This is a genomic window from Paenibacillus soyae, from assembly GCF_024623455.1.
Classification (GTDB): Bacteria; Bacillota; Bacilli; order Paenibacillales; family Paenibacillaceae; genus Pristimantibacillus; species Pristimantibacillus soyae.
Map to the genome: position 1 here is coordinate 57,672 of NZ_JANIPJ010000008.1, position 115,343 is coordinate 173,014.

Genomic DNA, 115,343 nt, shown 5'->3' on the forward strand with positions numbered 1-115,343 from the left:
GTAGAAGAGCGGATGAAGCTAGGAAGTGAGGAGCGGTACACGTTTTCGGAGAAAACGACATCGTAAGCATCCTCTTAGTGGAGCTACGTGAGCACCTCCAGTGTTTCCGGAGGAAACACACTTCGTAAGGATACGCTTGTTCCGGCTGAATTCGATATTCGACGTCGAGATGGCTTCCTGTTTAGCTTCGTGATCAAAAGCAGGCTTTTTGAACAACTACTATTATGAGGTGATTATGGTGAGATTGGAAACAGTGAAAACAGATATTACGGTCATCGGCGGCGGCTTGGCTGGTGTATGTGCCGCGGTTGCGGCAGCAAGACTTGGCCATACGGTTGCTCTGGTCAATAATCGCCCGGTCCTGGGCGGTAACTCCAGCAGTGAGGTCAGAGTATGGGTGTGCGGTGCAACCGGCCATGGGACCCATCGCTTTGCGAGAGAGACCGGCATTATGGGAGAGATGTTTGTTGAGAATCAATATATGAATCCGGAGGGCAATCCCTATTATTGGGACATGGTTGTGCATGAGACGGTGAAGAGGGAAGCCAATATTGGGCTGTATCTGAATACGGATGTCCATGAGGTGGAGGCTGACGGAGATGCCGATGACCGTGTTATCCGCTCCGTTACGGGCTGGATGATGGGCTCGGAGAGGCGAATCCGCTTCGAAAGCAAGACGTATGTGGATTGTACGGGAGACGGTCTGGTCGGTTTTCTGGCTGGGGCCAAGTATAGGCTGGGCCGTGAAGCGCGAGCTGAATTTAATGAAGACTGGGCACCGGAGACTCCGGATGATATTACACTGGGCAGCACGCTTCTATTCTACACAAAGGATGTCGGCAAGCCTGTCAAATACGTGAAGCCCAGCTTTGCGATCGATATCACTGAGACCTCTATTCCCATCCGCCGTGTCATCCGCAGCGGCGATAATGGATGCGCTTACTGGTGGATTGAATGGGGCGGCGAATTGGATACGGTTCATGACAATGAACGTATTCGCGATGAGCTGTGGGCTGTTATTTATGGTATCTGGGATTATATCAAAAACTCAGGAAGCTTCGACGCCGAAAGCATGACGCTGGAGTGGGTCGGCGCAGTTCCTGGCAAACGGGAATATCGGCGGTTTGTTGGTGATTATATATTGAATCAAAACGATATTTTGGCGCAGGAGCCGTTCGAGGATCGGGTGGCCTATGGAGGCTGGTCGATTGATCTGCATCCGCCGCAAGGCGTGTATTCGCAAGAGAGCGGCTCCAAGCATCTGCATGCAGACGGCAACTATCACATTCCGTTCCGCTCTCTCTATTCCATCAATGTAAGCAACATGCTGATGGCGGGACGGGACATTAGCGCCACGCATGTTGCGTTCGGAACAACTAGAGTGATGGCCACCTGTGCGGTTATTGGTGAAGCTGCCGGCACCGGCGCCGCGCTTTCTGTTCAATATGGCATCTCACCAAGAGAAGTGCATCAGCACCATCTGGAGGAGCTGCAGCAAACCCTGCTTCGTCAAGACGCCTCTGTGCTTGGCATTCGCAATGCCGACAGCCGCGATCTGGCGAGAGTGGCTCGTGTATCGGCATCCAGCTCGACAGCACGCCTTGCAGTTGAACACGCTTACAGGACGGAAGCGGCCGATACTGATTTGGGTATCTTGTTTCCTGTCGAGCCTTCCCTGAACGGACTGGAGCTGCTGCTTGATATCGAGAGCCCTGCGTCGGTTACGGTAGAGCTGTATGCAACCGGCAAACCGCAAAATTATGTGCCTCAAGAGCTTATGGATTCCTGTACCGTTGAGACAGCTCCAGGAAAAAATCAATGGGTTCGGTTCCATCTGGAGTGGCAGCCTGATTCGGCTCAAAATGCGTTTGTTATTATCAAGGCAGCTAAGGGCGTGCTCCTGCATCGGTCCAGTCTGCCTCACACCGGTGTGCTTGGGTTCCGCAAGGGCAATCAGCCCATTGTTGATCCTAGGCTTGAGGATCAGCCGGATCAGCCCGTGCTGCAATGGAGAACGGAGAAGCTGGATCGCCATCCATTCTGCTTCCGTATGCACACGGCAACCGATGCGTACTCAGCTTCGAAGGTGCTGAATGGGCTGGTAAGGCCTTATGGCGGTCCTAATCTATGGCGTTCAGAGCCGCTGGAGGGACGGGAGGCTTGGGTGGAGCTTAGCTGGGAGAGCGCCGTAGAAGTGGGAGAAGTGCACCTGACCTGGAATGATGATGTCAATGAGGATTTAATCAATCTGCATCATCATCGAACTCCGTTCGATGTGATTCCGGAGCTCGTGAAGGACTATCGTATTGAACTGCTGGGGGCTGACGGAGCTTGGAAGCTTGTGCATATGGAAAAGGGTAATCGCAAGCGCAAGAGGGTTCACCGCTTGCAGGCCGGCATGGCTGCAAAACGCATGCGAATTGTAATGGAGTCCACAAACGGCTCGGCTTGTGCGGAATTGTTCGAGATTCGCGTGTACGAATAAGAATTCATCAAGCAGACAAGGAGTGTTAAGCACATGAGACAAGAAAGTCTGGCTATGCGCAGAGCAAGAGAACGCGAGTATGGGAAGGACAGCACCTGGTATTTCCAGTTCAAGTACGCCCCCGTAACAGGTCTAGGTTATGAGGAAGGCATTCATCGGCGGGATCCCAGCAGTGTAATCAAGATCGGAGAGGTCTATTATGTCTGGTATACCAAATCCTCGGGTTCAAGCGTCGGCTATGATACTGGCGATTTGGATGCCAAGGTATGGCCATGGGATTGGTCTGAGATCTGGTATGCAACATCCGACGACGGGGTGAACTGGCATGAACAGGGTCTAGCAGTAGGTCGAGGAGAGCCCGGCGCTTATGATGATCGAAGCGTATTCACACCTGAGGTGCTGGCCCATAACGGCAAATATTACCTTGTCTATCAGGTTGTGAAGCATCCCTATTTGAGACGCTCCAAGGAATATATCGGACTGGCTCAATCGAGCTCTCCTGACGGTCCATGGGTGAAGGCTGATGAGCCGATCCTGTCGCCTGCATGCAATGGAGAGTGGTTCGGAGAGGTGGACAACCGCCACCTAGTCAAGCATAGAGGCGACTTCGACAGCCATAAGACCAATGATCCATGTCTCTTCTTCTATAAGGATCAATTCTGGCTTTATTATAAAGGTTATCCCATGGGTGAGCAGCTCACCTGCGCGGGCAGGGAAACCAAATGGGGAGTCGCTGTAGCTGACCGACCGGAGGGACCTTATACCAAATCGGTGTACAATCCGATAACGAACAGCGGGCATGAGACGTTGCTCTGGCCATACAAGGGGGGCATGGCGGCCTTGCTGACGACAGATGGACCGGAACGAAACACAATCCAATTCGCTCAGGACGGGCTGCAGTTCGAAATTCAAGCCTTTATCGAGCACCCTCCGGAAGCGGGAGGCCCGTTCCGTACGGAGCATTCTGATATTCATCCGCTGGAAGGTCTGCGCTGGGGACTCAGTCATGAGATTAACAGCCCATGGCATTATATTCAGAGGTTTGAGGTGGATGAAAGGACAAAGCATTTGTGCAATAACAAATGTAATCATTAGACATTTCATTCACCTTGAGACTATCGAGCAAATAAAAAATACAGAACGACTGGGGATTTTTTATCCTGGTCGTTCTTTTCGTATCCAAAGGTAATCGGAAATGAAAAAAAGATAAAAAATCATAAAAAAATGAAATAATAATGTAAGCGCTTTTTTTAAATAGAAGGCTCTGGATTCTATATATCGTAAATGAGGTCAAAAAATCAAAGTTTATGAAATTCAAATACCCTATACAGAGACGATATAATCAAAGCAAGTCAACGGCGTATTCATAGGAGGAAGAGATGCAGATTCATCGTTTTAAGGAGCACTTCGCAGGCTACATGTTTATTTTGCCCTCCTTGATTGGATTTACAGCGTTCATGCTGTATCCCATCATCTATTCCATCTTTTTGAGTTTAATGGATTGGAATATGTATCAAGGGTTTGGCGGATCTACATTTGTTGGCTTGGACAATTATTTGGAGGTATTCAAAAATGAATATTTCATGGGGGGATTGATCAATAACATTAAGCTTCTTGTATTTGCGGTTCCGATTCTGCTTATGCTAGCTTTAACCTTGGCACATTTGTTAAACAGTCAGGTATTCGGCAAGGGAGCTTTGCGAACGGTATATTTTCTTCCATATATTACAACAATTACAGCAACGGCAATTGTCTTCGCTGCACTGTTTCATGAAGAGCTGGGCCCGGTCAACGGATTCCTTCGATCCATAGGCATCGAAAATGCGCCCAGATGGCTCGGCAGCGTGGAGTGGTCCTTGCCAACCATCTCGATTTTCTGGGTATGGCGAAATCTTGGGTATTGCATTCTTATCTTTCTGGCAGGCTTGCAAGCGATTTCACCGAGCTACTATGAAGCAGCGGAGATCGACGGTGCATCGGGCATTCAGAAGTTCTTTCGCATAACAATGCCGCTGGTTTCGCCAATTACATTCTTTCTGGCTGTCACCATGGCTATCTTCTCCTTCTCCATGTTCGCTGAAGTGAAGGTCATGACTGAGGGGGGACCGGGTACGTCGTCTTATACGATTGTTTATCATATCTACAAGGAAGCCTTTGAACGATATGATATGGGATATGCGTCGGCAGCCTCTATCATATTCTTCATCATCATTCTGGCGATCACGACTATTCAGTGGCTTGGACAGAAGAAGTGGGTCAACTACTAAAAAGGACAGATGATATGAACAATACATTACATGGCAAACCAATGGTTTGGAAGCTCATTAATACAGTACTGTTGGCATTGATTTCGATCATAATGATCGCACCTGTACTCTGGATGGTGTCCACTTCCTTAAAATTTGAGAGCGAAGTGTTCAACTTCCCTATTCAATGGATTCCTGAGTCGGTGACCTGGGACAATTACCAAAAAGCCTTTACAGAATTTCCATACTTGAATTGGTACTTTAATACAATCCGTAACACGGCAATCATTGTGTTCTCGATTCTTCTTGTTTCATCGATGGCAGGGTTTGCTTTTGCCAAGATTCAATTTAAAGGTAAAAATCTCATTTTTATTGCATACATTGCCTCCTTGATGATTCCTGGCGAGATGAGATTAATACCGCAGTTTATGCTTTATAAAGAGCTGGGCTTAATCAACACGACCTGGGCGGTTGTCCTGCCTTGGATGCTGTTTGTCGCTTTTGCCATCTTCCTTATGAAGCAAGCGTTTACGGCAGTCCCGGATGAGTTGATTGAAGCGGCTAAGATTGACGGATGCGGTTACTTCAAAATGTATGCCGTTATAACACTGCCGTTGGTGAAGTCAACACTTGTTGCTTTGGGCATACTTTCCTTCACTTGGGGATGGAATGACTACACCGCTCCGTTGATTTACATTCAAGATATTCAAAAGCAGGTGCTGACAGTTGGTATTGCGTCGTTCAAAGCACAGTACGCTTCGAACTACGCCTTGCAGATGGCTGGCGCTACTATGGCTCTGGTACCTGTTATTTTGGTGTATTTGATTGCCCAGAAGTACTTTACTGAGGGTATTGCTCAGTCTGGTATTAAAGGGTAATGAAATAAAAATTACTTAGGGGGAAAAACAATGAAAAGAAAGGCATTAAGTATATTGTCTAGTATCATCCTGATTGCGGCCCTGCTGGCCGGCTGCAGCACGAATGGAAATTCCGGTTCGACTAGCCAGTCGGGGGCAAACGGAAATAAAGCCTCCAATTCAACAAACAATGAAGGTGCTTCAGGGGCCTCGTTCAGCGGTAAAATCATTATTGATCCCATTGGTGCAAGACATAATAATGCGTTCCATGAAGCGATCGAAGTGCTGAGAGGGATGGACAAATACAAGGATGTCGAAATCTCTGTACTGGAATCCACGGACGATAACATTAAAACGACGCCAATTAAGATCGCTGCCGGTGAACAAATCGATTTGATCTATAACGGCAACCCATTGATTCAGCAAAGCTGGGCGGATGCTGGAGTTATTATCCCGATGGATGAGCAAGTGAAGGAAAAAGGCTTAAATATAGAGGAAACCTATGGCGAATACGCCAAATATGCCTACTCCAACGAACAAGCGTACGGCATTCCGGCAGGCGTTACCAAATGGGCGCTCTATTATAACAAGTCGATCTTCGACAAGGCTGGCGTCGACTATCCGGATCCTGATGTTCCAATGACATGGGCAGAGTACAGAGCATTGGCTGCTAAGCTGACAAGCGGCTCCGGCGGAGATAAGGTCTATGGCGCGATTCACCTGTCCTGGCCGATGTTCTGGTATGGCGAGGCTATCATGAAGCTGGGTGGCGGCGAATATTTCTACAACGAAGAGGGCTTGTCGAACATTGAAGATCCAATCTTCGCCCATGCGTTGCAAGAAACGTATAACATGATGTATGAGGCCAAAAGCATTCCGACCTATGCAGATATCGTAACGTCCAAGACAGAGCCGCAGGCCTTTATGAATGGCAAGTACGGCATGTTTATGCAAGGAACTTGGCTGTTAAACTGGGCTGCAGACAAAGAGCAATATCCAAGGGAGTGGGAGCTCGGTATAGCGCCTATGCCAGTCGACGAAGGTACTACTCCAAAAAACTGGGGCATATCCGGAACCTTCAGCATGACTCCGACAACTAAAAATAAAACGCTTGCGCTTGAGATCGCTGTAGATGTGGTTCGAGAAACAGCGAAGCTGACATCCTCTGAAATTTATGCAGATCAAACGGTCGAGCAGCCCAACCTCTTCAAATCGATTGCGGACGAAATTGACGATGAGCAAGTGACGTATGAATATCTCCAAAAGCTGTTTAATAATCAAGAAACCATCTTTGTATCGGAGAAAATAACCGGCGCAAAGCCAACACAATACGAAGAGCTTGTCAAAAATGAAGTGGAGTTGTATTTCACCCAAGCGCAAGATCTAGATAAGACAATCAGTAATATCAAGGAACGAGTAGACGAGATGCTCCAGAAGGGAAAATAAACGGAGCCTTGAGTCGAAAATAGAGTGTACAGAGATGACTTCTTTCACAAGGAGTCATTTCCTGTTGAATCGAGTTGTAAACAAGGGTAGAATCAACCTCACAATCATATTGGAATGGACTTAAGAAATGAGGCTGCCATGGGGATTAGAAAACGATTTTTTTTGCTGATTTCGATTTTTTTTGCCATCATCATTGTAGTCGTAGGTATTGTTATCATTAACCTGTCCTCTCGGCTGTTGTTGAATGAATATACGAAATTGGCAGAGGATAATCTGAACTATGTTGTAGAGATAACGAATCGAGAATTGAAGCAGCTATCCGGCACAATCGAATTTATTGCCAAGAGCCCTACTGTTGTCAGCCGGGTGAATACAGATTATACGAGCGATGGATTTGCCCAAAAGATAGCTGACGATCGGGTCGTAGATGCCCTTGTATTCTCTGTAACCACAGGCAAGCTTTACAATTACTTGAATGCGCTTTATATCAAAGGAGCTTCTGATCATTACCTGTACAAAATATCAAATGACTTTATTAATCAAGACAGTATTCAAAAGCTGATGTCCCAGCAAAATATTTGGTCTCCCAATCAATTAACATATCTAGGAATAGGAGATACTTTACGCACGGATAGAGGTGAGCTGCACACAATCAAGTTCACCCGAGCGCTTGTGAACGACGAATATGCGATTGCAGGTAAGCTTCATTTCGAGCTGTCTGTTAACTATTTGCAAGAGATATTAAGCTCTCATCGAAGGAACAAGGATATTCGTCTTACCTTGGTTGATGCGGACGGACTTGTCCTATTTGACAGAAATCCGGACCTGATCGGAAAGCCTTACATCAGCGATGAAGAGCTGGAGATTACTATGGAGCGTCCGGTTCATCAGTTTGGATGGTCGATTATTGGCCAGACGGATCATTTGATCCGATATGATGAACATCATGAGGTGCTACGAACGATGCTGCTTATGTTCATCATTCTTCTGGTTATATTGACCGTATGGATCAAGGTTGTATTGGATCGTTTGATTGAGCCTATTGCCCAAATTTCTAAAGGAATGCGCCGCGTCCGGAACGGCGATTATTCCATTCGTCTTGTCAAGACAAGTAATGATGAGCTGGGGCAGCTGGTTGATAACTTTAATGCCATGGCAATGAAGTATGAAGAGAATGTAGCTAATGAAGTGGAAACTGCCAAAACGCTGAAGGATCTAGAATATAAGACGCTGCAGGCTCAGATAAATCCTCACTTTATGTACAACGCACTGCATGCCATCAAATATATTGCATCGATTCAAAAACTAAATAATATCTCGTCTCTTGTAAATGATCTTTGGGTCTTGTTAAAGAATGCAAGCCGTATCGAAGGCCAATTCGTTACACTGGCTAAGGAAATTGAAGTCATACAAGCCTATGTTCGTATACAAGAGGTGCGGTATAAGGGGAAATTCGAGGTTATCTATACAATTGACGATGAGATAAATCAGATGGTGCTGCCCAAATATAGTCTGCAGCCATTTGTTGAAAATGCGATATTTCACGGTATAGCTCCCAAAAAGGGATTGGGGTTAATAGAAATTATTGCTTATATGGAGAACAATGAGCTGGTTCTGATTGTTCAGGATGATGGGGTTGGCATGACGGGTAATCCTCTTGAACAGTCGAAAGGAACGGATCGACAGGATGTGAAGCAGAAGCATAATGGCTTAAACAGCATCGGCGTAATGAATGTGGATGAAAGAATGAAGCTCCTATTTGGCCAGCAGTACGGCGTCGTTCTGGAAAGCAGGGAAGGGATCGGTACCAAAGTGACGCTTAGATTCCCCAACAAGTTTTAGATCATTGTCCAGGAGGCGGTTGAAGCCAATGATTCAAGTCATTATCGTCGATGATGAAGTGATTAGCCGGGTTGGAATTAGGAATTTGCTGAATTGGGAGTCCGAGGGCTATAGCTTGTCAGCTGTATGCGAGAATGGACTGGAAGCCATGACTTATATGGAATCTCATCCCGTAGATATCGTAATCACTGATATAAAAATGCCAGTAATGAACGGGCTGGAGCTTATGAAATGTGCAATGGAAAAGGGGCTGCAATGCAAGTTTATATTGCTCAGCGCATTTGATGATTTTGTGTATGTCAGGCAGGCCTTGACGATGGGAGCCTCGGATTACCTTCGAAAGCTGGAGCTTGATGAGCAAGGACTTAGAGATGCCTTGAACAGGGCCAAGCTGGAGCTAGGCAGCTTAGCTACTCATCATCCCTTAGATCATGGTCTGGATGTTAAAAAACAGACGTATATAAGGAATGCAATGCTCAAGGAGCTGTTGTACGGTCATCGAGCCGGTGATGAAAGCTACATGAAAGAATTAGAAGCGAACGGGGTTGTATTTCCTTATCCATCCTTTTATGTCATGCTTTTTGCTGTGAAGGATACCGTTAGCGAAAGTGAAAATCACAACATCATTCAAATGCTGGAGGAGGCTGTGACGGATATCGCTTGCGCTCAGGTCATCTGGACTAGTGTGAATGAGATTGCTGTCATATTTAATGTCCACGGAGACATTGAGGAGCATCACTTGAAGGCTGAAATAAATAGATGGTCGAATCGTATTCAGTTTATTATGAAGCAATACTTTAATCAGCAAACGGTTATATATGTGAGTAAGCCACATAACGGACTGGTGAAGCTTGCGCTGGCGTACCAGGAAGCTCGTCAAGCCAAAAGCTCCGGCCTTGTCGGCGATTCTGAAAAAACGGTCTTCTATAATGAGACGATCGCCAATCGGGAACGGTCAGCAAATGTTTTCATGGAGGGCTACCTGAAGAAGTTTAATGAAGCGCTTAGGCTCAACAGCAAGGAACACATGCTGATAGTCTTAGATGAGACGATTGCGTATATCGAATCGGTCCATTCTATAGAGTCGCATGATATACGAGAAATGTTCTCAAAGATGATTACAAAATTTAATCTATTTCTGGACTTTAAGGAGCTGAAGCATGGTGTGCTGGATGAAGCGGAGCTGCTGCCGCATCCATCCTTGCACGATGGACTGACCATCCCGGATTGTCTAGCTTTCCTTAAACGCTTTAAAGCCAGGATAGACGGTATTCTGGGCGATTCGGAGGGGAATTTCATCGTGAAGCAGGCGAAGGAATATATCAAGCTGCATTATAAGGAAACGATTAATATGCAAGAATTGGCTGGCAAGCTTTTTGTGACTAGCAATTATCTAAGCGCTTTATTCAAAAAAGTAACAGGAGAGACTCTGAAGGATTATGCCATTCATCTTCGTATCGAGAAAGCGAAGCAGCTATTACGAAATTCGAATGCCCAGATTGCTGAAATCGCCAATGAAACAGGGTATGACAATGAGCAATACTTCTGCCGCATTTTCAAGAAAAAGGTGAATATGACTCCGACACAATTCAGGAATAATGACGTTTTATAACAATAGCTTCAGATTCAGTTGAAAGATACGCTATAGCAGCCTGCAAAACTTGCGATATTCGCCTGGCGGCATGCCCTCCCACTTGTGGAAAATGCGAACGAAATAATGTACATCCGTGTAGCCAATGGTATGGCCGATCCATTCGATCGTGTCGTTGGTGTCGCGGAGCAGTCGCTTCGCCTGGGCGTGACGGATCCCCTGGACAAATTTGTTAGGGCTGGTGCCCATGATTTTTTTGAACAGACGACCCATATAATCCACATTAATATTCAGCATGTCCGCCATTCTTTCATTGGACCAGAGCTCTCCAGCGTTCTGCTCAATAGCAGCCGCCAGTTCAGCAATCGCCAGCTGCATACCGGCGCTAGCGCCTGCCCGTTGACGCTGATGAATAGCTCTCGACAAATGAGCGAACAGCTGCAGCAGCAGGCCCTGACAGCACATCATATAGCCTGCCGGTCGATGGGTGAATTCATGAATAACGGCTTCCAGCAGGCTGTACACCTCAGAGGTCGCATGCAGGCTGCCGGCGTTCATCCATTCCAGAAATTCCGACGTCTGAGGCATGCTGCCAAAGTGATAATCGCCCTCGTGATGGTCGAGAGAGACAATAATGTCTTCGTCCTTCGCGATAAGGAGCTCATTGTAGAAGTCAAAGTGAACGCCCAGGAACAGCGCGTCTGGCTCCGACAGCACCTCAACACGATGCTTAAGCTTCGCGGGCAGCAGGAAAAATTGGCCAGGCTGAACGCGGAAGGGCGCCTCCGATTCAATCTGAACCTCCACCTCGCCATGCTCCAGCAGCAGAATTTCGAAATCTCGAATGCGCCGCTCAATTACCCGTTCCTTGGCCTGCCGATGCTGCTGCGCCCAATGGACAACCGGGTTCAATCGTCTGCTCTCCATTGTTGCTTGCACGTTGAATTCCTCCCTGTTTCATAAGTCGGTAAAGTCCAACTATTGACCTCAATCGTTCAAATACAAACAAGTATACCCATGATAACATAAGGGATATCAAGAGTCGAACAACAATATGAGGAGTGATTGGAATGTCGGATTTGAATAAGCTGCCAGAACTAACAAGTGATTATGAGCTCACGAAGGAGCAAATTCAAGAGTTCCAGGAAAAGGGGCATATTAAGTTGAGCCAAGTCGCATCCAGCGAAGAGGTGGGTGTATACCGTTCCATCATCGGCGAGAAAGTGAAAGAGCTGAATTATCATAATAAGCCGATTGAGGAGCGGGACACTTACGGCAAAGCCTTCATCCAGGTTTCGAACATTTGGGAGAAATCGGCGGAAATCCAACGCTTCGTCTTTGCGCGCCGATTCGCCAAAATCGCTGCAGAGCTGCTGGGCGTAGACGGCGTTCGCATCTACCACGATCAGGCGCTGTTCAAGGAGCCGGGCGGCGGAATTACGCCATGGCATCAGGACCAAATCTACTGGCCTGTAGATACGGATAACTTCATCACCATGTGGATGCCGCTTGTTCCTGTTTCGGAGGAAGTAGGCTCGATGAACTTTGCGAACGGCTCCCACAAGTTTGGCTATATCAGCAAGCTGGCAATCTCCGACGAATCCCAGAAAACGCTGAGCCAATATATTGAAGCCAAGGGCCTTGAGGTTGAAAATTACGGCGCGCTGGAAGCGGGCGACGCAACGTGGCATTATGGCTGGACGCTGCATAGCGCTCCGGGCAATCCGACAAACACGATGCGCGAGGTCATGACCGTTATCTATTACGCGGATGACGCGAAGGTTATCGAGCCCGACACGAACGCTCGCAAGACGGATCTGCAGAAATGGCTGCCTGGCCTGGCGCCTGGCGATCTTGCGGCAAGTAAGCTGAACCCGATTCTTTATAAGAAGAACGTATAAACTTCCAAAGCAGCACTCGCATGTTATCCTTTTCGGGCAGGATGCGAGTGTTTCTTTTGTTCATTGACAAATGCTCCGCTCCCTTGTTAAAGTATACATTGTATACAATAACAATTGAGGTGTTGACCATCATGACTATCATTGACACGCATGTGCATCTGGGCAAGTCGAAGTTTTCGGGAGTCGAAAGCCATGAAGCGGACATCCTGAACGCGATGGATCGGCATGGCGTGACGACGAGTCTCGTGATGCCGCAGCCGACGCTGGACGATGTGAGGGATGTGCATACCCGAATCGGCGCAATGGCGAAGCAATACCCTGGACGGATATACGGCATGGCAAGTATTGATCCGTGGTGGGACGCTCAGCAATATCACGAAGAGGTGAAGCGATGCGTGGAGGATATGGGCTTTGTCGCTTTGAAGCTCCACCCTCTTGGGCATAATGTATCCCCGCTGTCTCCCATTTGTGACAAGGTATATGAGGCTGCAGCCGAATACGGCGTTCCTGTATTGGTGCATACCGGGACAGGCAACCCGTTCGCCTTGCCTTCTCTGCTGCTGGATGCGGCTAAGCGATTTCCCTCCGTATCCTTTATCTTGTGCCACGCAGGGTTTGCCGTCTATACCGACGAAGCGATTGTGGCGGCCAAATATGCGGACAATATTTACCTGGAGCCGTCCTGGTGTCCGACCTATACCATTGTCAAAATGGTAAAGGAGGTTGGCATCGAAAAAATAATAATGGGCTCCGATCATATCAGCAATCTGCCCGTTGAGCTGACGAAGTTCAACCACATCGGATTAAGCCAAGAGCAGCTGGACATGATCTTCAGCGAGAATCCGAAACGAATTTTCAAGTTAAAGCCATAATGCGGCTGCGAGGGGAGCGATAAGCATGTATCGAGGAATAACGATAGGAACAGGCCACTTTGCCGGCATACAGCTGGAGGCGTGGTCACAAGTACAAGGCGCGGAAATTGTCGGCTTGGCGGGCAGAAATGCGGTTACTACAGGGGCGCTTGCGGAGCAGTTCGGGATCAAAAGGCACGGTCAGGATGTTATTGCTTTAATCGAGGAGCTGCAGCCCCATTTTATCGATATCTGCACCCCGCCGGACTCTCACCTCCATTATGCTCAAATCGCGGCTGATCGCGGCATTCCGGTGTTATGCCAGAAGCCCGTAGCGCCAACTCAGGAGGAGAGCAAGCGTCTGGTCAAGTACTGCAAGGAGCGCGGCGTTCCCATTATGATTAATGAGAATTGGCGCTGGCAAGGCTGGTATAGAGAGGTAAAACGTATTCTGGAGAGCGGGCTGCTTGGGAAGCTGTTCCATGTGTATTTCGCCATGCGTCCCGGAGATGGTTACGGTCCTCAGCCCTATCCGCTGCAGCCTTATTTCAAGGATATGGAGAGGTTCCTGCTCTTCGAAACCGGGGTGCATTGGATCGATACGTATCGGATGTTGTTCGGCGAGATTTCGAGCGTATTTTGTGACGTGCGCACTTGGAACCCCGTCTGCAAGGGAGAGGATGCCGCCATTGTATACTTCAGCTTCCAATCTGGCATGACGGGACTGTATGATGCGAATCGTGTCGTATATATGGAAGAGGTGCGTTCGCCCGCATACGGCTGGATGACGCTGGAGGGCGAGAACGGCAAGCTTAGATTGTCGCAGGACGGCAGCATCTATGTTACGCTTCGAGGCGGCCAGGAATACAAGCATGATTATGAGCTTCCGCTTGGATGGAAAGGAGGCTGCGCCGTTGCCACTCAGCAGCACTTTATCGATGTGCTGGGGCAGGGAGGTGTGTTCGAGACCGACGGAGATGACTATCTGATTTCCCAGGAAATCGTATATGCCTGTTATGAGTCGGCCCAATTGAAGAAAATGGTGGGCAAATGGAGTATAATAGAGGAAGCTATCGAAAAAGCAGAGTGAAGCAAGGAAGTGGTGTGCCGTGCCTAGACAAGCAAGCGGAGATACGCTGGATCATTCCGCATACGTACAATTAAAGGACATGATTCTGAACAAGCAGTTTGAATCCGGCAAGCTGATTATTCAGAATCAATTAACTGAATTATTAGGCGTCAGCCGTACGCCGCTGCGCAAGGCGATGGCCGAGCTGGAGATGGAGGGCTACTTGATTCGAACGCCCAAAGGCTGGTATGTCAAGGAGTTTTCTCTGGAGGATATGATCTCGGTGTTCGAGCTTCGGGCTGTCCTGGAGGGACTTGCTTGCAGGCTGGCCGTGGCCAATCTGGAGCGTGCTGACTTTGCTTACATGCGCGCGTTGTTCCAGCATGCCTATGAGGAGCTGGATGCCAAGGGCTCAGGGGACTATTATGCTGCGGACAAAAAATTCCATCGGCTCATCGTAATGAAATCCGACAATGCGTATGTCATCAAAACCGTAGAATCGTTTAACATCATCGAAACCAGCTTGACGCAGGGTCTTTATCGCAGCCCGCATGAAACGTACTTGGAGCACATGGAGATGATTAGCGCGCTGGAGGCGGGTGACGGCGACCGGGCTGAGGAGCTGATGAGATCGCATATTCGCGGCGCGATTGATAAGCTGAAGGCGGGCATCGTATCCGGAAGCTTGGAGATATTTAGATAATGTATACGAAACGATAGTATGGTTGAAGCTTTTACTCATTGTACTATCGCTCTTGTACATAATCTTTATTGTATACATTGTATTCAAAATTGGGGTCGAGGAGGCGTTTGGCGAGATGGGAAAAACAAAGGTAAGCATTCAAGGCGAAGCTTTTTATATTAACGGGAAGTTAGTATACGAGGAGATCGCGGGGAGTCGGCCGGAAGCTCATGGCTTGCTTATGAATGCCCGGTTTATTCAAGGGGTTTTCGACGATAAGGGGGATGTCTCCCGTTACCAGCGTTTCGGAGGAACGTTTGACCCTGACAGCAATACTGATGACCTTATTCAAGCGCTTCCGCAATGGTATGCGTATGGCCTGCGAGCGTTTACTGTTGGCTTTCAGGGCGGCGGCCCTTGCTTCACAATCCCAAATGAGACCATTCATAACAATCCGTTTGGCGATTCCGGTGATCAGCTGGATCCGGATTATGCGGCCCGAATGGATCGGCTGATTCGAGCAGCGGATGAGCTCGGCATGGTCGTCATCGTCAGCTACATGTATCCGGGACAGACACATAGACTTGCAGATGGCAAGGCGGTTCTTAACGCGGTTCGAGCAGCCTCACGGTTCTTGAAGCTGGGAGCGTATACGAATGTGTTGATCGAGGTGTGTAATGAACACGACTTGAGTCGACATCCACTCATTCAGCAGCCGGAAGGCATGGTGGCTCTCATGGAGATTGCCAGAGAGGAGTCAGGGGGCATGCTGGTGGGCTGCAGCGGCTCGGGCGGCATCATGAAAGAGGAGGTTTGCAAGGAGAGCGACGTCATATTTATTCATGGGAACGGTCAAAGCAGGCAGCAATATTGCAATATGATTGCGCAGGCAAGGAAATGGTCGCCGGGGAAGCCTGTTGTCTGCAATGAGGACTCACAGGCAGTGGGCCAGCTAGGCGTCGCTTTCGACACTAGAACGTCCTGGGGCTACTATAACAACTTGACGAAGCAGGAGCCGCCTGTGAAATGGGGAGTGACGCCGGGGGAGGATTTGTTTTTTGCGCAGCGTATGGCAGAAGGCATTGGTATCCCGGTCCCGCCGATACCGGAGGAGAAGCGTTACATGCTCCAGGGTCTTGCCGCTGACGAGTCCTATGAGGGCAAACGCTGGATCAGGCTGGCTGCCCTGTACCCGGAAGGGATTGATCGTGTCGAGTTTTATGTCAAGCAGTCGCTTGTCTACACCTGTTATGTGGAGCCCTTCACGGTCAACTTCAGAAGCAACTGGCTGCAAGGCCCATGGACGGGAGATGAGCCTGCGGAGGATTGGCTGGCCGTTGTCTATTTGAAGAATGGCGAACAGCTGGAAGTAAGGGCATAGGGGATAGATAAACAAAGAAAAAGACCCTGGGCTTGAGGTTTCGGCCTAGGGCTTTTTTCAATGGTTACAGGACTATAATTGAGGAGCGGTGAACAATGAAAACGTATAAGATTGCAGTTCTTCCGGGAGATGGCATCGGCACGGAGATTACGAACGAAGCGTTGAAGGTGCTGCAGACGGTGCAGGATCACTTAAGCGATGTGAGATTTGAGCTGGAATCATTTGATGCGGGTGCTGAACGATATTTGCGAACCGGCGTAACGATGCCGGAAGAAACCTTTCATCATTGCAAGGAAGCCGATGCCATCTTGATGGGGGCGATTGGCTTGCCGGAGGCGCGTCATCCGGATGGCCGTGAAGTGAATGGAGATGTGATCTTCCGTCTCCGATTCGATCTGGATTTATATGCGGGCGTAAGGCCGGTCAAGCTGTATGAGGGTGTCGTGAGTCCGCTTCGAGATGTGAGCCGGGGCATCGACTATGTCATTGTTAGAGAAAATATCGAAGGGCTGTATGCCTCCCGCACAGGAGGCTGCAATGTTCGCGGGGAAGTGGCGACGGATACCATCATTATGACCAAGACAGGTATTGAGAAAATTTCAAGCTATGCATTCCGGCTGGCGGAAAAGCGAAGGGGCCGAATTTCGGACGGAGCATCCATGGTGACCTGTGTGGATAAAGCGAACGTGCTGAGCTCTTATGCATATTTCAGAAAAATATTTGATAGTGTCGGCGAGCAGTATTCCAAAATCGGCCGCGACTATGTTTATGTCGATGCGATGACGCTATATCAGGTTATGAATCCGCAAATGTTTGATGTGGTGGTGGCGGAGAATATGTTTGCTGACATCATCTCCGATCTGTCTTCGGCTACAGTCGGGGGCCTCGGAATGGCGCCTTCAGGAGACATTGGGGATCAACACGCCCTGTTCCAGCCCGCACATGGGACTGCGCCATCCATCGCCGGACAAAGCGTAGCCAACCCTTACGCGATGATTCTCTCTCTGTCCATGATGCTGAACTGGCTCGGCGATAAGCATCAGGATAACAGCTTGCTTGCTGCTGGAGAGGGGATTGATCAAGCGGTTCAGCACATTCTCTCCAGCGGCGGTGCCAAAACAAGGGATATTGGCGGGAACAGCAGTACGACGGATGTTGGGGACGCGGTCGCGCAAGCGTTAAAGCTATCGGCGATGAAGTGGGTTAAATAATGTTTGCGCATAGGATTGAAGACCATTTGGAGATGGGCATTGTATACAATGCAATGTACCCAGACGCCGTTCAGGACGATGCCGCTTTGCTTCAGTCAGCCGATCAAATTTTGCACGATACATATTTCAGGCGAATTGAAGTTTCGGGTATTCAGCATGCGGAGCTCCGAGCCCGCTTTAGGCAGAGGCTTGCCGTTTGCCGTGTGAACACAAGCTATCTGGCGCAGCCTGTCATTTTTAGAGAGGGACTTGATCTGGGAAGCCATGACCCGTCGGAACGATTGCGGGCTATGAACAGGATGCGGATCTGCATGGAGGAAGCGGAGGCTGTGGGCGCGGATATGATTGAAATGATAAGCGGTCCGTGCCCGGCAGGAGGCGCAGATGAGCAAAGCATAAGACGATTTGCCGAATCCATTCTTGAATTAAGCAAGGAGGCTCGGGAAAAAAGCTTGACGATAATGGTGGAAATGTTTGATTACGATGTGGACAAGAAACGTCTGATCGGGTCAGTGGAGGACACCATTCAATGCTTTCAGCATATTGGAGCAAGCCAATCTGTGCAATTATTGCTGGATTTAAGCCACATCCCCATGGTTAGGGCCGATATCTTCGAGGCTGTCAGACAGCTGAGTCCGTGGCTAGGCCATGTTCATGTTGGAAACACAGTAATGATGCCTGGCGACAGCAAATATGGCGATACGCACCCCTACTTTGGTTATCCCGCAGGCGCAATCGACATCGATCAGCTGGCAACTTACTTTCAGGCGCTTCATGAGGTTGGTTATATACGAGAGGACCGATCAGCAAGGCTTACCTTTGAGCTGATATGCACCTCCGCGGATAGGCCTGCTGATCTGATGGCCAATGCGAAGCGGACGCTGCAAGCAGCGTGGCATTCCTTCCTTAGCAAAGGAGGGAATAGGAGGTCATGAGAGAGCAGCCGCGGCTATTGGCCTTTTATGGCGATGATTTTACAGGCTCTACGGATACCATGGAGGTGCTGGAGAGCCAAGGCGTGCGAACGGTATTATTTGTCCAGCCCCCAACGGAGGATCGGTTGAAGGCTTTTCCCCATGCCCAAGCTATTGGTGTGGCCGGTGTTGCGCGAACCATGAATCCGGTCGCCATGGAGCAGGTGCTGGAGCCTCTCTTCCAGCGTTTAATAGAAATGAAGCCTCACGTTCTGCAATACAAGATGTGCTCTACCGCCGATTCCTCACCCGATATTGGAAGCATTGGCAAGGTGGTGGAGATAGGCAAAGCATTGTTTCATGCCCAGAGAGCTGTTCCTATACTGGCAGCGGCTCCGCACCTGCAAAGATACACGGCGTTCGGTAATCACTTTGCCGCCTATCAAGGCAAGTGTTATCGCCTGGACCGGCATCCCTCCATGTCCAGGCATCCTGTAACACCGATGAAGGAAGCGGATCTCTTGCGCCATCTGTCCGAGCAAATGAACGGGAATATTGGCTCCTTCACGATTGTTGATCTTGAGCTGCCTCCAACAGAACGGCTTGCACGATGGGAGACTGCCATCGAGGCCTATGATGCACTCGTTATTGACGCCATGAACGCAGAGCATATCCGAACCATTGGGAGCTTGATTGGGCAAGAGGCGGAATCGTCTACGAGATTTGTAATCGGCTCATCGGGCTTGTCCCTTTCTCTTGGCGCCTATTGGAGGCAGCTTTATGGACTGACAACGAGACAGGAGCAGGAGCTTGAGCCAGAGCAGGTGCTGGTATTATCCGGGAGCTGCTCGCCGATCACGCAGAACCAGATCGATACAGCTGTTCAACAAGGCTTTAGCAAAATCAAAATAGATGCCCTCGAGCTTCTGGCCGAAAATAATCCGGGCGCAAGGAGCAAACGTGTGCTGGAGGAGGCTGAGCGAAGCTGGCGGAATGGACAAAGCCTTATTTTGTATACAGCGGATGGACCTGAGGATGAAAGCATTGGGCGGCTGCATGACAAGCTGCTTCAGGATGGTGAGCCGGTATCTGCGTCAGGTGAGCGAATCGGTCGAAGGCTGGGGGAAATCGGCAAACAATTAATTGCCGCTCTCGGCATTAAACGGGTGGTATTGGCTGGGGGAGACACCTCAGGGTTTGCCGCGTTATCTATTGGTCTGGACGCATTGGAGCTGATTCAGCGAACGGCGCCAGGCGCGCCCTTATGCAAAGGCTGCTCCATGGATCCCGCGATCGATGGTATTGAGATTGCTCTGAAGGGCGGGCAGCTGGGTCAGCCGGATTATTTGGTGAGAATCGCCTCAGGCGGGAAGGGGGAATAGAAGATGGACCTCAGGAAGGATTTATGCAAATTGGGGCGGTATATGCTGGAGAACCAGCTCGCATGGGGGAATTCTGGCAACATCAGCGCTCGGCTATCCCATACGCAAATGCTCATTACCGGATCAGGTACCGATATGGGGCAATTAGCTCCATCAGATCTGGTCGCCGTGGATTTCGAGACTATGGAATGGGGAGGGGAGCTGAAACCCTCCAAGGAAATTCCCATGCATGCAGAAATCTATAAGCATCGTCCGGATGTGCATGCTGTTCTCCACGCATCGCCATTCTGGACCACGCTGATGTCCTGTACGGACGTTCCTTACGTATCGGAGCTTTTTGTGGAGTCTATGTATTATTTGGAGCGGGTAGCTTATGTGGAGTACCATCATCCCGGCTCGAAAGCGCTTGGGCAGGCGGTGGGGGAGCAGTGTACAGGCGCAAATGTAATGATTCTAAAAAATCACGGGGTTCTTGTTTACGACTCAAGCTTAAAGGAAGCCAAAATGGCGCTGGAAACGGTGGAGATGACAAGCCGCATGATCATGACGGCACGAATGAGCGGCCTCACACTTCATGCTTTATCGCCGGCTACGGCCAACGATTTTCTGGAGCATGCGGGCTATAAGCCTCGCAGACGCTTAAGACCCCCATTGCCAGACACGCACTGCCAGACATAGTATTCTGCGGCTAAGCTTTCTTAACCCATCCTGCATGCAGGATGGGTTGTATCTATTTTCTAGATATCTATGGCGTTGGAGCTTCTATGAATTCTTGACCAGAATAGAAGAGAGCGCTATAATGAATATGTCCAATAAAAATGAAATGTATTCCGAAATTAATAGTATTATTATGAGGAAATGGTGTTTGGTCTTAATACAAACTTTGAGGAAGAAGGTATCGAAATGAAGAAAGAAAGCGCTGCAACGATTCGAGGCAAACAATATACAAAAAACGCCGACTGGTTCTGTGAGTTTACGTATGAGCCGGTTGAAGGTCTGGGCTATGAAGAGGGCGTTCATCGCCGTGATCCCAGCAGTGTGATTAAGGTGGGAGAGTTATACTATGTATGGTATACCAAGTCCGTTGGCGAAGCTGTTGGCTTCAATACGGGCGATCCGGACGCCAAGGTATTCCCGTGGGATCAATCCGAGGTGTGGTATGCAACCTCTCCGGATGCTAACACTTGGACCGAACAAGGTCTTGCTGTCGGTAGAGGTCCGAAGGGTTCATACGACGACCGCAGCGTGTTCACGCCCGAGATTCTGCATCATGACGGCAAGTTCTATCTGGTGTATCAAGTGATTGAAGGCCAGTACCTGCTCCGGAAATATGAAAATATTGCAATGGCCGTCGCGGAGTCGCCAGAGGGACCTTGGCGCAAGACTGATGCGCCGATTCTTCGTCCGGCGATGAACGGCGAATGGTTCGGCGATGACGATAATCGCTTAACCGTGAAGCATAAAGGCGACTTCGACAGCCTGAAGGTGCATGATCCCGTTCTCTTCCATTATAATAACCAGTTCTGGCTCTATTATAAGGGGGAGCAGAAGGGCGAGGAGATGACCTTCGGCGGACGGACGACCAAGTGGGGCGTGGCCATCTCCGATCATCCGGAAGGTCCTTACGTGAAGTCGGAATACAATCCGGTGACGAACAGCGGTCACGAGACGCTGCTCTGGCACTATCGCGGCGGTATGGCAGGGCTTCTCTCGACAGACGGTCCGGAGAAAAATACGATCCAATACGCACATGATGGCATTAACTTCGAGATTGAGGCTGTTATTAAGAATCCGCCGGAGGCTGCTGGTCCATTCCGGACTGAGGATACGGAGCGCAGCCCGCTTGAGGGTATTCGCTGGGGCTTGTGCCATAACGTCCATGCCAAGTGGAACCACATTCTGAAATTCAGAACAGTGGAGGATTACAAGCATCACTATGCCAATAAGGTGAACCCTGAGGTGCTCTGGTTAGGCAAAAAAGCGAAGCAAAAAAAGGATTAATGGTGTAAGGCCGAGCTGTCTGCTGCAGACACTCGGCTTTTTTGCCATTGGTAGGTTCTGCAGTTCGTAACCAGAAACAAAGGGACGCTGCCCGCGGGCAGCGTCCCTTCATGACGATGTGAATGGAGCTTAGGAGAGGTAGACGGAGCGCATGGACGGTACGAAGCCCAAGCGCTTGGAGATGAGCGAGGATTTCTCCTTCACATGCGCCTCCAGCTCATCCTGCTTATCGAAGATGCGAGCGGTCGGTCCCGCTACGCTGATAGCCGCGATGACCTTGCCGGTGTAATTGAAGACAGGGCCGGCGATGGAGCTTAAGCCATCATCGTATTCCTCGCGATTGACGGCGATGCCTGACTGTCTAATTTTGCTCAGCTCCTGCAGGAACTGCTGGTGGTCCGTAATCGTTGTTGGCGTATATTGCTGCAGCCCCTTCTCGCTCACGATCTTGTCGACAGCTTCAAGCGAGAAGTAAGCCATGATGGCTTTACCCAGACCGGTGCAGTGTACAGGGTTTCTGGAGCCGAGAATCGCATTCATGATAACGGAAGCGCTCCCGTCCACCTTATAGATGTAGATAACTTCCCCTTCATTATAAACCGCGAGGAAGGCCGTTTGGCCAGTCTGCGCTGCCAGATCCTGAAGATGGGGAATGGCGGCTTCCACCAGATCGATGTTATGGAGGCCCGCCATCCCAATCTCAATGGCCTTCAATCCTACAAAATATTTCTCCGTTGAGGGCTCCTGCATCACAAAGCCCGCCTTCATCAATGTTTCCAAAATGCGGTGTGTTGTGCTCTTGGGCAGCTGAGTCGCTTCCGATAATTCGCCAATCCCGGCCCCGCCCTTGTTCAAGGCGAGCTGCTCAAGCAGGAACAGTGCGCGCTCTAATGTGGAATTCGTTTTGTTCATTTCCATGCTCAAAGGAAGCACCTTCTTTCATTTCATCTCTATTCCGTTATTTTAAATAATGTTTTGATACGAGTCAATCTCAATTATAAATTGATATATTGTTCCGATTTTGTATTGACGAATCTACTTAAGTGTAATAACATTTCATTAATTGGAACGGTTGGGTTCCGATCACTGATAATAGAGGGTGAACATAATGGCTAATGGAAAACGAATTACTCATATTCAAACCGATTATTTTCTTGTGCCGCTCGCGGAGCAATTGGGAGATGCACGGCACGGCATTCATTCGCATTTCGAATTAATTACCGTCACGATTGGCCTGGAGGACGGCAGTGAAGGTGTCGGCTATACCTACACCGGCGGCGTAGGCGGAAGAGCGGTCTGTCAGATGATCGAGCATGATCTGAAGCCGTTCCTGCTGGGCAAGGACGCCAGCTGCATCGAGAAGCATTGGGAAGAGATGAATTGGAAGATTCATTATGTCGGGCGCGGCGGCATTGCGTCATTCGCCATCTCGGCCATTGATATCGCCCTGTGGGATCTGCGCGGGAAGAGCTGTGATGAGCCGCTGTGGAAGCTGCTTGGCGGCCATGCCTCCTCAACGAAGGCTTACGCGGGAGCGATCGATCTCAACTTCACCAAGGAGAAGCTGTTAGCTAATATTCAAGGGTATATGGATAAAGGCTTCCAGGCCGTGAAGATCAAGCTGGGACAAGAGCGTCTGGCAGAGGACATCGAGCGTGTAGCAGCCGTTAGAGAGCTGATTGGACCGGACCGCACCTTTATGGTGGATGCCAATATGAAATGGTCGGTCGAGACCTCCATCAAGGCCGCAAAGCTGCTAGCGCCACATGATATCTTCTGGCTGGAGGAGCCGACAATTCCAGACGATTATGACGGCTACCGCCGGATTGGCGCCGAGGGCGGCTTGCCTATCGCGGCAGGCGAGAACTTCCATACGGTCTATGAATTCGTGAACATGATTACTCGCGGCAAAATTGATTTTCCGCAGCCTGACGCGTCCAATATTGGCGGTGTAACGGGCTGGCTGAAGATTGCGAATCTTGCTTACGCTTACAATCTGCCTGTGTGCACACACGGCATGCAGGAGCTGCACGTCAGCTTAATGTCAGCGATGCCGAATGCGTCGTATCTGGAGGTGCACAGCTTCCCGATCGATCAATATACGAAGCGGCCGCTTGTTATTCAGGATGGAAGAGCCGTCGCTCCGGATGTGCCGGGCACAGGCGTAGAGTTCCGGTGGGAGCTGCTGCAGCCGTACAAGCAATTATTTTAAACATATAATAGGGAGTGGATGGCAATGAAAGCTGCATTCTATGAGGGGAACAAAAGCATTGTAGTCGGTACAGGCGCGCGCAGAGAGCCAGGCCCTGCCGAGGTAGAGATCAAGGTCGCTTATGCGGGCATATGCGGAACGGACCTGCATATTTATCACGGCCACATGGACCATCGTGTGAAGCTGCCTCAAGTGATGGGGCACGAGATGTCGGGCGTCATCGAGCGTGTTGGCGGCGACGTTGCGGATTATAAGCCGGGCGACAAGGTTACGGTGAAGCCGCTGGGACCATGCGGGGAATGTCCGGCATGTCAGGATGGCTGCAGCCATATCTGCCATCGCTTGCAGTTCATGGGCATTGAGACGGACGGCGCTTTCCAAGCTTATTGGACCGTTCCTGCGAGCACGCTGCATAGGCTGCCAGATGAGCTCAGCCTGCAGCATGGCGCGATGATTGAGCCGCTCGCCGTAGCTTGTCATGACGTTCGACTGGGTCAAGTAGCGCCGGGCGAATATGCCGTTGTAATCGGCGGAGGACCCATCGGCACATTGATAGCGCTTGTTGCCCGTGCTGCTGGAGCAAGGGTTGTTGTGGCGGAGATTAATCCCTATCGTCTCCAGCTGCTGGAGGAGCTGGGCTTCGAAACATGCAACTCCAAGGAGCGGGATTTGGCGGAGTATGTGCAGGAAGCAACTGGCGGCAAAGGCGCCGATGTCGTGTTCGAGGTGACCTCCTCCCTGGCTGGCGCTGAGGTAATGACCAAGCTGCCGAAGGTTAGAGGACGTATTGTCATTGTTGGCATATTCAGCAAGCCTGTCCCGGTAGATCTGCATCGCTTCTTCTGGAGAGAGCTTCAGCTGTTCGGCGCGCGCGTGTATGAGCATGAGGACTTCGAGCAAGCGATCCAACTTGCAGCAAGCGGCGAGCTTGGGCTTGATCGTCTGATCAGCGAGGTCTATCCCATCGAGCAGATACAAGCGGGCTTCGAGCAGATGGAATCCGGCAGCGGCGTGATGAAGGTTCTTATTCAGTGCAATTAAGCGGGAGGTAGCGGGATGAATATCTTGGATTTATTTTCACTGCGGGGCAAAAAAGCATTGGTGACGGGCTGCAAGCGGGGCATCGGCAAATCTATGGCGATTGCGCTGGCGCAGGCTGGTGCGGATATTGTCGGCGTAAGCGCAACGCTGGAGCCAGGGAGCGAGGTAGAGCAGGAGGTGCGCCAGGCAGGGCGAAGCTTCACCGGTTATGCTTGCGACTTCAGCGACCGCAGCGCGTTGTACGCGTTCATCACCAAGCTGAAGGAAGAGCATGCTGATATTGATATCATGGTGAACAATGCCGGCACCATCATGCGCAAGCCGGCGGCGGAGCATCCCGATGATTATTGGGATCATGTCATGGAAGTGAATCTGAACTCCCAATTCATATTGGCGAGGGAGATCGGACAAGGCATGCTGGAGCGTGGAGCGGGCAAAATTATTTTTACCGCGTCACTGCTTACGTATCAGGGCGGCATTAACGTGCCTGGTTATGCGGCGAGCAAAGGCGGCATTGGACAGCTGACCAAGGCGCTGGCGAATGAATGGTCCTCGCGCGGCGTTCAGGTGAATGCGATTGCTCCCGGCTACATCGAGACGGATAATACGGAGCAGTTGAGAGGGGACCCTGTCCGTTATGAGGCCATACTGGGCCGGATACCTGCAGCTCGCTGGGGAAGACCGGAGGACCTGAACGGAGCTGTTATCTATCTGGCTTCCTCCGCATCTGATTATGTAACCGGCACGATTGTTACGGTGGACGGCGGATGGATGGGCAGATAGCTGTCTTATGAAAGTAGGGGACGAATGATGCGTGAGCTTAGGACCGTTGTCATTACGGGAGCTACTAGCGGCATAGGCCGCAACATGGCGCTTTATTTTGCGGATAAAGGGTATCAGGTAATTGGCACGGGCAGGGATACGGAGCGAATCACTGCCCTTCAGGAGGAGCTAGATGGCTTTCCTGCTCCCGGGAGGGTTTTCCAGGTGGATGTTCGCAGATATGAGGAGATGAAGGAGCTTGTTAGCCATCTGGAGTCTGAGCTTGGGACGATACATGTCTGGATTAATAACGCAGGTGTCAATCGTGCGATAGGTCCTACGTGGGAGACTGACCCAGTCACCTGGGCGGACGATGTTGACATTAATCTTCTAGGAACCTTCTATGGCGTTCATGCTATTGTCCCCATGATGCTCAGACAGGGCTTCGGCCGGATCATCAACTTAATCGGCGGCGGAACCACTCATGCGATGAAGCACAGCAACGCCTATGGAACGGCCAAGACGGCGGTCGCCAGATTTACCGAGAATTTGGCTGAGGAGTTGGATGAGACTGGAGCCCCTATCAAGGTGTTCGCATTGAATCCAGGACTTAATGATTCAGAGATGACTAGAGCTCTTCGAGCAACGCCGGAAGGAAAACGATATTTTCCGGATATGGAAGAATGGATCCGCAGCGGCGCAGCGAATCCCCAGGAGGCTCCTGCTTGCGCTTACAAGCTGGCGGAGGGGCTGGCAGACCAATACCACGGCCGCATGGTTACGATATATGATTCTATAACGGAAGCGAGTTCCCTCGAGCCTGATCAATACAAGCTGCGAATGCAGCGCTGAGAAAAGGGGAAATCCATGAAACTACATCTATACAAAGCGCTCTGGGGGATGGAAGGCACTTATAGCGAGCAATTCAAGCGAGCAGCAGATGCGGGGTATACCGGCATTGAAGCGCCCATGCCTCTGCCAGAGCAGGAGATGGCCTTCCGAGAAGCGCTTCAGACCTATTCGCTTGCCTATATCGCCCAGATTTTCACTGGCGGTGAGGATCATATTGAATCTTTCAAGGAGCAGGTGGAGAGAGCTGCCGGCTTCGAGCCCCGGCTCATTGTGTCGCACAGCGCCCGGGATCGTATGAGTCATGATGAGCAGGATCGCTTCTTCGAGGCGGCGCTCCGAATAGAGGCGGACAACGGTATAACCGTTGCACACGAGACACATAGGCATCGGGCCATGTTCTCGCCGTGGACAACGGCAAGACTGCTGCATAAGTTCCCGGAATTGCGTATTACGGCGGACTTCAGCCATTGGACGAATGTATGTGAATCTCTTCTTCATGACATGGAGGAGGAGATTGAGCTTGCCATCGCACACACCTATCATATCCATGGCAGAATCGGCTACTCCCAGGGCCCTCAGGTTCCGCATCCTGCAGCTCCGGAATGGAGCATGGAGCGGGAGCGCTTCGAGGGCTGGTGGAAGCGGATGTTCAGCCGCCGCCAGTCGCAGGGGGAAGCTGTAAGCACGATGACACCGGAATTTGGACCAGTTCCCTATATGCCGACGCTTGCCTTTACGAAGCAGCCTGTTGCAGATCTATGGGATGTGAATGAATGGATCGCCAATCGGGTGAGATTCAGCTATCCAGACTGGATTGCTGCTAATAGCAATTGATGCCTTGCCCGGCTGAATAACACATAGAGCACTCGGGTTCCTTCGGAAACGGGTGCTCTTCGTCTCCCTTAAGGGAATAGCCTAACTATTATAGGAGTGATACCTTTGCTGGAAATCGATAAATATTGGGAAGATCCCCGTACGCTGCACATAAACCGCGAGAAGCCAAGAGCTTATTATATTCCGCATGCGGATGCCGAGGGAGCTGTCTCCCGCAAGAGAGGACGCTCTCCTTATTATCAGACCTTAAATGGCGCTTGGAAATTCCAATATCACGCCAGCGTGGAGGAGGTTCGCGACAGCTTCTATGAAGCGGATTATGATGCAGGAAGCTGGTCCTCCCTATTAGTACCCTCCTGCTGGCAGAATAACGGCTACGACAGCATGCATTATTCCAATCTGAACTACACCATTCCATGTGATCCTCCCTTTGTACCGGACGACAATCCCGCAGGGCTGTACATTCGGAAGTTCAACCTCTCGCCGGATTGGACGGAGAAGGACAAATATGTGGTGTTCGAGGGTGTGAATGCGTGCTTCTATCTATGGGTGAACGGAAGCTTCGTCGGCTATAGCCAAGGAAGCCGGGTGCCTGCCGAGTTCAATATCAGCAAGCACCTTGTCTCTGGCGTTAACCGGATGGCGGTTATGGTGCTGAAATTTTGTGACGGCACTTACCTTGAGGATCAGGATTTGTGGCGATATACGGGCATATTCCGGGATGTCTATATGCTGGCGAGGGATAAGGCGCATATTCGCGACGTGTTTGTGCGTACAACGCTGCTGAACGGCGACCGGGAGGCTCAGCTGAATATCGAGCTGGAGATGGCCGGCGGTGCCGTTGTACAAGCTGTTCTGCGAGATCCAAGCGGTATTGAAATAGCTGCGGCGCAAGGTGAAATAGGGCAAACAGGACAACTTCTTATGGAGGTGCTGGACCCGCAGCTCTGGAGTGCGGAGCAGCCGGTGCTGTATGAGCTGCTGTTGTCCTCGGGTGAAGAGGTGCTGCGCTTCAGCGTTGGCTTCCGCCGTGTGGAGATTCAAGAGGGCGTGTTCCAGATCAATGGCGTTCCCGTGAAGCTGAAAGGCGTCAATCGTCACGATTCCCATCCAAGCCTTGGCCAGACCATTCCTCTGCAGCATATGATTCAGGATCTTCAGGTGATGAAGCGCCACAATATTAATACCATTCGGGCATCTCATTATCCCAATGATCCCCGATTTCTGGAGCTCTGCAATGAATACGGCTTCTATGTGGTGGACGAAGCGGACCTGGAGTGCCATGGGCTGGCTATCGCCGATAACTGGGACAATATGGCCAAAGGGCTTGGAATGCAATCCTATACGGACTTCCATGAGCTGTCCAACAATCCTGATTGGGAGGAGGCCTTCGTCGATCGGGCGGTTCGTATGGTGGAGCGCGATAAAAACAACCCTTGCGTGGTGATCTGGTCGATGGGCAACGAGTCCGGATACGGTCCTAATCATATTGCCATGGCGAAGTGGACGCGGGAGAGGGACAGCGCAAGGCCTGTTCATTATGAAGGAGCAGCCTCCCTGTACCTGGGTCATCCCGATACAAGCGCGTTGGACATGGAAAGCCGCATGTATGCATCTGTCCCGGAGATTGAGGCCTATGCCAAGGATGAGTCGAAGCTGAAGCCGCTGTTCCTGTGCGAATACAGCCACGCCATGGGCAATGGCCCCGGCGATCTGCTGGACTACTGGAATGTCATCTACGCCGAGCCGAAGCTAATGGGCGGCTGTGTGTGGGAATGGTGCGACCACGGCATTGAGAGGAAAACCGAGCATGGCGACACGTATTATGCGTACGGCGGCGACTTCGGCGAGAAGCCGCATGACGGCAATTTCTGCATTGATGGCCTGGTAGCTCCCGATCGTACGCCGCATACTGGCCTGCTGGAGCTGAAGCAGGTCATAGCGCCTGTTCGGATGGAGGCCGTTGAGCTGGAGAAGGGCCGGCTGCAGATTCACAATCTGTATGACTTCGTGGACCTCTCCCATCTGGTCTTCTATTGGAAGGTGGAGCGTGAGGGCGTACTCCTTCAGCAAGGCGAGCTTCGAGGCTTGCGAACAGCTCCGCACACCGGAGAGGTGGTGGAGCTGCCGCTGCAACCGAAGCTGTTCTCTCTGGATGCGGTCAGCTTGACCATATCCTGCTGCCTGGAGGAGGAGAACGTGTGGGCGGAGCGTGGGCATGAAATCATGTTCCAGCAATTTGAGCTGACGTCAAGTGTTGGCAACGGTGCTTCCAAGCTTTTTGAAAACAAGGCCTCTCATACCTCCATCCAAGTGCTGGAGGAGGAGCGTAAGCTCCTTATTACGGGCTTTGACTTCAGCCATTCCTTCGATCTGCGGAAGGGTATGCCGGATCAGCTGACAAGGCACGGGGTGGCGCTGCTGGAGCAGCCTCTGTCCTTCAATATGTGGCGGGCTCCGCTTGATAACGACAGACCGCTGGTCGCGAGATGGGAGTACGAAGGACTGGAGCATGCCGGCATGAAGGTGTATCGCTGTGATTGGGAGCAGCGTGCCGAGGGAGAGGTTGTCGTGACCGTTGAGTTTTCATTGGGTCTCTACACGCGTAGACCTATTGTGCGAGGGTCAGCCCAGTGGTTGTTCGATGCCCAAGGCGCGGTTACGGTGAAGGCAAGCGCAGAGGTGAAGAAGGAGATAGACTTCCTGCCTCGCTTCGGCTTGCAGCTGAGAATGCCGGCAGCCATGAATACGGTGGATTATGTCGGTTATGGACCGCATGAGAGCTATGTGGACAAGCGTCAGAGCGTACGCAAGGGCAGATATGTACAGCGCGTTGAGGAAATGGGCGAGTCATATATTATGCCGCAGGAGAACGGCTCCAGATGGGGCACGGAATGGGCTGTCGTATCCAATGAGCTGGGTATGGGCCTGCTGCTGGACGGTACAGAACCTTTCTCGTTGAACGCTTCCCGTTATTTGCCTCAGGATCTGACGGCGGCTAAGCATACGTATGAGCTCCAGCAGAGGAAGGAAACGATCGTTCAGCTCGATTACAAGATGAGCGGCGTGGGCTCGCACTCCTGTGGCCCCAAGCTGATGGACAAGTACCAGCTGAAGGAGAAGCAATTCGACTTCCAATTTACCTTAAGACCTGTATTTAAGGAAGATGAGTAAAAACGTATTGACGCCTATCCTATCCAACTGTATAATCAACTCAAAACGGAACAATGTTCCGAAAATAATAATAAAATAATAATTTTCGGATTAATGTTCTGTAATATTATGCAGGTATAATATGGGAGGTTATGGCATGTCACGTGTAGTAAAGGATTTAAGCGGCAAGCTCTGGCAGATGGAGAAGATGAGAGTAGGCGAAGGGGAACGAGAAGGGTTCCATATCCTTCCGGCAGAGCGGCAGGGTGTTATATTTAGCTGGAATTATGCTTCTGTGCCAGGGGATGTATACACGGATTTGCAGCGCGCCGGTGAATTGGAGGATCCTTACTTCGGCCGCAATATGCATAAGGCCAAGTGGTTGCAGGAATATGAGTGGTGGTACATTCGCAGGTTCAACGTCTCGCAGGATATGAAGGGCAAGAAGGTGCATCTGGAATTTGAAGGCGTTGACTACAGCTGCACCGTATGGCTGAATGGCCAATTGCTGGGCAGTCATGAGGGCATGTTCTCTCCTTTCTCCTTCGAGGTCAGCCAGTACCTCAACTTTGATGGATGGGCTGGCGGCTCCAATCAGCTGGCGGTCAAGCTGGACCCGCCGCCGAAGAACTTCCGCAATGTCGGCGGCAAGAAGGTGAACTTCTCCGGCGATTATTTCACCGGCCTTGTGCCATTCGGCATCTGGCGCCCGGTACGCCTTGTGGCTACAGAGGATGTGCGCATTGTGAATTATCGCACCGAGTCCGAGCTTAAGGATGGGGGCGCTGCCGTCCATGTGGAGGTTGAGCTCGACAATATGGCTGCTGAGGCGGCAACCGTCCAGCTCCAGATCGCTTTGAAGGGCCATAACTTCGAATCCGAGACGATCACTCGTACAGTGGAGGCAGAGGTTCAAGCCGGCTGCCATTCTGTGAAGGCAATTGTAGATGTGGCGGACGCGAAGCTGTGGTGGCCTTGGGACATGGGCACTCCGAATTTGTACGATATGGCAATTACAGTCCGGAAGAACGGCTCGGAGCAGGATCGTGTTGAGGACAGAATCGGCATCCGTACGATTCAGATGGAGAAGAATCCAGGGTTCACCGAAGAGGAGTCGGAATATCCGTGGACCTTCGTTATTAACGGCAAGCGCCAATTCCTGCGCTCGGCATGCTGGGGCGGACAGCCGTCCTTCCTGTATGGACGGAACAGCACGAAGAAATATGAGCATCTGCTGAATCTGGTGAAGGAGAGCAATATGAACAATCTGCGGATCTTCGGCTGGCATCCGCCGGAAATTCCGACCTTCTATAAGCTGTGCGATGAGCTGGGCATTACAGTGTGGACGAACTTCACATTCTCTACCCAAGCCTTCTCCAATGATCCGGCATTTGTAGATTCGGTAGCGAAGGAATGTATTGAAATTGTGAAGCTTCGCCGCAATCACCCCTCCAACATTTATTGGATGGGCGGCGAAGAGGTATTCTTCACAGATGCTCATATTGAGAGCGGCAACAAGGAGCTCATGGAAGCGATCGGAGTTGCCATTGGGGCATACACCTCCGTTCCGTACGGGCTGGCATCGCCGCTTAGCAACGAGTTCGGCCAGAGCATGGGCTTCAAGCCCAAGGAGTCCCAGCACGCCAATGAGCATTATTACGGCGGCGGCCGGAGCTTCATGGAGGAATATTACCCGGCTCTGGATTGCTCCATCATTCCGGAATTGACGGCGGCGTCGGCGCCATCTATCGACAGTCTGAGGAAGTTTATTCCGGAGAACGAGCTTTGGCCGATTGGACCAAGCTGGGGCTACCACTGGGCCGATATCCACATTCTCCAAGGACTGAACATAGAGGTGTTCGGGGATAAGAGAATGGATTCGCTGGAGCAGTTCGTGGAATCGACTCAAATCGCCCACGGCACGATTCTCCAGTTTGCCCTTGAATTGTACCGCAGACGGAAGCCGCGTATGAGCGGCGTGTCACTCTGTCACTTCATTACGCACTGGCCGGACATCAAGTGGGGGCTTGTCGATTATTATGGTCAGAAAAAAATCAGCTTCGACTATGTCAAGAGGAGCTATCAGCCGCTTCTGCCAAGCTTGGCATTCGCGAAGAGAAGATGGAACCCGGGCGAGACGTTCCAAGGCGAGCTGTGGATTGTGAATGACTACCATGAGGCCTACGGAGACACTGAGCTGGAATGGACGCTGAGCAATCATAAAGGCGAGGTTGTACAAAGCGGCACGGTAGAGGCGCAGGTGGCTTCCAACAGCTCCGCCAAATTCAGCGACATCGCATGGAAGGTGGATGCTGACGCGGCAGGCGAGTTCTCGGTTGCGCTGACGTTGAAGCAAGGCGGCAGCGTGCTGGCCAGCAATGCATACAAGCTGCTTATTGGCGATCAGGCCGAGGCGAAGCGCATTTGTATCGAGCATCTGGACGAAAGCAACAAGCTGCGAGATGAATATGGCCACAGCTATTACCGCTACAACCCTGAGCTCTGGGAGCTGGAGTAGTATCGGCAAGCGGATGTTTCTTGGGAAGATTGTAACGGTTCAGGAGGGGATGGCTTGCTTCCATTAGAGGGTTTGCTCGTTGTGGAATACAGCACGCAGCTTGCCGGACCCTTCGCGGGGTTAAGACTGGCTGAGCTTGGGGCGCGAGTCATCCGAATCGAGGGGACGGAGGATGAGCCGCTTCCGCTTGTCAGCTTGTACCGCAACAAAGAGAGATTTCAGTTCTGCGCCGCCACTGAAGGAGAGCATGGGAAGCTTAGCAAGCTGATTGCGAAAGCTGATGTTCTCATCGAAGGTCCGCCTGCTAGCGGGTTACAGACAACGCTGCTCCCTTATGAGAGAACGCAAGCGCTGAATGCCAAGCTGATCCATGCCAGCATAACGGGTTATGGCCGGGAAGGAGCCTGGAGTGCGAAGCCCTATGACGACTTGTTCGTCCAGTCACTCACGGGCATGCCTTGGCTGAATGGGAATGCGGATGATCCCCCAATCCCATTCCCGCTGTCCACGGTGGAGATGTTCGCAAGCGCCAATCTCGTGCAAGGCATTCTGGCTGCTCTTGTGCACCGTTCCAAGTTGGGTGAGGGGATGCTTGTTGAGGTTAGTCTGCTGGAGTCGGCGATTGATTATCAATTCGAGGTGCTGACGACTCATCTTCATGATGGAGGACAGCTGCCGCAGCGAAGCTCGTTAAATAATGCCCATGCTTATCTGGCGGCTCCATATGGAATCTATGAGACGGCTAATGGGTATTTGGCTCTGGCTATGGGCTCTGTGCTGGAGCTGGGCGCGCTGCTGCAATGCGAAGCTTTGGCCCGCTATGAGGATCCTGCCAGCTGGTTCTTGAGGCGGGATGAAATTAAAGGGCTGCTCGCCGATCATCTCAGAACCAAAGCGGCTGCGGACTGGGCGGAGGACCTGGAAGCGGGCGGCTACTGGTGCGCCGTGGTTCAGACGGTTGACGAGCTGCTTCAGCACGAAGGCTTCCTGGCCTTGCGCAATATACAGCAGGTTCAAACGGAGGAGCTAGGCTTATTCCTTACGCCTTATTGTCCCATTCGGTTCGACAACAGCTATATGGAAAGTCGCCGTGGAGTTGGGCGGGCGGGCATGGACAACGCCAGGCTTGAGGCGGAATTTCAGCTGCTATAGCCGCAGCGGCTGCATATTAAGTTGAAGCAGGAGTGATACATCATGATGCCGAGACCGCTGGAGGGCTTGCTTGTGCTTGACTTCAGTCAATTCCTGTCTGGTCCTTATGCAGGCTTACGATTAGCGGATTTGGGCGCGCGAGTCATAAAGATTGAGCGGCTGGACGGCGGGGATTTGTGCAGAAGGCTGTATATTTCGAATTTGGAGCTGGATGGGGACAGCACGCTGTTTCACTCCATCAATCGGAATAAGGAAAGCTATGCTGTCGACTTGAAGTCCGAGACAGATCGCTGCAAGGTGCGGAAGCTGCTGAGCCATGCGGATATGATGGTTCAGAATTTTCGGCCGGGTGTCATCGAGAAGCTTGGTTTCGGCTATGAAGAGGTGAAAGCCATTAATCCGCGTCTCATCTACGGCTCTATTAGCGGTTATGGAGGGAACAGTCCACTCCGTGACAGACCCGGTCAGGATCTGCTGCTCCAGGCGCTCACGGGGCTGCCCTGGCTGCACCGAGATAAGTCCAGACGGGGGCCTATCCCATTTGGTCTTGCTATTGCAGATATGATAACCGGAGCCCACCTTGTGCAAGGCATGCTGGCGGCTCTTGTGCGGCGGTCCATCCAGGGCAACGGCGCACTTGTAGAGGTCAATATGCTGGCATCCACCTTGGATGTCATGCAGGAGATCTGGGAGGAGAAATGGATGCCGGATCAAGGCTCTAGCTTACCTGCCGAAGGAGCAGAAGGATCGGCGTCCATTCGCTGGCTGAAGGGGCTGTATCCAACAGCTGGGGGCTATATTGCGCTCGGCGATATGCCTCTGCACACATTGGCCCAGGCGCTTGCCCCTCACATCACCTTGGATACGCTCGGCGAAGCTGCGGCTGCCCGCATGGAGGAGCTGCTGACAACACGTCCTGCTCATTATTGGAGCGTGGAACTGCAAAAGGCCGGCATTCCTTGCGAGGAGCTGCTGGATTGGAAGCAGCTTCTGCAGGAGGAAGCGTTCAGCGAGCTGCGTATGACGCAGGACATCTATCGAAGCAACGGAGCCCGCATGACGGCAATCTCCTGTCCCATCAGGCTGAACGGCCATCGGCTGTTGTCCTCTAGAGGAGCGCCGCGTATTGGAGAGCATAACGCCGTTGTTGAATCGGAATGGAACATTACACGTTGAAGAGATGGTGATGAAGTTGAAATTAAAAGGAATGACATGGTCTCATGAGCGCGGCTTGAATCCATTGGTGGCTGCCTCACAGGCGTTTCGCAAGCTGGAGCCTAACGTCGAGATTGAATGGGACGCGCGTTCTCTGTCTGATTTCGAGCTGTACCCGCTGGAGCTGCTTGCAGATACCTATGATCTCATTATGATTGATCACCCCCATATCGGAACAGCGGTTGCGAAGGGACTGCTGCTGCCTTTGAATGATCGGGTAGAGGAGGCTTTTCTGAAGGATCAGGAGCTTCATTCGACAGGGTTGAGCTACGCCAGCTATACGTATGAAGGCAGACAGTGGGCGCTGCCTGTGGATGCGGCAGCTCAAGTCAGCGCCTATAGACAGGATTTGCTGGATCAGGCTGGATTGTTGCCAGCCCGAAGCTGGAGCGACGTGCTCGCCATCGCCAAGCAGCTGCCCATAGGGCAGTCAATTGGTCTCCCTCTTGTGCCAGTGCATGCGTATTCAACCTTCTTCACGTTATGCGCGCAGCTGTCGAACCGGGCCTATTGGAGTGAAGGTCTTGATCTTCCTATGGAGGTAGGCGAGCAGGCGCTTGCGCTTATGGAAAGCCTGATGCCGTATGTACATTCGGAATCGGTGCATCAGGATCCCATTCACATGCTGAATCTTATGGGTACCAGCAATGAAATAGCGTACATTCCGCTTATCTACGGGTATTCCAATTATGCGAGAGTCGGCTTTCGGCCGTCTGTGGCGAGCTTCGGCAACATTCCGTCTGACAGCGGCGTGCCAAGCGGCAGCATGATTGGCGGTGTAGGGCTTGCGATTTCGTCGCAATGCCGGCATGCTGACATCGCTGCCCGATTTGCCGTTATGGTCGCTTCACCAGAGTTCCAACGCACCTCGTTTTTCCTGAATGACGGTCAGCCGGGCCATCGAGAGGCATGGCTGGACCCCGAGGTGAATCGCCTCTCCGGCGGCTTCTTCAAGAACACGTTGGACACATTGACACACGGCTCCATGAGACCGCGTTTCCATGGCTATATCAGCTTCCAGGAGCAGGCTGGCAATCTGATTCGGTACCGCCTGATGAATCAGGCGCCGGAGCGGAGAACGGTAATTCAAACCTTAAACGAAATGCATATGCAGGTTAGACGAGAGCATCAGGAAACGGGGCTGTGAGCAGAATGAAGCTGCTGGAGGATATTGTTGTACTGGATTTCAGCCAATATTTGGCAGGTCCTGTGTCCGCGCTTCGGTTAGCCGATTTGGGAGCGCGAGTCATCAAGATCGAACGACCGAACGCGGGTGATGGAAGCCGCCAGCTGACTCTGTCGAATCTAAGGGTAGACGGAGAGAGCACCGTATTCCAGTCTATGAATCGGAACAAGGAGAGCTACGCTGCCAACCTGAAGGACCCCTCAGATCTCGTAAGAGTAAAGCGGTTGATTCAACAGGCGGATGTCATCATAGAAAATTTTCGCCCCGGCGCTATGGATAAGCTCGGTCTGGACTATGAATCCGTGAAGGCGCTGAATCCTGGCATTATATACGGCAGTATTACTGGATACGGTGTGGAAGGCCCCTGGAAGAACAAGCCGGGTCAGGATTTGCTGGTCCAATCCATGTCCGGCTTAGCCTGGCTGAACGGCGACGGCGAGCAGCCGCCTGTTCCCTTCGGATTAGCAACCATTGATCTGCACACCAGCTCCGTATTTGTTCAGGCCTTGCTGGGCTTACTGTATAAGCGAGAGAAAACCGGCCAGGGCGGACTAGTGGAGATCAGCCTGATGGAGGCGGCTCTGGATTTCCAATTCGAAGTGCTGAGCGCTTATATGAACAAAGAGCCGAGAGAGCTGCCCAAGCGAAGCAGGTTCCGTAATGCCCATGCTTACCTTGGCGCGCCATATGGCATCTATGAAACAAAGGATGGCTATATCGCGCTGGCCATGGGCTCCATTCTGGCATTAGGCGAACTGCTGCAATGCGAAGAGCTGCTTGTCTATACGGAGCAGTCAGCTTGGTTCGATGAGCGGGACACCATTAAGGGAATATTGAATCGTCACCTGAAGACGAGGTCGACAAAGGAGTGGCTCGATATGCTGGAGCCGGCCGACTATTGGTGCGCTGAGGTGTTCGATTGGGAGCAGTCTCTTCAGCATGAAGGCATCAAGGTGCTGGATATGTTCCAGGAGGTCGTAAGGCCATGCGGCGCGGTGTTCAAGACGACGCGTTACCCGGCAAGGGTGAACGGACAGCTGCTCAAGCATGAGAAGGGAGCGCCTCCAGTCGGCCAGCACACAGTACGAATTAATAGGGACTTCGGTCTTGAGGATTCGGTGGACAACGATGGAGGGAGGTAAGGCGATGGACCATAACGATATTCGATACGAGGTTGACAACTATATAGGGACGATTACGCTTGCCAGACCGGGCAAGCTGAATACCGTCACACGTGCGATGGGCGAGCGGCTCAGCGAGCTCTGTCAGGAGATCAACAGGGACAAGGGCGTTCGAGTCGTCGTCCTCACCGGCGAAGGCGAGAAGAGCTTCTCCGCCGGCAGCGACATTGAAGTGTTGGATGACTATGGAAGTCCATGGGATTTGCGTAATCGAGACGATTATTGTATGGCGATTCGCAGCATTCGCAAGCCAGTCATAGCAATGGTTAATGGGTATGCCATTGGCGGAGGACTGGAGCTTGCGCTGCAGGCCGATATTCGTATGGCGTCATCCAATGCGAGGTTCGGCGCAGCAGAAATTAAGCTGGGCTGGATCGGAGGCAGCGGAAGCACGCAGCTGCTTCCGAGAATTGTAGGTGCAGGCAAGGCTGCGGAGATGGTGTTGACGGGGAGGCTGCTGTCTGCGGAGGAGGCTTTGCGTTGCGGATTGGTTGAGCAGGTTGTGGAGCCTGGTGAGCTGAAGAAGCTGGTCTACGAGACGGCAAGCGCCATCGCGGCTTATAGCCCAATCGCTGTCGAGAACGCGAAGCTTGCACTTCGAGCGGCCATGAATATGCCGCTTGACGCAGGCCTGCAATATGAGAACAGTCTGTTCTCCTTCTGCTTCACGACCGAGGACGCGCAGGAGGGCAAGGCAGCCTTCAAGGAGAAGAGAGCTCCGCAATTCAAGGGCCAATAATAATAGAAGCGAAAGGGAGATGGAGCACAATGATGAAGGGCAATCGCAATGGACAAGACTATTATCGGTTATATATAGACGGCCAATGGGTGGAGGCAGCTTCGGATCGGCTGATTGAGGTGCAGAACCCGGCGAATGAAGAGGTGATTGGACGGGTAAGCGATGCCTCTGCCGAGGATGTGCAGAAGGCGCTGGAATCGTCCGAGCGGGCGCAGCAGGCGTGGCAGGCGCTGCCTGCCGTGAAGCGTGCGTCTTATTTGGTCAAATTGGTGGAGAAGGTGAAGGAGAAGCGCGAGTTCCTAGCCAAGCTGCTGGTGATGGAGCAGGGCAAGACATATCGTGAGGCGCTCGGAGAAGTGGATGATACGATGGCTTATATGATGTTCGCCGTGGAATCCGCCAACAAAATTAAAGGTGATATTCTTCCTTCCAATAAGGAAGGCGAGATGCTGCAGATTCGCAAGGTGCCATATGGCGTCACTATTGGCTTATGCGCATGGAACTATCCGCTGGCCTTGATCGGCCGAAAGCTGGGACCGGCGCTTGTGACGGGCAATACGATGATTATTAAGCCGCATGAGCTTACGCCAATCGCTTCGGCCGAGTTTTTCAACCTGGTTCACGAGGCGGGCTTCCCTCCTGGCGTTGCGAACTTCGTGACAGGCACAGGCGCGGAGGTGGGACAGCTTCTGGTGAGCAGCCCCATTACGAAGATGGTAACGGTAACCGGCAGCGTACGCGCGGGTCAGCAGATCTACAAGGCGGCTTCCGACAACATTACCGCATTGTCTCTGGAGCTGGGCGGCAAAGCCCCGTTCATCGTATTGGAGGATGCGGATATTGACCAAGCGGCGGCAGCGGCTGTCACAGCCCGATTCGCGAACTGCGGGCAGGTATGTGTGTGCAATGAGCTGGTGCTTGTTCACGAGAAGGTGGCGGAGGCCTTCACAGCGAAGCTTCTGGAACATATGAAGGCTATTAAGGTGGGCGATCCTTTCGACAGCACTGTAACGATGGGGCCTAAGGCGAATGGCAATGATCTGCAAAAAATTGACGACATTGTTCAAGAAACGGTAGCCCAAGGCGCCAAGGTAGCCTTTGGAGGCAAGCGTCCTAGCGGCGGTATCTTCGATAAGGGCTATTGGTATGAGCCGACTGTCCTTGTTGATGTGAAGCCGGACATGGCCGCAGCGCAGAAGGAGATATTTGGTCCCGTGCTTCCGATTGTAACCATCAGCAGCTTTGAGGAGGCCATTAACATCGTCAATTCCAGTGAGCTGGGCTTGTCGGCTTACCTGTTCACCAGTGATATGAAGAAAATGATGCATGGTACAGATGTGCTTCAGGTGGGAACAGTCTTCGTCAATCAAGGTATGTCAGGCTGTATGCAGGGCTACCACAGCGGCCATAAGCTGAGCGGACTGGGCGGCGAGGATGGCGAATACGGACTGGAAGGCTATATGCAGAAGCGTGTAGTGTACTTGAATTATAAGTAAGGAGAGGGGCCTGCGGTTTACCGACCGCAGGCTGCTTCCCTATTTTGAGAGGTAGAATTTTTATTTTAAGAACAGGTGGTGGGGGATAAATGCAGCAAGGCTCGCAGGGCTCGCGCATACGAGCTAATGAGAGGCTGATTGACGAAATGAATGCAACAACTCCGCCTTATGGCACCCTTGCGATCTGGCTGCTGGGCCAGGAGAGCATTGTGGTGAAGGGGGATGGCATCCTTCTCTACTTCGATCCCTTCGTATCCGATGATGTGAGGAGCAAGCTGGGTCTCCAGCGATTGTATGAGCCGCCGCTTGTTCCAGCCGATATTACGAATGCTGCTGTCAGTCTCATTACGCATGATCATGAGGATCATCTGGATGCCGGCACGATGAAGGTTATCTGCTATAGCAGCCCGGACAGCCTTGTTATCGCTCCCAAATATTGCGCCAGCACGATTAGGGGGCTTGGCTTTGCGCCTCATCGTGTCTTCCATGCCCATACAGAGGAGCCCCTGTCGCTGCTAGGCGATCGGCTTCAAGTGTGGTCGATACCGGCCATGCATGAGCAGTTTGAGGTTGACGCTGACGGGGAGCATCGGTATGTCGGCTACGTCATCCGATTGAATGGCGTGACCCTGTATCATGCGGGAGATACGCTGGTCTATGACGGATTGGCCGCACGGCTGCGGAGTGCGTGCATAGATGTAGCCTGTCTGCCTATTAATGGACGCGACTATTATCGCGCCAGCCGGAATATTGCCGGCAATATGAATTATCGGGAGGCAGCGGAGCTGTCTTGGGAGATTGGCGCGGACACCGTCATCCCTCTTCATTATGATACGTTCGACTGGAATACAGAGAAGCCGGGCTCGTTCGTGCAATATGTATACGAGCAGTATCCGGAGCAGAAGTGTCATCTGCTGGCGCGCGGGGAACGCTTCCTCTATGTGTCGAGCTCCGCATTCAAGAATGAGAATGAACCAAGGGAGAGATAGTGAGATGAGAGGAATTCCTTTTATACAGGACTGGAAGTTTATACTGGGCGAGCCGGAGTCTCCCCATTTGCTGGCAACGGATGATACCTCATGGCGCACACTGGATCTGCCCCATGATTGGAGCGTGGAGTTCCCGTTTGATCAGGAGAAGGGGGAAGCCTGCACCGGCTATCTGCCTGGCGGAATTGGCTGGTATCGCAAGCGCTTCACGTCCACGCCCGAGATGACCGGAAGCAAGGTCATCATTAACTTCGACGGCATTTATAATCGTGCAAGCATCTATTGCAACGGGCAGCTTGTACGGTTTCATCCCTACGGCTATTCGCCATGCCTGGTGGATATAACGGATTGCCTGCATGCTGAGGGCGAGGATAATCTCATTGCGGTGAAGGTTGATCATTCCCGTTACGCGGACAGCAGATGGTATACGGGCTCCGGCATTTATCGGAAGGCAGCCCTTCATATTATGCCTAAGCTTCATATCCCCGTGTGGGGCACCTATTACACGACGCCGGACGTCGATGATGCTTCTGCTGTTGTACGTGGAGTCATCACCTTGCGGAATGATGAAGCGGGCCCGCAGCAAGCGGAACTGATCTGCAGCCTTTTCGGACCGGATGGCCAGCTTGCAGCCAAGGAGAGAGTGAGCTGCTCTCTGGCAGGTAATCAATCAGAGGAGCTTCAGATGGAATGGAAGATTCCGAATCCGGAGCGATGGGAAATTCATGATGGCAAGCTGTACCGCGCAATTGTTGAGGTAGTGGACGACGGACGGACCATCCAGACGGTAGAGGATCGTATAGGTATACGAGAGTTCCGATTCGATGTCGACAAGGGCTTCTATTTTAATGGAAGGAACACGTTAATTAAAGGGGTCAATCTGCATCATGATGGCGGGCTTGTTGGCGCGGCGGTGCCTCTGGATGTATGGAGACGCAGGCTGGAGACGCTGAAGGCATGCGGATGCAATGCCATCCGGACAGCCCATAACCCAGCCTCGGAGGACTTCCTGGATCTATGCGACGAGATGGGCTTCCTGGTGCAGGAGGAGTTCTTCGATGAATGGGATAATCCGAAGGACAAGCGCAGCAACGGCGGGGAGCAACGGGTGGATTATATAACCCGGGGGCATGCTGAATTTTTCCGGGAGTATGCCAAGCAGGATCTGCAGGACACGGTGCTGCGGGACCGGAACCATCCTTGTATTTTCCAGTGGAGTATAGGCAATGAAATTGAATGGACGTATCCCAAATATAATGAGGCAACCGGCTACTTCGGCATGAATGCCTCCGGCAATTATTTCTGGACGCTGCCGCCGAACAGCAAGGATAAAATTCGCGAGATCATTCAGGGGCTGCCAAGAGACGCCTATGACATTGATAAGACAGCCCGGCTCTTGTCACGCTGGACCAAGGAGCTGGATACAACGAGACCCGTTACAGCCAATTGCATCCTGCCCAGCGCCAGCTACGAATCGGGCTATATCGACGAGCTGGATATTGCAGGGTACAGCTACCGCAGGGTGATTTATGATTACGGCCATCAGCATTATCCCGACAAGCCGATACTGGGAACGGAGAATGTAGCCCAGTGGCATGAATGGAAGGCGGTGTTGGAGAGAGAGCATATTCCTGGCATCTTCCTCTGGACTGGCATCGATCATATGGGTGAAGCCATACAGAAGCCATGGCCGCGGAAGGGCTCCAATCTGGGTCTGCTGGATTTCGCCGGGTTCCAGAAGCCTTCCTACCATATGTTCAAAAGCTTATGGAATGAAGAGGCGCATGTCCATCTCGTCACGCAGACTGTGGAGGAATCCTTGTATCGCCTGAATGAGGCCGGCGAGCTGGTGGAGAAGGTGCCTGGCGGCTGGCAGGAGAGAGTGTGGTTCTGGCATGATGTGAACTCTCATTGGAATTATAGGGATGGAGAGCTGGTTGTGGTCGAGGTATATTCCAATTGCGAAGAGGTTTCCTTATATTTGAACGACACCTTGGTTGCCGCCAAACGCCTGGAGCAGTTCGAGGACCATATCTACAAATGGGCAGTGCCTTATGCCGCAGGAGAGCTGAGGGCTGTCGGCAAGCGAGCCGGTGAATCAACCTCTGCCAGTATCCATACGGTAGGCCCCATTCATACCATTCAGCTGCTTGGGGACAAGGACACCCTCCAGATTCATCCCGATCATGTCGTTCATGTTACTGTTCAGCTATTGGATGCGCAGGGGCATGCCATTACGAACCAAGATGTGGAGCTTGCCTTCGAGGTGGAGGGGGAATGCCGCATTCTTGGAGTAGACAATGGCAGCCCTGACAATGTGCAGCCTTACCAGAGCACAAGCCTTATGACAGAGCTGGGCAGAGGACTGCTCCTTGTACAGGGCACCAAGCCAGGAGAGCTTGCGATTAAGGCGACATGCGCTGCTATCCATGTCGTATCCAATATATGTAAGGTGAAAGTCGTCGAATAGGCCCCTAATGGAATGAATAGAAACTTGTTTCAATAGAGATCGGAAAAGTCCAATAACATGACGAATTGGTTCATTTTATTGTGGAGTAAGCCGTGATACGATCAAGTGAAGTCGATATCCCATGAGGAGGCAACAAGGATGAAGCTGGTACACATTCAATTCGAGGGTAAGTTAACCTGCGCGATTGCAGGAGAGCAAGGGATTCTGCCGATTGAAGCGAGCCTGGAGGACGTGATTGCCGGAAGGGCTGATGCGGCGGAGCTTGCTGCAGCAAGCCGCGGTAAGTGGCTGTCGGAGCAGGAAGTAGTGTTCGCACCTTCCATACCGGCTGGCAAAAAAATCATTTGCGTTGGTCTTAATTACAAGAAGCATGCGGAGGAGGCGGGACTCCCCGTACCTGAGGTGCCTATTCTGTTCAACAAGTTTTCCAATGGACCTGTTGGACATGGGGCGGAAGTTGGCCTTCCCGCCCAAGCGTTCAAATATGATTACGAGGCTGAGCTCGGCATCGTAATCGGCAAGACGGCCAGAAACATCAAACAGGAAGAGGCGCTGGATGTCGTATTCGGCTATTGCAACGTCAATGACCTGTCTGCGCGTGATCTCCAGATGCGTACAAGCCAGTGGATGCTTGGCAAAATATTAGATGGCTTCTGTCCAGCTGGCCCTTATCTCGTCACGGCGGATGAAGTGGGCGATCCCAACGAGCTGGATATTCAGCTGTATCTGAACGGAGAGCTTCGCCAGAGCTCCAATACAAGAGACATGATTTTCACTGTTCCGGAAATCATTCAATACATTACGAAATATATGACGCTGGAGCCTGGCGACCTTATTCTGACCGGGACGCCTGAGGGCGTGGTGGCCGGTTATCCGGAGGATCAACAGGTATGGTTGAAGGACGGAGACGTCGTTACCGTTGAAATCCAGAAGCTTGGAGCTTTGACCAATGTCATGAAGGGATGCTGACCAATGAAAGCCTTGGTTATCCGCAGCCCGCATCATATGCAGCTGGAGGAGATGGAGGCCCAGCCGTTAGGGCCTCATGATGTTCGAGTTCGGTCCAAGGCTGTCGGCATATGCGGGACGGATCTCGAAATCTATGAAGGACAGATTTCCTCCGATTTCGTGAAGTATCCCGTTGTGCCTGGACATGAATGGAGCGGAATGGTCGTAGAATGCGGCTCCGAGGTGACAAGCGTAAGACCGGGGGACAGAGTCATTGCCGAAGGGTTATTGTCATGCGGCAGCTGCGCCTACTGCAGAGAAGGCCGGACGAACCTCTGCCATCAATATGATCAGCTTGGCTTCACCCGCCCTGGCGGCGGGGCGGAGCTGGTCATTGTACCTGCCCGGGCTGTCCATCGCATTCCGAATGAGGTCTCCTATGAAGCAGCGGTCTTAATCGAACCGGCTGCGACGGTGCTTCGCGGCATTATGAAGACGCCGCTTCAACCAGGAATGAAAGCGGTTATTATTGGTCCCGGTACGCTTGGCTTGTTGACTGTACAGCTGTTGAAGGCGTTCGGAGTGGATGCCATCTGTCTGATTGGACGGAGAAATGAGCAGCTGGAGCTGGGGAGATCGATCGGCGCTTCTCATTTCGTCAATAGCCGCATCATGGACGTGCACGCCGCTATTCAAGTATGGACAGAAGGACAAGGCGCTGACCTCATTGTCGAGACATCTGGCAGTGAAGAGGCGGTCAGGCTCAGTATGGAGCTGGCGCGCAGCGGAGGCCATATTGTGCTGACTGGCGTCGCTGGAACAGGCAAGAAGCTGGTCGTGGAGAGCGATTATATGATGCTGAGAGATTTGACTGTGCATGGCATATTCTCTTATACGACCAAGTCCTGGCATCAAGCGCTGAGACTGCTGGAAGCCCGCAAGCTGGAGCTGGAGGCGCTTATTACGCATCGCTTCTCTATCGACCAATACGAGGAGGCCTTTGAAGCGCTGCGGAACAAGACGAAGCCAACAGTCAAAATTGTCATGCTTCATGATGGAGAGGAGCTGTCGCCATGATTCTGGGTACTACAGACGAGGTGAGAGCTTACCTCCTGCATGCAGAGTGGCTGGCCGATGGCGAGCCGTGTGCCATTACCGAGCTGAGCGGAGGCGTAAGCTGCTAGGTATGGAAGATTGTAACGAGCAAAGGACGCTGGGTGTTAAAGCAAGCGCTTCCGCAGCTGAAGGTGAAGTCGGAATGGTTCTCCGATGTAGCTAGAATCGAGCGGGAGCAGGTGGCGATGCTTGCCCTATACCCGCTGCTGGATGCCGGACAAGTCCCAGCTATCGTCTATCAGGATGAGAATGCGTATTTATATATGATGGCCTGCGCGCCTGAAGGAGCGGTAACCTGGAAGTCACAGCTGCAGGAGGGACAATTCCACACCGCGACAGCGGAGGCTGTCGGAGGGATGCTGCGGAGACTGCATGTAGCCAGCCGAGCCCTTCCGGGCGAGAGTGTGGATTCACTCCGCGACCTGAAGTACTTCCAGGAGCTGCGCGTCGATCCGTTCCATAATGAATTGGCCAGGAAGTATCCTGAGCTGATTCTCCCTATTGAGGACTTGAAGCGAGAGGTGACGGAGGTCGGCCATTGCTTCGTGCACGGCGACTTCTCACCCAAAAACATTCTAGTTGCGGGCCATCATGAGGTCATTTTGCTGGATTATGAGGTCGGGCATTGGGGCAATTCGGTGTTCGATCTGGCCTTCTGCATCGGCCATCTCGTGCTGAAGGGAATAGCCTATGGACGCGAGGAGGCCGCGCAGCGCTGTATTGAAGCGTTCCTTAGAGGTTACGGCGCTGTCCCTCCAGGACTCATGAAGCATCTGGGCCTTATGCTGCTGGCTAGGATAGATGGCAAATCGCCAGTGGAATATATTACGGATGCCGCAATGAAGGAGCGTGTACGTCGGTTGGGCAAGCAATGGTTGTTAGGCGCGTGCAAGGAGCAGGCAAGAGAGGCAATTGCGGAAGGATTGGGAGTGAGGGGCGGCCATGGCCAAAATTAAACACGTAATCGGGAGAGAAATACTGGATTCACGGGGATATCCTACCGTAGAGGTGGATGTTGTCCTGGAGAGCGGACATCGCGGGCGTATGATGGTCCCGTCGGGCGCATCGACAGGCAAATTCGAAGCATGGGAGCTGCGGGACGGCGAGCCTACACGCTTCCAGGGCAAGGGTGTGCGGAAGGCCGTTGACCATATCAATCATGAGCTGTCTAAGGCTGTTGCAGGTGTCGAGGCGGGAGAACATCATACCCTGGATCAGCTTCTGATTGAGCTTGACGGCACGCCTAACAAGTCGAGAGTGGGGGCCAATGCGATTCTTGGCGTATCCTTTGCGGCGGCTCATGCCCAAGCGGCGGCGGAAGGCTTGCCCTTGTATCGCTATTTCGCCAATCGGTTTCTCGCTGAGGGAGATACGCCCGTTCTGCCGCTGCCTATGGTCAATATAATTAGCGGTGGTCTGCATGCCGGAGGCCATATAGATATTCAGGATTTCCTCATTATGCCGGTAGGCGCTGCCTCCTATCCGGAGGCGCTGGAGATGATTTCGTCGGTGTACTTCCGGACGCAGCGCTTATTGGCCGCCAAGGGCTATCAATCCCGTCTGCTCGCGGATGAGGGGGGCTTCGGTCCTGCTCTGGGCAGCCATGAAGAGGCGCTGGATATTTTGTGCGAGGCGATTGAGGCATGCGGCTACAAGCTTCGGGATGATATGGCGATCGCATTAGATGTCGCAGCCTCCCATTTCTACGATGAGGATAAGGGCATATATCGGCTGGGCGCGGATCATCGGATGCTGCAGTCCGACGAAATGGCAGCCCTGCTGGAGACATGGGTAGACAGATACCCCATCGTCTCGATTGAGGATGGATTAGCCGAAGAGGACTGGAGCGGCTGGGTGAGACTTACGGAACGTCTGGGTCATAAGGTCCAGCTGGTGGGCGATGATCTGTTCACCACCAACCGGGAGCGCATTCAGAGAGGGCTTCTGGAGAAGGCGGGCAACGCTGTGCTTATCAAAATGAACCAAATCGGAACGTTAACGGAGACGGTAGAGGCGATCAGGCTGGCCAAGTCAGCGGGCATGTTGACCGTTATATCCGCCCGATCCGGCGAGACCGAGGATTATACGCTCGCGGATCTTGCAGTAGGCCTGAACGGCGGCCAGATTAAGATCGGCTCAGTAGCCGGCTCCTCTAGACTCGCCAAATATAATCAACTGCTTCGTATACATGAGGATATCGGCAGTCATTATGCGGGAAGGGCCGCATTCCAAGGGAGGTTCGCACGATGAAGATAACGGATATAGAGCTGTTCCAGATTGAGCCCAGATGGCTGTTTGTGAAGATCAGCACGGACACAGGCTTTGAGGGCTGGGGGGAGCCTATTCTGGAGGGAAGGGCCTCCACCACCAAAGCGGCGGTGGAGGAGCTGAAGGATTATCTGATAGGGAAGGATCCGCTGAAGATCGAGGATCACTTCCAGGTGATGTACCGAGGCGGCTTCTACCGAGGCGGTCCTATCCTTATGAGCGCGATCTCCGGTATCGAGCAGGCACTATGGGATATCAAGGGCAAATACTACAACGCGCCGATCTACGATCTTCTTGGCGGCTCGGTACGCGACAAGATTAAGGTATACGCCTGGATTGGGGGAGACCGGCCAAGCGATGTGAGCAATCATGCTCTGATGCAGGTTGCTCTAGGCTTCAAGGCGCTGAAGATGAACGCCACGGAAGAGCTTCATTATATAGACGATTACCGGAAGATTGATCAGGCTGTAGAACGAATGCAGGCTGTGCGGTCTGCGGTCGGTCCGGATGTTGGCATTGCGGTTGACTTCCACGGCAGAGTGCATAAGACGATGGCCAAGATTCTTGTGAAAGAGCTGGAGCCGTTCAGACCGATGTTCATTGAGGAGCCTGTGCTGCCGGAGCATAACGAAGCGCTGAGAGACATTGCCAGAATGACGAATACGCCGATTGCGACGGGCGAGCGCATGTATACGCGCTGGGGTTTCAAGCAGCTGCTGCAGGAGGGTTATGTGGACATTATCCAGCCGGATCTCTCCCATGCCGGCGGTATTCTGGAGACAAAGAAGATCGCGGCTATGGCGGAAGCGTACGATGTCAGTCTAGCGCCCCATTGCCCGCTTGGACCGATTGCTCTGGCCTCCTGCTTCCAGGTCGACAATTGCACGCCGAACTTCGTTATTCAGGAGCAAGGGTTAGGCATTCATTATAATCAAGGCAGCGATGTGCTCGGCTACCTGAAGGATTCCGATGTATTCCAATATGAAGCGGGTTATGTGCGTATGTCCGGAAAGCCGGGTCTCGGCATTGAAATCAATGAAGCAACTGTCAGAGAAGCGGCCAAGAAGGGGCATAATTGGCATTCCCCTATCTGGCGCAATGAAGATGGCTCCTACGCGGAATGGTAGACAACAAGGACTGGAGGGGGAAACTATGGGGGGAACAATGCGTGCGTTAGTGTACGAAGGTCCTCGTCAGCTGGAGCTTCGTACCATGGAGATTCCCCGGCCCGGGGAACAGGAGGTGCTTGTGCGTGTTCACTGGGCGGGCATATGCGGCTCAGAGCTAAGCGGCTATCTGGGACATAACTCGCTCCGCAAACCTCCGCTTGTGATGGGGCATGAGTTTGCGGGAGTGATCCACCAGGTTGGCAGCCGAGTGGAGGGGCTTCAGTCCGGTGATCGGGTGACAGCCAATCCTCTGATCTCCTGCGGGAGCTGTATGGAGTGCCGCAGCGGGCGGGCGAACCTATGTCCGCAGCGCAGCCTTGTAGGAGCAGGCAGGCCTGGGGCGTTCGGGGAATATGCCGTTGTACCTGCCGGGAATATCCACCTGCTACCTGAAGCCGTGTCATTAGACGCTGCCGCGCTTGCGGAGCCGCTTGCCTGTGCGGTTCGTATTGCCCGCCTGGCCGCGCTTGAGCCATCTGACAGTCTGTTCATTGCCGGCGCTGGTCCTATTGGCCTGCTTGTGCTCCGGGCTGCGCAGAGGTATGGGGTGAAGCATACCGTGGTTATGGATGTGAATGCGGAGAGGCTTGGCATTGTCAGGGCAATGGGAGGACTTGCTGTCTCCTGTGAGGAGGAGCTGGCCCGAGTGACACCGGCGCGCGGCTTCGACAAGTGTGTGGATGCTGTCGGCATCGATGCCACCAGGCAGCAATGTATGGGTATTGCCAGACCGGGCGGCAGAGTGGTGTTCTCCGGCCTTCATGCGGCAGACAGCGCTCTGCCCGTCAATACCGCTATTCGCAACGAGCTCACGATGCTGGGCTCCTTCGGCTACAATCCAATCGACTTTCAAATTGCGCTCAAGTGGATTGAAGAGAGCGGCACAGGACTGGAGACATGGACCGTGCATGAGCCGCTGGAGAACGGTAAAGCATGCTTCGACAAGCTGCTGAGCGGTCCAGGCGCCGTAGCCAAAATATTGTTAGAGCTAGGCTAACGGAAGGTGGGTCAATAGATGAAACCTAATTTTGTTGTATTTGTTGTGGATCAGATGCAAGCTCGCACGATGTCTCTGCATGGCCATCCGGACGTGCGGACGCCGAATTTAGATCAACTGGGTCTAGAAGGGGTGTCCTTCACCAGAGCCTACTGCAACAATCCCGTATGTATGCCTTCGCGCGCGACCCTGTTGACGGGACTTACTCCCCGCCAGCATGGCTGCTTGACCAATGGCAACGCTGTCCCTGAAGGGCTGCCTACACTGCCGAGGGTGCTCGCCGAGGCCGGATATCGGACACATGCCGTAGGCAAGCTTCATCATCAGCCAATCGGCTCTGTCAGCATGGGCGAGGAGATGGCTTTCTCATGGGAGAGCAGAGCGCGTTGGGAGGCTGGAGTGATTACAGCGCTGCCAAGCGATTATTACGGCTACCAGACGACGGAGCATGTTGGCGGGCATGTCGATTGCTTTGGCGATTATTTGACATGGCTGGAGCAGGAGCTGCCGGGAGGAAGGGAGCGATTGCTGCGGGCGGGAGCCTATGAGAAAAATAGCCTGTACGAGCAGCATTGGAAGATCGATCTGCCTGAAGAGCTGCATTACAACCGGTGGATCGCTCGCCGCTCAGCGGCTTTCCTGGAAGGGCTTGGGCAAGAGGAGCCCTTCTATCTCTGGTGCTCCTTCCCAGATCCGCATCATCCCTTCGCAGCCTGCCGTCCTTATAGCGAGATGTATGATCCGCAGTCGCTGACGCTGCCGGAGGGGTGGAATGATGAAGCGGATTCTATCGATTGGCTGAAGGGTCTAAGAGCCGTTCATCCCGGGCACTCGCAGTTTAATGAAGCCACTCTGCGTGACATATTAGCGCAAACCTATGGCATGATCACACATGTGGACAGCTGTATAGGGGACGTGGTGGACAAGCTGAAGGAGCGTGGACTCTATGAGAACACCATTCTTGTCTTCATGGCGGATCATGGAGAATATTTGGGCTCCCATCGGCTGCTGACCAAGGCAGAGTGGCCTTGGGAGGAGCTCCTGAATGTTCCCTATATCTGGAGAGCTCCCCGCGCTGCCGCGCAGGGCGTCTATCGTGAGCGCGTCGTCAGCCTGCTGGACTTCGTGCCGACGATTCTGGACTTTGCCGGTATAGATCAGGCTGTCATGGATACGCGCGGCATCTACAGCGCGCCGCCGCTAGGCTTGCCGGGCCGCAGTCTGCGCGCTGCCGTTCAAGAGGGCAAGGAGCTGCCTCCCCGTCCGGCGCTTGTGGAATACGATGAGGATTGGTATGCGCCCGAGACGACTCGAATGCGCACGCTTGTCGCGGAGCAATATAAGTTAACGGTGTTTATCAATTCCGATGAGGGGCTGCTGTTTGATCTAGCCGCAGATCCTCGCGAGCATAACAATTTATGGAATGATCATGCATATGCTCAGGTTCGTTACAAGCTGACAGAGCAGCTTCTGCGGGAGCTGATTCGAACCGATCGCTTCGATACGCTTCGGATAACGGGAGCGTAAAGAGCTGTCTTGGGCTGTCTGGAAGAGTGGTGTCTCCACTTTTTCTGGACAGCCTCTTTTTTGTTCCACTTTAAATAAGGTATTGACGGGAATTGCTGGCAGACCTATAATAAAAACGAAATGAGTTTCGATTAACGGTCATTTATAAGTAAATTTGAATGATTGTTTCGAAAACTCCATTTTCTATATCGGTGTTGTAAACGTTTGCAAGAGAAGGGTGGGTATGGACTTATCGCAGGATAAATACAGAAAAAGGAGTGCTTGTTGTGGAAAATGTGAATGAAGTCCGGCAGCTGGACGTACCCGACATCAAGCGCGGGACGCCATTGAAGCAAAGGGCCTCAAGGCTGCTGAAGAGCTACCAGCTATATTTGTTTGTGCTTCCCGCTGTTTTGTATTACGTGCTCTTTCATTACGTGCCGTTATACGGCATTCAAATCGCCTTCAAGAACTTCCTGGCCTTCAAGGGCATTGCGGGCAGTCCATGGGTGGGTCTGGAGCATTTTGAACGTTTTTTCCGGTCCTTCGAATTTACCAAAATTATTCTGAACACGATCAAGCTTAGCGTCCTGCAGCTCGTTGTAGGCTTTCCGGCTCCGATCATACTCGCGCTGATGCTGAATCAGCTCATGCACAAGAGGTTCAAGAAGTTTGTGCAGACCGTCATTTATGCGCCTCACTTTATTTCGACGGTCGTAATTGCGGGCATGCTGTTTTTATTCCTGTCGCCGGATACGGGCATGGTCAATAAGCTCATCGGATTGTTTGGCGGCGAGCCGGTGTTTTTTATGGGGGATCCCGACTGGTTCAGGCCCGTATATGTGCTGTCGGAGATTTGGCAGAACACAGGTTGGGGCACCATCATATATTTGGCAGCGCTTACGACGATTAGTCCCGAGCTGCATGAATCGGCGGTTGTGGATGGCGCAAACAAATTTCAGCGGATTCTGCATATCGATATCCCCGGCATTATGCCAACGGCCGTTATTCTGCTTATTCTGAGCACGGGCAATATTATGAGTCTCGGCTTCGAGAAGGTCTACCTGCTGCAAACGCCGCTTAACCTGCCCTCATCGGAGATTATTTCCACCTATGTGTACAAGACGGGCTTGGTTGGCGCACAATACAGCTTCTCAACCGCTGTAGGATTGTTTAACTCTATTATCAATTTCATCATTCTCATCACAGTTAACCAAATTGCCAAAAAAGCTTCCAATACATCGTTATGGTAAGAAGCGGGGAGGTTCAATATGTTTAAACGCAGTCTAGCAGACATCTGGTTCGATCGCGTAAATATGCTGTTGATTGTGACCGGACTGGCCATCATTGTCTATCCCCTCTACTTCGTGGTGCTGGCCTCTGTGACAGACCCTGGAGCTGTTCAGATGACCCTGTTCTGGCCGGAGAAGTTCAGTCTGGAGGGCTACAAGAAGATACTGGACAGCGACAACCTGTGGGTGGGCTACAAAAACTCTTTTGTATACGCAATCTTAGGAACCATTATCAATTTATGTCTAACTCTTCCCGCAGCCTACGCCCTGTCGCGGAAGGATATGAAGGGCCGCAGTACGGTTATGCTCTTTATTACGTTCACGATGTTCTTCAGCGGTGGACTTATCCCTACTTACTTGACGGTCAAGGAGCTTGGCCTGCTTGACTCGGTTTGGGCGATGGTCATACCTAATGCGGTGGGCGCGTGGAATCTCATCATTGCTCGAACGTTCTTCCAGTCCACGATTCCGGATGAGCTTCTGGAGGCGGCGAAGATAGACGGCTGCTCCGATGCCAAGTTTTTTTGGAAAATGGTGCTTCCCCTGTCTCAGGCGCTTATTGCGATTATGGTGTTGTTCTACGGTGTTGCGCATTGGAATTCCTACTTCAACGCCTTGATCTACCTGCGGGACCAGGAGCTGTTCCCCCTGCAGCTCGTGCTTCGATCCATTCTGATCGAGAATCAGATTAGCAACGACATGATGACGGACATGTCCTCCATGGGAGACCAGCTCCGAGCGGCTGAGCTGATCAAATACGGCATGATTATTATTGCGGCGCTCCCGCTGCTCATTCTGTATCCTTTCTTGCAGAACTATTTTGTCAAAGGCGTCATGATCGGAAGCATCAAGGGGTAATGGATGCAGCCGTCATTACGGAAGGGAGGTGCATGCCGGGTATCCTTGTTGATTTGCTGCAGCTCATGTAAGCGCATACGAATACAAAATTAGGAGGTCATCGATTTGAACAATCGGAGAAAAAAACTGTTGGTATCCTTTCTTTCAGTCATGATGAGCGTTTCTGTTCTAAGTGCTTGTGCAGGAAACAACAATGATGGTGTGGAGCCCTCCAAGGAGCCGAATCAAACGGAAGCGGCTCAGACGCCCGAAGCAACGGATGGAGGAGGGGAGCAAGGTGTATTCCCGATAGCGGAGAAGGTGACGCTTGAGATGGTAACCTGTAAGCACCCTAACAATGGGCCGTTCGAGGAAATGGATTTCTTCAAGCAATATGAAGAGAAAACCAATGTGCAGATTGAATGGACAGACATTGAATTTGCGCAATGTGAGGAGCAGCGCAATCTGATTCTGGCCAGCGGCGAGCTGCCGGATGCCTTCTATGGCACACTTGCGCTGACAGGCAATGACGTCATTAACTATGGCGGCCAAGGCATGCTGGTTCCCCTGGAGCAATACATCACGAAGGAAACGATGCCCAATCTGACGGCGTTGATTGAACAGAATCCGAAGTACAAGGCGATGCTGACAGCGCCGGATGGCCATATCTATTCGCTGCCGAGCATCCGCGAGCTGATGCTGTGGCTCTCTCCCGACATGATGTACCTGAACAAGGAATGGCTGGACAAGCTGGAGCTTGCCGTGCCGACAACAACAGATGAGCTGCGCACCGTTCTGGAAGCTTTTAAGACGAAGGATCCTAACGGCAATGGCAAAAATGACGAAATTCCGTTCTCCTTCCTGTGGGACTTCGCGAACTATAACGTAATGGGCATCGGCTCATTGTTCGGCACCTTCGGAAGAGCGGACTCCGCCAACCATATTTTCGTTGAGGACGGCAAGGTGGTATTCTCCGCCAAGGAGCCGGAGTATAAGGAAGCGATTCAATATTACCACTCCTACTTCAAGGATGGGCTGTTCGATAAGGAAAGTCTGGCGCAGGACCGGAATCAGCTGGTAGGCAAGGGCAGCGGTACCGAGCAGCGTCTGGGCGGCTTCTTCTCCTGGAATGCCTTCTCGGTTGTCGGCGTCGACAATGATCCCAAGTATGTCTTGGTACCGGCTTTGAAAGGACCAAACGGCGATCAAGTGTGGAGAAAGTCGCTTAGCAATAATCAGGGCGTGAACCCGTTCGCGTTCTCCATGACAGCTGCGAATGAGCATCCAGAGCTGACCATGCAGTGGATTGACTTGTCTTATGCAACGGATACGTCCATCGAAGCCGGCTGGGGCCCGATCGGTACGACATTGGAAGACAAGGACGGTACCTTGACGCTCAAGGAAGCGCCAGCGGGCCTGACGACAGACCAATATGTATTCAAGACGGCACCGGTTGAAGCGCCTTACGCCATTCTGGAAAATACGTACGGCACTCGTCTGGCCATGGCCGACAAGGACAAGGTCAAAATTGACGGCATCAAAGAAAACTATTTGCCTTATATGACTTCTGAGACGTTCCCCGGCGTGTTGTTCACAGCTGAGGAGTCTCAAAAAATCAAAACACTGGATACCGACATTAACAGCTACGTGAACCAAACAAGCGCTAAGTGGCTGCTACAAGGCGGCGTAGATGGTGAATGGGACAAATACCTGGCCGATCTGCAGAAGATGAAGGTTGATGAGCTGATCAGCATTTATCAAACGGCGTACGACCGCTTCAAGAGCGCGCAATAATCATCACAAATAGCAGAGAGCATCCCCTGGAGGCTTGGGTCCCGGGGGAAGCTCTCCAATTTCGCTACAGGAATGGAAGGGATGGTGCATTAATGTTGAAAGCGTATTCAAGTGTCAAACGATGGTTGACCGTCTTTTTGAGTGCGGCCGTACTGACCGTATCTTGTCTCACAGGTGCAGGGGGGGTTAGTTATGCAGTTGAGGCAAGCGACGAGCTTCCTGTAAATATTCGAACGGACAAGGCAGATTTCGATACGATTCCAGCTGTTGCTGAGCATTACAAGAATCACTTCGGCGATAATGCCGTTGCATATTTCAACAGTATCAACAACGAAAGCCGTGTGCAGCGTATTAACTTCTTGCAGTACCCGGATGGACAGTTTTTGCAGATTAATGGAGAAGTAACGCTTGATATTCCTGCAAGGAATGCAAAAGTGTGGCGTCTGTTCAGTGATGTGCGCTTCGAGGGCTCCGTTGCGCAGACGATGAAGCTTTATGTCATTGATCCTGAAGGTGTCGAAACGGAATGGACCGTATTCCAGAACGGTGGCTGGAATGACCGTATAACCGGGCTATATACGAACTATACGAAGATGGGCTTCCAGGAAGACAACCCAACGGAGGGGATCACCCATCCATGGCTGATCAAGGATACGAACGGCGATATTATCTACGAAGGCTACAAGATGAAAATCGTCGGGAATGGAACGCTGCGAAGCGTCTATCACTGGGAAGAAGAAGGCGTTCCGCTGGAGTTTGATACTTCCGCATGGACCGTTCTTGGAGGAGACAAGGCTATACTGGACGTCTCCGTTGATGTAGATGCGCTGACCAATTTAAGCATGGACGGCGTGAACAAGCTACCCGAGGAAGTGTTCAAGCGTTATCATGTGAACAGCGGGCCGATCGGATTAGAGCAAGCCGGGGGCGAATTTACAGTGCTGGACGAGGCGTATCACAGAACGACTCATGATTACGGCTTTACTCCCGGTCGCGGCGCCTTTCATTACACACTGATGACCAGCTGGGCGGGTCTCAAGGAGGATTCGACGCGCCCTGGATATGCAGACTTTACGGCGACGAACCAAGTTTATGCCAAGAGTCAGCCTGCCATCGACAAATTCGAAGGTCTGTATCCATCTATCGGCAAGGATTATGTTCTGACGCTGGACGGCTGGCCGAGGTGGATGTGGGAATCCCCTAATTCCGGACAATCGGAGCATTTCGGCACACCGTCCCGCGCCAACTTCGATGCTGCTGCCGATGCGTCAGCCAAGCTGATCAAGAGCATCGATACTAGATTTGACGGGCTTGGTCCCAAATATGTGGAGGTTAAAAACGAATCAACGATTCCGCAGGAATGGTGGTTCTTCCAATCGGAGCCGGAGCAGGCTTGGAGCTACTTGTCGGAGTTCCACAATAAGGTGGCCGCAGAAGTGAAAGCGGTTAATCCGGATGTGTTGGTCGGCGGACCGTCAAGCGCATTCATGTATTTGGAGAAAAATGACTTCAATGAAGCGCGTGCGCAGCTGAAATTTATGGATGATACAAAGGATTCACTGGATTGGTATTCGCATCACTTCTATGAAAATGCCAATCTGTTCATTCATGACAGAGAAAACAACTCGGATGGCTTCCTGAGTGGACGAATGGAAGCCGTGCTTGACCTGCTCAATGCACATATGGTGAATACAGATAATGTGAAGCCGATCTATATTACAGAAGAAGGCACTTATAATACGGCGGGAAGCGATGCGGACTATTTCCAGAAGCTGGTCGCTTATAACGGCTATATGCTCCGTTTTATGAATTACGCCGATACGATTGGTATGCTGGTACCTTATTTGTACCCTATTATTAACTGGCGTCCCAACTCCAATGATACGTTCTACAAATATAATGAGGCACAGAATGGATTATTGGAAGAAATGACGCCAATGGAAGCTTATCTGGATATGTGGAAGGATTACCGCGGCGCGTTCCTTCCGGCTGAAGCGGATCAAGAGCGTGTCTTCACAAATGCGGTTCGCTACAATGACAAGGTATATGTCGCTGTTCACAATCTGAACTCGCAGCGTGTTAACTTGGATCTGAATGTGTTCGCGGGCGACGCCGATATTGCAGGCGTAACGCGCAAACATTTTTTCCTGGAGAAGGGCAAGCTGACCTATGAGGAAGAGAATGTCACGGATCTGGACAATGTGTACATGCGCGTTCAGGAAATGAGCGTATTCGAGATTATGCTGAATTCCAATCCGGCGTTCACCAAAACGTGGGAGAGAGAATTTGCATATGCGCCTCAGGAGCTTGTGCCGACGAGCGTAAACGCGCCGGCCTCATTTACGGTTCAAGCAAGGCCAGCGAATCTCGCCAAAGCGACTCTCCGTATTGGCTTCGGCAAGACGGGAAGCGGGTTTGCAGAGGATATGCAAGTGGTTGTCAATTCGGGTGATGCGGCCAATATGCAGAGCTTCAGCAAGGATCTGGCCTACACGAACAAGCCTGGCAACCTGCTGACCTTTGCGGAATTTGAGCTGGATGCCAGCAAGCTTCTGGCGAGCAATACCATCGAAATATCGCTCCCGGATGAAGATGGATATATCACAAGCGTACAAATCATCGAGTACCACGAGCAGTCGGCTCCGACAGGCGTCGCTACAAGTGCGCTTGCTGGTCCTATTGCGGAGGCTAAGTCGAAGCTTGCATCGACTATCATTTCGTCCACAGGCAATGAGGTTGAGCCAGGCAAGAGCTGGGTGAAAAAGCAGTACCGAGACACGCTCAATATTGAAGTAACCAAAGCGGAGATTGTTGCACAGGATGCCTTGGCGACAAATGCTGAAGTGACAGAAGCTTTGGCAGACCTAGTCAAGGCGGCCGGTATATTTGATCAATATACAAAAACAAAATCGTCGCCTACCGGCAGTCGAGGGGCCCAATTCTCCTTCGAGGACGGAGAAGCGGCAGCCTATACCCACAATGTAGACGCTGTGACGGTATCGACAGGCGCGCAAGGCGCAACGGACGGCAGCAAGGCGCTTCAAGCGGAGTTTACGACCTTAACATCCTACGCGTGGGATACGACGGGGACCTACTCAGGCAGCCTTGATTTTACGGCGCCGGAGGAGGGCTGGAGCCTGGGAGCTGCTCCATTCACCTTCGATGTCACGAATCTAAGGAACTACGCGACACAGCTGCGAGTAGAAATTACGGATACCTCTGATGTGAGAGGCACCTATTATTTTACGCTTGGGGCAGATGCTTCCCGCAGCATCAGCATTGCCGATTTTGGCGTTGCCGGAGGCACTTGGCTCGGCGACGGCAATTTCCCGAGAAGCGCAGCAATTGACACGGAGAATATTAAAAATATTCGATTGTATGTCTTTTCTCCAACGGCTGCATCGGTTACGAATGCAGCGCTGGCCTTTGACAAGATAGTCATTGGCAGTGCACCGGACCCCGGGCCAGACCCTGTTAATCCGAATGGTCTATTCGTATCCTTCGAGGACCAGGAAGAGATTCCTTATTCGTACAATAATCAGGCCATTACCGCTTCCAGATCGGAGCAGGGAGCGACACATGGCAGCAAGGCGCTCCAAGCGGAGTTTACTACCTTCACAGCATTCGATTGGGATACGAGCGGCAAATATTCCGGCAGCATAGACTTCACTGCGCCGGAGGAGGGCTGGAGCCTGGGCAGCAAGCCCCTTCAATTGGATGTTGCGAATCTCGTGAGCACAGGAGCCCAGCTTCGCGTGGAGGTTGCCGATGTTCAGGGGAATAGAGGCATTTATTATTTTGCCATAGCGCCCAATCAAGCACGAACGCTTACGATATCCCAATTTGGCGTCTCTGCGGCCAGCTGGCTGGCAGACGGCTATTTCGCAAGAACGGCGGCAATTGACACCACTAAGCTGAAATCTATTCGCTTGTATGTATTTGAGCCTACAGCTGTAACCGTGGGACATGCGAAGCTTGCTATCGATAATATGATGATAGGCAGCGGGCCGGTCCAGCCAACAGATGAGCAGCTTGCAGCCGAAGCGGCCGATACGTTGTCGGCAGCCTCGTTAACATTCGCGGAGGGAGACACAGCGCAAGCCGTAACAGGAGCTATTGTATTGCCGTCTGCTGGCCTGCATGGAGCAACCGTGGCATGGGCTTCCAGCCATCCTGCGACAGTGGCGGCTAACGGGACGGTGGTTCGACCTCAGCATGGAAGCGGGAATCAGGTTGTGACGCTGACTGCTACCGTTACTATTGGAGCGGCAAGCGCAACCAAGGCTATTACAGTAACTGTGCTGGAGCAGGCTGCGACTCCGTCTCCGCCTCCGCCAATCATTCATGTGCCGGGTCCAACAGCTCCGCCAGCAGCGAGCACTGAGGTTCTCGTGGATGGCAAGAAGCTGGACAATATAGCAAGCGCGGTTACCGCGACCGAGGCGGGGCGCAAGGTGACAACGATTACGGTCGACCGGCAGCTGCTTAAGAATAGTCTGAGCACTATAGCGAATAACGCTGTTCTTACCATTCCTGACGAGAGCGGCTCCCCTGTTGTGAATGGCAAGCTTAATGGGGCAATCGTTAAGGATCTGCAGCAGAAAAATGTGGTGCTTGAGCTTCGAACAGCCGCTAACTCCTATAAGCTTCCTCTTGAGGAGCTTCAAATGGATCATATGATCAAGGAGCTTGGCTCTGATGTGTCGCTGGAGGACCTGATTATTAATGTAAGGATCAGTCAAGCCGATGAAGAAACCCGGCAGGCGCTGGAGCAGTCGGCTGAGCAAGACGGATTTACGGTAGTGGCCGCTCCTGTAGAGTTCCATATTACCTACACTTACGAGGATCAGACAAAAGAAATTAGCACATTCAACTCCTTCGTGGAAAGAACGATCCTTATTCCGGAAGGCGTGGATCCCAATGAGATCACCACGGGGGTAGTAGTGGAAGAGGATGGAACCGTTAGAGGGATTCCAACTAAAGTGGTGGGACAGAATGGCAGCTATTATGCTGTGATGAATAGCTTGACGAACAGCACCTACGCGGTGATCTGGAATCCTGTGGTTTTCCAGGATGTATCCGGTCATTGGGCGGAGCAGGCTGTAAATGACTTAGGCTCCAGATTGATCATAGCTGGGGTTGACGGCAACCGCTTTGAGCCGGATCGCTCCATCACCCGCGCCGAGTTTGCCGCGATTCTGGTAAGAGCTCTGGGACTTCAGGCAGAGGCAGGAGAGTCGGCGTATTCCGATGTTGCCCAAGGCAGCTGGTATGAAGCCTATCTCAATACGGCGACAGCGTATGGCTTGATTAACGGCTATGAGAGTGGTGAATTCAGGCCTCATGCTCTCATCACGCGTGAACAGGTTATGAGCATCATGGAACGAGCTATGGCGCTCACGGGACTTGATTCTGCAGCCGAGATGATAGAAGCGGATGAGCTGTTGTCCAGCTTTATGGATGGCTCAGAGGCGGCAGACTACGCCAAGAGCGGTATCGCAGCCAGCATCAAGGCAGGTCTCGTGCTGGGCAGAAGCGAGCAAGTGCTTGCTCCGAAAGCAGCTATCACAAGAGCGGAAGTCGCGGAGGTTGTTAGTAGACTTCTGGAGCAATCTAACTTAATCTAATCAATAGAGGTAGTTCAAAAAGTCTTCTCGGTGCTGAAAACCGAACTTTTTGAACTTAGATTACTATTTGAACTTAGATTATTAGTGAGTTATTTTTTGGAGAGACCTCTTTATGGAGGTCTCTTGCATGTTAGGAAGAGATTGGGAAGAGAGGGCGAGGAAGTATGAATCCATATGAGGTTATTTGTAAAGTCCAGGATGGGTATTCGGTTGTCGAGCTGCGGGATACAGAGCGTGGAGATTGTGCGCAGCTTGTGCCGGAGATTGGCGGGAATCTGATTCGGTTTCATTCATCTGGGCGAGAGCTGTTAGCTGCGCCGGGCTCTATTCATGATTTGAGAGGGAATGAATTCATGTACGGCACCCCCCTGCTATTCCCGCCAAATCGTGTGCAAGGCGGAAGCTTTACCTTCAAGGGAAGACCTTACCAGCTGCCTATCAATGAGCAGCCGGACCGCCATCTGCATGGCGAGCTGGCGCGAAAAAGCTGGGAGGCCGTGGAATGGCGAGGAACGGAAGAACAAGGGGCTTATGTTGTGCTTCGGTTTCGGTATTCCGATCATGAGGATATGCTGGCGTACTTCCCGCATCCTCTCGTATTCAACGTGACGATCTCCCTGCTAGGTGGACGTCTTCGACTGGACGGCGTCATCGTCAATGAGGGAGAGGACGAGGCCCCGTTCGCCTTCGGCCTTCATCCTTACTTCAATCTGCCGGGCGGACAAGCTCTGTTGCAAGCTCCGGCAGTCAAGGAATGGCCAATCTCAACCTTTACCTTCATTGAGGGTGTCCCAGCTAATACCGAACGCGCGGGTGAGCTGCGCGAGGGGCTTTCGCTGGATCGTATAGCTCCTCTTGGCTCAGCTATGGTGGAGCTTCAGGAGGGTGAGGAGCGTGTCTGCCGGCTGCGGATGATAGAAGAAGGCTATACGATCGCCTATTCCATTGGGAACACCTTCCCCTATCTGCTTATCTTCCGTCCCAATTGGTCAGAGTCGATCTGCCTGGAGCCATACTCCTGTCTGACTGACGCCTTCAATCTGCCTTATCCCCCGGAGATGACGGGAGCAAGTGGCATTGCTCCTGGCGAGCGTGTGACGTTCGAGACTTGTATGTGGGTGGAGGAGTCATCTTAAACTCTTGGCTTGAAGCTCTCGCGTTCCACTAGCCAATGCTGCAGGATAATGTCTTCATCAATGATCAAATCAGGATGGACAATTAACTGGTGAATATATTCAACCGATTTCCTGCCAACCTCGTCCATAGGCTGCTGCATGGAGGTTATGGACGGACGAACAATCTCAGCAACCGCACTGCCGTCGAAGCCGATAATGGAGATGTCATCAGGAACGCGTAGACCGTGATCTAGAGCGCCATTAAGCACCCCAACCGCCATATCATCCGTAGCGGCAAAGATAACAGTCGGCTATACTAGCGGGTACAAGCCAGGCTTGTTCGGCATTCCGAATATTCGTGAAATCAAGAATGATATAAATCCTAAAGTAACCAGCTTTTTCACGACTAATACCAAAGGACGATTCGGCATTTCGGCAATGGATTTTATTACGAGCGACCATGCTTCTAAATTATAGCAACCAATTTTTAGCGCTTGATGCTTAGATTTATGAGAGGCCTCTACATGGAGGCCTCTTTCACATTTATTTCTGATGACAAAAAAACTCCGTTGTCCAATAGTAGTAGTTATCCTGCTATTACTAGTCGAAAATGTTAATTATGGATCCCTGTTGATTCCTTTACAATGAATGACATGAACTAAGAAATGGGGTGATACCATTCGAGTAAGCGCTTTCTAATAATGAGATGAATGGAGTGATGACAATGGCAAAGGTTTTAAAGGGCAAGATCGTCTTCTTGCTTTTTATTATGGTAATAATCACTGCTCCTGTCAGCTACGGCGTTCAATCCTCTCAGGCGGCGGTATCGTGGCCGGCTTCCGATCCCAGCAATACGGGAGGCTGGAGTGTAAACGAGACGTTTAGCGATGAATTTAACGGTTCGTCACTAAATACTTCGAAATGGTTAAATAAGCATACGTATTGGAGTGGACGCAATCCTTCTCAGTTCGATCCTTCGAACGTCTGGGTAAGTAATGGTACAGCAAAGCTTCGAACGAAAAATGAAAACCTAATAAAAAATGGAAGCTTTGAAACAGGCAATCTGTCCAATTGGTCTGCTTGGGGTTCAGGTGCGAAATCAGCATCTGTCTCAGCCAAATACCGCGACCTATATGGGGTGGTCATTAATGGTCAAGGTGCTGTTCAGCAGATTATTACTGGACTGCAGCCTAATACGACCTACAAGCTTTCGGCGTGGTTAAAAAAAGGATCGGGCAGCAAAGTGAAAGTAGGCGTTAAAAATTATGGAAGCACAGAAAAGCTGAAGGAAGTAACCAGTTCAAGCTGGACGTTGGGTACTGTGGAGTTCACGACGGGCTCAACAAATACCAGTGCTGAGGTGTACGTATATAACGCCGGAGGCAGCGGTATTGTCTATGGAGATGAAGTAGCAGTTGTCCGAAAGGTAAATGCAGCATCTGGGGAGACGATGCTCAACGATAATTATATTACATCTGCGGTTATCCAGTCCAAGACAAAAGCGGCTTACGGTTATTATGAGGTAAGGATGAAAGCGGCAGACGCTTCGCATACAAGCTCCTTCTGGCTGCAGGGTAATTATTCGGAGATTGATGTAGTTGAAGCGGTAGGGAATTCAACGAGGAACACTCATAAGGATACAATCATGCCCACTAACACTCATGATTTCCGCAATGGTTGGGCTAATGATATTGCAGATCCATTCGACTATCAAACGAACGTTAGGCTTGCAGCTAATTATCATATCTATGGTGTGGAGTGGAGCCAAACACAGATTAAATGGTATTTCGATGGTCAATTGATTCGTACAAAGCCTCATTCATTTATGCACGAGAATCAATATATTTTTTTGGATACTGAAATATTTGAATGGGACGGACTTCCGGGAGACAGCTTGAATTCCCTATTCGAGGTGGATTACATTCGTGCCTGGCACAAATAACTGTGGGAAGGAAAAATTTATATGAATAAAAGGGGCAATGCATCGGTTCATTCCCTTATCCTTGTTGTAATCATTCTAAGCTTATTGGGAATGCCTGCTTCTCAGGCTAGAGCGGAGGAGGCGAGCAGGGTGAATGCGTTTGAGAACGGAAGCTTTGAATCAGGACAGCTGCCTGCTCGCTATTCCAAATGGGGAAGTGGTTCGGCAGCTGTTATGACGGAGCATGCCTATACCGGAAATTACGCGCTTGTGTATTCTGGTCAAGGCGCAATCGAATTTCCGGTGTCCGGTCTACAGTCCAATACTGAATACAAGGCAGCTGTGTACGCCAAGCTGGGAACTAGCGCTGGAGCCACTCTTGGGGTTAAGGAGCACAACGGTGCTGAAGACAGCTATATCCCTATTCGTGGGACAACATACAGCTTATACGAGGTGAGCTTCCAGACAGGTGCTGTAGAAACATCCGCAAAGGTCTATCTGTATAACGAAAGCGGTTCCGGTACAGTCTACGCCGATGACTTTGAGCTTCTGGTAGAAGTACTCCCGCCCCCGGCCATTAGCGAGAATGTAGTTGATAATTCCATCTATCCGTTATCCGATTCGGACAATGTCCGAAGCTGGAAGTATAGCCTGGATTATTCTGATGAATTCTCCGGCGCAGCTCTAGATAGGAGTAAATGGAACGATTATCATACGTATTGGTTAGGCAGACAGCCTTCGATATTCTCTCCGCGCAACATCAGGCAAGAGAACGGTCGATTAATTCTGACAGCCAAATATGAAACAATACCTGAAATGGCGGAAGCTAACGCTAAGCTTGGCCCGAATAGCCCTCCGTATGAGAAGTATACAACTGCTGCCGTACAGTCCACGACAAAAACGGGCTATGGATACTATGAAATTAAAGCAAAAGCCGCACCTGTCTCGATTACGAGCTCCTTCTGGCTGCAGGGCAGCGAAACGGAAATTGATGTGTATGAAACGGTAGGACGATCAACCGTCAATCCAGACAGCGGATTTGAAATACCTATGAATACACATTATTATGCTGGAGGGGACTGGTCCAAGGACATCGCTAACCCTGGCGTCTATCATTCCAAGGATGATCTTACGGCAGACTTCCATGTGTACGGGCTCGATTGGAACGCTAAGTGGATCCGGTTCTATTATGATGGCGTATTGGTTCGCGAAATTCGTAATGATGTTTTCCACGAGAATCAATTTATATTCATGGATATGGAAACGTTTACATGGGCAGGACTCCCTTCAGAAGCGTCCATGGCGAGTCCAAACGGAGATTATATCATCGAATATATGAGAGTTTGGCGGTCTAATGCGCCCGTGTCTGATGATCCAGAGTTGGAGCTGCCGCCGGTTAAGGAAGCGGAAGCGCTTCGCGGCACACCTGCGCTGAACGCTTCAAGTCCAGATCCGTTGTGGAGCCAAGCGAAGGAAATCGGTTCTTTGCGTGTGAAAGGCGGGAGCACCTCGATCACAGCAATCGCGAAGACACTGTGGGATGATCGCTTTCTGTATATACGAACGGAAGTGAAGGACGCCGATCTTACGGGAACCGAACCCAACGAGACGTACAAGAACGATTCCGTTGAAGTGTATGTGGATGGTGGCAATGAGAAAGCCAAGCCCTATGACGGGAACGATATCAAGTGGAATGTGGATTACATGGGCCGCAGCTCCGGCATCAACGTACCTGAAGGCGCCCAACAATCTGTTCATCGGACCAATGATGGTTACGTTGTAGAGATGGCTGTCCCGTGGATGTCCATCGTTAGGCCAGCGGGCTCAACGATCGGTTTTGATATACAAGTGAATGATGCGAGACAGCCCTCCAGGGTGAGACAAGGATATTTGGGCTGGAACGATCCGCTTGATCAAGTATGGCAGAACATGGGGATGACGGGTGATTTGAAGCTAAGCTCAGTCGCGGCAAATGTGCCGCCGGTATATACCTATGTGCCGTCTCCCGTTCCAGATCTAGTCAAGTTGACCATGAACGGACAGTTGATCTCAGGTGGAACGGTTGTGAAATCCCTGACTGAAGGTCAATCGGCAGCAACAGTCTATCCCGACCGAAAGGGATTATTGAAGGTCTTGAATTCACTTGATGAAAAGGCGGTTGTATCAATCGAGGTCAACGAAAGCGCAGATATTGTGATTGGGCAATTTGATGGTTCATTGTTAACCGCTTTAGCCGACAAGAAAGCGATCCTTGCTTTCGAAACAAATATGGCAAACTATAGGTTGCCTGTTCGGCAAGTCATCGCATCAGAGAGCTGGAAATCCATCCTTGAGCAGTCGGACTCGGGAGATATAGACCTGGCTGAGGTTCAGGTGCAGCTGCGGATTGGGAAGCCGACAGAGGAAGAGAAACGAAGGGTCGTAATTGCAACGGATGATCAGTCTTTAAAGCCGATCGGTGAGCCCATCTCATTTGTCATTCAAGTGATGTATGGCACCCAAGTCATTGAGCTTAAGTCCTTCGACGCATATGTAGAGCGAACCATTCCATTGCCGAGTGGGCTTGATCCGGCGCAAGTGGCCACTGCCGTCGTTGTGGAGCCGGATGGCAGCATCCGTCATGTACCCACGAGCATGGTATCCCTGGAAGGGAAGTGGCATGCGAGCATCAGAAGCTTGACCAACAGTATGTATACACTTGTCGGGCATGAAGTGCGACTGCTCGATATCAAGCAATCCGGGGCTGAAGAAATCATTCGCAGGCTTGCCGCTCGAACGATTGTAAAGGGGCTGCCGGATGGAACGTTCCGACCGGAAGGGCTGGTCACCCGCGCCGAATTTACCGCTATGCTGGTAAGGGCGCTGGGACTAAGGCTGGAGCCGACTCAACGGTCATTCAAGGATGTCCATGCATCCAGTTGGTATGGCGCTTACGTCAGTACGGCTCATGAGCATCAATTGATTCGAGGCTATGGGGATCATACGTTCAGACCGATGCAAGTCTTGACGATACAAGAAGCCCTTGAAATGCTGGGCAATGCTATTAAGCTGACAGGCTTGGCTGCTCTCGAAGCCCCTCTCCAAGATGAAACGCTTGTGTACTTAACTAGAGAAGAAAGCGCGGTCTGGATCCATTGGCTTCTGTCTAAGTATGTGTTAGAAGTCGATATTTGAACATTGCAAGTCGAGATTGCATCTTCTCACTACAGCGTTGAAGGACTATGCTGATTACAGAAGTAATGTCATAGTCCTTCAACCCATGCGAGCTATAAAAAATATCGTCTCGCAAAAGAGGACAGCATGAGGGGGGAACACAGGTGCTGATCGGAATTCCCGGACTATTGTCGCCGGATTTGCTGAAATGGATGAGAGAGATGGGACATGGTGATGAGTTGGTACTGGCGGATGCCAATTTCCCAGCTGCAAGCCATGCGCAGCGACTTGTACGATGCGATGGAATTGGCATTGTTGAATTGCTGGAAGCGATCGTCAAGGTGCTTCCACTGGACGATTATGTGGAGAAGCCTGCGGCGGTTATGGCCGTTGTCCCAGGCGATCCCGTAGAGACAACGATTTGGGACTCCTATGAAGCGATACTGTATAGAAAAACAGGATTGTCATCCTCATTGGAATCGATTGAGAGATTCAGCTTCTATGAACGAAGCAGTTCAGCGTATGTTATTGTTGCAACTGGTGAACGGGCACAATACGGCAACCTGATTCTGAAGAAGGGGGTCGTTCGTGAACATGATTGACCAGAGGCCCAATATTGTATTCCTGTTCGCAGACGATCAAAGATTTGATACCCTGCGTGCATTGGGCAATACCGACATTCATACGCCGCATCTGGATAACCTGCTGGAGCACGGCACCGCCTTTCGCCAGGCTCATATTCCAGGCGGCACGGTAGGTGCAGTCTGTATGCCCAGCCGCGCAATGCTGCATACAGGAAGAACGTTGTTCCATATTCATGACGATGGAAGAAGCATTCCTGAGGAGCATGTATTGATGGGGGAAACGTTCCGGCAAGCGGGTTACGCCACCTTCGGCATTGGCAAATGGCATAACGGCGCCGCCTCCTTTAACCGGAGCTTCAGCGACGGAGAGGATATCTTTTTTGGAGGAATGGAGGATCATTGGAATGTACCCGCTTTCCGTTATCATGCGGATGGAAGCTACTCAGGGAAAATTCCTGTAATTAGAGATCGTTTGATGTCTAATGAAGTGGAATATCGGCCTGCAGACAAGATTCAAGCTGGCGTTCATTCAACTGACCTGTTCTCGGATACCGCCGTACAATGGATTCATCAGTATAAAGAGGAGGAGGAGCCGTTCTTCCTGTATGTGTCCTACATGGCTCCCCATGATCCTCGAAGCATGCCGGAGAAGTATATGCAGCTGTATGATCCAGCATCGTTGACGCTTCCTGATAATGTTGCGTGTGAGCATGCTTTCGATTATGGCATACGTGATATAAGAGATGAGAGGCTGGCGGCATATCCGCGAACGGAAGAAGAAATTCGGGGGCATCTGGCAGAATATTATGCCATGATTACACATCTGGACGATCGAATCGGTGATATTATCCATGCTTTGAAGGAGACGGAACTGTTCGATCATACGATTATCGTATTCACAGGAGACAACGGACTCGCCGTAGGCCAGCATGGACTAATGGGCAAGCAAAGCTGTTATGAGCATAGCGTAAGGGTTCCGCTCATTTTCTCTGGGCCGGGAATACCGAAAGGACAGCGAAGAGATGAATTTGTATATTTATCCGACATCTACCCTACCTTATGCGAATTAACGCAAGTTCCGATTCCATCGTCAGTCGAAGGTGCATCTCTAGCCCCTCTGTTCTCTCGCGTCGGAGCCATCTCGGATCGGGATAGGCTGTATTTTGCCTATGCCGACCTTGTCCGAGCCGTAAAGAGCAGAGAGTACAAGCTCATCGTCTATCACCATAAGTCCCAATTGTTCCGTGTAAGCGAGGACCCCCTGGAGCGATATAATCTAATTGAGGATCCGGCTTTCTCCCATATGGAGCAGGTATTAATGAAAGAATTGATAGAGCACAGCTATCGATCAGGAGATCGCAAGCACCCCGCAGGACAACAATTCTGGTCGCAATTCGACAGACATCAGCAAGGAGAAGATGAACAACTATGATAAATATAAATCAGATAAATGAAGTGATTGGGAAAGGTCCGTTTCAGGACAACTGGGAGTCGTTAAGCCGCTATTCTGTGCCGAGTTGGTACAAAAAGGCGAAGTTTGGCATCTTTATTCACTGGGGAGTCTACTCGGTCCCAGCTTATGGGAATGAGTGGTATCCTCGTGAAATGTACTTGAAGGATAGCGCCAGACGGGATCGGCAGGATGTCAGTATGTTTGATTACCATATACAAACCTATGGCCCGCAGCATGAGTTCGGATATAAGGATTTTATTCCTATGTTCAAGGCAGAAAAGTTTGATCCGGTGGCCTGGGCGAGCTTATTCAGCAGAGCGGGCGCGAGGTATGTGATGCCCGTCGCTGAGCATCATGATGGCTTCCAAATGTACGACAGCCAACTGTCGCCGTGGAATGCAGCGAAGATGGGGCCGCAGCGCGATATCATCGGAGCGCTGAAGGAAGCTGTGCAGGAGAAGGGAATGAAATTCGCCCTGTCTTCACATCGGGCGGAGAACTGGTGGTTCTACGACGGTGGAATGACCTTTCATTCCGATGTCCAGGATGACAGCTTCCGCGGCTTGTATGGTCCAGCTCAGCCAAGGGACCCGGAATGGACGATTCACGGGGAAGGACCGGACGAAGCATTTTTGACCGATTGGCTGCTTAGAACTTGCGAGCTTGTTGACCTATATCAGCCATCGATCGTCTGGTTCGACTGGTGGATCATGAATGTCCGTTTCAAGCCATATCTTAAGAAATTCGCAGCCTATTATTATAATCGAGCAGCGGAGCGGGGGACAGAGGTCGCCATTAATTACAAGCTGGACGCCTATATGCATGGCACAGCAGTGTTCGATATTGAACGCGGTCAATTGAATGGCATTCGTCCCGAGCTGTGGCAGACCGACACTTCTGTTGCCCGCAACTCTTGGTCTCACAGTGTCAATAATCAATACAAGGAACCAGCGGACATCATTTGCGATTTGATCGATATTGTAAGCAAGAACGGCTGTTTGCTGTTGAACGTTGGACCGAAGGCGGACGGAACGATTCCTCAGGAAGACGAGTCGATCCTTCTTGCGATAGGTAATTGGCTTGCCGTGAACGGGGAAGGCATCTACGATACGACACATTGGAAGATATATGGTGAAGGACCGACCCAATCCGGTGAAGAGATGCATACGGAAGGCAAACGGGGGGCCTATACAGACGAAGATATTCGATTTACCTTTAAGGAGGGGACGTTATATGCTTTCGTTATGAAGCTGCCCCCTAGCGGAACCGTTATGATCCGATCCTTATCCACGAGTTCACGTCATTTCCGCAGCGTCATTACCAGCGTAAACACTCTTGATGGCAGCCTGCCGCTTGATTGGACAGTTTCCGATGAGGGATTGCGAATCGATGTTTCTTCTCTAGCTTTAACTCCATATCCCACAGGCTTCAAAATTGGGATGGAGTAGTCACCGTAAATCTAACGCGAATGCACTAAATGCATTCGCGTTTTGCTACAATAGAATGATAACGCTTTCTTAATCTCGAATAATGAACGAGTCAAGGGGGGAGAACATGTCCAATCGTCGCGGGAGGCCGGTGTTCAAATTTCTTATACCTTATTTGAGCATGCTGCTGCTTGCCAGCTTGGTATCTGTCATTATGTATCAGCAGACGAGCCGTGTGGTGAAGGAAGAGGTGTCGAGCCGCAACCAGGCCGTCCTGCAGCTGGCTAAGCAGCAATTGGATCGACAGATTGTAGAGACCAATCAGCTTGCCATTAGCCTGAGCCAGGATCCGAGGGTGCTCGCTATGCAGCAAATTGAGAACCCATATGAGCGAAGCAGCATTACACGTCTGATGGAATTGCAGAAGCAACTGGGCAGCTATTCGGCTATTACACCATCCATTGAAAATTACTACATTCATTATATAAAAAGCCAATTTGTAATATCACCTGATAAACATAGCTTATTATCCCGAGCTTCCAGCGCGGAAGCGCAGTCGGATTCCGTCCACACGTTTATTAAGGGTCTTGAGGATCGGTACTATTATCAGGAGATGATGCCGGAGCTGAAGCTCCGCAGCGCTAATGGTGAACACCGGCTAATTCCTTACATTCATACCATTGGTTATCCAAGCTATTATTTGTCACATATTGTGATGTTCATCGACAGCTCTTCTATAAGGAATGTGTTGCGTTCGATTGATCTCTCGGAGGGCGGTTATGCCTATCTTGCCAACCAGGAGGGTGACATTATTGCCGGTGTTGCCGGCAGCGGCGAATTCCTTCCTCGAACCAGCCATAATGAACATGAGCAGCCTTCCGGTCAATTCGTCACCTCCATTGGGCTCGACAACGGCAGATGGAGTCTCGTTGCCGTACAGCCGGAGCATATCGTGTTGCGAAAGGTGTACTATGTCAAAAAAATATCTGCGGTTATTATCTTCGGCATGCTGGCAATTGGAGGCGTGGCTTCTGTGCTGTTTGCTTATCGCAACAGCAGACCATTAAAAGCACTCATTCAAACTGTATTCCAATTAGAGTCGCATAATGAGCGGCTGCATCGAAGCATGGAAGAGCAAAAGCCGTTGCTGCAGGCGGCATTCCTGCAACGGCTGCTGGATGGCGCGTATCCCGGACAGAAAGAAATGGAGTCTGTGATGCAGTATTTGGATATTCCCTTACAGGGCGAACGATATTCCGTTATCATTATTCAATTACCCTATATCTTGGAGTCGATTGATATGGGAGCATTGGAGAAGCTGGATCTGGAAAAAGCAGGGCTGAGGGAATGTATCGCGGAGCTGGAAGGAAATCACGCTTGTATGCTGGATATTGGCGAAAGCCGGCTGGCCATGATTTATTCCTCTGATACAGTCAGTGAGGATGCTTGGAAGGAAGAGCTGACCATGAAGCTAAGTGCCATTCAGGAGCTGTTTCTCGGACGTTTCCAGCATGCCTTGCAGTTCGGCATAGGTCGACCTTATTCCTCATTAATGGATGTGTCGGCATCCTTCGAAGAGGCCTCCATTGCCTTGTCCTTCGGTATGCCTTCCTCTAGTCCCATGCCCTATTACGATGAGTTGCCCAGACATCCGCAATCGTATTATTACCCGTTTGATCTGGAGCAGAAGCTTCTTAACTATTTGCGAAGCGGGAACATGGAGGAGCTTGACAACACCTTTGGCAACTTGTTCGTCGAAAATTTTGTTGAGCGCTCTTTAATTGAGCCTGTTCTACGGCTCTTGTTGTCCGAATTGGTCAGTACGGCTCTCAAGTTTATTGATCAGTCAGGCACGCAGATGTTCGAGGATGAAAGTATAGATATGATGTCTTTTCTGCAATTGCCTCATGGAGCAGGTGAAGCGGAGGCCTGTTTTCATCGAATCACAAAGCTGTACCAACACATTGCGAGCAAGACCATTGACCAGAAGCGTATTCGGAATGAAGAGCTGATGCGCGAAATTGTCAGTTATCTGGACCTCCACTATTCAGACCCTTCCTTATGTCTGCCCATGCTGTCGGATCAATTCCAAATATCAGAGACTTATCTTTCGTTGCTGGTAAAAGAGCATACAGGCTGCTCTTTCACGGAATATGTGAATACTAAGCGTATGAACGCTGCCAAAGAGCTATTGTCGGAGTCCAGGCTCAACATAGAACAAATTGCCGACCATGTGGGATATTCGTCGCTGAATTCATTCAGTCGAGCGTTCAAGCGTATGCATGGCGTAACGCCTACGCATTATCGAGCATTTTCCGGGCAGTGATTCAAAGAATTGAATATCCTTCCTTGTATGCCGCATGCAGCGGCTGTTTTTTTTGTGTTGTTTTGAAAATGAATAATGAAAAATCAATGGAATGACAGCTTTTTGGGTCTTTTGAATAAAGAAAGGGCAATTGCAGATAGCATAAATACGCTTCCACGGATAAGATCAAATTGTCGACGAGGCTCAACAATAGAAGAGGGGGACTACAAAACGATGAGAACGGTTACACCCATACAAGCCCATCCAAAAGTCAGATTGCGTCTGCTTGCAGCACATCTGAAACAGGCGAAAAGAAGCTGGCAGCTGCTTGTATTGTTTTCATTGCCGCTTGCTTATTTAATTATTTTTCAATATTGGCCGATGTATGGAGCTCAAATCGCATTTAAAGACTTTATTCCCGTGAAAGGTATTATGGGTAGTGAATGGGTCGGCATGAAGCACATGACGAGATTTTTTGGTTCTTACGATTTCTGGAGAGTGCTGAAAAATACGATTGGCCTGGCCTTCTATCATTTAATCGTCGGATTTCCGGTGCCGATCATCCTGGCACTTGGCCTGAACTACGTCAGGCAGGCCAGATTCAAAAAATCGGTACAAATGATTACGTATGCGCCGCATTTTATATCCACAGTTGTAATGGTCGGTATGCTGCTTCAGTTTCTTGATCCGCGAACAGGAATTGTAAATCAGTTTCTAACGTTAATAGGTGTAGACCCCGTTCACTTTATGGCGAAGCCTGAATTGTTTCAAACGATCTATGTGCTGTCCGACATTTGGCAGAATGCTGGATGGGGATGCATTATTTATTTGGCGGCGCTGGCAGGCGTAAGCCCCACGCTGCATGAGGCTGCTGTCGTTGACGGTGCAAGCAAGTGGCGCCGGATTTGGCATATCGATCTTCCTGGCATTATGCCGGTCATGATCATTCTGTTGATCTTGTCAATGGGCAATCTGATGCAAACAGGATTTGAGAAGGTCTATCTCATGCAGAACCCCGTTAACATTACAACCTCTGAAGTTATTGATACTTATGTCTACAAAGTCGGACTAATCTCGGATGGGCTGAATTTTTCTTATGCCTCTGCCATTGGTTTGTTCAAGTCTATCGTCAATCTACTATTACTTATTACTGTCAATCAGATTGCGCGCGTGGTCGGCAAAGAGAGTCTATGGTGAGGAGGGTCACACATGCATCACATTAAACGTCCAAAGCAGAGAATTAAAGAATCACGAGGAGATGCGGCGTTCACCTGGATCAATTATAGTATCCTGCTAACGATGGTTCTGATTACGCTGTATCCCCTCATCTACATTGTAAGCGCATCCTTTAGCGATAGTCAGGCTGTTGTCTCCGGGAAGGTATGGCTATGGCCGGTTCAACCGACGCTTGATGGTTACGAAGCGATATTCAAGCACAAGCTGATCGTATCCTCTGTCATGAATTCCTTCTATTACATGATTGTGGGCACTCTATTCAATGTTGTTCTTACGCTGATGGCGGCTTATCCGCTTTCTCGAAGAGACTTTTATGGCGCCAAGCTGTTTATGGTCCTGCTTGTATTCACGATGATGTTCGATGGAGGATTAATTCCGCGTTATTTGCTTGTCAAAGATCTCGGGATGCTGGATACGCGATGGGCGCTTATTATTCCTGCTGCGCTTAGCGTGTGGAATGTCATTATTACACGGACCTACTTCCGCGTAACCATTTCCAGCGAGCTGCTGGAGGCGGCACAGATGGACGGATGCAACGATTTCCGATTCCTATGGAAGATTGTGCTTCCGCTGTCTGCCCCCATTATCGCAGTCATTAGTTTGTTTTATGCCGTTGGCCACTGGAATCAATATTTCAACGCGCTTATTTATTTGAAGGATCAATCGCTTTATCCCTTGCAAATTGTATTGAAGGATATTCTGGTACAAAACAAGGTGGACATGAGCATGGTGGCCGATGCCGTTGAAATAGCGGAGAAGGATGCCTTGCGGCAGCTTCTCAAATATTCTTTGATCGTAGTCGCCGCAGGACCCGTTCTCGTATTGTATCCGTTCGTGCAGAAGCATTTTGTAAAGGGTGTTATGATCGGCTCGTTAAAGGAGTAGCACAGCTTACAACAAGACAGCTTATGGAGAGGGGTGATGCTTATTTGCTAATATTTCTGGCACCGGGTGTCAGACGCCTGCAAATCAGTCATCCATTTGAATCAGGTTCATTAAAAAGGGAGGAAAACAGAGTGAAACAAAAATGGACTCTTGCGTTTGTCGTGATGTGTTTGCTGTTAGCCGCTTGCTCTAATGGAAGCGGGTCCAATGCGAAGCCGGACAATAAGGAGGGAGACAAAGCGGGGAATACGAGCGCTGTTTCTGCGCCGGGTACCTTTCCAATTGTAGAGGAGAAGGTTACTTTGAAGGTGCTTGCGGCACTACGGCCGGATGTAGAGGACTATCGTACAAACGAATTTACGAAGTGGCTGGAAGAGAAAACAAATGTACATCTGGAATGGGAGACGGTCCCCGAATCCAATATGAAAGAAAAATTGAATTTGACGCTGGCAAGCGGCGATTATCCTGACATCTTCATGAATATGGGCATTACGGATGCACAGCTTGAGATCTACGGCAACCAGGGGGTGTTCCTACCGCTTGAGGATTTAATTGAGGAGCATGCAGTGAATACGCAGAACATATTTGAAGAGCAGGAGCACTTAAGACCGGCGATTACCTCCAATGATGGGCATATCTACACGATGCCGGATATTAATGAATGCTACCATTGCTACTACTCCGGTAAGCTCTGGATTTACAAGCCTTGGCTGGATAAGCTGGGACTGGAGATGCCAACAACAACGGATGAATTCTATGAAGTACTGAAGGCATTTAAGACTCAGGATCCCAACGGTAATGGCATGGCTGATGAAATTCCGCTGTCTGGATCACCCAAAGGATGGAACAGCTCTGTTGAAGGCTTTCTAATGAACGCTTTCGTGTATTATGACTTCATTAACGGCGATACGACACGGCGATTGTTTATGAATAATGGAGCTGTAGACGCGGCATTTATGTCCGAGCAATACCGTGAAGGACTGCGGTATATGAATAAGCTGTTCGACGAAGGATTAATTAATGCAGAGGCTTTCGTACAGGATGGCGATCAGCTGAAGCAGCTTGGAGCCAATGGGGATGTTGTTATTCTGGGCGCTGCTCCAAATGGAAGTCCAATCCCGATATCCGACAATGAAAGATGGAAGGATTATGTGGTTGTTCCGCCGCTAAAAGGCCCATCGGGCACACAATATGTGAACGCTCAGAATAGGAAAGGAAATGTCAATGGCCGATTTGTAGTTAGCGCGACAAGCAAGCATCCTGAAATTGCTGTTCGACTGGCTGACGCTTTCTACGATCCGGAGGTACAGATGTTTTCGTTATTCGGCATTGAAGGAGAGGACTGGAGAAAAGCTGAGGGTGGCGAACAAGGCCTCGAGGGCAATCCAGCGACGTTCGTACGCTTGAAGAAAACGAGTGAAGTCGCGAATCACAGCTGGAATCAGGCCAACCCGACGAATCGGACCGTTGCATTCCGAATTGGCGAAGCCATCAATGATCCGGTGAACAATGTAGAGTACATTCTGCATGCCTCGACCAAAAGCTATGAGCCGTTCCGTAACGAGACGGTTATGGTTCCGCCGCTCATCTTCAACGAAGCGCAGTCGTCAGAGCTGCTGGGCTTGCAGAAGACCATCAATGATTACGTCGACAACATGCTTGTCCAGTTCGTCATGGGCGATGCCAATTTGGAAGCTGGCTGGGACGGTTACCTGAATGAGCTGAGCAATATGAATATTAAGCGCTACCTGGAGATTATGCAGGAGGCGTACGATATTCGCTACAAGAAGTAAGGAATGATGAACAACCCCGACAACCATCTAGAGTTCTGCTGCCATGAACAAGGATGAGTGTGTCGGGGTTATTTGATTCCGTGCAGGCCGAGCCATCTACTTATATTGGAGAGGGGATTCGATAATGAAGTTGATGAGATATCTGATCATGTTGATGATGTGCTGCTTATTGGTCTTACCGCAAACAGGCGGCGTTGCAAAGGCATACGAGCTGCCTGCTGATGTGCAGCTGCAGAAGGATAACTATGATTCTATTGCGGGGCTGGCGGATACTTATCCCATTGAATATATTACACAAGTGAATAACGGTGAGAAACGGGTTAAGCTTATTACGATTGCAAGTCAGATCGGAATGATTGAGGGTGAGAAGGTTATCGAACTCCCTCCTGAAATTATGCGAGTCGCTGGTTTTTTTAGAGAGTTGAACATAAATGGGAGCCAGATCAAAAACCTGGAAGTGTACTGGGAAGGTCCGACAGGCAAGGAGAAGTTAAGCGAATATTTCCGCTCAGAGGCAGTCATTATGGGACGCCCCTTCCATATAAAGGTTCAGCCGGGTCAATATGACGGTTTTAAGCTCAGATTGAAAGGAACGGGTACTGTAACGAATCTTGTCTTGCATGAGCCGAACGGTCTATCGGCCACTTATGATGTAAGAGCGTGGGGGGTATTGGGAGAGGACAAACCGATATTACCTGTACAGGTCCATGTGGACGCAACCACGCGACGCAGCATTGATGGAATAACCCGCATGGAAGAAGAAAAGTTTCGCAGAGTGTATGCCAATCCGTTAGGAGAACCGGTCACCTATGAAATAGCACCTTATTTGTCCGAGAGAGGGTTCCTTCCGGGAAGGCAAATGTTCAAATTCCGGGACGCGCTGGAGATCGGTCATAAGCCTAGCGATCCTTTATTAACGGAGGACCCTCTTCGGGACGGATATGCCGATGAATCGTTTTTCGATCAACATTATGAGAAGGACTCACAATTAATTGAACAATATGACAAGCTGTATGCGCCGGACATGAAATATATCATCGCTTACGACAATTGGCCGACTTGGAATTGGCCTGCCAATACGCCCAATAATCCAAGGGGGACGCCGGCAGTTGACAAATTCGAAGCTGCAGCCGAGCTTGCTTCCCTCTATACGGAAGCCTATAATCGCAAGCTGGATGGCAGAGGACCTGCCTATATCGAAGTGAAAAACGAATCAACTATTCGTTCGGAGTGGATCTACCATAATGATGCCGCCTATGATTCCTGGGGGCTTCTCGCTGACTTTCACAATATAACGGCTGACAAAATCAAGGAACGCAGTCCCGAGGTTCTGGTGGGGGGACCAACTAGCGCGAATATGACGCTGGATACTAGCGCTTTCGCGAGCGCCAGGGAGCAAATGAGATTCATGGATTTGACGAGAGGACATCTTGACTTTTATTCCCATCATTTCTACGAAGGCAAGGACTTGATATTAAATGAAACTGACGCCAACTATGGCGGGTATTTGACAGGCCGCCTGGAGGCTGTACTTGATTTGCTCCAAAATCATATGACGATAACCAACAACATCAAGCCTATGGTCATTTCGGAAACAGGAACCTTGCATTCGGGTGCGACGGATATTGATTATTGGATTCAGTTGAAGAACTTTAATGCCTATATGATTCGATACATGAATCGGGCGAATGAATTTGACATGGTCGTGCCGTTTTTGTTGCCGATCAAATGGTGGGATAAGGGCTCGCCGGATATGCTCTTCCGATATGAAGAAGACGGCAGTCTGGGAGTTCCTACTCCGCTGAAATATTACTTGGATTTCTGGAAGGATTACCAGGGGGATCTGCTTCCTGTAGAGGCCAATGACGACAAGGTTTATGTTCATGCCACGCAAACGGACAATGTCATTTACGTCGCTGTCAACAATATGAACCCGCAGCGGCTCAGCCTGGATTTGAATATTGATCTCGGCGGCGCCAAAATTTATGATATTGAGCAGAGAAGGCTCTATCTGGAGCAAGGCAAGCTGCATTATGAGACGAAAAAACAGGCTGATCTGAAGAGTTTGCCTATGGCAGTGGAGGAAACCTCCATCATTAAAATTACATTGGACAAATCGCCTGTTGTGAAAGACATTTTGCTGGAAAAAACGTATTACGCGGATGAGATGCTGAAGGCCACGGGACAACCGGCTGCTTTCCAGATCGCAGCTCCTGTCGAGCAATTGCAATCGACTGTCTTGCGGGTATCATTTGGCCGGGAGAATGGCTTTAACATTCCCATGGGCGTCACTGTGAACGGCAAGCATTATCAACATGATATCAGTTTTACGAATAAACCGGGGCGTTTCTTCGGTTATGTCGATTTCGACATTCCTGCAGGGGACATCAAGGAGATGAACCAGGTCGTCGTTTCGCTTCCTCAACAAGGGGGGACGGTCAGTACGGTAGCGTTTATTAACCAGTATGCGCAGGAGGGTTCAGTAGATTCAAGTCCGCCGGAAACCGTCGCGAATATTGAAGGAGCTCATGAGAATGGATGGTATCGATCGGACGTATCCGTGCAATTGGAAGCTTTCGACCATTCTGGCGTTGCTGGCATCTATTATCAGTTGAATGACGGTGAATGGACCAGGTATGAGCGCGAAATCGAGATTCTGACCGAAGGCACCCACACTTTAGCCTATTACAGCAAGGATAAGGCTGGTAATGCCGAGTCTGTCCAAAGCAGGACGATTGCAGTGGATAAAACGGCTCCTGATGTGATTATCCAGCCCAATCATACCGATTTGGGCGCGCCGAACAAGAAGCTGGTGGATATAAAGGTCAAGTTACAAGCTTTGGATGAAACGTCCGGGATAAGGGATGTTCAATTAACCTCAATCACTAGCAGCGAATCGGACAGCGGATTATATGGGGGCGATAGACCTGATGATATACAGGGCGCAGAGCTTGGTGCCCATGATTTGGAATTCAAGCTGCGGGCTGAGCTCTCTCCTAAGTCGAAACAGAGGGTATACACGATTGTTTATACCGTATCGGATCATGCGGGTAATCAAAGGAAGGCGGAAGTGATGGTCTCGGTTTCAAAAGGGAAGTAGTCCTTCATTAATCATTAATAATAGCCATGTACGAGTCGGTGGGACTGTGCATGGCTATTTATTTAGCTCCGAGTAGAAAGCGCTCTCTGTAGGCGCCAGGGGTGATCCCCTCCTTGCTGCGGAAGATGCGGATGAAATAGCTGCTATGCTCATAGCCCACCTCATAAGCAATTTCCTGAATACTGGTCATCGTATGGGCCAGCATTTGTTTGGCTCGTTCCATTCGAATATGCTGCTGATATTGCAACGGTGTCATACCTGTATGCTTCTTCAGACATCTGCTTAAATAGTCGATATGGTAATGCAGCTCATCCTCCAGCTTCTTCGAGCTGAAGGGCTCCTGCATATGGTTCTCCAAATATCGCGCCATACGGGTGCACAGCTCCAATGACCTCGACATGGGCCTCGTCTGATAGATAACTTGCTGCAGCTCAAGCAAAAGCTGAGCAGTCAGGCTATGGAGCTCCAGTGCATTACGGATAAAAATGTGATTGCGAATCTCAACCATCCGATCCAGTATGGGGAGCAGGGGAGGCAAAACAACCTCCGTATGCTTAGGTAGATACATCGCATGTGATCGGGGGTTATGATCGTCATCCGTTGGCTGCTGAAGCGACTCCATCCATTCGAAGCCGCCGCTATTCAACTCGCGAGGAGGAACAGGATGGCTGAAGTGTACATAATAGGTTTCCGTATTTTGTTCACAGGGGAGATGCCCGAAGTGGGTGCGTCCCGGCTCCAGCAGCAGCATACTGCCCGCCGTAATGGTATAGGGCTGGTCGTCTTCCGTCATATATAAAGTCCCATTGGTTACGATGATAAGATCGTACAGGCTCCAGCTTCGCCGGAAATGTGCTTGCCCTTGCTTCCACCAGGAATGACCAACAGTAACAAACTGCGGTAAAGGCGGGATAATGAACTCTAGCATCTTCATATTAGCGCCTCCAATAGCGGTCTATTCCTTAACAATAGGATACCAAACGATATACTGTCAATGAACATCTTCTCTCTGTACATTAGTCGGAATTGTCTCATCGGAAGTCGAGTATAGCGCTTACAAAGGGAATAGCAAGACAGTATAATGGCAGGAAAGAAACGAGCAGAGGGGGAGAAGAATGAGACAGACTTGGAGCTTGAACACGGATTGGAAGTTTTGTTACGGCGACATCACCGAAACCAACTACGATGCTGTACATAAAGAGAGATACAGACAGCCACACTGGATTAAATCTGGTAATCATGGCGTAGCGAAGTGGGGCTATGACGATTCAGATTGGATTGACGTTCACATTCCGCATGACTTTGTGCTTGAGAATGCGGAGTATGACCCGCAGGTTCCTGCTTCTCATGGATCATTAAAGAAGGGAATAGGCTGGTACCGAAGAACGTTTAAGCTGCCAGTGGATGCGGTGGAGAAACGTATATGCATTGAATTTGATGGCGTTTTCCGTAATAGCTCTGTCTGGGTAAACGGCCATTATGTCGGAGCTCATTTAAGCGGGTATACCAGCTTTGCCTATGACATTACAGAAGTGGTGCACGCCGAGGAGCCGAACGTGGTTGCTGTCAGGGTGGATGCAAGTGAATTCGAAGGCTGGTGGTATGAAGGAGGCGGTATCTATCGCGATGTCAGATTGGTACTGACGGACTCGCTCCGAATCCAGCAACGGGGAACTTTCGTGAAGGCCAAGCCTGATCCAGATGGTGAGAAAGCGTTGGTTGTTATTGAGACGGAGGTTGCTAGCCATTACGAGCAGGCGATATCCTTCGAGCTGCATTCGATTATTATGGGTCCTGACGGAAAACCGGCTGGTAAGTCTGTTGTCTCTACTGTCATCTCCGCGGATGATACGATGACGCTTACACAGTCTGTTGTGATTCAAGAGCCTCTATTGTGGTCCATCGACTCACCAGAGCTTTATTCACTCAAGAGTACACTCGTCAAAGGCGGCGAGGCTGTTGATACGTATGAGACCGTCTTCGGAATACGAACGATCGTGTTTGACGCTGAGCGAGGCTTCCTTCTGAATGGTCAGCAGGTGAAGCTTAAGGGCGTATGCTGCCACGAGGATCATGCCGGCGTCGGCATGGCGGTGCCTGCAGCCGTTAATGAATTCCGGATTCGCCGATTAAAGGAGATGGGCTGCAATGCGTATCGAACATCGCATAATCCGCCGTCTCCATCGATTCTGGAAGCCTGCGACCGACTGGGCATGGTTGTCATTGATGAGGTTCGCCAAACGGATGCGACGAATGAAGGTCTAAGCCAACTGACAAGTCTCATTCAGAGGGACAGGAATCATCCATCAATTATCTTATGGTCGCTGGGCAATGAAGAAATGAATATTCAAGGAAAGGCATCGGGCGTTCGGATTTTGCACGCAATGCAAAAGCTTGCCCACAAGCTTGATCCAACTCGTAAATGCACCTACGGGATGAATGCCGATTGGCTGCCAATCACTCGCTATCATGAAGAAAACGGCTTTCATATCGACGTTCATGGCTTTAACTATATGATGAGAAGGAATTGGGATGCTTACAATCAGTTTCACAAGGCATATCCGGACAAACCGTTTATCGGTACGGAAAATGCTTCGACGCTCTCGACAAGGGGGGTCTACAGGAAATCATCCACCGATTGCTCGCTAAACCTCTCCGAGCATGGCAAAGTAACTGCCATATGGTCCAATCCGAAACGTGAAGGCTTGGTGAGCGCCTATGGTGAAACCTATCCATTGTGGGGAGCTCAGCCGGAGGAAGCTTGGAAGGCGGCGGAAGAGTATGATTTTGTAGGGGGATTGTTCGTATGGACGGGGTTCGACTACCGAGGCGAAACATTCCCTTATGAATGGCCTAGTGTCATCTCTCGATACGGGATTATGGATTTGTGCGGCTTTCCGAAGGACATCTATTATTACTATCAAGCTAGATGGACGAGTCGGCCCGTGCTGCACCTATTCCCGCATTGGAATTGGGCAGGGAGCGAGGGAGAAATGGTTGATGTATGGGCATTCTCGAATATGGACGAGGTGGAATTATTTTTGAACGGGAATAGTGCAGGAAGACGCACTGTTCCTGAACACGGTCATGCCGAATGGCAGGTTGCCTACGAAGCGGGTGAATTAATGGCCTGCGGGTACCGGAATAACCAGCTTGTGTTGACGGAGGTTGTTGCGACAACGGGTGAGCCGGCCCAGATCCTCCTGAGCTCTGAGAGGACTGTTCTTATAGCAGATCATGAAGATGTATGTATCATTCAAGCTGCGATTGCAGATGCAGCGGGACGGATTGTTCCGAATGCAGACACGCTCATGACATTTTCTGTGGAGGGACCTGGCCAATTAATGGGTACAGGCAATGGCAACCCGGAGAGCCATGAGGATGACAAGTCGGCTTGCCGTAGTGCCTTCCAAGGACTCTGCCAGGTGCTGGTGAGGACCAACGGAGCAGGCGGCGACATTCGTCTGATTGCTCAAGCGGAAGGGGTAAAGCGCGGAGAAATCGTTATTCACTCCGAGACTTCCAATAAGAGGTCGATTGCTTCAGCATTGAAGCATGCAGAGTTGCTTCCAACAGGCACAGGACAGCGAGATGCTGCCGACGGTGGTGTCTAGCCCGCAAAGACAATTGGCAGCATGATTCTCTTGTCTAGCATTCAATATGTATCGGAGGACAATAGATATGACAGGATCTCATGATCGACCCAACCTATTATTTATTATGTCAGATGACCATGCAGCCAATGCCATTAGTGCTTACGGGTCCAGGCTGGCAGAGGTATGTGCGACTCCCCACATCGACAGGCTGGCCAAGGAAGGGGCGCTATTCCGCAATTTCTTCTGTACAAACGCTATCTGCACACCCAGTCGTGCGACGATTCTGACCGGTTTGTATTCCCACCATAACGGTGTGAAGACACTAAGCGACAGCTTGAGCACAGAGCTGGAGACGTATCCTCGAAGAATGCAGGAAGCGGGCTACGAGACGGCTGTTATCGGCAAGTGGCATCTGCACAGCGAGCCGCAGGGCTTCCATCATTACGATGTGTTGTCTGGGCAGGGAACGTATTGGAATCCCAGCTTTATGAGGTCGGGCTTTGACTGGTCGTCTATCTCCAATGTTCATGATGTGAGCACAGGGACAACACATGCTGGGTATGTGACGGACATTATTACGGACAAATGTCTGGAGTGGCTGGAATCTCGAAATTCATCCAAGCCCTTTATGCTCCATTGTCACCATAAGGCACCGCATGACGATTTCGAATATCATCCTCGTTATGAGAACTTGTTTGACGGTATAGACATTCCGGAGCCGGACAGTCTGTGGGAGAATCGGCAGCATCGTTCGGTAGGCTCTCGAGATTTCGGTACGTCCGTGTCAGAGCGTAACCCGAAGCGGAATGCCGTCTTGAGGCAGAGTGATCCGTCGTACCCGACCGGTCCTCTTGAGATCGCGGGTCTGGATGCGGAAGAGCGAACAAAAGCCGCGTATCAGAAATATTTGAAGGATTATCTTCGAGTCGTCAAGGGGATCGATGACAATGTCGGCCGATTGCTGGACTATCTGGATCAAAGCGGTCAACTGGAGCATACGATTGTTATCTATACCTCCGATCAAGGGATGTTTCTCGGCGAGCATGATTATATCGACAAACGCTGGATCTATGAAGAAGCGCTGCAAATGCCTTTCCTCATTCGGTATCCAAAGGAGATCGAGCCGGGCACCGTGATGGAGTCGCTTGTGAGCAATATTGATATCGGACCGACATTGTTGGATTATGCCAATACCGACTATTCTTGCAAAGTGGACGGAAGCAGCTTCAGAGGTCTGTTGAACGGGTCACAGATGGAATGGAAGGACGCCATCTATTATCGTTATTGGATGCATCTAACGCATCATGATAACCCGGCGCATTTCGGCATGCGGACGAGAGAATACAAGCTGATCTTCTTCTACGGCTTGCCGCTGGACGCCTCGGGAGCACTGGATGAGGAAACCCCGGCTTCATGGGAATTTTATGATTTGCGGCAGGATCCTTATGAGATGAATAATGTATATGAACATCCGGAATACAAGGAGCTTATTGAAGAAGCGAGGCAAAAGTTGTTTGCGATAAAGCAGAGTGCAGGCGATGATGATTCAGCTTATCCAGAGCTGCTGGAGCGAATAGCGCTATCACTGCACAGCTAGTTTAAATTCATACAACTGCAGTTCAGCGAAGCGGAGGCCCCTATGGTGTCTCCGCTTTCTTGAAATAAAGAAAGCTTTCTTTCATAATGCCTCCTCCACATTAGGCCTCTTACTTGGCTTAATAACCCATGTTCCTCCGACAAGGAATACCCCGCTAAGTATAAATACGGATAGAAGTCCTGCTGAGGAACCGATCAAGCCGAAGAAGAGAGGAGCCACGATCTGGGAGGCTCTGTTGACGGTTAATCTAAGACCAAGCACCTCTCCCGTGCGGGAATTCGGAGACGCATTATAAGTCGTCGTCATGGATAGAGGCTGACTGCAGCCGAGTCCGGCTCCCATACAAGCGCTCAGCACCGCGAGTACCAGAATATGATCCCAGATCGGCAGGAGCAGGAAGCAGATGCCGGCGACGAAGATAGAGGCCATCAACACATAATCACGTCCGAAGGCGTTCGTCAGCTTGGTTAGAAAGAAGCGCACGACTACCATCATCAACCCTTGAAGGGTTAATATCCAGCCAATGGAGGAAGCCGAGATATCCATTCCTTGGGCATACAAGGGGAAATAAGCGACAAAGATATCGCGGCTGTATAAGGCTAGCGCGCTCGAAATCATCGCCTTGCGCAGCTGCGGAATCTTCAGAAGCCCCAGGGAGGATAATAAAGTGGCTTCAGCCGGAGCAGTTGTTTTGCCAGAAGCTTGGAGACGCCAGGCCAATATGAACGCAATGATACACAATACTAGAGAAGCTGCAAAGACGGACGGATAGGAGATATGCTCCGCCATATAGCCGCCAGCTACAGGTCCAGCCACCGCTCCCACCGAAACGGCGGTTGAGAACATGCTGAAATAGTAATCCCGCTTATGCGGGGGAGCAGCATTCCCCAGAAGATTTTGCAAGGAAAGCACAATGAGAACATGAGAGATACCCACAATAATCTGCGAAAGATAAAGCGCCCAAAGCGAATCAATCAGCGCGGGTATGGTCATACCTGTCCCAACTCCGATAAAGCCGCTTAATACCGGAAGCCGGTCCCCGACCTTGTCCGCAATTCTTCCTGCATAGATGGAGAGGAATAATGGAATCAATGCGTATGCTGCGGTTAAGTATCCAATTTCAAGAGTAGAAGCGCCGAGCTCGGCTCCGTACAAGGTCACGATGGGGCGGGTCATATTCAAGATCATCTGAAAGCAAAAAATAGCGATCAGTATAATTCGAAAGCTCATAGCGGCGCGCAAGAATGATCCCCTCCTAAATACGTACGGGAACCATTATATCATGATTGCTTTTGACGAACTGTACATGGTTTTTCCATATAAAAAAGCTAAAATTTTCATATTGGATCAGAATGCCAATCCTTTACAATGAAAGCGCATCCAAGAATTGCGAGTAAAGGGGAGAGGAGGACAGCTTAACAATAACGGGCAAACCATATCACATGAATTTGGGAGGTAATAAAATTTGAAGCGACTATTTGCAGGCCTGCTTACCTTGGCTATGATTGCAGGGCTGGCGGGACAGCCTGGCACAGCCAACGCAGCCACCCCGTTCCCTACTTTGAACTTCGATAATGGCGTAATCCCCTCTTATGTAACAGGCTCGAACGCTACACTTCAGATTGTAACGAATACGACAGGGTCTAAGGCGCTCAAGGTCAACTACGCCGTTGCGGACTTCCCCTCCGTGAAGTTTGCGCCCGCCACACCATGGAGTGTAGGCTCCGGCAATGCGATTGCCTTCGAGCTGACGAATGTAAGTAATAAGGATATTACATTCTACCTGCGTGTGGATGACAGTGCCCAAGCCGACGGCGTGAAGGATTCTATCGTTAGTCAGGCGGTAGCGAAGGCCGGGACGACTAACCAATATTTTCTAAGTCTCAACTCCGCGGTGCTGGATTTGGGCATGCGCTTCCTGCCGCCTAATCCTGCCGGCTTACAGATGGGATATGCATGGGGAGATAAGTCTATTAATCCCGCCAATGTTGTGTCCTTGCAATTTTTTCAGATGTATCCCAGCACTGCTACAGCCCTGGTCATTGACAATTTGAGAGTGATCCAGGACCCCAATTCCAATCTAAGCTACTTGAACGGCATTGTCGATAAGTATGGTCAGTATTCAGGGGCAAGCTGGAGCGAGAAGATCAACAGTGACCAGGATCTCTTGAACGATAAAGCAGAGGAGGCGCTTGCGCTTAACGGTTCACAGCCCATTGCTACAAGCCAATACGGAGGGTGGAAGAACGGTCCCAAGCTGCAAGCGACAGGTCGATTCAGGGTTGCTCAATATGGTGGCAAGTGGACATTGGTTGATCCTGAAGGGTACTTATTCTTCTCGACTGGTGTGGACGTCGTCCGCTTGGATGATATGCACACCTGGATCTCGGGACGGGATGCGATGTTCAAGGACCTTCCGGCCCAAAACAGCTCACTCGGCGAGCACTTCCGTTATACAACGACAGTAGGCAGCCCGCCGCTGGGACAAACCGAGGGCTGGCTGTTCAATCACTATTCCGCGAACCTGGAACGCAAATACGGAACCGATTATATCAATAAGTGGAAGGATGTATCCGTGGCCCGCTTCAAAAATTGGGGCTTCAACTCGCTTGGCAATTGGTCGGAGCCAACGCTGTTCTTCGGCAAGGGCTCCCAGCACAAGCTGGCGTATGTGGCCAATGGCTGGACGAGCTGGGGAACCCACACTACCATTCCAAGCGGGGAGTGGGGAGGGGTTGCCGACCCGTACGATCCGCAGTTCACGGTCAGTGTCAACGATATGGTGCAGAATCAGATTGTTGCGTATGGCGTCGCGCAGGACCCGTGGCTTATCGGCATTTATGTAGATAATGAAATCCCTTGGGGCAGTCCTGCTACTACACAGAGCAAATATTTGCTTATCAGCAACCTGTTAGCCATGAATGCTGCTGACAGCAAAAGCTATGCCAAACGTGCCATGATTGCCCATCTGAAGACCAAATACAGCAACAACATTGCAGCATTAAACGCCCAGTGGGGCACTTCATTCGCTTCCTTCTCAGCAATGGACGCGCCGTTCAAGCCGGCGCAAATCTCAAACGGCATGCTTCCCGACTATTCAGCGATGCTGAAGCTTCTGGCAAAAAAATATTTCAGCATCGTAGATGCCGCCTTGACCCAAGCGTTGCCCAATACCCTGTATCTGGGTTCACGGTTTGCGGAATGGGGCATTAGCAAGGAGGTTCAAGAGGCTGCCGCGGAATATGTGGATGTGGTGAGCTACAACGTCTATAAGGAGTCTGTTAACGGCCATAGCTGGATGGATATCGCTGCGCTGAACAAGCCTGCTATTGTAGGAGAGTTTGCCTTCGGATCCAATGATAGAGGTATGTTCGGAACGGGTCCGAACTCGGAATCCGCCGCGTCAAGCCAGCAGTATCGAGCGTCCAAATTTACGAATTATATGAATGCCGCCTTGAAAAATCCTTATTTTGTCGGCGCGCATTGGTTCCAATATGTGGATGAGCCGCTGCTTGGCCGTCATTGGGACGGCGAAAATTACAATCTGGGCTTTGTAGATGTAGCCGACGTTCCGTATGCTCCTCTTGTCAATGCCGCGAAAACGGTTCACGCTCAAGCCTATGCCACAAGATTCGGCAGCACAGGGAATACGAAGATATCCTTCGAAGCCTCGGAGAATCTATCCCTGATCAGCGCTTATAATCAAGCGACTATTCAATATGTGTCACAAGGCGCAACCGATGGTGTTCGCGCTATGAAGGTCAATGTAGGCACTCTCGATACGGTGTATGCCGGAGTAGAGTTCAAACCTGCTTCGCCATGGAATCTGGGAGCTGCGCCATCCATCACGGCAGATGTGACCAACCCAACCGCACTGCCGATACAGCTCCGATGCAACGTGCTGGATAACAATGGACAGCTGAGAACGTTTTATTTTACCGTAAATGCCAATGCTTCTCGCACCATTACGATGGACAGCTTCGGCGCTTCGCCTGCCCAAACGTCTGGGGCTGACGGTTATTGGGGAGCGACAAACGGATTGTCGACGGCCCAAATCAATTCCATCAGCTTCTACTTGTGGGAGGACGCGCCGCAAAGCGGGAATTCGTTTATTGTAGATAAGGTGCTGATATCCAAGTAATAGATCGTCGTTTGCAGCAAGAGCAATTATGAATGTCGAATACATTCTATGAAGGTGATAGAAGTATTTCGCTTTGCGGTAGAAAGCCCGATTGCCAAGTGTTCTTGGTCATCGGGCTTTACTTATATCATGCGGTTACCTCGCCCTGTCCTCCCACTTAAGGAAGACATCAAAGATCCAAATTATTATGCGAATTGATATACAGACTATGGGACGGTTAATTTTATTAGAATATCTAATTGGTAAGCACTTTTAGAGAGTCGTCTCCTAATGATAAGGATGTTGATTAATTCAAACGACTATGTTTTAGATAAATCTTCGACTCAACCCCACTATCCTGCGGCTTGTACAATGAGAGCCCCGTAAGTTGTTCCGGTAAATACGTATTGTTATCTCTCTGCAGATCGATTGGATTTTCATATATTCTCGATCCATCCCGAATGGATTCAGGAACGGGATAGGACTTATGGTTTTTAACAGTCTCGAAAGCACGAGCGATCGCTTTGTAAGCGGAGTTTGATTTAGGACTTTCGCATAAGTAGATGACAGCTTGCGCAAGAGGGATGCGACCTTCCGGCATCCCGAGAAAATGGACAGCATCCTTGGCGCTTAACGCGATTTGGAGCGCATGGGGGTTTGCCATCCCAATATCTTCACTGGAATGAACAACGATCCTTCTAGCTATATAAATAGGATCGACTCCTGAGTCGAGTAATCTTGCCATCCAGTACAGGGCTGCATCCGTTTGGCCACCACGAATGCTTTTGCAGAAAGCCGATGTCAGGTTGTACATATCAGTCTTATTTATGCTGTTAATTCTCTCCTGAAAGGCTTGTTGGACCATCGTTAAGGTGATTTCATTACCTATTGAGGCAAGATAAGCAGCGTTCTCCAATGCATTTAAGGCATTTCGTATATCGCCGTTGCTAACGTCGGACAAATACTCTATGGCATCGGTAGCAATTGAGAGCTTCATATTCCCTAATCCTCGAATTTCATCCTTAAGCGCACGAAGTATTAATTCTTTTATGTCTTGATTATCCAAGGCTTCCAGTTTGTACACTCGGCAACGGGAGACTAAGGGGGGAATCAAATCGTGCTGGATGGATTCCGTCGTGGCTCCGATGAGTGTAATAGTGCCGTTCTCAACAACGGGCAAAAGGGCTTCCTGAACATTTGTTCTCATGGAATGAATCTCATCAATGAAAACAATCGTTTTTTTATTATAGAGTTTCAAATTATCCAGTGCTATGGTGAATACATCTCGTAATTCTGAAACACTCAATGAAACGGCGTTTAGCTTGATAAATTCTGAAGCGGTGTGATTATTTATAACGATCGCCAAGCTAGTTTTCCCTGAAGATGGAGGTCCCTGTAAAATCATAGATGTTACTTTGTCCTGTTCAATTAAACTTCGAAGTAACTTTCCTTTTGCAATCAAATGACGCTGCCCGATCAAGTCATCCAAATGTTGAGGACGGAACTTCTCGGACAATGGCTTGTAGCTGAAATTTGAATCTTGAAGATTAAGGTCAAATAAGTCCATAATTACCGCCTACTTATATATGGTATAGTAAAAAAAATTATGATTAGCTCTACTCGGAGTTTTCTTTGTGCTGACTTCTACGTTCTCGCCAACTTTTTAGTACTGTTGTTTCTTTCTTGTTTTGGGAAGTATTAAATCCTGTATTTTCATTTGAGTCAGGAAATAATGACCCCAAGTTGGTCAAGTTTGTCATAGCTTGTTGGTTTCGTTCATTCGCTTGAATAGCGATTTGGTTTACTAGTCCATATTTTTTTTGATATTCTGTTATATAACTGTTTTGAGCCATTTCAAGCGTAAATTTCTCGTACAACTTGATAGTTTCCGACAGTTCTTTTATCCTATTTTTTGATTGGTTTAGCTCTTCTGATAACTCGGTTACACTAGATTTTAGCTGTTGTTCTCTAGAGAGGCTTTCATGAAGCATAACTTCAATCGGTTGTAAATACTCCAGAAGTTTCCCGAGGTTGTGATGGTACTTCAAAGTTAAATCAGTAATGTTCGGTACTTCGAAATCCAAGGCTACTTCTTTCGAAAGGGTTGAAGGGAGAGGTTCGTTGGCTTGCTCAATGTATTTTCTACCGTAACTCCCCCATACATCCTTACTGAAGGCTATGGGGTATTTCTCCGGATTTTCCATATGCATTCGTTCACTAAATCGTACCATATGCGAAATTCGGAGGAGGCCGGAGAATGGGTGAAGCGTCTTATACTCATAAACTAAATTTTGTAGTTGTTGTTCCGTTTCCGAATTTTTATATTTTGCTGGCCTGCCCATTTTTGATTGGGGAGGAGCGTTAGTAGTGTATTCGTTTGTCATTTTGCTATGCCTCTCTGTGACATATTAGATTATTTCTAAGTAAGATTGCAACTTTGCTAGATCGTGAATATCTCCATTTAATAACTTTGATTCTTTGGTGAGTAGTTCTTGCTCGAAAGGAGGGAAAGAATTCGTTTTATAGTCGTAATCCATATCCTTTCTCAGACGTTCCATTGTTTCGAGTCGAACTTTAATCTGCTGTTTCTTAAGTTCGCTTATGTCTCTTAACTTCATCTCATTGGCATGTAGTTCCTCTAATGAAATCCACCATTTCTGACAAAATTGGCAGTACTCTGATTCACAGTTTTTGTTTGGATCGGTGCAGTTACCAATATCCATTTCTTCTATGAAGTCAAAACTTTGTTTGCTCCGTAAAGCATTTGTTTTTGCTTGTTCCAATTCAATATTGGATACGACTTCATGAAATTCCGAAAACTTCTTAAGCTGAATCGTCTTGGTTAGATGGAAAACCTTGGATGCTGTAAAATAATCCATATGTTGTTGATAATGATATTGGGATTCTATATTACGATGACCACCTAGTCTTGCAATCGTTAAGGCGTTCATTCCTTGAAGCATTAAGTTACAAAATGCAAAGTGACGCGTATCATTCGGAGTAATTCTGTCCAAGTTAGTAATTTCAAATTTAATACCAATAATTTCATCATAAAATTTTTCGAGCAAGACGGACAAATTATCATAATGGAACACAAGAGGATTACGATTAATGTTCCAAGAATTCTTTTTTAAAAAAGAGCCTGTCGCATTGTAATGAATTAATGTTTCTGTGGTACCGAATTCTTCAGTGAGTGATATATATTCTTTAATTAATTTGTAAGTGGACGTATTAATGGCAACCGAGTCTATAACCTCAACTTTCTTGTGAGTTCCTTTTTGCTTCTTCCTTGGAAGTTTAATATAACTGATTTCATCTTTTATATAGAGACAATCCCGCGAGATATCGCAAAACTCCGCAGGCCGTAAAGGTATAATATTCGTTATCTTCCACCAAAGCAAGATAGGGAAATAGACAAATTTTTCTTTATCATTCCAAATCTTGCTGAAATACTCTAATATCAAATGAAACTTCAAAACATCGGGATAATTCGGAAGAGTCCGAACGTTTCTCGGTAGTCGGAATTTATTCCGTATGATTCGCAACTCAATTAAATATTCCTCTCGAAATGGAAGATCACTATAGTCAAGAAAGTTGAGAGTTGTTCTCAGGATTCTTTCTTTTGCTGTTTCGCTTTCTAGATTGCTTATGTGGTCGATTAAGCTATCTAGCGCAGCTTCCTCGAAGCTATTGGTCAGATCTATAGTTTTATTTAAAATATGAACGTATTGCTGAACGGTAACGGGTTCAAGCACAATTAATTTTTCTAGTGCCCAACATTTCAAAGTATTTACGGCAGTTGTTGTTTTTGAAGTACGAACGATTGTATGAACGGATTCCAAAGAAAACTTAATAGTTAGTTTTTGCCGATGAGCATTTGGCTTTAGAATCCAAACTTCGCTATCAAATGAGCCTCCAATAATCAGACCCTCTGCTTTTAACCTCTGAAAAAAAGATTTCGCTTCTATTATACTTGCTTTTCCCTTGTATAAGGATTCGGAGGTTTCATCAATTTCAATTTTATATCGTTGATGCTGTCTTTGGGCCGATGAGACCATCCATTTTAAACCTCCTCTATTGCTGCAAGTTGGGATTCAATGAATTCTTCCCCACCTGGTATGAAAGACCAAACAAACTCTTCTTCAAATTCTTCCAGTGCCTGAAAGAGTAGATCTAATGTACGTTGAAGCAGAACAAACTCTTTGCGTTTCGCACCTGATTTTATTGTCGAGTTATATTTTTGAATTCGGACTTTTATATCATTCGATAAAGCGGTTAGGGCATATATATTCGGAATCGCAAATGGGCAACTACTACATTTAAATTCAGCACTAGGGCGGTGACATTTTGGGAAAGAAAAACATTGGATTCCCTCGAGTTTACTAGGCATTTCACCTAAATATAATTTTCTAATGTATTCAAAAGCGTGCTCTTTGCTCATATTTTGAATTTGCATAATGATCGTCTTTTTTTCCAATTCCATTGTATCAAGGAAATCGGATAGGGATTCTACTTGATGAGGCAAATATCTCTGTTTTAATTTTATAATGGCCGAGGTTCGGTCTTGCAGCGACTGAGAAGATAATTCTTCCTCACTTAAGACGTCAAGCAATTGATCATAGATATATCCAAATTCGCCGCGTTCAAACATTTGCATGGAAACATCTGAAATTTTTTCAATGTCATGAAGAACATATTCCTTCGTTATGTCTGTCACGTGATTTCGAAGTTTTTGAACTAACTCAAAAGCAGAGTTTCCTTTCCCTTCTTTCTGCTGAATGGAGTAAAAAAGGTGTGTCATTAATGAACGATTCATTTTTAGACTGCTGAACTTAACAGAGCTTTGGTCATTGGCTAACCCATTCTCGAAAAACTCCTCTAACGCGCTTTCGGGGACTCTATTATTGTTTGATCTAAAATTAATTAAGTATGGTCGGTTGAGTTTTTTTCGGTGAAACTCGGCAATCACCATTGCAGTAGCAATCGGTATAACCAAATCTTTGTTGCAAAAAAAATGTCGTCTCATCCCGGTTTTACTAATCACTAATTTAAAATTTTGAAGTTGATTAATGATTGTCTGCGCTTGAGGTAACGTGAGAGTACTAGTCAAAAACCATTGGATTTCTGTAATTCCGATAGCCTCAGGGTAAACTGGAGGAGTCATCATAACATCACTGTGTCTCCAAGCATTGCTTAGATGCATTAACACGTATAAATGAGTAGATGAGTATCTGCTACTCTCAATCGCTTTGATTTGATGGGACTTGAGATTTTTAGTAGCATAATTATATATTGCGATAAATTGGTCAAAGTCATATACATCCTTTTCTTCATATGAAATGGTGCTTAATGGCTTCCTAATATAACTCATTTCATATTTACAAATATGCTTCTCCTTGCAAAACTTTAAAAACTCGTAAAACGTACATTTGATTTTAATTCTTTCATCCGTCTCAATGAAAGACCGAACTTCATCAGTTTCCATCATGAAAATTTCTTTCATTGGAAGCAAAGAAAACAAGGTATGAGTGAATATTACAAGCTCCCGAGCAGATTTTTCTTTGGATAGGACACTTGCTTTTGACAAAGTGAGTTTTCGGACTGCAAACTGTTCTATGAGTTTCTTGGTTTCAGTATGACTTGGATTACAATGATATTCCGAAATATGATGCCTAACATACTCAACTGTATTGCTGAATATAAGGTGAGTTCCATTAAGATTGTTTAACGAATTATTCAAGCGAATATATTTATTTTTTTCCATGTATTCATGAACGCTTGTTTTCAAGAACAATCGCTTGCAATTACCTGCAAAACTTTTGGCTATATAGGGACATTCTATGTGCTCAACTTGTCTATAGATAGAATCGCTAATATTTTGCAACTTTAGAAGTTGAACTGTTTCTTTACTCGTGTAGTAAATCTCACGATAAGTTTGAATTTCTTGCTGAATTCGGACAATTTCTGATTCTGGTACGAACTTCACTTGGTTTCCGATGATTTTATCTGAATCAAAGATAATGTGATACCATTTATAAATTGTTGCCGTTAGTGGTATCCCGAGCATATTTAATGCTTCGTGTATCGGATATGTCTTGATCCGGTGCCTGTTTATAGAATCATTATGAATATATATTAAACCCTTGATTTTCACAGTAAGCCATGATTCTGTAAGCATTCTTTTTTGAAGCTGATATTTGCTCCAATGTAACTCGTTCATTAGTGCTTTGGATTCGGTAAAATCAGATTGTATTCGCTTGAACAGCTGTTCAAGCGATAATTTTGAAACCCACAGTGTGGAACCATCTATCGAATAGTCATTAAATACCTGTAGTTCAATATAGCCTTGAGATTTCAGCGAATAAAGTTGGTCAAATGATTTTACTGCTTTAAAACCAAAGTATTGAATAAGTGCCTGTCGTGCGGAAATGTAGTTCCGTTTTATGTCTTGTTCAAATTCAACATATTTTGCCAAGGATGAAGAATCTATCAGTATCGTTCCCGATTCTTTGACGGTATCCAGTTGTTTGCTTCTAATCAATAGATTTACTTTTTTAGCCGACCAGCCCATTGTCTGCATCACAGTTGTTTTAGACAAAAGCGAGTCGGATTTCTTTAACAGCTCGGTTATTGGGGTGTGAAATTCAGTCGTTAACTCGTCTTTTTTCAAATACACGGTATTTTTAATTTTGATTGTTGTTAGTTTTTTAATTTTTATTCGAAGATGTAGTTCGAAAGGGCTGACATGTAGTTGTTTGGCAACATCATCAAAAGTGGCAAACTCGGTATGAAGTCGCTCAAAGAAAGTTGAGACCGAAACTCTAGAGACCCATTTATTGAATCGTTGAATTGGTTGATCTAATACAATGACTTCTATAAAACCTTGATGTTCGAGCACTTCCACAATATTTGTCTGAGTCTTTTTGTACCCGAGATGGTCGATTATTAGCTCATTAGGGGTCATATATTGTTCTGAAATATTTTTTTCGAATTGTTTGTAAGCTAAAACGGATTCACGTGTCACCCTTAAACCTTCAATTGTAGCTACCTTTTCCAAATGCCCTTTAATTATTAATTGAGTAACCTTAGCTGAGTGCCAGCCCGTAAGATCAGTGGTTTCTTGTTTGGACAAGTAGAGATGGTGATCAATGGTATTCTTATTGGTATTCTTTTTTGAATTTACAGCGCAAGTATTTAAGTGATGATGAAGACTTGTTCTTAGATAAAGTTTTTTAGTTCTCGGAGCGAAGCTTTTGGCAATGAGCGGAGTCGCAATCGATTCCACACTTTTGATAATAACGACTGATTTACCATGAGATCGAATGATTGCTTCAGCTTCATCGAGAGTGTAATATTGGTCGCGTAATGAGTGGATTTCTTTTTGAACACGTATAACTTCCTCGAGGGCAAAATATTTGGTTGCATGGTCAGAACCGATTACATCTTGAAAGATGCCAGAATAACCGTAGTATTGAAAGAAATTTTTAGGGAGATGCAATAGTTGGACGACTTCATCTGCGGTAATCCGATCGACAGAGTGAATTTTAAGGTTATTTTTCAGTATGAAGTATTTCTTGCCTAATGTAATTGTAGGGATTTGCTCTTTCGAAATACGATACGTGAGCTGATTTTTACTCAGGTTGAACTCGATCAATGCATCTTTAAACTCTATGTATTCCGTCTCCAATAACTGACTAAACAAGGATAATGATTGTTTTGATACCCATAGTTTATGAGAATTCACCTTGTAGGGTAGTTCCTTTAAAACTATAAATCCTTGATCCCTTAGAGAATAAAGAATATTGTGCGAGCTAGAACCGTGGTATCCGAAATGATTTTTTAATGTCGTTCTCGCTGGACTGAAATGTTCAAGTAACTCTTTTTCGAAAAGTAAATAATGTTCTAATTGATTGACTGGAATTAAAGTGCCACTTTGAGATTCAATTGGGCTAATGATTCCATCACGAAACAATCGCTTTATCTTCTGGTAGGACCAACCAAGCTCACGAAGCACGACATGAAGAGGACGATTTTCTGCCATTGTACCTTCCTTTAAATGTGGACTATAATATTATTGTTCAATTGTTCACGTTCCTGATTGCTTTGAGAAGAATCGGGATTGCAGAATTCTTTGGAGTACGCTACTTTTAGCTTCTCTTTATGTGAGCTGCTATACATATCTTCAAGACCCTGTTGAACTTCATTGGTAACTCTCATTAGAGACATATATTCCAAGGCTGCATCCAGTGACTTGTCTCCACGTAATAATGCTAATTCCATTGGGGATTTTACAACACGTGCCATCAAATTTGTATATATTCCTCGGCCAATATGAGTGCTCCAGTTGTACTTTTGAATGGTTGAAAGGTAAGGAGAACGCATCTTAATAAGTTTTTTTATAAATGCCTTTTTCACCTTTTGAAATCTTCTTTCATAGACAGCTCCGCTCATAGGGTTATTATTTTGGTCAAGAAAAATAGGTTGCAATTTGTGATTGCATTTTGCTTTATCAAGACGAGCAAGCAATTGCTTGTAGATAATTGGTAAGGTAACGATTACTTGTATTGGTTGTGTCCGTGGGTTTTTTACTTGACTCTTACTGAGATCCGACAGATGGTTAAATAACTCTGGCCTATCATTGATTACTACTTTCATTCCCTTACTTCCAAAGTTCCCCTTTGCATGGATGCTCGCTCGATTCAGATTAACGACCTCGCCTTTTCTTAATCCGCCAAAAATTTGCAAATAGATTCCAAAAGCAATGTCCGGTGCAATCTCCATTGCAGTGTCCACAAAAAGTTGAATGAGGCTTAAATCAGGGAAATCAGTGATCTTGCTCATCTCAGCGTTGTCCTCCTCTGGAAGCGCAAGTCCCTCTTCAATAAAGGGGGAAACAGGAATCTCTTTCCCAGCCATATTCGTCTTAAGTCGAACCTTCATGGATTCAGGCAGGATCTTCTTTCTATATAGAAAATAGTAAAATTCAGTTAGATAACGGTCGGCTCCCATTACAGTAGACCGCTTGTTGTTTCTCGCCATTCCCAGGTATTCTAAATAATCTCTCCCATGATGTATCCTCAAGTCTTCGAAGGATTGCAGTCCGTATTCATCACACATTTCAATCAGCAGCCAATTTAGGAAACGCTTGATTGCTTCAGCTGGAGCTTTTTGCGTATTGTTGTTGCTGCCCTCAGCGTATCTGGATCGTATGAACTCTGTCACTGGGTGTGTAACTAAAAACAAAGTCTTCTTGTCTTGTATAGCAATAGTCATATAACTTCTCAATCGGTTATTGTGCAGTACTTTTACTTCTCTAGTCACAAAAGTATACCGTTTATTCGGATGCAAAGATTTATCCTCCGGTCACAAATTGGCATATAAGATTATTATAAAAACTAATTAATAAGGTATCAATCCTTATTCTCAAAAAAAGGATTCTTTCTAAGGCGTGAATATAATGTTTTAAATTATTATTTCTCATCATGAATAAATGGAGTATAAATCAAATGCTCACTAATCTTAGAGATTACAGGCGTTATAAGAAGCGACATCGCCCCCCATGTATTATTTCTCTCATTACCGTGCATATAAGACCGAGAATCCGTTCCATCACGTGAATGGAGCGTTGCTGTCGAGATCGACGTTATTCCAGCTGGAAGCGCTGGAGGAGAAGCATTCGCTCGAAGCGATGCGCAGGGCGATCGCCGATGCGGGGCGCGGGCTCGGCTTCATGAAGCTGCATGTCGAGGAGGAGGCGCTGGCTCATATCGCCGCGATGTCGGGCGGCGACATTAGGCGCTCGCTGAACGCGCTGGAGCTGGCGGCGGTGACAACGCCGTCCGAGCCGGACGGAAGCGTCCGTATCACGCTGGAGGTTGCGCAGGAGTCGGTGCGCAAGCCTTCCATCCGCGCGGACCTCTCGACGCAGTACGACGTGTTGTCCGCATTCCATAAGAGCGTGCGCGGCTCCAGCGACGCCGCTCTGTTCTGGTTCTTGTACGCGGTCGAGCGGCTCGGCATGGATCCGATGACGTTCCTGCGCCGGCTAATCGTCGCGTGCAGCGAGGATATCGGGCTCGCGAATCCGCAGGCGATGGTGCAAGCCGTGACGGCGATGGACGCCTATCATAAGATTGGATGGCCGGAGGCCAAATATAATATTTCCCAGGCTATATTATTCGCCGTCGAAAGCCCGAAGTCGAACGCCACGGCGATCGCGATCGGCAATGCAATGGCTGCCATCGAGCGGAGCGGCAATTTGGAGGTCCCACTCCATCTCCGCGACACCCACTACAAGGGTGCGGCGCAGCTCGGGCATGAGGGGTACAAGTACCCGCACGACTACCCGAATCATTACGTGAAGCAGCAGTATTTGCCCGATTCGCTTGCCCATGCGGCCTTCTACAAGGCAACGGAGCAGGGGATGGAGGATAAAATCAAACAAAACCAGCAGCGTCGCTTAAGGTGACGCTGCTGGTTTTGTTGTTAGGTGAAAATTCGAAGGCTTATGCGACCGCAAACATGAGGCCGAAATAAGCAAATACGGTTACCAGCACCCCGAGCAGGAACGCCGGCAGCAGCCGGTTCAGACGGAACGTCCACACGGCGCCGATCGCGACGAGCGCCGCGGCCGCGAGCATGAGCAGGCTTTCCATTTGGAACGAAAGCCGCAATGAAAGATCGGGACTGAACGAGTCTTTGTATAACCAGGTAAACAATGGAGATGGCGATGTTGTCTGCAGCGTCTCCTTCACCGTGTGCGGCGGAGCCTGCTGTCCCAGAAAGGCGGTAGCCGCGAGCACGAGCAGGGCAAAACCGCCTTCGACTCGAAGCCATTTCATCGGCTTGAAATCGGAACGCTTTGCGGCAATCGACTTGTATAAGAAGCCGTTCGTATAAGCGAAGAGCAGCAGCGGAACGATCAGCAAATGTTTGACGAGCAGCGCCTGGCCGTAAGGGAGCATCCAGGAATTCACGTATTCCGGCGTCGTGAACGTCATCAGCGTAATGCCGGCCAGCAAAGTGACGGTAACGCAGACGATCGCTACGGGCGAGAACCAGCGCAGGAACGCGGGCCAGTTATCATCGCTGCGGCTGAACCAGCCCGCGACGAACAATATGCCGATCCAAATCGAGAAGGCCAGAAAATGAGTGCTATGCACGACTAACCCTTTGAGCGAGCTCAAAGAAGAAGCGTGGCTCGCGTATCCGAGCCAGACGATGAGCAGCAAGGTCACGAACATGGCTACCTTAGGCATGTGCTTGTCGTCGCGGAAGGCTTTGACTCCCAGCAGCACCGCGAGTCCGACCGAGCCGAGCGCGGTCCATATCCACGCTTTGCCGACGTTGACATCCAGCAGGATGCTCTTCAGCATTTCGCTATAGGAGAGGTCGAAGTCCTTCGCGTACAAACTCGCGAGCTGATGAACGGGCACGAAAGACAGCAGCGGGATGGCGATCGCGCAAGCGAGCAGCAAGGCGTCCGGAACGTGAATGGCAGGCTTGCTGCGCTTGGGTACGATACGGAGCAGCAGCGAGCCCGTCAATATCGCGAAGCATACATAGAGCAGACCTTCGCTTACGTACGTCATGGCTTGCGTCTCCTAAGCATGATGACAAGCACCGCACCGACTGCCGCGATGCCTACAACGGCCGCCAGTGGCGAGGAAGTCAGGCTTTTGAGCGGATCTTCTTCCGATTCCGGTTCGCTCGCCGCTTCCGACGGCGCCGGTGTAACCGAAGCTTCGGGGGATGGAGCAACGGTTGGTTCGGCGGACGGGGCCTGAGAAGGTGCTTCGGAAGGCGCGACGGGCGCTTCCACGGTAAAGGAATATTCGCCTTCGACGGCATGGCTGTCGGCGCCGATAATGGTCCATTTGACGGTATAAGCGCCATTCTCCAGAGGCGTTGGAACGGTACCGGTCATGGTATCGCCATTGACATTGGAATCTCCGGTTTCGATCTCTTGACCAGCTTCGTTAAACAATTTGAAATTGCTAATTTTTTCTATTTTTGTGTTGAATACCATTTCGATGGTTTGCGGCGAAGCGTCGACCTTGGAACTGACGGCCGGAGTGGCGCTTTCGAGCTTGGAATGGGCCATGGCCGTCGCGGGAAACACGCAGACCATTGCCGCGATGAGAATGAGCATAAGACGTTTCATATCGGTTATTCCTCCATGTGTGTTAGTGAACCGCTCTGTCTGCATTATATCAGATTATGAGAAGAGGCCGCTTTCCAATCTTAGAACATATCGTTGCGGAGATTTGAACGTTTCATGACTTTCTCCCGCATAACGGTTAAGCTCTCTCGAATACAATTTATGTAAAGAACGCAGAGCTTCCGGTAAGCTTGTCCGCAAAAGGGAGGTGCGCCTGCCGTCGCAGCAGCCGGAAGCGCGGCGATTGGCAGGGGGCGTTGGGGGAATATATGCCGATTGGCTTTTCGCTTACGTTGGTTGTGTTACTTGTCGGCTTGAACGGATTTTTTGTGGCGGCGCAGCATGCTCTTACTATGGCAAGGATCCATCGGCTCGAGCAGCTGGCCAAATCCGGCGGGACCAAAGCGAGGCGGGCAAAAATCATATTGGACCGGCTGAATCTGTATATGACCCTTTGCCAGCTCGGAGTAACCGCCGCATCCATTGGTCTCGGATGGATCGGGGCGGCCGCGGCTTCGCGTCAGCTTGCGCCTTGGATGGCTTCAACATGGTCGTTAACCGCTCCCATCCCCGGTCTGATCGCTTTCCTCCTCTCCTTTTCCAGTATCGTTATCCTTCATCTCTTCTTAGGCGAGCTCGTGCCAAGATCGGTCGCCAGGCGCAGGGCCGAGAGGACCGCGATCGCGGCCGCCAAACCCCTTCATCTGCTCTATCTGCTCTGTCTGCCGGTCGTGTGGCTCGTCGACCTGATCGCGTCGCGTTTGCTCTCCATGCTCGGAATCGTGCCCGTAACTGCCAATGAAGCTGCGCATACGGAAGAGGATTTGCGGGATATGCTCAAAGAAAGCCACAGAAGCGGCCATATCGACCAGACGGAGCTGACGCTCGTGGACAATATTTTCGAATTCGCCGAGACGACGGCCAAGGAGATCATGATTCCTCGCACCGAGATGATCTGCTTGCATTCCGGACTGTCTCTTCAGGCGAACAAAACGATCGCGATCGAATATATGCGAACCAGGTATCCCGTATGCGAGACGGACAAAGACAATATCATCGGCTTCGTCCATATTAAGGACCTCCTTAAAGCCTCGGCCAGAACGGCGGAAAGCATCGTGGAATTAACCCGGCCGGTCACATCGGTTCCGGATTCGATCCCAATCAGCGCCTTGCTCAAGCTGATGCAGAAGAAAAAAACGCAGATCGCGATATTGATAGACGAATACGGGGGCACCTCCGGCTTGGTCACGCTGGAGGATATTATGGAAGAGATCGTCGGCGACATTAAGGACGAATTCGACCCCGATATCGCTTCGATATTGAAAAACGAAGACGGAACCTTCAGCGTCAGCGGCCTGATGCTGATCGAAGAGGTGAATGGCTTCTTCGGCACCGCGATCGACACGGACGATTACGATACGATCGGGGGGTGGATCTACTCCCGCATCGAATTTCCCCCGGCCAAAGGACAATCCGTATATTACGATGGCAAATACGAGTTTCATATCGAGGAGATGCAGCATCTTCGCATTACGAGGATCCGGATCGTTCCGAAGTCCGAGCATGGATCGGCCGGGGAACGGGCGGGCGAACACAGCAAAGGGCTCGACGGGAGACGCACCATCTCCGATTGAGCCCTTAGAGGTTGTTCAAAAAGTCCACTTTGATCACGATGTATACCTGGAAGCTTACTCGACATCGAATATTGAATTCAGCCGAAACCTCCGATGCTCACGTAGTCAACACTACGCTCCGCTTCTCACTTTCTAGCTTTATCCAATCTTCTCGGTGCTGAAAGCGGACTTTTTGAACTTGCAACTTATGAGGTTGTTCAAAAAACTACCGTTAAATCGCCGTCTCGGCGTGTACCTTGTTCACGATATCGATCGTGCCTCCGCCGAGACAGACCTCGCCGTCGTAGAAGACGACGGCTTGTCCCGGCGTGACGGCCTTCTGCGGCTTGTCGAACACGACGAGAGCGGTGCCGTCCGGCTGAATCGTTACGGTTACGCCTTGATCCGGCTGACGATAACGGAATTTGGCCATGCACTTGATCGGTCCCGAGCGGTCCTCGGCCGGCAGAATCCAATTCAAGCCGCTGGCGACCAAGCTTTCCGAGTAGAGGCTCGGATGACCTTCGCCCTGCACGACGTACAGGATGTTCTGCTCCAGATCCTTATCCGCGACGAACCACGGCTCGCCCGAGCCGGTTCCGGAGCCGCCGATGCCGAGTCCTTGCCGTTGACCGAGCGTGTAATACATGAGCCCGTCGTGGCGGCCTTTCTTCTCGCCGGTCCGAATATCGACCATATCCCCCGGACGCGCCGGCAAATATCCGCTGAGGAATTCCTTGAAGTTGCGCTCCCCGATGAAGCAGACGCCCGTGCTGTCCTTCTTCTTGGCGGTATGGAGTCCGGCTTCCTCCGCGATGCGGCGCACCTCCGGCTTCGGCAGATGGCCGATCGGGAACATCGCTTTGGCGAGCTGCTCTTGGCCCAGCGCGCTGAGGAAATACGTCTGGTCCTTGCCCGCGTCGACGCCTCTCAGAAGCTTCGTTACCCCGCTGCCGTCCCGCTCGACTCTCGCGTAATGCCCCGTAGCCAAATAATCGGCGTCCAGCTCGAGCGCCTTGTTCAGGAAGTCCCCGAACTTGATTTCTCGGTTGCACATGACATCCGGATTCGGCGTGCGGCCGCGCTTGTACTCGTCGAGGAAGTACGTGAACACTTTGTCGAAATATTGCTTCTCGAAATTCACGGTATAATAAGGGATGCCGATTTGGTCGCAGACTCGGCGCACGTCCTCGGAGTCTTCCTCCGCGGTGCAGTGGCCGAATTCGTCGGTATCGTCCCAGTTCTTCATGAAGATGCCGATGACGTCATAGCCTTGCTGCTTCAGCAGCAGCGCGGTGACGGAGGAATCGACGCCGCCCGACATGCCGACGACGACTCTTGTTTCGGAAATCGATTTGCTCATTTGTCCCACCATCCAGTCTTTGAAACTCCCATCATTGTATCATACGCGCAAAAGTTTTTCATGAAGATGCCAAGCTTTTTGCACACGTTCCGCGGCGTATATGTTAACATAGAAGGATGATGGGAATACAGTGATTTATAAGTGAGGTGCCCTTTTGAAAATTTCAACGAAAGGCCGTTACGGCCTTACTATTATGATGGAACTAGCGGCGAAGTACGGAGAAGGTCCGATTTCATTGAAGAGCATCGCGGAGAGGAACCAGCTCTCCGAGCATTATTTGGAGCAGCTGGTCGCGCCGCTTCGCAACGCCGGACTCGTGAAGAGCATCCGTGGCGCATACGGCGGATACATATTATCCAAGGAACCGGCGGAAATTACTTCCGGAGATATCATCCGTATTCTGGAGGGCCCGATCTCGCCTGTCGATTTCACGGAGGAAGACGATCCCGCGAAGCGCAATCTATGGCTGCGCATCCGCGACAGCATAGCCGAGGTGCTCGACTCCACGACGCTCGAGAATCTCATCACGTACAAAGAGGAAGAGACGAAAGACAGCTACATGTTCTACATTTAAAGGTAGTTCAAAAAGTCCAATCTTGATCACGAAGTATCTCTTGGAGCCTATCCATCATCGAATCTTGAATTCAGCCGGAACTTCCGGTGCTCACGTAGCTTCCAGCTACGCGGATGCTTTCGAAGTCGTTTTCTTCGAAAACGTGGACCGCTCCTCATTTCCTAGCTTTATTCAACCTTCTCGGTGCTGAAGATCGGACTTTTTGAACTTGAATTTATGATGAGAGTTGATGGTTATGATGAAACACTATTTCGACCATGCCGCGACAACCCCCATGCATCCAGAGGTCATCCAGACGATGGTGGAGCTCATGCAAGGGCCGGGCGGCAACGGCTCCAGCGTTCACGCGTATGGCCGCGCCGCCAAAGGGCAGCTCAGCCGTGCGCGTGATCTTATTTCGGCGGCGGTCGGCTGCAAGCCCGGCGAGCTTCTGTTCACCTCGGGCGGGACGGAGAGCGACAACGCCGCGATTATAGGAGCCGCCAGAGAACAGCGCAAGAAAGGGAAAAACCATATCATTACGACCGCGGCCGAGCATCATGCCGTTCTGCATACCTGCGAATGGCTAGCCGAGCAAGAGGGGTTCTCGCTCACCGTCCTGCCGGTCGACGGGCTCGGACGCGTCCGCCCGGAGCAAGTGCAAGAGGCGATGAGACCCGAGACCGCGGTCGTCAGCATCATGCACGGCAACAACGAAGTCGGAACGATTCAGCCGATCGAAGCGATCGGCGAAATCGTACAGTCGAACGGAGCCGTGTTCCATGTCGACGCAGTGCAGACGCTGGGACATCTCGAATACCGGCTTTCGGAGCTTCCCGTTCATATGATGAGCTTCTCCGCCCACAAAATAAACGGGCCGCAAGGCGTAGGGGCGCTGTACATCGCGTCCGGGACGCCGTTCGAGCCGCTTCTGCACGGCGGATCCCAGGAGCGCAAGCGCAGGGCGGGCACGGAGAACGTGGCCGGCATCGCCGGTTTCGCGAGAGCTGTTGACATTTGTGTGAACGAACGAAAAAAAAGGCAACCTTTTTTGGACAAGCTTCGTACTAGATGGATAGAGCTGCTGCAAGAAGGAATTTCCGGCGGAAACGTCATCGTTAACGGTGATTCCCGCAGCACCTTGCCTCATATCGCGAACATCAGCTTCCCCGGACTCCACACGGAGACGCTGCTGATGAAGCTTGATATCGCAGGAATCGCGGCGGCGAGCGGATCCGCTTGCACGTCCGGTTCCCTTGAGAAGTCCCACGTGCTTAGCGCGATGGGACTGTCGGAGGATCGGCTGGATTCAGCCGTAAGATTTAGCTTTGGATTGGGGAATACTTTGGAAGAGCTTGAGAGCGCGGCTCCCATCGTCGCCGATATTGTGAATCGGCTTCGGAGCCAAGGTTAGGAGGCTACTTCCAAAGTGGTGAAACTGCAGCAGCTTATTGGTCTGCCCATCATCGTCATTCATACCGGCAAGCGGATCGGAACGGTGAAGGACGCCTGGTTCGACGAGCATTGGAGGCTGAAGGGCTTGATCGTCGAATTCGCCAAATGGTTCGCGTCGAAAGCGAGAATTATCGCCTGGAGCGACGTGCTTAGCTGCGGCGAAGACGCGGTCATGATCTCGGGGGAGGACGCCGTTATCCCGATGAAACGGAGCCAAGTAAGGCGCGCGTTTTACACCGGAATCGTGAAACTTAAGGATATTCCGGTCGTTACGGTGCATGGCGAGCAGTTAGGTTTGTTGTCGGATGTTTATTTTTACCCATTACAGGGTACACAAATAGTAGGCTATGAGCTTACTGACGGATTTATATCGGATCTGATGGAAGGGCGTAAATGGCTGAAGGCGCCGAGTGATCCGGAAATGGTATTGCTCGGGGAAGACGCGATTATCGTTCCTGCTGTCAGTGAAGCGGAATTGGAGCCTGTCGCTGCTTCCAATTTCAGAGGATAGGGAGAATGGATGATATGAGTATGATGAGATGTCCGAATTGCAATTCGAAAGATATCGGGAAGATCGGTTCCCACCAATTTTATTGCTGGGGCTGCTTTATTGAGCTGACGGTGAACGGGGATAAGATGTCGGTCTACCAAGTGGAAGAAGACGGCACGCTGAGCTCGCTCGACGATTTGTTTTTCGAGGACGAAATTCCTACGCAGGTGCATTTGAATTGACGACGCTAACTTTGCGGATATAAGGATCAAGAAGAAAGACGGCCGGGCGGCCGTCTTTTTTGCGTGCGTTCATACCTGCGTTTAGAACTGGAAGTATATAAAGCTGCTGCTCTCTCCTTTGAAGAGATAGGCCAGCAGGACGGTCGCGATGATGGTGTAGACGGCGCCGCGAACAACGAACGGTACCCGAATCCGCCAAGCCTGAATGAATTTGCCGAATCGGGACACGATGAATGATTCCGCCAGATGCAAGCCGTACAGCGCGACAACGACGAGCAGAAGCTTTTTGGTTTCTTCCGTGAGCTGGATATGATGGATGGCCGCCATTTGCTTCAGCATATACATTGCTTCCTGCATGCCGTCTGCGCGGAAGAATACCCATCCTACGACCGTGAGGTGGAAGAAGACGATAACCGCCCCGATCTTATACACGCGGGTTGCGGTCCACGCTTCGACCTTGCGGCCCTTAAGCAGTCTGCGGTACAATCGATGACCCGCCGACAATACCCCGTGATAAACGCCCCATAGGATAAACGTCCATGCGGCTCCATGCCACAGGCCGGAAATCGCCATCGCGGCAATGAGATTGCAGTAGATGCGCCAGTTGGCTACTCGGGATCCGCCCAACGGAATAAAGATATAGTCGCGGATCCATTGGGAGAGGGTAATATGCCATCTTCTCCAGAACTCGTTCGGATTCGCGCTCAAATACGGCGTCTTGAAGTTCAGATCCAGCTTGAGGCCGAGCAGAAAACCGATGCCGACGGCCATCTCGCTATAGGCCGAGAAATCAAAATAAATCTGGAAAGCGAAGAGATAGGCGGCCGTCCAGGCTTCTCCCCCGGTCAACGTGCCGGCCCGGCCGAAATATTCGTTGACGTAAGGCGCGATAAACTCGACGATGACCAGCTTCTTTGTTAGCCCGAGCAGGAGGAACGCAATTCCGAGCTTAAACCGCCTGTCAATGAAGGAGACGTTCTCGATCCGTCGAAGCTGCGGCAGAAAATCGTTGCCGCGGAGAATCGGCCCCGCCGCCGAATGCGCGAACAGCGAGATGAACACCCAGAACTCTAGCAGAGAACGGCTCGGCTCGAGCTTCTTGCGGTATACGTCCACCAAGTAGGCGATGAGCTGGAAGGAATAGAAGGAGATGCCGATCGGCAGCAAGATCATTCTGTCGTCCAGGAAGGTGCCGGCAAAATCGAATTCGATCCCAAGCGCCCGTTCGATATTTTCGATTAAAAAGATCGTATATTTGAAAAAAAACAAATTGCCGAGCACGACGGCAAGTCCGCCCGCCAAAGCAAGCTTGCCTCTCGAGCCGCCAAGTCCTTTGGATATCGCGTACACGATCGCCACGATACCGGCAAACAGAAGGAAATAGCCGACGCCCGCATAAGCGTAGAACGCCGCGTTCGCAACGGCAAGCACGTACATCCGCAGCCTCGGAAAAGCGTAGTAGAGCGCCACGACCGCCGCCAAAAAAATAAAAAACGTTACGGAATTAAAAAGCATCGATTAGTTCACCTCGCCGTTCCATGCCTGCCATAACAGCTGCGCAAGCTTCTGGTTGCCTTCCTTTGTTAAATGGACATGATCCGTGAACATGTCGGACGGGATAGACTCTTGCAGATTCAAATAGATGGCCTCGGTCTCGGCGAAATAGCTTTCGAGCTTCCGCAGGTTGTCTTGGTAGCCCGGATTGGCGATTTCCTTTTTGGACAGCTCGCCGTTCGCGCTGTTGATAAAGACCAGAGTTTTTTTGCCTTCCTGATGCTCCATGATCCGGTTCATAAAGAACACGCCCCAGTTTTCTTCCGACATGACGAAAGGCTTCGGGTTGAAGAAGTTCAAATACTGAGGATCCTGCAGCTTCTTTTCGGTATATTTTTTTTCAAACCACGGTCTCGGATCGCCTAGAAGATCGGTACCGTCTTTCTGCTCTTCGTAATGGCTGACGATCGCATCCTTATATCGGTACAAGGGAAGGAGGCTTAGCGCCTGGTGCAAATATTTGGTCTCGGCATACTCCCATCCCGTCCGGTATTCGTACCCGTTATGGACGAGCTGCGAGCGGGCCTTGCCGAAGGCTTCGGAATCGAGCTCACGTAAATAATCGCCCAGCCAGAACACGGCCCGGGGGCCGTTCACCCTCTCTACGAAAGCCGAATAAGAGAGGCCGATTACGAGATTGTCCGTTCGAATGCCCTTGCGATCGAGCATCAGAAGCAAGGTATAGATGTCGCCGGGCTGCATGGATGGTGCCGATAGATTGAACACGACCTGCTCTCCGGATAATTCGTTTATATATTTGCCTAGCGAATGGTCGGATTTTTCGTTGGTGCCCCACGCGACGGAATTGCCGACGAGAATGATATAATCCTGCAAATTCTCCTTCTCGATCGTATTCGAGATTTCATCGATGACGACCTCGATCGACTGCTGGTTATCCAGGAACATATTGTAATTAAGCCTGAAGTGGTATACGGTGTCCAGCTTCACATATAGGCTGATTCCTATCTGGAGCGCGATGAATAATACAGCAGTCCAGATTGCCGTACGTATGAATGCCAATCTTCTCTTCTTGCGAAGGCCGCTCATGTTGATTTCCCCTTATCCTATCAATCTGCTGCTTCTACAAAATTCTCCATAATTTCACATGCCATAGTATAGCAGGATGCGATTATCAAAATCTACTACATTTGGGAACGAGCGTGCCGCTATATTTAAAGATTTCGTATTCGTTCGGCCGGAAGGATGTTTGGCAAAGGTTGTACATATACTAGAACAGTCGATATACCGCGTTATTGAGTGAGGCTTTGCTGTGGGGGTGAAAAGAGTGGAACGGTTCACGGGCAACCGATTTTTTGTTTGGCTTATTTATTTGATACTCGGTCTAATCGCCGTCTACTTTCTGATGCTGCTTAAACCGTTGATCGTAACGATTTACGATTTTTTGAAGGCCGTTCTCGGGCCGTTCATTATTGCCATGATCATATCCTACGTGCTAAATCCGATCGTAACCTTGCTTCACGAGCGGAAGGTGCCTCGGACGGTGGCGGTGCTGCTCATCTACGCGGTGTTCTGCGCGGCATTGACCGTCCTGCTCGTGAATATCATCCCGATGTTCGTCGAACAGGTACAGGAATTCAATCGGCATATTCCGGAGTTGTCCATGCGCGCGCAAAACTTGGTGACGGATATCAACAACACTTCTTTTCTGCCGGACAGCTTCCGGGACGGCGTGGACAAAGCGCTCATCGGCATGGAGAAGAGGGTGTCGGAGGCGCTCTTCGACTTCGTCAACAATATCGGTAACGTCTTGAACGCGGTGTTTGTTGCGTTCATCATCCCGTTTCTTGCTTTCTATATTCTGAAGGATTTCGACGTGTTCGAGAGGACGGTCATCACGTACGTGCCGAAATCCCACCGGAAGAACACGGTCCGTCTGATGAAGGATATCGATCATGCGCTTGGAAGCTATATTCGCGGCCAGTTTCTCGTCTGTCTCATCGTCGGAATTTTGGCGTATTGCGGCTATCTGCTGATCGGCATGCCTTACGCGCTGCTGCTTGCGGGAATCGTGGCCATCACGAACGTCATTCCGTATATGGGGCCTTTCTTTGGCGCCGCTCCGGCACTGCTTATGGCCTCGACCGTGTCGCTGAAAATGATGGTGATGGTGGCTATCGTCAATACCGCCTGCCAAATCCTCGAAGGCAACGTCATCTCGCCGCAGGTCGTAGGCCGGACGCTGCATATGCATCCGCTGCTCATCATCTTCGCGCTGCTCGTGGGAGGAGAAATCGCCGGCATCATCGGCATGATTCTGGCGGTGCCGATATTCGCGGCCTGCAAGGTCATTATTCAGCACATGTTCGCTTATTACGTCAGAAGGAAGATCATTTGACAGCTTCTGGAGCGATGGATATAATTTGAACTATATGTTTAAGTTCAAGATCAAAAATTCAATTTTCAGCACCGAGAAGATCGGATGAAGCTAGGAAATGAGGAGCGGAGCGTAGTGGAGCTACGTGAGCACCGGAAGTTCCGGCTGAATTCGATATTCGATGTTGAGTAGCTCCCTGAAACGCTTCGTGATCAAAATTGGATTTTTTGAACTACCTCTAATATGTGCAAAAGCGATGACGAATTGAAGTAAGCCAGTGCCCGCCATCCAGAGAGAACGCTCCTTCGCAAGCCGAGCAAGCATTCGGCGCGGGAAGGCTGTGAGAGCGTTTATGCGAAGATTGGCCGAAAGCTCTTTTCGGAGCGTGAACGAACTTCACCGGCTGGACCCGTTATCGTCCTCGAAGGAGATTGCCCGCGCGAAGCGCGAGCGATAACCAGGGTGGTACCGCGAAAATCGTTTCGTCCCTGTCATTGACAGGGGCTTTTTTAATTTCTAAGAGTTTTTTTTGAACCCTATCGGTCATTAGGCCCATAATTCAGGAGGTATAGCGAAGATGAAAGCAAGCGAAATCAGATCCAAGTGGCTGCAATTTTTCGAGGAGAAAGGTCATGCCATCGAGCCGAGCGCGTCGCTCGTCCCGCATAACGATCCGTCATTGCTATGGATCAACGCCGGCATGGCGCCGCTGAAGCCGTATTTCGACGGCCGCGTCGTTCCCGAGAATCCGCGCATCGCGAATTCCCAGAAGTGCATCCGTACCAACGATATCGAGAACGTGGGCAAGACGCGCAGACATCATACGTTTTTCGAAATGCTGGGCAACTTCTCGATCGGCGACTATTTCAAGGAAGAAGTTATTACATGGGCTTGGGAATTCCTGACCGACAAGAAATGGATCGGCTTTGACCCGAACCGCCTGTCGGTGACGGTCTATCCGGAGGACGAGGAAGCATTCCGCTACTGGAACGAGAAGATCGGCCTGCCGGCGGAGCGGATCTATAAGCTGGAGGAAAACTTCTGGGATATCGGCGAAGGCCCTTGCGGTCCTTGCACGGAGATTTTCTACGACCGCGGGGACAAGTACGGCGATCTGTCGGATCCGGAATGCTGGCCGGGAGGGGAGAACGAGCGCTTCCTGGAAGTATGGAACCTCGTATTCTCGCAGTTCAACCATAACAAGGACGGCAGCTATACGCCGCTTCCGAACAAAAACATCGATACCGGCGCCGGGCTGGAACGTTTCGCTTCCATTCTTCAGGACGTCGATTCCAACTTCGATACCGATTTGTTCCGTCCGATCATCGACCGCACCTGCGAAATCGCTGGCGTACGCTACCATGTGAACGAAGAGCATGACGTGGCGCTCAAAGTGATCGCGGACCATATCCGCACGGTCGTGTTCTCCGTAGGCGACGGCGTGATGCCGTCCAACGAAGGCAGAGGCTACATCATCCGCAGGCTGCTGCGCCGCGCGGTGCGTTACGGCAAGAAGCTGGGCGTGGACCGTCCGTTCCTGCACGAGCTGACCTCCGTCGTCGGAGACGTCATGGGCGTCTACTATCCGGAAGTGGTGGAGAAGCGGGAATTCATCGAGCGCGTCATCCGCACGGAGGAGGAGCGCTTCCACGAGACGCTGACCGAGGGATTGGCTTTGCTGGCCGACGTGGTCGCAACGGCGGAGAGCGCGGGCAGCAAGCAGATCGCCGGAGCGGACGCGTTCCGCCTCTACGATACGTACGGCTTCCCGTTCGACCTGACCGAAGACTTCGCCGCGGAGCACAGTATGACCGTGGACCGGCAGGGCTTCGACGCGGAGATGGAGCTGCAGCGCGAGCGCGGACGCGGCGGACGCCGCGATACCGGCAGCATGAAGGTGCAGGGCGGCCCGCTGTCCGAGCTCACGGTTAAAAGCGAATTTGTTGGCTATAATGAAGGGATAACAGAGTCCCATATTACGGCAATCGTGCTCGGCGACGAGCTGGCTCAGGAAGCGAACGAAGGCGACGAAATCCTGCTGCTGCTGGATCAGACCCCGTTCTACGCGGAGAGCGGCGGACAGGTTGCCGACAAGGGACTTATCACGGGCGATACGTTCGCCGTTCGCGTCAAGAACGTAACAAAAGCGCCACACGGCCAGACCGTTCATCACGCGGTTGTCGAATCGGGTACGCCTGCCGTCGGCGCCAAGGCGAAGGCCGCGATCGACAAGGCGGCTCGCGAGGATATTATCAAAAACCATACGGCAACCCACTTGCTGCACAAAGCGCTGAAGGAAGTGCTTGGCGATCATGTCAATCAGGCGGGCTCTCTTGTCGAGAGCGAGCGCCTTCGCTTCGACTTCTCGCATTTCGGCAGCGTGACGCCGGAGGAGCTGGCGGACATTGAACGCCGCGTGAACGAACAGATTTGGCTCGGCACGGATGTGGACATTTCCAATAAATCGCTGACGGAAGCGAAAGCGATGGGCGCAATGGCCTTGTTCGGCGAGAAGTACGGCGACGTCGTGCGCGTCGTGCGAGTCGGCGACTACAGCCTGGAGCTGTGCGGCGGCTGCCACGTCCGCAACACGTCCCAGATCGGCTTGTTCAAGCTGCTGGGCGAGAGCGGCATCGGCTCCGGCGTTCGCCGCATCGAGGCCGTAACCGGCAAGCATGCTTACGCGTATTACGAGGAGCAGATGGAGCTTCTGAAGCAAGCGGCGGCTTCGCTCAAATCGAATGTAGCCGACGTGCCGAAGCGGGTCGACAGCCTGAACGCGCAGCTGAAAGAACTGGCACGCGAGAACGAATCGCTGCAGTCGAAGCTCAGCCGCATCGAAGCCGGTTCCCTGGAATCGAAGGCGGTCAAAGTCGGCGACGTGACGATTCTGAGCGCCCGCGTCAGCGCGCCTTCGATGGAAGCTCTTCGCGGCATCGTCGACGAGCTGAAAGCGAAGCTGGGCTCCAGCGTGATCGTGCTCGGCGCGGCAGGCGAGGACAAGGTGAACCTGGCTGCGGCGGTATCCGCGGACCTCGTGAAGAAAGGCTTCCATGCCGGCAATATCGTGAAGGAAGCGGCGATCTTGTGCGGCGGCAACGGCGGCGGCCGTCCGGATATGGCCCAAGCAGGCGGCAAAGACGTGTCCAAGCTGGACGAAGCGCTCAAAGTTGCGGAAGAACTGGCTGTCGGCAAGGCGAATGTGATATAGTAAATCTAGGCAATATCTAAAGGGATGGTTTTTGGAAAGCGAGGTGCTGTTGATGAGTTCTATGGACCAAACAATGAAGTTTAACGTGAAGGCGGAGGGGGTGGAGACTTCTTCTGGGGATATTCTGCTGAAGGTGCATGAGGCGCTTCTGGAGAAAGAATATAACCCGATTAACCAGATCGTTGGGTATTTGCTGTCCGGAGATCCCGCGTATATACCGCGGCACAACAACGCCAGAAGTTTAATTCGCAAGAAAGAACGAGACGAATTGATCGAAGAGCTTGTCCGGTTCTATCTGCAGCACAAGAATCAGTAAAGTAAGGGAGCCGGACGCGAGAGATGAGAGTTATGGGGATTGATTACGGGGACCGTAATATCGGCATTGCGGTAAGCGACGCGTTCAGATGGACGGCTCAAGGCCTCACGACCGTTGAGAAACGGCGCGACGGCGGAGAGCTGGACCGGATCGCGGAGCTTGCCAAAGAGCACGAGGTTTCCGAAATCGTAGTGGGTTTGCCGAAGAACATGAATGGATCCGTCGGCCCGCGTGGAGAAATTTGCATCGCATTTGCCGAGCAGATTGGGCAGAAGCTAGAAATACCAGTTCACCTTTGGGATGAAAGGCTGACAACGGTAGCTGCCGAGCGAACGCTCCTGGAAGCGGACGTCAGCCGGAAGAAGCGAAAGCAAGTCATAGACAAAATGGCCGCAGCGCTCATTTTGCAAAATTATCTCGATTCTAATACGAAAAGGTGAGGGTAACGATGACAAAGGACGACATGCAGTTCGAAGAGCCGGAAATCATTTACATTCCGGATGAAGAGGGCAACGAAGAAGAATTCGAGGTCATCATGAAATTCGAGGTAGAT

82 protein-coding genes and 1 pseudogene (1 of these 83 only partly in view) are annotated in these 115,343 nt (G+C 50.3%); 68 read left to right on the forward strand and 15 right to left on the reverse strand.

The genetic code is table 11. The features are described from left to right. Positions 1-238 precede the first annotated feature (238 nt). From NQZ67_RS12690 to NQZ67_RS12720, 7 genes are all read left to right on the forward strand, one after another. The gene (locus tag NQZ67_RS12690) at positions 239-2,485 is read left to right on the forward strand and encodes an FAD-dependent oxidoreductase (RefSeq protein WP_257446013.1); all 2,247 of its coding nucleotides are present in this window, start codon (positions 239-241) and stop codon (positions 2,483-2,485) included. Between the two features lie 33 nt (positions 2,486-2,518). Beyond that, positions 2,519-3,580: a glycoside hydrolase family 117 protein gene (locus NQZ67_RS12695; protein WP_257446014.1), complete on the forward strand. Its 1,062-nt coding sequence runs from the start codon at positions 2,519-2,521 to the stop codon at positions 3,578-3,580. Between the two features lie 284 nt (positions 3,581-3,864). After that, complete coding sequence (locus NQZ67_RS12700; protein WP_257446016.1) at positions 3,865-4,752, forward strand: carbohydrate ABC transporter permease; 888 nt, start codon at positions 3,865-3,867, stop codon at positions 4,750-4,752. Positions 4,753-4,766: 14 nt separating this feature from the next. Beyond that, positions 4,767-5,609: a carbohydrate ABC transporter permease gene (locus tag NQZ67_RS12705; protein ID WP_257446018.1), complete on the forward strand. Its 843-nt coding sequence runs from the start codon at positions 4,767-4,769 to the stop codon at positions 5,607-5,609. Between the two features lie 30 nt (positions 5,610-5,639). Next, positions 5,640-7,034, forward strand: a complete 1,395-nt coding sequence (locus NQZ67_RS12710) for an ABC transporter substrate-binding protein (protein ID WP_257446019.1) — start codon at positions 5,640-5,642, stop codon at positions 7,032-7,034. Between the two features lie 138 nt (positions 7,035-7,172). After that, positions 7,173-8,876 carry a sensor histidine kinase gene (locus tag NQZ67_RS12715; protein WP_257446021.1) on the forward strand — a complete coding sequence of 568 codons (1,704 nt, stop codon included), beginning with the start codon at positions 7,173-7,175 and terminating at the stop codon, positions 8,874-8,876. Between the two features lie 28 nt (positions 8,877-8,904). Then, complete coding sequence (locus NQZ67_RS12720) at positions 8,905-10,488, forward strand: response regulator (RefSeq protein ID WP_257446023.1); 1,584 nt, start codon at positions 8,905-8,907, stop codon at positions 10,486-10,488. Positions 10,489-10,518: 30 nt separating this feature from the next. Here NQZ67_RS12720 and NQZ67_RS12725 read toward each other — a convergent pair whose 3' ends face one another. Continuing rightward, positions 10,519-11,406, reverse strand: coding sequence for an AraC family transcriptional regulator (locus tag NQZ67_RS12725; protein WP_257446025.1), 888 nt, complete (start codon positions 11,404-11,406; stop codon positions 10,519-10,521). Between the two features lie 131 nt (positions 11,407-11,537). Between NQZ67_RS12725 and NQZ67_RS12730 the strand changes: the two genes are divergently transcribed. The 10 genes from NQZ67_RS12730 to NQZ67_RS12775 all read left to right on the forward strand — a co-directional run bounded on the left by NQZ67_RS12730 (position 11,538) and on the right by NQZ67_RS12775 (position 21,859). Then, complete coding sequence (locus tag NQZ67_RS12730) at positions 11,538-12,368, forward strand: phytanoyl-CoA dioxygenase family protein (RefSeq protein WP_257446028.1); 831 nt, start codon at positions 11,538-11,540, stop codon at positions 12,366-12,368. 131 nt (positions 12,369-12,499) lie between these two features. Continuing rightward, the gene (locus NQZ67_RS12735; protein ID WP_257446030.1) at positions 12,500-13,240 is read left to right on the forward strand and encodes an amidohydrolase family protein; all 741 of its coding nucleotides are present in this window, start codon (positions 12,500-12,502) and stop codon (positions 13,238-13,240) included. A gap of 25 nt (positions 13,241-13,265) precedes the next feature. Continuing rightward, on the forward strand, positions 13,266-14,309 hold the full coding sequence (locus NQZ67_RS12740; RefSeq protein WP_257446031.1) for a Gfo/Idh/MocA family protein: 1,044 nt from the start codon (positions 13,266-13,268) through the stop codon (positions 14,307-14,309). A gap of 19 nt (positions 14,310-14,328) precedes the next feature. Beyond that, complete coding sequence (locus NQZ67_RS12745; protein WP_257446032.1) at positions 14,329-14,991, forward strand: GntR family transcriptional regulator; 663 nt, start codon at positions 14,329-14,331, stop codon at positions 14,989-14,991. A gap of 115 nt (positions 14,992-15,106) precedes the next feature. Next, positions 15,107-16,351, forward strand: a complete 1,245-nt coding sequence (locus tag NQZ67_RS12750) for a glycoside hydrolase family protein (RefSeq protein WP_257446034.1) — start codon at positions 15,107-15,109, stop codon at positions 16,349-16,351. Between the two features lie 95 nt (positions 16,352-16,446). Further along, positions 16,447-17,562, forward strand: a complete 1,116-nt coding sequence (locus NQZ67_RS12755; RefSeq protein ID WP_257446036.1) for an isocitrate/isopropylmalate dehydrogenase family protein — start codon at positions 16,447-16,449, stop codon at positions 17,560-17,562. A gap of 32 nt (positions 17,563-17,594) precedes the next feature. Further along, positions 17,595-18,497: a sugar phosphate isomerase/epimerase family protein gene (locus NQZ67_RS12760; protein WP_257446326.1), complete on the forward strand. Its 903-nt coding sequence runs from the start codon at positions 17,595-17,597 to the stop codon at positions 18,495-18,497. Then, positions 18,494-19,858: a four-carbon acid sugar kinase family protein gene (locus NQZ67_RS12765; protein WP_257446038.1), complete on the forward strand. Its 1,365-nt coding sequence runs from the start codon at positions 18,494-18,496 to the stop codon at positions 19,856-19,858. Before NQZ67_RS12760 ends, NQZ67_RS12765 begins: the two co-directional genes overlap by 4 nt. 3 nt (positions 19,859-19,861) lie before the next feature. Then, positions 19,862-20,536 carry a class II aldolase/adducin family protein gene (locus NQZ67_RS12770; RefSeq protein ID WP_257446040.1) on the forward strand — a complete coding sequence of 225 codons (675 nt, stop codon included), beginning with the start codon at positions 19,862-19,864 and terminating at the stop codon, positions 20,534-20,536. 225 nt (positions 20,537-20,761) lie between these two features. Further along, positions 20,762-21,859, forward strand: a complete 1,098-nt coding sequence (locus tag NQZ67_RS12775) for a glycoside hydrolase family 117 protein (protein WP_257446042.1) — start codon at positions 20,762-20,764, stop codon at positions 21,857-21,859. Between the two features lie 129 nt (positions 21,860-21,988). Here the strand turns inward: NQZ67_RS12775 and NQZ67_RS12780 are convergent, their stop codons facing one another. After that, complete coding sequence (locus NQZ67_RS12780; protein WP_257446329.1) at positions 21,989-22,777, reverse strand: IclR family transcriptional regulator; 789 nt, start codon at positions 22,775-22,777, stop codon at positions 21,989-21,991. A 190-nt stretch (positions 22,778-22,967) separates the two neighbouring features. On the opposite strand from NQZ67_RS12780, the gene NQZ67_RS12785 reads away from it, so the two are divergent. From NQZ67_RS12785 to NQZ67_RS12915, 27 genes are all read left to right on the forward strand, one after another. Next, on the forward strand, positions 22,968-24,071 hold the full coding sequence (locus NQZ67_RS12785) for a mandelate racemase/muconate lactonizing enzyme family protein (protein ID WP_257446045.1): 1,104 nt from the start codon (positions 22,968-22,970) through the stop codon (positions 24,069-24,071). 24 nt (positions 24,072-24,095) lie between these two features. Further along, on the forward strand, positions 24,096-25,112 hold the full coding sequence (locus tag NQZ67_RS12790; protein WP_257446048.1) for a zinc-dependent alcohol dehydrogenase: 1,017 nt from the start codon (positions 24,096-24,098) through the stop codon (positions 25,110-25,112). Between the two features lie 15 nt (positions 25,113-25,127). Further along, the gene (locus tag NQZ67_RS12795) at positions 25,128-25,895 is read left to right on the forward strand and encodes an SDR family oxidoreductase (protein ID WP_153783638.1); all 768 of its coding nucleotides are present in this window, start codon (positions 25,128-25,130) and stop codon (positions 25,893-25,895) included. Positions 25,896-25,922: 27 nt separating this feature from the next. Beyond that, positions 25,923-26,726, forward strand: a complete 804-nt coding sequence (locus NQZ67_RS12800) for an SDR family oxidoreductase (RefSeq protein ID WP_257446051.1) — start codon at positions 25,923-25,925, stop codon at positions 26,724-26,726. Between the two features lie 15 nt (positions 26,727-26,741). After that, positions 26,742-27,560: a sugar phosphate isomerase/epimerase family protein gene (locus NQZ67_RS12805; RefSeq protein WP_257446054.1), complete on the forward strand. Its 819-nt coding sequence runs from the start codon at positions 26,742-26,744 to the stop codon at positions 27,558-27,560. A 96-nt stretch (positions 27,561-27,656) separates the two neighbouring features. Further along, the gene (locus NQZ67_RS12810; protein ID WP_371825298.1) at positions 27,657-30,734 is read left to right on the forward strand and encodes a glycoside hydrolase family 2 TIM barrel-domain containing protein; all 3,078 of its coding nucleotides are present in this window, start codon (positions 27,657-27,659) and stop codon (positions 30,732-30,734) included. Between the two features lie 136 nt (positions 30,735-30,870). After that, complete coding sequence (locus NQZ67_RS12815; RefSeq protein WP_257446060.1) at positions 30,871-33,231, forward strand: glycoside hydrolase family 2 protein; 2,361 nt, start codon at positions 30,871-30,873, stop codon at positions 33,229-33,231. 54 nt (positions 33,232-33,285) lie between these two features. Beyond that, a complete protein-coding gene (locus NQZ67_RS12820) occupies positions 33,286-34,383 on the forward strand; it encodes a CaiB/BaiF CoA transferase family protein (protein WP_257446063.1) in 1,098 nt (365 codons plus the stop codon). Between the two features lie 42 nt (positions 34,384-34,425). Further along, a complete protein-coding gene (locus NQZ67_RS12825) occupies positions 34,426-35,559 on the forward strand; it encodes a CaiB/BaiF CoA transferase family protein (RefSeq protein ID WP_257446066.1) in 1,134 nt (377 codons plus the stop codon). A 10-nt stretch (positions 35,560-35,569) separates the two neighbouring features. Further along, positions 35,570-36,745: an ABC transporter substrate-binding protein gene (locus NQZ67_RS12830; RefSeq protein WP_257446069.1), complete on the forward strand. Its 1,176-nt coding sequence runs from the start codon at positions 35,570-35,572 to the stop codon at positions 36,743-36,745. A gap of 5 nt (positions 36,746-36,750) precedes the next feature. After that, entirely contained in the window at positions 36,751-37,926 is a 1,176-nt protein-coding gene (locus tag NQZ67_RS12835) for a CaiB/BaiF CoA transferase family protein (protein ID WP_257446333.1), read from the forward strand. A 4-nt stretch (positions 37,927-37,930) separates the two neighbouring features. Next, the gene (locus NQZ67_RS12840; protein WP_257446072.1) at positions 37,931-38,704 is read left to right on the forward strand and encodes an enoyl-CoA hydratase/isomerase family protein; all 774 of its coding nucleotides are present in this window, start codon (positions 37,931-37,933) and stop codon (positions 38,702-38,704) included. Positions 38,705-38,733: 29 nt separating this feature from the next. Then, entirely contained in the window at positions 38,734-40,200 is a 1,467-nt protein-coding gene (gene aldA, locus NQZ67_RS12845) for an aldehyde dehydrogenase (protein WP_257446075.1), read from the forward strand. Between the two features lie 146 nt (positions 40,201-40,346). Then, positions 40,347-41,189: an MBL fold metallo-hydrolase gene (locus NQZ67_RS12850; RefSeq protein WP_257446078.1), complete on the forward strand. Its 843-nt coding sequence runs from the start codon at positions 40,347-40,349 to the stop codon at positions 41,187-41,189. A gap of 4 nt (positions 41,190-41,193) precedes the next feature. Further along, positions 41,194-43,659 carry a glycoside hydrolase family 2 TIM barrel-domain containing protein gene (locus NQZ67_RS12855; protein ID WP_257446081.1) on the forward strand — a complete coding sequence of 822 codons (2,466 nt, stop codon included), beginning with the start codon at positions 41,194-41,196 and terminating at the stop codon, positions 43,657-43,659. A gap of 138 nt (positions 43,660-43,797) precedes the next feature. Further along, positions 43,798-44,628, forward strand: coding sequence for a fumarylacetoacetate hydrolase family protein (locus NQZ67_RS12860; RefSeq protein ID WP_257446084.1), 831 nt, complete (start codon positions 43,798-43,800; stop codon positions 44,626-44,628). Positions 44,629-44,631: 3 nt separating this feature from the next. Beyond that, positions 44,632-45,684, forward strand: coding sequence for a zinc-dependent alcohol dehydrogenase (locus tag NQZ67_RS12865; RefSeq protein WP_257446087.1), 1,053 nt, complete (start codon positions 44,632-44,634; stop codon positions 45,682-45,684). A 116-nt stretch (positions 45,685-45,800) separates the two neighbouring features. After that, positions 45,801-46,679 (forward strand): aminoglycoside phosphotransferase family protein, encoded by an 879-nt coding sequence (locus NQZ67_RS12870; protein ID WP_257446336.1) that lies wholly within the window; start codon positions 45,801-45,803, stop codon positions 46,677-46,679. After that, the gene (gene eno / locus NQZ67_RS12875; RefSeq protein ID WP_257446090.1) at positions 46,666-47,973 is read left to right on the forward strand and encodes a phosphopyruvate hydratase; all 1,308 of its coding nucleotides are present in this window, start codon (positions 46,666-46,668) and stop codon (positions 47,971-47,973) included. The genes NQZ67_RS12870 and eno overlap by 14 nt, the downstream gene beginning before the upstream one ends. Continuing rightward, entirely contained in the window at positions 47,970-49,118 is a 1,149-nt protein-coding gene (gene dgoD, locus NQZ67_RS12880; protein WP_257446094.1) for a galactonate dehydratase, read from the forward strand. The genes eno and dgoD overlap by 4 nt, the downstream gene beginning before the upstream one ends. Positions 49,119-49,143: 25 nt before the next feature. Continuing rightward, a complete protein-coding gene (locus NQZ67_RS12885; RefSeq protein ID WP_257446097.1) occupies positions 49,144-50,157 on the forward strand; it encodes a zinc-dependent alcohol dehydrogenase in 1,014 nt (337 codons plus the stop codon). Positions 50,158-50,175: 18 nt separating this feature from the next. Continuing rightward, entirely contained in the window at positions 50,176-51,684 is a 1,509-nt protein-coding gene (locus tag NQZ67_RS12890; protein ID WP_257446100.1) for a sulfatase family protein, read from the forward strand. A 293-nt stretch (positions 51,685-51,977) separates the two neighbouring features. Next, positions 51,978-52,916 carry an ABC transporter permease gene (locus tag NQZ67_RS12895; RefSeq protein ID WP_306812850.1) on the forward strand — a complete coding sequence of 313 codons (939 nt, stop codon included), beginning with the start codon at positions 51,978-51,980 and terminating at the stop codon, positions 52,914-52,916. A gap of 18 nt (positions 52,917-52,934) precedes the next feature. Beyond that, positions 52,935-53,813: a carbohydrate ABC transporter permease gene (locus NQZ67_RS12900; protein WP_257446103.1), complete on the forward strand. Its 879-nt coding sequence runs from the start codon at positions 52,935-52,937 to the stop codon at positions 53,811-53,813. Between the two features lie 201 nt (positions 53,814-54,014). Beyond that, positions 54,015-55,586 carry an extracellular solute-binding protein gene (locus NQZ67_RS12905; protein ID WP_257446106.1) on the forward strand — a complete coding sequence of 524 codons (1,572 nt, stop codon included), beginning with the start codon at positions 54,015-54,017 and terminating at the stop codon, positions 55,584-55,586. 92 nt (positions 55,587-55,678) lie between these two features. After that, positions 55,679-61,213 (forward strand): S-layer homology domain-containing protein, encoded by a 5,535-nt coding sequence (locus tag NQZ67_RS12910; protein WP_257446109.1) that lies wholly within the window; start codon positions 55,679-55,681, stop codon positions 61,211-61,213. A 164-nt stretch (positions 61,214-61,377) separates the two neighbouring features. After that, positions 61,378-62,349, forward strand: a complete 972-nt coding sequence (locus tag NQZ67_RS12915) for an aldose 1-epimerase (protein ID WP_257446112.1) — start codon at positions 61,378-61,380, stop codon at positions 62,347-62,349. Here NQZ67_RS12915 and NQZ67_RS12920 read toward each other — a convergent pair. Next, positions 62,346-62,609, reverse strand: coding sequence for a substrate-binding domain-containing protein (locus tag NQZ67_RS12920; RefSeq protein ID WP_371825299.1), 264 nt, complete (start codon positions 62,607-62,609; stop codon positions 62,346-62,348). The genes NQZ67_RS12915 and NQZ67_RS12920 overlap by 4 nt on opposite strands. A gap of 443 nt (positions 62,610-63,052) precedes the next feature. On the opposite strand from NQZ67_RS12920, the gene NQZ67_RS12925 reads away from it, so the two are divergent. The 10 genes from NQZ67_RS12925 to NQZ67_RS12970 all read left to right on the forward strand — a co-directional run bounded on the left by NQZ67_RS12925 (position 63,053) and on the right by NQZ67_RS12970 (position 80,185). Beyond that, positions 63,053-64,270, forward strand: a complete 1,218-nt coding sequence (locus tag NQZ67_RS12925) for a family 16 glycosylhydrolase (protein WP_257446115.1) — start codon at positions 63,053-63,055, stop codon at positions 64,268-64,270. Between the two features lie 129 nt (positions 64,271-64,399). Continuing rightward, a complete protein-coding gene (locus NQZ67_RS12930; protein ID WP_257446118.1) occupies positions 64,400-67,423 on the forward strand; it encodes a sugar-binding protein in 3,024 nt (1,007 codons plus the stop codon). Positions 67,424-67,566: 143 nt separating this feature from the next. Further along, positions 67,567-68,004, forward strand: coding sequence for an RbsD/FucU family protein (locus tag NQZ67_RS12935; protein WP_257446121.1), 438 nt, complete (start codon positions 67,567-67,569; stop codon positions 68,002-68,004). Next, a complete protein-coding gene (locus NQZ67_RS12940; RefSeq protein WP_257446344.1) occupies positions 67,997-69,418 on the forward strand; it encodes a sulfatase family protein in 1,422 nt (473 codons plus the stop codon). The genes NQZ67_RS12935 and NQZ67_RS12940 overlap by 8 nt, the downstream gene beginning before the upstream one ends. Continuing rightward, a complete protein-coding gene (locus NQZ67_RS12945; protein ID WP_257446124.1) occupies positions 69,415-70,887 on the forward strand; it encodes an alpha-L-fucosidase in 1,473 nt (490 codons plus the stop codon). Before NQZ67_RS12940 ends, NQZ67_RS12945 begins: the two co-directional genes overlap by 4 nt. A 106-nt stretch (positions 70,888-70,993) precedes the next feature. Then, positions 70,994-73,192, forward strand: coding sequence for a helix-turn-helix domain-containing protein (locus tag NQZ67_RS12950; protein ID WP_257446127.1), 2,199 nt, complete (start codon positions 70,994-70,996; stop codon positions 73,190-73,192). Between the two features lie 213 nt (positions 73,193-73,405). Continuing rightward, complete coding sequence (locus NQZ67_RS12955; RefSeq protein WP_257446129.1) at positions 73,406-74,368, forward strand: ABC transporter permease; 963 nt, start codon at positions 73,406-73,408, stop codon at positions 74,366-74,368. Between the two features lie 12 nt (positions 74,369-74,380). Continuing rightward, positions 74,381-75,292 (forward strand): carbohydrate ABC transporter permease, encoded by a 912-nt coding sequence (locus tag NQZ67_RS12960; protein WP_257446131.1) that lies wholly within the window; start codon positions 74,381-74,383, stop codon positions 75,290-75,292. A 44-nt stretch (positions 75,293-75,336) separates the two neighbouring features. Then, positions 75,337-77,085, forward strand: coding sequence for an ABC transporter substrate-binding protein (locus NQZ67_RS12965; RefSeq protein WP_257446133.1), 1,749 nt, complete (start codon positions 75,337-75,339; stop codon positions 77,083-77,085). A gap of 124 nt (positions 77,086-77,209) precedes the next feature. Further along, positions 77,210-80,185 carry an OmpL47-type beta-barrel domain-containing protein gene (locus tag NQZ67_RS12970; protein ID WP_257446135.1) on the forward strand — a complete coding sequence of 992 codons (2,976 nt, stop codon included), beginning with the start codon at positions 77,210-77,212 and terminating at the stop codon, positions 80,183-80,185. 58 nt (positions 80,186-80,243) lie between these two features. Here NQZ67_RS12970 and NQZ67_RS12975 read toward each other — a convergent pair whose 3' ends face one another. Beyond that, on the reverse strand, positions 80,244-81,119 hold the full coding sequence (locus tag NQZ67_RS12975; RefSeq protein ID WP_257446137.1) for an AraC family transcriptional regulator: 876 nt from the start codon (positions 81,117-81,119) through the stop codon (positions 80,244-80,246). 181 nt (positions 81,120-81,300) lie between these two features. Here NQZ67_RS12975 and galA point away from each other — a divergent pair, with 181 nt between their 5' ends. Both galA and NQZ67_RS12985 read left to right on the forward strand, forming a co-directional pair. Further along, complete coding sequence (galA, locus tag NQZ67_RS12980) at positions 81,301-83,799, forward strand: beta-galactosidase GalA (RefSeq protein WP_257446139.1); 2,499 nt, start codon at positions 81,301-81,303, stop codon at positions 83,797-83,799. 67 nt (positions 83,800-83,866) lie between these two features. Then, a complete protein-coding gene (locus tag NQZ67_RS12985) occupies positions 83,867-85,378 on the forward strand; it encodes a sulfatase family protein (RefSeq protein ID WP_257446141.1) in 1,512 nt (503 codons plus the stop codon). An 81-nt stretch (positions 85,379-85,459) separates the two neighbouring features. Here the strand turns inward: NQZ67_RS12985 and NQZ67_RS12990 are convergent, their stop codons facing one another. Further along, positions 85,460-86,620, reverse strand: a complete 1,161-nt coding sequence (locus NQZ67_RS12990; protein WP_257446143.1) for an MFS transporter — start codon at positions 86,618-86,620, stop codon at positions 85,460-85,462. 223 nt (positions 86,621-86,843) lie between these two features. On the opposite strand from NQZ67_RS12990, the gene NQZ67_RS12995 reads away from it, so the two are divergent. Then, positions 86,844-89,519, forward strand: coding sequence for a hypothetical protein (locus NQZ67_RS12995; protein WP_257446145.1), 2,676 nt, complete (start codon positions 86,844-86,846; stop codon positions 89,517-89,519). Positions 89,520-89,805: 286 nt separating this feature from the next. On the opposite strand, the gene NQZ67_RS13000 is transcribed toward NQZ67_RS12995, so the two are convergent. The 5 genes from NQZ67_RS13000 to NQZ67_RS13020 are packed head-to-tail and all read right to left on the reverse strand — an operon-like array spanning position 89,806 to position 98,846. Further along, on the reverse strand, positions 89,806-91,065 hold the full coding sequence (locus tag NQZ67_RS13000) for a replication-associated recombination protein A (protein ID WP_257446146.1): 1,260 nt from the start codon (positions 91,063-91,065) through the stop codon (positions 89,806-89,808). Between the two features lie 49 nt (positions 91,066-91,114). Then, a complete protein-coding gene (locus tag NQZ67_RS13005; RefSeq protein WP_257446149.1) occupies positions 91,115-91,882 on the reverse strand; it encodes a hypothetical protein in 768 nt (255 codons plus the stop codon). 24 nt (positions 91,883-91,906) lie between these two features. Continuing rightward, positions 91,907-93,556, reverse strand: coding sequence for a tyrosine-type recombinase/integrase (locus NQZ67_RS13010; protein ID WP_257446153.1), 1,650 nt, complete (start codon positions 93,554-93,556; stop codon positions 91,907-91,909). Positions 93,557-93,561: 5 nt separating this feature from the next. Continuing rightward, positions 93,562-97,539 carry an HAD family hydrolase gene (locus NQZ67_RS13015; RefSeq protein WP_257446155.1) on the reverse strand — a complete coding sequence of 1,326 codons (3,978 nt, stop codon included), beginning with the start codon at positions 97,537-97,539 and terminating at the stop codon, positions 93,562-93,564. Positions 97,540-97,550: 11 nt separating this feature from the next. Continuing rightward, the gene (locus NQZ67_RS13020; protein ID WP_257446157.1) at positions 97,551-98,846 is read right to left on the reverse strand and encodes a site-specific integrase; all 1,296 of its coding nucleotides are present in this window, start codon (positions 98,844-98,846) and stop codon (positions 97,551-97,553) included. Positions 98,847-99,090: 244 nt separating this feature from the next. Here NQZ67_RS13020 and NQZ67_RS13025 point away from each other — a divergent pair. After that, positions 99,091-99,966 (forward strand): annotated as a pseudogene (locus tag NQZ67_RS13025) (AAA family ATPase); the annotation flags it as partial. Positions 99,967-100,003: 37 nt separating this feature from the next. On the opposite strand, the gene NQZ67_RS13030 reads toward NQZ67_RS13025, so the two are convergent. Both NQZ67_RS13030 and NQZ67_RS13035 read right to left on the reverse strand, forming a co-directional pair. After that, positions 100,004-101,089 (reverse strand): CopD family protein, encoded by a 1,086-nt coding sequence (locus NQZ67_RS13030; protein WP_257446160.1) that lies wholly within the window; start codon positions 101,087-101,089, stop codon positions 100,004-100,006. Continuing rightward, positions 101,086-101,661: a copper resistance CopC family protein gene (locus tag NQZ67_RS13035; RefSeq protein ID WP_257446163.1), complete on the reverse strand. Its 576-nt coding sequence runs from the start codon at positions 101,659-101,661 to the stop codon at positions 101,086-101,088. Before NQZ67_RS13035 ends, NQZ67_RS13030 begins: the two co-directional genes overlap by 4 nt. A 266-nt stretch (positions 101,662-101,927) precedes the next feature. On the opposite strand from NQZ67_RS13035, the gene NQZ67_RS13040 reads away from it, so the two are divergent. Further along, complete coding sequence (locus NQZ67_RS13040) at positions 101,928-103,292, forward strand: hemolysin family protein (protein WP_257446165.1); 1,365 nt, start codon at positions 101,928-101,930, stop codon at positions 103,290-103,292. Positions 103,293-103,503: 211 nt separating this feature from the next. Here the strand turns inward: NQZ67_RS13040 and mnmA are convergent, their stop codons facing one another. Next, positions 103,504-104,646 (reverse strand): tRNA 2-thiouridine(34) synthase MnmA, encoded by a 1,143-nt coding sequence (gene mnmA, locus NQZ67_RS13045; protein ID WP_257446167.1) that lies wholly within the window; start codon positions 104,644-104,646, stop codon positions 103,504-103,506. A 142-nt stretch (positions 104,647-104,788) separates the two neighbouring features. Between mnmA and cymR the strand changes: the two genes are divergently transcribed. From cymR to NQZ67_RS13065, 4 genes are all read left to right on the forward strand, one after another. Next, complete coding sequence (cymR, locus tag NQZ67_RS13050) at positions 104,789-105,208, forward strand: cysteine metabolism transcriptional regulator CymR (RefSeq protein ID WP_257446169.1); 420 nt, start codon at positions 104,789-104,791, stop codon at positions 105,206-105,208. Between the two features lie 235 nt (positions 105,209-105,443). Further along, positions 105,444-106,601, forward strand: coding sequence for a cysteine desulfurase family protein (locus NQZ67_RS13055; protein WP_257446171.1), 1,158 nt, complete (start codon positions 105,444-105,446; stop codon positions 106,599-106,601). A 15-nt stretch (positions 106,602-106,616) separates the two neighbouring features. Then, positions 106,617-107,153, forward strand: a complete 537-nt coding sequence (locus NQZ67_RS13060) for a PRC-barrel domain-containing protein (RefSeq protein ID WP_257446174.1) — start codon at positions 106,617-106,619, stop codon at positions 107,151-107,153. Positions 107,154-107,173: 20 nt separating this feature from the next. Continuing rightward, positions 107,174-107,374: a YrzR-like zinc ribbon domain gene (locus NQZ67_RS13065; protein ID WP_257446348.1), complete on the forward strand. Its 201-nt coding sequence runs from the start codon at positions 107,174-107,176 to the stop codon at positions 107,372-107,374. Positions 107,375-107,455: 81 nt separating this feature from the next. Here the strand turns inward: NQZ67_RS13065 and NQZ67_RS13070 are convergent, their stop codons facing one another. Together NQZ67_RS13070 and NQZ67_RS13075 are read right to left on the reverse strand one after the other, a co-directional pair. Then, on the reverse strand, positions 107,456-108,889 hold the full coding sequence (locus NQZ67_RS13070) for an MBOAT family O-acyltransferase (protein ID WP_257446176.1): 1,434 nt from the start codon (positions 108,887-108,889) through the stop codon (positions 107,456-107,458). 3 nt (positions 108,890-108,892) lie between these two features. Further along, positions 108,893-109,975: a hypothetical protein gene (locus NQZ67_RS13075; RefSeq protein WP_257446178.1), complete on the reverse strand. Its 1,083-nt coding sequence runs from the start codon at positions 109,973-109,975 to the stop codon at positions 108,893-108,895. 238 nt (positions 109,976-110,213) lie between these two features. Between NQZ67_RS13075 and NQZ67_RS13080 the strand changes: the two genes are divergently transcribed. The 5 genes from NQZ67_RS13080 to NQZ67_RS13100 all read left to right on the forward strand — a co-directional run. Beyond that, positions 110,214-111,284 carry an AI-2E family transporter gene (locus NQZ67_RS13080; protein WP_257446349.1) on the forward strand — a complete coding sequence of 357 codons (1,071 nt, stop codon included), beginning with the start codon at positions 110,214-110,216 and terminating at the stop codon, positions 111,282-111,284. Positions 111,285-111,840: 556 nt separating this feature from the next. Then, positions 111,841-114,474 (forward strand): alanine--tRNA ligase, encoded by a 2,634-nt coding sequence (gene alaS, locus NQZ67_RS13085; RefSeq protein WP_306812840.1) that lies wholly within the window; start codon positions 111,841-111,843, stop codon positions 114,472-114,474. 52 nt (positions 114,475-114,526) lie between these two features. Next, positions 114,527-114,790, forward strand: a complete 264-nt coding sequence (locus NQZ67_RS13090; protein ID WP_119601942.1) for an IreB family regulatory phosphoprotein — start codon at positions 114,527-114,529, stop codon at positions 114,788-114,790. A 23-nt stretch (positions 114,791-114,813) separates the two neighbouring features. Further along, positions 114,814-115,230 carry a Holliday junction resolvase RuvX gene (gene ruvX, locus NQZ67_RS13095; protein WP_257446183.1) on the forward strand — a complete coding sequence of 139 codons (417 nt, stop codon included), beginning with the start codon at positions 114,814-114,816 and terminating at the stop codon, positions 115,228-115,230. Positions 115,231-115,238: 8 nt separating this feature from the next. Then, a protein-coding gene (locus NQZ67_RS13100; RefSeq protein WP_257446185.1) for a DUF1292 domain-containing protein crosses the window boundary here: on the forward strand, positions 115,239-115,343 show its 5' end (the start). It continues 192 nt past the right edge of the window; 105 of the gene's 297 nt are visible here — the first part of the coding sequence; the start codon lies at positions 115,239-115,241; its stop codon lies off the right edge, out of view.

What these genes read in the sequence shown, in the direction of transcription:
- NQZ67_RS12695 (WP_257446014.1), top strand. Translation starts at nt 2,519, where the DNA reads ATGAGACAAGAAAGTCTGGCTATGCGCAGAGCAAGAGAACGCGAGTAT.
- NQZ67_RS12700 (WP_257446016.1), top strand. Translation starts at nt 3,865, where the DNA reads ATGCAGATTCATCGTTTTAAGGAGCACTTCGCAGGCTACATGTTTATT.
- NQZ67_RS12705 (WP_257446018.1), top strand. Translation starts at nt 4,767, where the DNA reads ATGAACAATACATTACATGGCAAACCAATGGTTTGGAAGCTCATTAAT.
- NQZ67_RS12710 (WP_257446019.1), top strand. Translation starts at nt 5,640, where the DNA reads ATGAAAAGAAAGGCATTAAGTATATTGTCTAGTATCATCCTGATTGCG.
- NQZ67_RS12715 (WP_257446021.1), top strand. Translation starts at nt 7,173, where the DNA reads ATGGGGATTAGAAAACGATTTTTTTTGCTGATTTCGATTTTTTTTGCC.
- NQZ67_RS12720 (WP_257446023.1), top strand. Translation starts at nt 8,905, where the DNA reads ATGATTCAAGTCATTATCGTCGATGATGAAGTGATTAGCCGGGTTGGA.
- NQZ67_RS12730 (WP_257446028.1), top strand. Translation starts at nt 11,538, where the DNA reads ATGTCGGATTTGAATAAGCTGCCAGAACTAACAAGTGATTATGAGCTC.
- NQZ67_RS12735 (WP_257446030.1), top strand. Translation starts at nt 12,500, where the DNA reads ATGACTATCATTGACACGCATGTGCATCTGGGCAAGTCGAAGTTTTCG.
- NQZ67_RS12740 (WP_257446031.1), top strand. Translation starts at nt 13,266, where the DNA reads ATGTATCGAGGAATAACGATAGGAACAGGCCACTTTGCCGGCATACAG.
- NQZ67_RS12750 (WP_257446034.1), top strand. Translation starts at nt 15,107, where the DNA reads ATGGGAAAAACAAAGGTAAGCATTCAAGGCGAAGCTTTTTATATTAAC.
- NQZ67_RS12755 (WP_257446036.1), top strand. Translation starts at nt 16,447, where the DNA reads ATGAAAACGTATAAGATTGCAGTTCTTCCGGGAGATGGCATCGGCACG.
- NQZ67_RS12760 (WP_257446326.1), top strand. Translation starts at nt 17,595, where the DNA reads ATGGGCATTGTATACAATGCAATGTACCCAGACGCCGTTCAGGACGAT.
- NQZ67_RS12765 (WP_257446038.1), top strand. Translation starts at nt 18,494, where the DNA reads ATGAGAGAGCAGCCGCGGCTATTGGCCTTTTATGGCGATGATTTTACA.
- NQZ67_RS12770 (WP_257446040.1), top strand. Translation starts at nt 19,862, where the DNA reads ATGGACCTCAGGAAGGATTTATGCAAATTGGGGCGGTATATGCTGGAG.
- NQZ67_RS12775 (WP_257446042.1), top strand. Translation starts at nt 20,762, where the DNA reads ATGAAGAAAGAAAGCGCTGCAACGATTCGAGGCAAACAATATACAAAA.
- NQZ67_RS12780 (WP_257446329.1), bottom strand. Translation starts at nt 22,777, where the DNA reads ATGGAAATGAACAAAACGAATTCCACATTAGAGCGCGCACTGTTCCTG.
- NQZ67_RS12785 (WP_257446045.1), top strand. Translation starts at nt 22,968, where the DNA reads ATGGCTAATGGAAAACGAATTACTCATATTCAAACCGATTATTTTCTT.
- NQZ67_RS12790 (WP_257446048.1), top strand. Translation starts at nt 24,096, where the DNA reads ATGAAAGCTGCATTCTATGAGGGGAACAAAAGCATTGTAGTCGGTACA.
- NQZ67_RS12795 (WP_153783638.1), top strand. Translation starts at nt 25,128, where the DNA reads ATGAATATCTTGGATTTATTTTCACTGCGGGGCAAAAAAGCATTGGTG.
- NQZ67_RS12800 (WP_257446051.1), top strand. Translation starts at nt 25,923, where the DNA reads ATGCGTGAGCTTAGGACCGTTGTCATTACGGGAGCTACTAGCGGCATA.
- NQZ67_RS12805 (WP_257446054.1), top strand. Translation starts at nt 26,742, where the DNA reads ATGAAACTACATCTATACAAAGCGCTCTGGGGGATGGAAGGCACTTAT.
- NQZ67_RS12815 (WP_257446060.1), top strand. Translation starts at nt 30,871, where the DNA reads ATGTCACGTGTAGTAAAGGATTTAAGCGGCAAGCTCTGGCAGATGGAG.
- NQZ67_RS12825 (WP_257446066.1), top strand. Translation starts at nt 34,426, where the DNA reads ATGATGCCGAGACCGCTGGAGGGCTTGCTTGTGCTTGACTTCAGTCAA.
- NQZ67_RS12830 (WP_257446069.1), top strand. Translation starts at nt 35,570, where the DNA reads ATGAAGTTGAAATTAAAAGGAATGACATGGTCTCATGAGCGCGGCTTG.
- NQZ67_RS12835 (WP_257446333.1), top strand. Translation starts at nt 36,751, where the DNA reads ATGAAGCTGCTGGAGGATATTGTTGTACTGGATTTCAGCCAATATTTG.
- NQZ67_RS12840 (WP_257446072.1), top strand. Translation starts at nt 37,931, where the DNA reads ATGGACCATAACGATATTCGATACGAGGTTGACAACTATATAGGGACG.
- aldA (WP_257446075.1), top strand. Translation starts at nt 38,734, where the DNA reads ATGATGAAGGGCAATCGCAATGGACAAGACTATTATCGGTTATATATA.
- NQZ67_RS12850 (WP_257446078.1), top strand. Translation starts at nt 40,347, where the DNA reads ATGAATGCAACAACTCCGCCTTATGGCACCCTTGCGATCTGGCTGCTG.
- NQZ67_RS12855 (WP_257446081.1), top strand. Translation starts at nt 41,194, where the DNA reads ATGAGAGGAATTCCTTTTATACAGGACTGGAAGTTTATACTGGGCGAG.
- NQZ67_RS12860 (WP_257446084.1), top strand. Translation starts at nt 43,798, where the DNA reads ATGAAGCTGGTACACATTCAATTCGAGGGTAAGTTAACCTGCGCGATT.
- NQZ67_RS12865 (WP_257446087.1), top strand. Translation starts at nt 44,632, where the DNA reads ATGAAAGCCTTGGTTATCCGCAGCCCGCATCATATGCAGCTGGAGGAG.
- eno (WP_257446090.1), top strand. Translation starts at nt 46,666, where the DNA reads ATGGCCAAAATTAAACACGTAATCGGGAGAGAAATACTGGATTCACGG.
- dgoD (WP_257446094.1), top strand. Translation starts at nt 47,970, where the DNA reads ATGAAGATAACGGATATAGAGCTGTTCCAGATTGAGCCCAGATGGCTG.
- NQZ67_RS12885 (WP_257446097.1), top strand. Translation starts at nt 49,144, where the DNA reads ATGGGGGGAACAATGCGTGCGTTAGTGTACGAAGGTCCTCGTCAGCTG.
- NQZ67_RS12890 (WP_257446100.1), top strand. Translation starts at nt 50,176, where the DNA reads ATGAAACCTAATTTTGTTGTATTTGTTGTGGATCAGATGCAAGCTCGC.
- NQZ67_RS12900 (WP_257446103.1), top strand. Translation starts at nt 52,935, where the DNA reads ATGTTTAAACGCAGTCTAGCAGACATCTGGTTCGATCGCGTAAATATG.
- NQZ67_RS12910 (WP_257446109.1), top strand. Translation starts at nt 55,679, where the DNA reads ATGTTGAAAGCGTATTCAAGTGTCAAACGATGGTTGACCGTCTTTTTG.
- NQZ67_RS12915 (WP_257446112.1), top strand. Translation starts at nt 61,378, where the DNA reads ATGAATCCATATGAGGTTATTTGTAAAGTCCAGGATGGGTATTCGGTT.
- NQZ67_RS12920 (WP_371825299.1), bottom strand. Translation starts at nt 62,609, where the DNA reads ATGGCGGTTGGGGTGCTTAATGGCGCTCTAGATCACGGTCTACGCGTT.
- NQZ67_RS12925 (WP_257446115.1), top strand. Translation starts at nt 63,053, where the DNA reads ATGGCAAAGGTTTTAAAGGGCAAGATCGTCTTCTTGCTTTTTATTATG.
- NQZ67_RS12940 (WP_257446344.1), top strand. Translation starts at nt 67,997, where the DNA reads ATGATTGACCAGAGGCCCAATATTGTATTCCTGTTCGCAGACGATCAA.
- NQZ67_RS12945 (WP_257446124.1), top strand. Translation starts at nt 69,415, where the DNA reads ATGATAAATATAAATCAGATAAATGAAGTGATTGGGAAAGGTCCGTTT.
- NQZ67_RS12950 (WP_257446127.1), top strand. Translation starts at nt 70,994, where the DNA reads ATGTCCAATCGTCGCGGGAGGCCGGTGTTCAAATTTCTTATACCTTAT.
- NQZ67_RS12955 (WP_257446129.1), top strand. Translation starts at nt 73,406, where the DNA reads ATGAGAACGGTTACACCCATACAAGCCCATCCAAAAGTCAGATTGCGT.
- NQZ67_RS12960 (WP_257446131.1), top strand. Translation starts at nt 74,381, where the DNA reads ATGCATCACATTAAACGTCCAAAGCAGAGAATTAAAGAATCACGAGGA.
- NQZ67_RS12970 (WP_257446135.1), top strand. Translation starts at nt 77,210, where the DNA reads ATGAAGTTGATGAGATATCTGATCATGTTGATGATGTGCTGCTTATTG.
- NQZ67_RS12975 (WP_257446137.1), bottom strand. Translation starts at nt 81,119, where the DNA reads ATGAAGATGCTAGAGTTCATTATCCCGCCTTTACCGCAGTTTGTTACT.
- galA (WP_257446139.1), top strand. Translation starts at nt 81,301, where the DNA reads ATGAGACAGACTTGGAGCTTGAACACGGATTGGAAGTTTTGTTACGGC.
- NQZ67_RS12985 (WP_257446141.1), top strand. Translation starts at nt 83,867, where the DNA reads ATGACAGGATCTCATGATCGACCCAACCTATTATTTATTATGTCAGAT.
- NQZ67_RS13000 (WP_257446146.1), bottom strand. Translation starts at nt 91,065, where the DNA reads ATGGACTTATTTGACCTTAATCTTCAAGATTCAAATTTCAGCTACAAG.
- NQZ67_RS13005 (WP_257446149.1), bottom strand. Translation starts at nt 91,882, where the DNA reads ATGACAAACGAATACACTACTAACGCTCCTCCCCAATCAAAAATGGGC.
- NQZ67_RS13010 (WP_257446153.1), bottom strand. Translation starts at nt 93,556, where the DNA reads ATGGTCTCATCGGCCCAAAGACAGCATCAACGATATAAAATTGAAATT.
- NQZ67_RS13015 (WP_257446155.1), bottom strand. Translation starts at nt 97,539, where the DNA reads ATGGCAGAAAATCGTCCTCTTCATGTCGTGCTTCGTGAGCTTGGTTGG.
- NQZ67_RS13030 (WP_257446160.1), bottom strand. Translation starts at nt 101,089, where the DNA reads ATGACGTACGTAAGCGAAGGTCTGCTCTATGTATGCTTCGCGATATTG.
- NQZ67_RS13035 (WP_257446163.1), bottom strand. Translation starts at nt 101,661, where the DNA reads ATGAAACGTCTTATGCTCATTCTCATCGCGGCAATGGTCTGCGTGTTT.
- NQZ67_RS13040 (WP_257446165.1), top strand. Translation starts at nt 101,928, where the DNA reads ATGCCGATTGGCTTTTCGCTTACGTTGGTTGTGTTACTTGTCGGCTTG.
- mnmA (WP_257446167.1), bottom strand. Translation starts at nt 104,646, where the DNA reads ATGGTGGGACAAATGAGCAAATCGATTTCCGAAACAAGAGTCGTCGTC.
- NQZ67_RS13055 (WP_257446171.1), top strand. Translation starts at nt 105,444, where the DNA reads ATGATGAAACACTATTTCGACCATGCCGCGACAACCCCCATGCATCCA.
- NQZ67_RS13065 (WP_257446348.1), top strand. Translation starts at nt 107,174, where the DNA reads ATGATGAGATGTCCGAATTGCAATTCGAAAGATATCGGGAAGATCGGT.
- NQZ67_RS13070 (WP_257446176.1), bottom strand. Translation starts at nt 108,889, where the DNA reads ATGCTTTTTAATTCCGTAACGTTTTTTATTTTTTTGGCGGCGGTCGTG.
- NQZ67_RS13075 (WP_257446178.1), bottom strand. Translation starts at nt 109,975, where the DNA reads ATGAGCGGCCTTCGCAAGAAGAGAAGATTGGCATTCATACGTACGGCA.
- alaS (WP_306812840.1), top strand. Translation starts at nt 111,841, where the DNA reads ATGAAAGCAAGCGAAATCAGATCCAAGTGGCTGCAATTTTTCGAGGAG.
- NQZ67_RS13090 (WP_119601942.1), top strand. Translation starts at nt 114,527, where the DNA reads ATGAGTTCTATGGACCAAACAATGAAGTTTAACGTGAAGGCGGAGGGG.
- ruvX (WP_257446183.1), top strand. Translation starts at nt 114,814, where the DNA reads ATGAGAGTTATGGGGATTGATTACGGGGACCGTAATATCGGCATTGCG.